Source organism: Paenibacillus sp. 2KB_20 (assembly GCF_052115765.1).
Taxonomy (GTDB): Bacteria; Bacillota; Bacilli; order Paenibacillales; family Paenibacillaceae; genus Paenibacillus_AQ.
Genome location: NZ_JBFRHH010000007.1, coordinates 1 through 115,343, shown reverse-complemented (window position 1 = coordinate 115,343; position 115,343 = coordinate 1). Strand labels below are relative to the sequence as shown.

At 47.1% G+C, this 115,343-nt stretch carries 111 protein-coding genes and 3 pseudogenes (1 of these 114 running past the window's edge); 14 read left to right on the top strand and 100 right to left on the bottom strand.

Going from position 1 to position 115,343, the window contains the following annotated elements; genetic code table 11:
• On the bottom strand, window positions 1-299 hold the 5' end (the start) of the coding sequence (locus tag AB4124_RS19345; protein WP_076325161.1) for an ABC transporter ATP-binding protein. It extends 490 nt beyond the left edge of the window; 299 of the gene's 789 nt are visible here — the first part of the coding sequence; it begins with the start codon at window positions 297-299; its stop codon lies beyond the left edge, outside the window.
• Between the two features lie 325 nt (window positions 300-624).
• Between AB4124_RS19345 and AB4124_RS19340 the strand changes: the two genes are divergently transcribed.
• Window positions 625-1,374: an MBL fold metallo-hydrolase gene (locus tag AB4124_RS19340; protein WP_441973907.1), complete on the top strand. Its 750-nt coding sequence runs from the start codon at window positions 625-627 to the stop codon at window positions 1,372-1,374.
• Window positions 1,375-1,396: 22 nt separating this feature from the next.
• Here the strand turns inward: AB4124_RS19340 and AB4124_RS19335 are convergent, their stop codons facing one another.
• Both AB4124_RS19335 and AB4124_RS19330 read right to left on the bottom strand, forming a co-directional pair.
• The gene (locus AB4124_RS19335; RefSeq protein WP_441974187.1) at window positions 1,397-2,362 is read right to left on the bottom strand and encodes an aldose epimerase family protein; all 966 of its coding nucleotides are present in this window, start codon (window positions 2,360-2,362) and stop codon (window positions 1,397-1,399) included.
• Between the two features lie 97 nt (window positions 2,363-2,459).
• Window positions 2,460-5,798, bottom strand: coding sequence for a DUF5107 domain-containing protein (locus AB4124_RS19330; RefSeq protein ID WP_441973906.1), 3,339 nt, complete (start codon window positions 5,796-5,798; stop codon window positions 2,460-2,462).
• Between the two features lie 169 nt (window positions 5,799-5,967).
• Here AB4124_RS19330 and AB4124_RS19325 point away from each other — a divergent pair, with 169 nt between their 5' ends.
• A complete protein-coding gene (locus AB4124_RS19325; protein ID WP_441973905.1) occupies window positions 5,968-6,861 on the top strand; it encodes a helix-turn-helix domain-containing protein in 894 nt (297 codons plus the stop codon).
• A 574-nt stretch (window positions 6,862-7,435) separates the two neighbouring features.
• Here the strand turns inward: AB4124_RS19325 and AB4124_RS19320 are convergent.
• The 6 genes from AB4124_RS19320 to AB4124_RS19295 form a co-directional block, all read right to left on the bottom strand.
• Entirely contained in the window at window positions 7,436-8,311 is an 876-nt protein-coding gene (locus AB4124_RS19320) for an amidohydrolase family protein (RefSeq protein ID WP_441973904.1), read from the bottom strand.
• Window positions 8,298-11,468, bottom strand: a complete 3,171-nt coding sequence (locus tag AB4124_RS19315) for a GNAT family N-acetyltransferase (RefSeq protein WP_441973903.1) — start codon at window positions 11,466-11,468, stop codon at window positions 8,298-8,300. Before AB4124_RS19315 ends, AB4124_RS19320 begins: the two co-directional genes overlap by 14 nt.
• A 1,187-nt stretch (window positions 11,469-12,655) precedes the next feature.
• Window positions 12,656-14,764, bottom strand: coding sequence for an alpha-galactosidase (locus AB4124_RS19310; protein ID WP_441973902.1), 2,109 nt, complete (start codon window positions 14,762-14,764; stop codon window positions 12,656-12,658).
• A gap of 101 nt (window positions 14,765-14,865) precedes the next feature.
• Entirely contained in the window at window positions 14,866-16,479 is a 1,614-nt protein-coding gene (locus AB4124_RS19305; protein WP_076325172.1) for an ABC transporter substrate-binding protein, read from the bottom strand.
• A gap of 122 nt (window positions 16,480-16,601) precedes the next feature.
• Window positions 16,602-18,437 carry a cache domain-containing sensor histidine kinase gene (locus tag AB4124_RS19300; RefSeq protein ID WP_441973901.1) on the bottom strand — a complete coding sequence of 612 codons (1,836 nt, stop codon included), beginning with the start codon at window positions 18,435-18,437 and terminating at the stop codon, window positions 16,602-16,604.
• Window positions 18,415-19,956, bottom strand: coding sequence for a response regulator transcription factor (locus tag AB4124_RS19295; protein ID WP_441973900.1), 1,542 nt, complete (start codon window positions 19,954-19,956; stop codon window positions 18,415-18,417). The genes AB4124_RS19300 and AB4124_RS19295 overlap by 23 nt, the downstream gene beginning before the upstream one ends.
• Window positions 19,957-20,130: 174 nt before the next feature.
• Here AB4124_RS19295 and AB4124_RS19290 point away from each other — a divergent pair, with 174 nt between their 5' ends.
• Both AB4124_RS19290 and AB4124_RS19285 read left to right on the top strand, forming a co-directional pair.
• A complete protein-coding gene (locus AB4124_RS19290) occupies window positions 20,131-21,108 on the top strand; it encodes an ABC transporter permease (protein ID WP_076325175.1) in 978 nt (325 codons plus the stop codon).
• A gap of 19 nt (window positions 21,109-21,127) precedes the next feature.
• Window positions 21,128-22,021 carry a carbohydrate ABC transporter permease gene (locus tag AB4124_RS19285; RefSeq protein WP_009590032.1) on the top strand — a complete coding sequence of 298 codons (894 nt, stop codon included), beginning with the start codon at window positions 21,128-21,130 and terminating at the stop codon, window positions 22,019-22,021.
• A 190-nt stretch (window positions 22,022-22,211) separates the two neighbouring features.
• Here the strand turns inward: AB4124_RS19285 and AB4124_RS19280 are convergent, their stop codons facing one another.
• The 10 genes from AB4124_RS19280 to AB4124_RS19235 all read right to left on the bottom strand — a co-directional run bounded on the left by AB4124_RS19280 (window position 22,212) and on the right by AB4124_RS19235 (window position 29,906).
• Window positions 22,212-22,784, bottom strand: coding sequence for a hypothetical protein (locus AB4124_RS19280; RefSeq protein ID WP_441973899.1), 573 nt, complete (start codon window positions 22,782-22,784; stop codon window positions 22,212-22,214).
• Between the two features lie 2 nt (window positions 22,785-22,786).
• On the bottom strand, window positions 22,787-23,101 hold the full coding sequence (locus AB4124_RS19275; RefSeq protein WP_441973898.1) for a hypothetical protein: 315 nt from the start codon (window positions 23,099-23,101) through the stop codon (window positions 22,787-22,789).
• 173 nt (window positions 23,102-23,274) lie between these two features.
• Window positions 23,275-24,021 carry a hypothetical protein gene (locus AB4124_RS19270; RefSeq protein ID WP_441973897.1) on the bottom strand — a complete coding sequence of 249 codons (747 nt, stop codon included), beginning with the start codon at window positions 24,019-24,021 and terminating at the stop codon, window positions 23,275-23,277.
• Between the two features lie 142 nt (window positions 24,022-24,163).
• On the bottom strand, window positions 24,164-25,870 hold the full coding sequence (locus AB4124_RS19265) for a UvrD-helicase domain-containing protein (RefSeq protein WP_441973896.1): 1,707 nt from the start codon (window positions 25,868-25,870) through the stop codon (window positions 24,164-24,166).
• The gene (locus AB4124_RS19260; RefSeq protein ID WP_441973895.1) at window positions 25,867-27,912 is read right to left on the bottom strand and encodes an ATP-dependent nuclease; all 2,046 of its coding nucleotides are present in this window, start codon (window positions 27,910-27,912) and stop codon (window positions 25,867-25,869) included. Before AB4124_RS19260 ends, AB4124_RS19265 begins: the two co-directional genes overlap by 4 nt.
• 196 nt (window positions 27,913-28,108) lie before the next feature.
• Window positions 28,109-28,312, bottom strand: a complete 204-nt coding sequence (locus tag AB4124_RS19255; protein WP_441973894.1) for a hypothetical protein — start codon at window positions 28,310-28,312, stop codon at window positions 28,109-28,111.
• Between the two features lie 56 nt (window positions 28,313-28,368).
• Window positions 28,369-28,569 carry a hypothetical protein gene (locus tag AB4124_RS19250; RefSeq protein WP_441973893.1) on the bottom strand — a complete coding sequence of 67 codons (201 nt, stop codon included), beginning with the start codon at window positions 28,567-28,569 and terminating at the stop codon, window positions 28,369-28,371.
• Window positions 28,570-28,799: 230 nt separating this feature from the next.
• Window positions 28,800-29,189: a recombinase family protein gene (locus tag AB4124_RS19245; protein WP_441973892.1), complete on the bottom strand. Its 390-nt coding sequence runs from the start codon at window positions 29,187-29,189 to the stop codon at window positions 28,800-28,802.
• Between the two features lie 120 nt (window positions 29,190-29,309).
• Window positions 29,310-29,600, bottom strand: coding sequence for a recombinase family protein (locus AB4124_RS19240; RefSeq protein ID WP_441974186.1), 291 nt, complete (start codon window positions 29,598-29,600; stop codon window positions 29,310-29,312).
• A gap of 9 nt (window positions 29,601-29,609) precedes the next feature.
• Window positions 29,610-29,906: a DUF6809 family protein gene (locus tag AB4124_RS19235; RefSeq protein WP_379407184.1), complete on the bottom strand. Its 297-nt coding sequence runs from the start codon at window positions 29,904-29,906 to the stop codon at window positions 29,610-29,612.
• An 85-nt stretch (window positions 29,907-29,991) separates the two neighbouring features.
• Here AB4124_RS19235 and AB4124_RS19230 point away from each other — a divergent pair, with 85 nt between their 5' ends.
• The gene (locus AB4124_RS19230) at window positions 29,992-30,234 is read left to right on the top strand and encodes a helix-turn-helix transcriptional regulator (protein WP_321178484.1); all 243 of its coding nucleotides are present in this window, start codon (window positions 29,992-29,994) and stop codon (window positions 30,232-30,234) included.
• Between the two features lie 424 nt (window positions 30,235-30,658).
• Here the strand turns inward: AB4124_RS19230 and AB4124_RS19225 are convergent, their stop codons facing one another.
• The 5 genes from AB4124_RS19225 to AB4124_RS19205 form a co-directional block, all read right to left on the bottom strand.
• Window positions 30,659-32,395, bottom strand: a complete 1,737-nt coding sequence (locus tag AB4124_RS19225) for a hypothetical protein (RefSeq protein ID WP_441973891.1) — start codon at window positions 32,393-32,395, stop codon at window positions 30,659-30,661.
• Window positions 32,396-32,408: 13 nt separating this feature from the next.
• Entirely contained in the window at window positions 32,409-32,699 is a 291-nt protein-coding gene (locus AB4124_RS19220; RefSeq protein WP_379407180.1) for a hypothetical protein, read from the bottom strand.
• A gap of 327 nt (window positions 32,700-33,026) precedes the next feature.
• Window positions 33,027-35,339, bottom strand: a complete 2,313-nt coding sequence (locus AB4124_RS19215) for a glycoside hydrolase family 95 protein (RefSeq protein WP_441973890.1) — start codon at window positions 35,337-35,339, stop codon at window positions 33,027-33,029.
• A 141-nt stretch (window positions 35,340-35,480) separates the two neighbouring features.
• On the bottom strand, window positions 35,481-38,090 hold the full coding sequence (locus tag AB4124_RS19210) for a carbohydrate-binding protein (protein ID WP_441973889.1): 2,610 nt from the start codon (window positions 38,088-38,090) through the stop codon (window positions 35,481-35,483).
• Window positions 38,091-38,110: 20 nt separating this feature from the next.
• On the bottom strand, window positions 38,111-40,171 hold the full coding sequence (locus AB4124_RS19205; protein ID WP_441973888.1) for an alpha-galactosidase: 2,061 nt from the start codon (window positions 40,169-40,171) through the stop codon (window positions 38,111-38,113).
• Window positions 40,172-40,727: 556 nt separating this feature from the next.
• Between AB4124_RS19205 and AB4124_RS19200 the strand changes: the two genes are divergently transcribed.
• The 3 genes from AB4124_RS19200 (at window position 40,728) to AB4124_RS19190 (ending at window position 42,330) form a co-directional block, all read left to right on the top strand.
• The gene (locus AB4124_RS19200) at window positions 40,728-41,435 is read left to right on the top strand and encodes an FAD-dependent oxidoreductase (protein WP_430105261.1); all 708 of its coding nucleotides are present in this window, start codon (window positions 40,728-40,730) and stop codon (window positions 41,433-41,435) included.
• 170 nt (window positions 41,436-41,605) lie between these two features.
• Window positions 41,606-41,935: an ArsR/SmtB family transcription factor gene (locus AB4124_RS19195; protein WP_430105263.1), complete on the top strand. Its 330-nt coding sequence runs from the start codon at window positions 41,606-41,608 to the stop codon at window positions 41,933-41,935.
• Window positions 41,932-42,330, top strand: a complete 399-nt coding sequence (locus AB4124_RS19190; protein WP_430105265.1) for an SRPBCC family protein — start codon at window positions 41,932-41,934, stop codon at window positions 42,328-42,330. The genes AB4124_RS19195 and AB4124_RS19190 overlap by 4 nt, the downstream gene beginning before the upstream one ends.
• A gap of 154 nt (window positions 42,331-42,484) precedes the next feature.
• Here the strand turns inward: AB4124_RS19190 and AB4124_RS19185 are convergent, their stop codons facing one another.
• The 26 genes from AB4124_RS19185 to AB4124_RS19060 all read right to left on the bottom strand — a co-directional run bounded on the left by AB4124_RS19185 (window position 42,485) and on the right by AB4124_RS19060 (window position 63,550).
• Window positions 42,485-42,577: a glycoside hydrolase family 95-like protein gene (locus AB4124_RS19185; RefSeq protein ID WP_430106744.1), complete on the bottom strand. Its 93-nt coding sequence runs from the start codon at window positions 42,575-42,577 to the stop codon at window positions 42,485-42,487.
• An 89-nt stretch (window positions 42,578-42,666) separates the two neighbouring features.
• Window positions 42,667-43,236: a hypothetical protein gene (locus AB4124_RS19180; RefSeq protein WP_430105266.1), complete on the bottom strand. Its 570-nt coding sequence runs from the start codon at window positions 43,234-43,236 to the stop codon at window positions 42,667-42,669.
• 202 nt (window positions 43,237-43,438) lie between these two features.
• Entirely contained in the window at window positions 43,439-43,906 is a 468-nt protein-coding gene (locus tag AB4124_RS19175) for a GNAT family N-acetyltransferase (protein WP_441974185.1), read from the bottom strand.
• Window positions 43,907-44,269: 363 nt separating this feature from the next.
• Entirely contained in the window at window positions 44,270-45,490 is a 1,221-nt protein-coding gene (locus AB4124_RS19170) for an IS256 family transposase (protein ID WP_441973887.1), read from the bottom strand.
• 89 nt (window positions 45,491-45,579) lie between these two features.
• Window positions 45,580-46,212: a hypothetical protein gene (locus tag AB4124_RS19165; protein WP_441973886.1), complete on the bottom strand. Its 633-nt coding sequence runs from the start codon at window positions 46,210-46,212 to the stop codon at window positions 45,580-45,582.
• A gap of 64 nt (window positions 46,213-46,276) precedes the next feature.
• Window positions 46,277-47,575: an ATP-binding protein gene (locus AB4124_RS19160; RefSeq protein WP_430105268.1), complete on the bottom strand. Its 1,299-nt coding sequence runs from the start codon at window positions 47,573-47,575 to the stop codon at window positions 46,277-46,279.
• A gap of 178 nt (window positions 47,576-47,753) precedes the next feature.
• Complete coding sequence (locus AB4124_RS19155; RefSeq protein WP_441973885.1) at window positions 47,754-48,821, bottom strand: HAMP domain-containing sensor histidine kinase; 1,068 nt, start codon at window positions 48,819-48,821, stop codon at window positions 47,754-47,756.
• Window positions 48,811-49,506: a response regulator transcription factor gene (locus AB4124_RS19150; protein ID WP_430105270.1), complete on the bottom strand. Its 696-nt coding sequence runs from the start codon at window positions 49,504-49,506 to the stop codon at window positions 48,811-48,813. Before AB4124_RS19150 ends, AB4124_RS19155 begins: the two co-directional genes overlap by 11 nt.
• Entirely contained in the window at window positions 49,503-50,063 is a 561-nt protein-coding gene (locus AB4124_RS19145) for a phosphatase PAP2 family protein (protein ID WP_430105272.1), read from the bottom strand. Before AB4124_RS19145 ends, AB4124_RS19150 begins: the two co-directional genes overlap by 4 nt.
• A 110-nt stretch (window positions 50,064-50,173) precedes the next feature.
• On the bottom strand, window positions 50,174-50,758 hold the full coding sequence (locus AB4124_RS19140; protein WP_430105273.1) for a class I SAM-dependent methyltransferase: 585 nt from the start codon (window positions 50,756-50,758) through the stop codon (window positions 50,174-50,176).
• Window positions 50,759-50,913: 155 nt separating this feature from the next.
• On the bottom strand, window positions 50,914-51,924 hold the full coding sequence (locus AB4124_RS19135) for an LCP family protein (RefSeq protein WP_441973884.1): 1,011 nt from the start codon (window positions 51,922-51,924) through the stop codon (window positions 50,914-50,916).
• A gap of 28 nt (window positions 51,925-51,952) precedes the next feature.
• Window positions 51,953-52,567, bottom strand: coding sequence for an undecaprenyl-diphosphatase (locus AB4124_RS19130; protein ID WP_441973883.1), 615 nt, complete (start codon window positions 52,565-52,567; stop codon window positions 51,953-51,955).
• Between the two features lie 47 nt (window positions 52,568-52,614).
• Window positions 52,615-53,739 carry an FtsW/RodA/SpoVE family cell cycle protein gene (locus tag AB4124_RS19125; RefSeq protein ID WP_430179220.1) on the bottom strand — a complete coding sequence of 375 codons (1,125 nt, stop codon included), beginning with the start codon at window positions 53,737-53,739 and terminating at the stop codon, window positions 52,615-52,617.
• Between the two features lie 214 nt (window positions 53,740-53,953).
• The gene (locus tag AB4124_RS19120; protein WP_430179222.1) at window positions 53,954-54,487 is read right to left on the bottom strand and encodes a hypothetical protein; all 534 of its coding nucleotides are present in this window, start codon (window positions 54,485-54,487) and stop codon (window positions 53,954-53,956) included.
• Window positions 54,488-54,553: 66 nt separating this feature from the next.
• Window positions 54,554-55,963 (bottom strand): sensor histidine kinase, encoded by a 1,410-nt coding sequence (locus AB4124_RS19115; RefSeq protein WP_441973882.1) that lies wholly within the window; start codon window positions 55,961-55,963, stop codon window positions 54,554-54,556.
• Between the two features lie 3 nt (window positions 55,964-55,966).
• The gene (locus AB4124_RS19110; protein ID WP_441973881.1) at window positions 55,967-56,686 is read right to left on the bottom strand and encodes a response regulator transcription factor; all 720 of its coding nucleotides are present in this window, start codon (window positions 56,684-56,686) and stop codon (window positions 55,967-55,969) included.
• A gap of 268 nt (window positions 56,687-56,954) precedes the next feature.
• Window positions 56,955-57,641 carry a class I SAM-dependent methyltransferase gene (locus AB4124_RS19105; protein ID WP_441974184.1) on the bottom strand — a complete coding sequence of 229 codons (687 nt, stop codon included), beginning with the start codon at window positions 57,639-57,641 and terminating at the stop codon, window positions 56,955-56,957.
• A gap of 29 nt (window positions 57,642-57,670) precedes the next feature.
• Window positions 57,671-57,955 carry a hypothetical protein gene (locus AB4124_RS19100; RefSeq protein WP_441973880.1) on the bottom strand — a complete coding sequence of 95 codons (285 nt, stop codon included), beginning with the start codon at window positions 57,953-57,955 and terminating at the stop codon, window positions 57,671-57,673.
• Between the two features lie 32 nt (window positions 57,956-57,987).
• Window positions 57,988-58,503, bottom strand: a complete 516-nt coding sequence (locus tag AB4124_RS19095) for a hypothetical protein (protein WP_441973879.1) — start codon at window positions 58,501-58,503, stop codon at window positions 57,988-57,990.
• Between the two features lie 16 nt (window positions 58,504-58,519).
• Window positions 58,520-59,410: an alpha/beta fold hydrolase gene (locus AB4124_RS19090; RefSeq protein WP_441974183.1), complete on the bottom strand. Its 891-nt coding sequence runs from the start codon at window positions 59,408-59,410 to the stop codon at window positions 58,520-58,522.
• 160 nt (window positions 59,411-59,570) lie between these two features.
• The gene (locus AB4124_RS19085; protein ID WP_441973878.1) at window positions 59,571-60,038 is read right to left on the bottom strand and encodes an NUDIX domain-containing protein; all 468 of its coding nucleotides are present in this window, start codon (window positions 60,036-60,038) and stop codon (window positions 59,571-59,573) included.
• Window positions 60,039-60,077: 39 nt separating this feature from the next.
• The gene (locus tag AB4124_RS19080; RefSeq protein WP_441973877.1) at window positions 60,078-60,518 is read right to left on the bottom strand and encodes an NUDIX hydrolase; all 441 of its coding nucleotides are present in this window, start codon (window positions 60,516-60,518) and stop codon (window positions 60,078-60,080) included.
• Window positions 60,519-60,524: 6 nt separating this feature from the next.
• Window positions 60,525-61,064 (bottom strand): YfiT family bacillithiol transferase, encoded by a 540-nt coding sequence (locus AB4124_RS19075; RefSeq protein ID WP_339291058.1) that lies wholly within the window; start codon window positions 61,062-61,064, stop codon window positions 60,525-60,527.
• A gap of 111 nt (window positions 61,065-61,175) precedes the next feature.
• Window positions 61,176-61,598 carry a hypothetical protein gene (locus AB4124_RS19070; RefSeq protein WP_441973876.1) on the bottom strand — a complete coding sequence of 141 codons (423 nt, stop codon included), beginning with the start codon at window positions 61,596-61,598 and terminating at the stop codon, window positions 61,176-61,178.
• 45 nt (window positions 61,599-61,643) lie between these two features.
• The gene (locus tag AB4124_RS19065) at window positions 61,644-62,159 is read right to left on the bottom strand and encodes an NUDIX hydrolase (RefSeq protein WP_441974182.1); all 516 of its coding nucleotides are present in this window, start codon (window positions 62,157-62,159) and stop codon (window positions 61,644-61,646) included.
• A gap of 122 nt (window positions 62,160-62,281) precedes the next feature.
• Window positions 62,282-63,550 carry a LamG-like jellyroll fold domain-containing protein gene (locus AB4124_RS19060; protein ID WP_441973875.1) on the bottom strand — a complete coding sequence of 423 codons (1,269 nt, stop codon included), beginning with the start codon at window positions 63,548-63,550 and terminating at the stop codon, window positions 62,282-62,284.
• A 331-nt stretch (window positions 63,551-63,881) separates the two neighbouring features.
• Between AB4124_RS19060 and AB4124_RS19055 the strand changes: the two genes are divergently transcribed.
• Window positions 63,882-65,366, top strand: coding sequence for an endonuclease/exonuclease/phosphatase family protein (locus AB4124_RS19055; protein WP_441973874.1), 1,485 nt, complete (start codon window positions 63,882-63,884; stop codon window positions 65,364-65,366).
• Window positions 65,367-65,420: 54 nt separating this feature from the next.
• On the opposite strand, the gene AB4124_RS19050 is transcribed toward AB4124_RS19055, so the two are convergent.
• Window positions 65,421-65,894 (bottom strand): DinB family protein, encoded by a 474-nt coding sequence (locus AB4124_RS19050; protein WP_430105296.1) that lies wholly within the window; start codon window positions 65,892-65,894, stop codon window positions 65,421-65,423.
• Window positions 65,895-65,934: 40 nt separating this feature from the next.
• Window positions 65,935-66,612 carry a class I SAM-dependent methyltransferase gene (locus tag AB4124_RS19045; RefSeq protein WP_430105297.1) on the bottom strand — a complete coding sequence of 226 codons (678 nt, stop codon included), beginning with the start codon at window positions 66,610-66,612 and terminating at the stop codon, window positions 65,935-65,937.
• A gap of 368 nt (window positions 66,613-66,980) precedes the next feature.
• Between AB4124_RS19045 and AB4124_RS19040 the strand changes: the two genes are divergently transcribed.
• Entirely contained in the window at window positions 66,981-68,189 is a 1,209-nt protein-coding gene (locus tag AB4124_RS19040) for an S-layer homology domain-containing protein (RefSeq protein WP_441973873.1), read from the top strand.
• A 73-nt stretch (window positions 68,190-68,262) separates the two neighbouring features.
• Here AB4124_RS19040 and AB4124_RS19035 read toward each other — a convergent pair whose 3' ends face one another.
• The 15 genes and pseudogenes from AB4124_RS19035 to AB4124_RS18965 all read right to left on the bottom strand — a co-directional run bounded on the left by AB4124_RS19035 (window position 68,263) and on the right by AB4124_RS18965 (window position 79,626).
• Window positions 68,263-68,721, bottom strand: a complete 459-nt coding sequence (locus AB4124_RS19035; RefSeq protein WP_430105299.1) for an NUDIX domain-containing protein — start codon at window positions 68,719-68,721, stop codon at window positions 68,263-68,265.
• 40 nt (window positions 68,722-68,761) lie between these two features.
• Window positions 68,762-69,205, bottom strand: a complete 444-nt coding sequence (locus AB4124_RS19030) for a GNAT family N-acetyltransferase (RefSeq protein ID WP_430105300.1) — start codon at window positions 69,203-69,205, stop codon at window positions 68,762-68,764.
• A 40-nt stretch (window positions 69,206-69,245) separates the two neighbouring features.
• Window positions 69,246-69,725 (bottom strand): GNAT family N-acetyltransferase, encoded by a 480-nt coding sequence (locus AB4124_RS19025; protein ID WP_441974181.1) that lies wholly within the window; start codon window positions 69,723-69,725, stop codon window positions 69,246-69,248.
• Window positions 69,711-70,166, bottom strand: a pseudogene (locus tag AB4124_RS19020) (GNAT family N-acetyltransferase); the annotation flags it as partial. The pseudogene AB4124_RS19020 and the gene AB4124_RS19025, both read right to left, overlap by 15 nt.
• 760 nt (window positions 70,167-70,926) lie before the next feature.
• Window positions 70,927-71,349, bottom strand: a complete 423-nt coding sequence (locus AB4124_RS19015) for an STAS/SEC14 domain-containing protein (protein WP_441973872.1) — start codon at window positions 71,347-71,349, stop codon at window positions 70,927-70,929.
• Window positions 71,350-71,628: 279 nt separating this feature from the next.
• Window positions 71,629-72,318 carry a stalk domain-containing protein gene (locus tag AB4124_RS19010; protein WP_441973871.1) on the bottom strand — a complete coding sequence of 230 codons (690 nt, stop codon included), beginning with the start codon at window positions 72,316-72,318 and terminating at the stop codon, window positions 71,629-71,631.
• Window positions 72,319-72,390: 72 nt separating this feature from the next.
• Window positions 72,391-73,599, bottom strand: a complete 1,209-nt coding sequence (locus AB4124_RS19005; RefSeq protein WP_441973870.1) for a WD40 repeat domain-containing protein — start codon at window positions 73,597-73,599, stop codon at window positions 72,391-72,393.
• Between the two features lie 177 nt (window positions 73,600-73,776).
• Complete coding sequence (locus AB4124_RS19000; RefSeq protein WP_441973869.1) at window positions 73,777-75,312, bottom strand: sensor histidine kinase; 1,536 nt, start codon at window positions 75,310-75,312, stop codon at window positions 73,777-73,779.
• Window positions 75,309-76,004 (bottom strand): response regulator transcription factor, encoded by a 696-nt coding sequence (locus tag AB4124_RS18995; protein ID WP_076325210.1) that lies wholly within the window; start codon window positions 76,002-76,004, stop codon window positions 75,309-75,311. The genes AB4124_RS19000 and AB4124_RS18995 overlap by 4 nt, the downstream gene beginning before the upstream one ends.
• A 144-nt stretch (window positions 76,005-76,148) precedes the next feature.
• A complete protein-coding gene (locus AB4124_RS18990; protein WP_441973868.1) occupies window positions 76,149-76,691 on the bottom strand; it encodes a histidine phosphatase family protein in 543 nt (180 codons plus the stop codon).
• A gap of 17 nt (window positions 76,692-76,708) precedes the next feature.
• Window positions 76,709-77,590, bottom strand: coding sequence for a class I SAM-dependent methyltransferase (locus tag AB4124_RS18985; protein WP_441974180.1), 882 nt, complete (start codon window positions 77,588-77,590; stop codon window positions 76,709-76,711).
• Window positions 77,591-77,620: 30 nt separating this feature from the next.
• Window positions 77,621-78,145, bottom strand: a complete 525-nt coding sequence (locus AB4124_RS18980) for a GrpB family protein (protein WP_441973867.1) — start codon at window positions 78,143-78,145, stop codon at window positions 77,621-77,623.
• Window positions 78,146-78,210: 65 nt separating this feature from the next.
• Window positions 78,211-78,300 carry an NUDIX domain-containing protein gene (locus AB4124_RS18975; protein ID WP_441973866.1) on the bottom strand — a complete coding sequence of 30 codons (90 nt, stop codon included), beginning with the start codon at window positions 78,298-78,300 and terminating at the stop codon, window positions 78,211-78,213.
• Window positions 78,301-78,389: 89 nt separating this feature from the next.
• Window positions 78,390-79,130 (bottom strand): SDR family NAD(P)-dependent oxidoreductase, encoded by a 741-nt coding sequence (locus AB4124_RS18970; RefSeq protein WP_441973865.1) that lies wholly within the window; start codon window positions 79,128-79,130, stop codon window positions 78,390-78,392.
• Between the two features lie 19 nt (window positions 79,131-79,149).
• Complete coding sequence (locus tag AB4124_RS18965; RefSeq protein ID WP_441973864.1) at window positions 79,150-79,626, bottom strand: GNAT family N-acetyltransferase; 477 nt, start codon at window positions 79,624-79,626, stop codon at window positions 79,150-79,152.
• Window positions 79,627-79,810: 184 nt separating this feature from the next.
• Here AB4124_RS18965 and AB4124_RS18960 point away from each other — a divergent pair, with 184 nt between their 5' ends.
• Window positions 79,811-80,083 (top strand): VOC family protein, encoded by a 273-nt coding sequence (locus AB4124_RS18960; protein WP_441973863.1) that lies wholly within the window; start codon window positions 79,811-79,813, stop codon window positions 80,081-80,083.
• A gap of 62 nt (window positions 80,084-80,145) precedes the next feature.
• On the opposite strand, the gene AB4124_RS18955 is transcribed toward AB4124_RS18960, so the two are convergent.
• The 13 genes from AB4124_RS18955 to AB4124_RS18895 all read right to left on the bottom strand — a co-directional run bounded on the left by AB4124_RS18955 (window position 80,146) and on the right by AB4124_RS18895 (window position 90,148).
• Window positions 80,146-80,589 carry a GNAT family N-acetyltransferase gene (locus AB4124_RS18955; protein WP_430105316.1) on the bottom strand — a complete coding sequence of 148 codons (444 nt, stop codon included), beginning with the start codon at window positions 80,587-80,589 and terminating at the stop codon, window positions 80,146-80,148.
• A gap of 353 nt (window positions 80,590-80,942) precedes the next feature.
• On the bottom strand, window positions 80,943-81,755 hold the full coding sequence (locus AB4124_RS18950) for a class I SAM-dependent methyltransferase (protein WP_430179308.1): 813 nt from the start codon (window positions 81,753-81,755) through the stop codon (window positions 80,943-80,945).
• 25 nt (window positions 81,756-81,780) lie between these two features.
• Window positions 81,781-82,179, bottom strand: coding sequence for a DUF1801 domain-containing protein (locus AB4124_RS18945; RefSeq protein WP_441973862.1), 399 nt, complete (start codon window positions 82,177-82,179; stop codon window positions 81,781-81,783).
• A 63-nt stretch (window positions 82,180-82,242) separates the two neighbouring features.
• On the bottom strand, window positions 82,243-83,016 hold the full coding sequence (locus AB4124_RS18940) for a class I SAM-dependent methyltransferase (RefSeq protein WP_441973861.1): 774 nt from the start codon (window positions 83,014-83,016) through the stop codon (window positions 82,243-82,245).
• 190 nt (window positions 83,017-83,206) lie between these two features.
• Entirely contained in the window at window positions 83,207-84,100 is an 894-nt protein-coding gene (locus AB4124_RS18935; protein WP_441974179.1) for a phosphotransferase family protein, read from the bottom strand.
• A 253-nt stretch (window positions 84,101-84,353) separates the two neighbouring features.
• Entirely contained in the window at window positions 84,354-84,899 is a 546-nt protein-coding gene (locus AB4124_RS18930) for an NUDIX hydrolase (protein WP_441973860.1), read from the bottom strand.
• 84 nt (window positions 84,900-84,983) lie between these two features.
• Window positions 84,984-85,706, bottom strand: coding sequence for a hypothetical protein (locus AB4124_RS18925; protein ID WP_430105324.1), 723 nt, complete (start codon window positions 85,704-85,706; stop codon window positions 84,984-84,986).
• A 45-nt stretch (window positions 85,707-85,751) separates the two neighbouring features.
• Window positions 85,752-86,324, bottom strand: coding sequence for a hypothetical protein (locus AB4124_RS18920; RefSeq protein WP_441973859.1), 573 nt, complete (start codon window positions 86,322-86,324; stop codon window positions 85,752-85,754).
• Between the two features lie 91 nt (window positions 86,325-86,415).
• On the bottom strand, window positions 86,416-86,568 hold the full coding sequence (locus AB4124_RS18915) for a hypothetical protein (protein WP_430199926.1): 153 nt from the start codon (window positions 86,566-86,568) through the stop codon (window positions 86,416-86,418).
• A 101-nt stretch (window positions 86,569-86,669) separates the two neighbouring features.
• Window positions 86,670-87,155 carry a DUF4830 domain-containing protein gene (locus AB4124_RS18910; protein ID WP_441973858.1) on the bottom strand — a complete coding sequence of 162 codons (486 nt, stop codon included), beginning with the start codon at window positions 87,153-87,155 and terminating at the stop codon, window positions 86,670-86,672.
• 59 nt (window positions 87,156-87,214) lie between these two features.
• Entirely contained in the window at window positions 87,215-87,568 is a 354-nt protein-coding gene (locus tag AB4124_RS18905; RefSeq protein ID WP_441973857.1) for a hypothetical protein, read from the bottom strand.
• An 8-nt stretch (window positions 87,569-87,576) separates the two neighbouring features.
• The gene (gene murI / locus AB4124_RS18900) at window positions 87,577-88,353 is read right to left on the bottom strand and encodes a glutamate racemase (protein WP_441973856.1); all 777 of its coding nucleotides are present in this window, start codon (window positions 88,351-88,353) and stop codon (window positions 87,577-87,579) included.
• Between the two features lie 244 nt (window positions 88,354-88,597).
• Complete coding sequence (locus AB4124_RS18895; protein ID WP_430105329.1) at window positions 88,598-90,148, bottom strand: tetratricopeptide repeat protein; 1,551 nt, start codon at window positions 90,146-90,148, stop codon at window positions 88,598-88,600.
• Window positions 90,149-90,391: 243 nt separating this feature from the next.
• On the opposite strand from AB4124_RS18895, the gene AB4124_RS18890 reads away from it, so the two are divergent.
• Entirely contained in the window at window positions 90,392-91,198 is an 807-nt protein-coding gene (locus tag AB4124_RS18890; RefSeq protein ID WP_441973855.1) for a lipase family protein, read from the top strand.
• Window positions 91,199-91,281: 83 nt separating this feature from the next.
• Here AB4124_RS18890 and AB4124_RS18885 read toward each other — a convergent pair whose 3' ends face one another.
• From AB4124_RS18885 to AB4124_RS18810, 16 genes and pseudogenes are all read right to left on the bottom strand, one after another.
• Complete coding sequence (locus AB4124_RS18885) at window positions 91,282-92,118, bottom strand: PIG-L deacetylase family protein (protein ID WP_441973854.1); 837 nt, start codon at window positions 92,116-92,118, stop codon at window positions 91,282-91,284.
• A gap of 51 nt (window positions 92,119-92,169) precedes the next feature.
• Window positions 92,170-92,592, bottom strand: a complete 423-nt coding sequence (locus tag AB4124_RS18880; protein WP_441974178.1) for a VOC family protein — start codon at window positions 92,590-92,592, stop codon at window positions 92,170-92,172.
• A gap of 194 nt (window positions 92,593-92,786) precedes the next feature.
• Complete coding sequence (locus AB4124_RS18875; RefSeq protein ID WP_339266594.1) at window positions 92,787-93,317, bottom strand: hypothetical protein; 531 nt, start codon at window positions 93,315-93,317, stop codon at window positions 92,787-92,789.
• A 97-nt stretch (window positions 93,318-93,414) separates the two neighbouring features.
• On the bottom strand, window positions 93,415-93,963 hold the full coding sequence (locus tag AB4124_RS18870; RefSeq protein WP_441973853.1) for a GNAT family N-acetyltransferase: 549 nt from the start codon (window positions 93,961-93,963) through the stop codon (window positions 93,415-93,417).
• 58 nt (window positions 93,964-94,021) lie between these two features.
• Window positions 94,022-94,294, bottom strand: a complete 273-nt coding sequence (locus tag AB4124_RS18865) for a hypothetical protein (protein ID WP_441973852.1) — start codon at window positions 94,292-94,294, stop codon at window positions 94,022-94,024.
• 330 nt (window positions 94,295-94,624) lie between these two features.
• Window positions 94,625-94,720: a competence inhibitor ComI gene (gene comI, locus AB4124_RS18860; RefSeq protein WP_227793437.1), complete on the bottom strand. Its 96-nt coding sequence runs from the start codon at window positions 94,718-94,720 to the stop codon at window positions 94,625-94,627.
• 348 nt (window positions 94,721-95,068) lie between these two features.
• Entirely contained in the window at window positions 95,069-95,467 is a 399-nt protein-coding gene (locus AB4124_RS18855) for a DUF6508 domain-containing protein (RefSeq protein WP_441973851.1), read from the bottom strand.
• 84 nt (window positions 95,468-95,551) lie between these two features.
• Window positions 95,552-96,319, bottom strand: a complete 768-nt coding sequence (locus tag AB4124_RS18850; RefSeq protein ID WP_441973850.1) for a class I SAM-dependent methyltransferase — start codon at window positions 96,317-96,319, stop codon at window positions 95,552-95,554.
• 62 nt (window positions 96,320-96,381) lie between these two features.
• Window positions 96,382-97,304 (bottom strand): annotated as a pseudogene (locus AB4124_RS18845) (DUF7638 domain-containing protein).
• A gap of 307 nt (window positions 97,305-97,611) precedes the next feature.
• The gene (locus AB4124_RS18840) at window positions 97,612-98,037 is read right to left on the bottom strand and encodes a hypothetical protein (RefSeq protein ID WP_215155489.1); all 426 of its coding nucleotides are present in this window, start codon (window positions 98,035-98,037) and stop codon (window positions 97,612-97,614) included.
• A 136-nt stretch (window positions 98,038-98,173) separates the two neighbouring features.
• Window positions 98,174-98,650, bottom strand: coding sequence for a DinB family protein (locus tag AB4124_RS18835; RefSeq protein WP_441973849.1), 477 nt, complete (start codon window positions 98,648-98,650; stop codon window positions 98,174-98,176).
• A 197-nt stretch (window positions 98,651-98,847) separates the two neighbouring features.
• Entirely contained in the window at window positions 98,848-101,139 is a 2,292-nt protein-coding gene (locus AB4124_RS18830) for a glycoside hydrolase family 3 N-terminal domain-containing protein (protein WP_441973848.1), read from the bottom strand.
• Window positions 101,140-101,435: 296 nt separating this feature from the next.
• Window positions 101,436-104,553, bottom strand: a pseudogene (locus tag AB4124_RS18825) (glycoside hydrolase).
• A 3-nt stretch (window positions 104,554-104,556) separates the two neighbouring features.
• A complete protein-coding gene (locus AB4124_RS18820; RefSeq protein ID WP_441973847.1) occupies window positions 104,557-105,930 on the bottom strand; it encodes an alpha-L-fucosidase in 1,374 nt (457 codons plus the stop codon).
• 356 nt (window positions 105,931-106,286) lie between these two features.
• Window positions 106,287-107,804, bottom strand: coding sequence for a DUF3502 domain-containing protein (locus tag AB4124_RS18815; RefSeq protein WP_441973846.1), 1,518 nt, complete (start codon window positions 107,802-107,804; stop codon window positions 106,287-106,289).
• 383 nt (window positions 107,805-108,187) lie between these two features.
• Window positions 108,188-110,467, bottom strand: a complete 2,280-nt coding sequence (locus tag AB4124_RS18810; RefSeq protein ID WP_441973845.1) for a helix-turn-helix domain-containing protein — start codon at window positions 110,465-110,467, stop codon at window positions 108,188-108,190.
• A gap of 458 nt (window positions 110,468-110,925) precedes the next feature.
• Between AB4124_RS18810 and AB4124_RS18805 the strand changes: the two genes are divergently transcribed.
• Window positions 110,926-111,852, top strand: coding sequence for an ABC transporter permease (locus tag AB4124_RS18805; RefSeq protein WP_215155509.1), 927 nt, complete (start codon window positions 110,926-110,928; stop codon window positions 111,850-111,852).
• Window positions 111,853-111,889: 37 nt separating this feature from the next.
• Window positions 111,890-112,768: a carbohydrate ABC transporter permease gene (locus AB4124_RS18800; RefSeq protein ID WP_339266618.1), complete on the top strand. Its 879-nt coding sequence runs from the start codon at window positions 111,890-111,892 to the stop codon at window positions 112,766-112,768.
• Between the two features lie 236 nt (window positions 112,769-113,004).
• Here the strand turns inward: AB4124_RS18800 and AB4124_RS18795 are convergent, their stop codons facing one another.
• The 4 genes from AB4124_RS18795 to AB4124_RS18780 form a co-directional block, all read right to left on the bottom strand.
• A complete protein-coding gene (locus AB4124_RS18795; protein WP_441973844.1) occupies window positions 113,005-113,409 on the bottom strand; it encodes an NUDIX hydrolase in 405 nt (134 codons plus the stop codon).
• Window positions 113,410-113,448: 39 nt separating this feature from the next.
• The gene (locus tag AB4124_RS18790) at window positions 113,449-113,976 is read right to left on the bottom strand and encodes an SUKH-4 family immunity protein (protein WP_441973843.1); all 528 of its coding nucleotides are present in this window, start codon (window positions 113,974-113,976) and stop codon (window positions 113,449-113,451) included.
• Between the two features lie 153 nt (window positions 113,977-114,129).
• Window positions 114,130-114,924, bottom strand: a complete 795-nt coding sequence (locus AB4124_RS18785) for a hypothetical protein (RefSeq protein ID WP_441973842.1) — start codon at window positions 114,922-114,924, stop codon at window positions 114,130-114,132.
• A gap of 56 nt (window positions 114,925-114,980) precedes the next feature.
• On the bottom strand, window positions 114,981-115,343 hold a 363-nt coding region (locus tag AB4124_RS18780), incomplete at its 5' end, for a DinB family protein (RefSeq protein ID WP_441973841.1).

Genomic DNA, 115,343 nt, shown 5'->3' with positions numbered 1-115,343 from the left:
ACATCCAGCGTGGACTCATTCGGACGGATTCTTTCCTGCAACGAGGAGCTGACCCAGCCTATCGATTTACGCAATTCTCTTAAATCCACCCTGCCAAAACGATGCCCGAGCACCGAAACCGTACCGCTGGTCGGCCAGATATAACCGTTAATCATATTCAAAATGGTTGTCTTTCCGGAGCCGTTCAGCCCAAGAACCGCCCAATGCTCTCCTTGCTGTACGGTCCAATCCACGCCTGCAAGAACGGTTTTCTGCTCCCGTTGCCAGGTTACGTTATTCAGTTCAATCGTCGTGTTCATTGCTGATCCCTCTCCTTCTCTACTTCGTCTCTCTTTTCCTCTTTTCAAGGATTATACCAGCAATTACATATTCCTCAATAGCGAGATGAGATCCAGCCTTGTGAGCAGTCTACGTCTTGGAGTCAAGCTATGTATACCGAGCCGGACATTTCATATATTAAAGAGGTTTTGATCAACGAATTAAATATTGACAAATAATTATTTTTGTGTTATGATATAATATTTTTCTATTTACATGAGTTTGCTGATTTGATAATCTACTTCTACTCATCTCTCCCGGAAAGATAAACACGGGAAGAACCCTTTATACGTGGAGGTATGTAACATGCAAATCGATCAAGGCATTGCCATGCTGGAAATTTCCGCAGCCATGATGGGACGAATCGAAACGATCCATCCAACATTCATATGGGATCATCAGAACCGGGTGCTTATCGATACCGGCTATCCCGGCCAGTTCCCGATTATTCAGGAGCAGCTATCGGACATCGGGGTTTCCGTCCAGGATGTAAGCAAAATTATTATAACACACCAGGATTTGGATCATATCGGCAGTTTGCCGGCCATGATCCAACACAGCAACCACGCCCCGGAAGTGTTCGCCAGCGAAATCGAAAAGCCTTATATCGAAGGAGATACAAGGCTTGTCAAATTATCGCCCGAGGCCATTACACAAGCGCTGGCTTCGATGCCGGATCACGTTCCGCCGGAGTGGAGGAATGCGTTTAAGCAAACGCTGGAGAATCCTCCCACAGCCCCAGTGAACAGCATTTTGCGCGACGGCGAGGAACTGCCGTTTGGCGGCGGTATCATCGTGATCCATACGCCGGGCCACACCCCGGGCCATACCAGCTTATATCATTTGCCGAGCAAAACCCTGATTGCCGCAGATGCCCTGAACGTCATCAATGGACGGTTGGTCGGGCCGGATCCGGCAACTACATATGACATGGAGTCAGCCAAGCTTTCGTTGCAAAAGCTCACCCATTATGACATCCATAAGGTGATCTGTTATCATGGGGGACTATTTACGGACAATCCCAACCAGCGCATTCGTGAATTGGCTTATGCTTAAGCATTTGTCGGTTCACTTTCCATCAAGTAGACTTCACTTCGTTCTTCTGTCCGTCGATCCAGCTAATCTCAAGGTACCACGTATACGTGCCGCCGGCCGGCACTTCGGCCGCTGCCTGACGATGCATGGCATACGAGAGATCATCGAGCAGCCCCGTCGCTGGTTCCAGCGCAAGATGATACTGTCCCTGATAGCCGCCGTAATTCGCCCATATCCCTAAATAAGGCACCTGCTCTTTAGGAAACGTCATGCGGAGTCCTTCTCCCGCAACCGGATCGTAAATGGAAGCTTGCGCATCCGGCAGCTCGCCTGCAAAATAAAACTTCTCCGCCGATGCTTCTAGCCTGCTCTCGGTTCGATTCAAGCGGATATGGGGCTTTTCATCCCATGGCTGCGGCCATTTCCGAATATCGCCGAATTCTCCCAATCGACCGTTCGCCGAGTACGATACGATGATCTCCCTCAGCTCGTTGGGAACGATAATCTCTGCGCCTTCATCGATTTGAAACAACGGATGCGCGGCCCACAGGAAAGAGAACGGGAACGGACTCGAATTATGAACGGCATAATCGATCCGCAGGGTATCTTCACGGGGGAAGGAGTAGGTTTTGCGCAGCTGATAAGGAATTCGGATTCCCTGCACGCTGCAGTGAAGCTGTTCTTCCTCGGTGTGCGCCTTCCATGGAATGGACCATACCTCGCCATGATCCGGAAGCTCCGTTCCTTCCCATGGATACGCGGGATACCGGCAGTCATTGATCGTTGGAAACATTTCGTCCCAGCCGCTGCCGTCCCGCTTTCCAAAGGAGCTTGCATACCCGTTCGTTTCCAGAGCTCCAGCAGACTGCACCAGCCATTCCCGGCCAGTCTTTCGATTGCGAAGCGAGATGACCCTGCTTCCGAGTTCAGGCACCAAGACCATCTCCATCACCTCCGTGCCCCCTGTCCAAACCTCATATCCATCCAGCATCCCTTTGCTCCAGATCATCATCGTCATCTCCTCCGTTGTAGTCAACGCAACACACAGAATGCACAAATGCTCAAGGACCGTTCATAACGGCCCTTGAGAATGAAGTGTCAATCTTTTACATCAACGTCTTGCAAAGCGCCAAATGCAACGCAGCTCCTTGATGGTGAGACTCCAGCTGCAGCACCTCGTGGAACAGGTCCTCCGCCGACTGCCGGTCACCGAGACCAAGTTGCCCAAGCCCCATCATGTAGCGGCAATGAATTTCGTTTCTTCGGTCCAGATCTTCATCAAATACCAGGAAGTCCGGCAGCGAGACGGCAAAGTAATCGATGCTCTGAGGCTCGAATATATGCTTCTCCCCATAATCAATCAGCTTGTTAAACCGGCTCCGGGCCTCATTCTCTCGGCCCAGCCTCCGCAGCGCGGCCCCTTGATAAAAAATCATGTGCGGCGGCTGATCGTTGTAATACATCGCGCTGGCCGGCTCATCCAGCCCCTCGGAAGCTTTCAGGAAGTACGCCTCCGCCTCATCAGACCGGCCGAGCCCTTCGTATGCGCAGCCCAGGTAATAATCAATGTTGTTCTCCTGCGCTCCCGTGAGTTTCCCTTCATTGATGTTGAGCGGATATTGCTTGGCAGCAAGCAGCTGCTCTACGGCATCCTCGCAACGACGATCCTGAAGCAGCTGCTTCGCTAGCTCCACCCGGGCCAGTACATACTGGGCCGGCACCTTGCCCTCGCCGCCCTCCCAAGGGTGGAAGTTACGTTTCAGAATCAATGCCAACGCCTCCTCATAACGATTCAGCGTATTGTGCAGCGTCAAATATTCCAGATATACATCGTCGCGCTGTTCGACCAGCTCCATGTGCTCCTCCATCGCTTTCAAGCGATCAGCCGGAGCATGACCGAGCTTTTTATACAATTGGTCCAGCTCGTAGAAGACCCTGGCGTCCGCCGGATTGAGCGAGAAGGCGGTTTGCAGGGACGCCAATGCTTTATCGCGGTCCTGCCTCTTGTTATAGTAAGCGAGCGCCAGATTCCGATGCGGCGTCGCAAAGCTGCTATCCAGGGCGATCGAAGTTTCCCAACTGCTAATGGCTTCCTCGTAGCGCTTCTTGTCGTACAGCAGATTTCCTAAGTAGTACAACGCCTTCGCATCCTGCGGCTGAACGCCGAGCGCCTGCTTTAGCGTCACGTAGTCATGCAGGGAGTTCGGGAAACAGTATGACGGATCGGCCTCCGAGGCCAATCGGTAGCAAGCGGATGCCTCTTCCGCCCGGTTCATCTTCATGAGTGCACTGCCTTGGTAGTAATAAACCATCGGATAGACGGCAGATGCCGTAAGGCGTTCGATGCGCTGCAACACATCCAAAGCGTCGGCATATTGGCCTGCTTCCGTATAGTCCTGAGCCAAGGCGATATAATTATGCGGATCATCGCGCAGGAGCTGGGCAAGCGATTCATAAGCCCGCCGGCTTTTATCCTCTTGCTTCAGTTCTTGATATACGGCTGCCTGCTCGTTCATCGCGCCCGCATCCATGGGATCCAGCTTGAGCGTTTCCTCAAGCCATGACTCCGCATCCGCCAAGCGTCCCAGCTTTCTTAAGACGAAACTCTTGAGATGCCGCGCCTTATAATTATGATACTGGGCAGCCAGGGATCGTTCGATCAGCTCGAACGCTTCCTCATATTCCCGCTTCTCGCAGGCAATCTGGGCCAAAGCCAGATATCCGGCGCCTTGCCAAGCCCCCGACCAGACCGACTTGTACAGATAAGCGTACGCTTCATCCAAACGGCCCTGCCACTTCAAGACTTTGCCTAAATGATAGAACGGTTCGCTGTCATAGGGCCGGGCGTTGTGGCGGGTCAGGGTTTCGATGGCTTTTTTGAAATAAGCTTCACTCTCCGTGAGGCAGCCTCTGCGCAGCAGCAGCAAACCGTAGGCATTGTTCAGCCTTGCGTCTCCCGCATCGCGCCGAAGACCTTCCATATAGTAGGCTTCCGGTTCATAGGTCGCGTGCCGGTACTGCTCCAGATGCTGTCCCGCTAAGAACAGCGCTTCGGTATTCTTCAGGTCCTCCGGCTTGCCAATCTCCGTGGCAGGGTCCGGTGTCCGCTCCAAGGTACGCGGCTTGTGCTGGTAAGCGACCAACTCCTTGCCGTCCGCAGCGAATACCGCGACCCGCAAATCCTTTTCCCTCATACCCGCGTCCAGTTCGATCTCTGCCTGGAAGGTAACGGCTGGCGACAGCTTGACCTTTCGATCCAAGTAGGTACGTCTCGCTCCCGTCACCATGATTCGAGCCCCTTCCCTAACCGAGGTGGCATAGACAAGGACAACGGCTTTATGGTCGTGAACTTCGAGATTTACCGCGGCGTCAATGGACGCATTCTTCACCAGCCCAATGTCTTTATAGGGCATGAAGTACTGCTTAAAACTTTTTTCCTCATACGGCGCCAGCCAGGTGAAATCGGGCTGATTATCGGTATACACGCCAGTCATGAGCTCGATGTACGGACCGTTTTCGTCGGTCAGATTGCGATCCCAGGCTTGGCCGAATTCCCCGTGACCCCATGTCCACTGTTTTTTGCCGGGAGATATATGTTTATTAGCGACATGCAGAATCCCCGCTTTCAAACCATTGTCATATCCGCCGACGAAATCATAATCCGAATGATAAGCCATATAGGAAGTCGGAACGGGAATGTTGCGGTACATGGAAATATCGACGCCCGCCGAATAGTCCTGCTTATAATACGTGCCGGTTGCGATCGGGAATTTGGACACGTCCCGTTTCCCATGATCGAACACCGCGTGAACATCCGGCGGAAATACGGACTGGGTATAATCGTTGACCGCTACGGCCGGATTCGCCCACCACAGAAAAGTCTGCGGCTCCGAGGTCCGATTGTACATCTGCGCATGAATTTCCAGATACGCCTTGCCTGGATGCAGCGTGAAGGCGGTAGACACCTTTGTGCCGTACATCCGGTCGATCTCGCCAACCCATACCGTCTTGCTGCCATTCGGATGATCCTCAAGTCTCCACTCTACTTCGCCAAAGGTGTTCGGACGGTGATGCTGCGGCCAGTTGAACTCGATTCCCCCGGAGATCCAAGGACCCGCAAGGCCAACCAAAGCCGGCTTGATCACTTGATTGTGGTACACAAAATCATAGTTGTTGGTTTTATCGATGGCCCGGTAGATGCGGCCGCCTATCTGCGGCATGATCTGAATCTGCACGTAATCATTTTCAAGGAAAATGATCCGGTAGGGTTTTACTACTTTCTCATCATAAATTTTATCGATGACCGGCAGCGGATAAACACGCCCCGAGCTCCCCTGATACACCCGTTTCTCCAAAAACATCGGGTTCAGGTCCGGCTTCCCCACTTCATACGTGGGAATCTCCACGGTCTCTTCCCGTACGCTCACATGCAGCTGTTTTGCCATGATTCGTCATCCCTCCATTAATATCAGCGTTGGCTGCTTCATGTCTCTATCTTATAAGCCCGCCTGCCCGCAGAGCCATTGACGATATCATGTTCATGATGGATTATATTCTGATTATTTCGTTTTCCATCAGGTTGACAAGACTGCCGCCCCGATACATAGTAAAGCTATGGATACCATACGAAAACCAGACGGATTCGCGTCTCAGAAAATCATTGTCCTCCCGGATCATATTATGAAAGAGGCGGCCCGCCATCCGCTTGTGGAACCGCTGCACGTAACTGACATCGGATACTTTCCGCGTGCGCTTCATCACTACCGGGAACGCCCGGAGGGCAGTGGCGCGTACATCTTAATCTACTGCGTGGAGGGGGAAGGCTGGTACCGGTTGAACGGTGGCAAAACCTATTCTCTGCTCAAGGGGCAGGCGGTTGTCATCCCGCCGGATACGCCGCATGAATATGCTTCATCGGAGTTTCATCCCTGGAGCATTTACTGGTGGCATATGAAGGGGACGCATGCAGGTTTATTGTTCGAGGGATTTACCGGCGCAGCCGAACCCGCCATCGTTCCGGTCGACCAGTCAAGGAGCATCGTAGAGCTGTTTCAGGAGAGTTACGAGCTGCTGCAAAAAGGGTATACGCTGAACCATATCATCCATGTCTCGCAGCTCGCCGGCCACTTGGCGGCCATCATCCGCCTCGCCCGGCTCCAACCGCAGCGGGGGCAACACCAGCACAACAAGCATGACATGGAACAGACGCTTCGATTCATGACCGAGCATCTGGAGGGCCATGTGAGCCTGAAGGAGCTGGCGGCCTACGCAAATCTGTCCATACCGCACTTCACCTTCCGGTTCAAGGAAGCGACGGGCTACTCCCCCATCGATTACTATCTGCGGCTCAAAATCCAGCGGGCCTGCCAGCATCTGGACCTGACCGGCGAGAGCGTCAAGGAGATCAGCCTCCGGCTCGGCTTCCAGGATCCCTACTACTTCTCGCGGCTGTTCAAAAAAATCATGGGAAAATCCCCTTCCGAATACCGAGATACCCGGAAGGGGTAGGTTTCTCCTCTTTATGTGTTGCGAGACGCTCCACGTACGAATCGTTCCTACCATCGGTGTTGTCCCCAATTTCTTGAATTGGTTCTCGTCAAGGAAGAAATTCGGGGACAAAGGCGACCGCATTCGCTTCTCGGGAATCGTTTCATCCTTTCCGCTGCTTCGTGCTGATGCCATAATTTAAAAAAATGTTGCAGAAAAAGAAATCATCGTTTGGAATTATGGCCTGCGACCTTTGTGGTTACAGTTAAACATAAATCGAGGCTATCCCCAGTATATAAACTATCTTCTTTCCAAACAAAAAAACTACCCTGACGGTAAAAGTTCCTAGAACAATTGATTCACATGAAGTTTTCAAGTACCGTAAATCGTCCGGTAAGGATGGGGTGATAATGCAGGTAGTGTGGAGCAATCAACCTGTTCTTGAGAGTGTGCGTAGGGGCTAGAAAGAACAAGAAGAAGGCGCTCCATCACGCTGTAGTCTCCATGTTTCACTGCACTTTCTAGAGCGGCCTCTACCCGGTAGTTTCGAGAAATTTCGCGCTGTAGGACGGTCTAACTGCCGTCGCCGATGCTTTCAGAGCGCCGCGATCCGCTGCCTGATACGCGGAAATAGTCCAATGGCATTCTGGTAGAATACCTTCTCATGATGCTGCTCAGGCACGAGCCTGCGAACGAATTCCGCATACAGGTCGATCGGTGCGAGCGGCCAGTCGGTTCCGAACAACATTTTCTCGTAATGATCACAGTACACCAGCGCCCGGCGAAAATGGTCCATGAACAGCGGTTCGTTCATGAACCGTTCAAATTGGGGCCGATCTCCGACGACAAGTCCGGACAAATCGGCGTAGACGTTCGGGTTCTTGGCCACCACTTCGGCGGCATCCATCACCCAGGGATCACCCAAATGGCAAATCATGAAGTTCACGCCGCGCTGCTGGTAGGCCAATTCATCTACGGTAAGCGGATGCGAATACTTCAGCAATCCGTTCATCGAGTAAGTATCGCCGGTATGAATCACCACGGGCATGCCGTACTTGGCAGCCAACTCATAAATCGGCGTGTAGATTTTGTCATAGACGTAATGATGGTAGTACCCAGCATATAGCTTAATTCCCGCCACCTCGGGAACTTGCAGACGAGCTTCAATCCTATCGAGCTCCTCTAGGGCGTGCTTGCCGGTGAGCATGTTCGGATTGATGCCGACGCATTCCATTAGGAACGGTGGAACGCTTTCTTGCAGGTCAAGACCCATCGGATTAGGTGAATTGGAATCAGGAAAGGCTCCCTTGGTCTGCTCCGTGACGCCCATTCCAATACCAAGAATGACGTCGTTCTTGTCAAACTCCGCCTTAAGTCCGGCAGTGGTGTAATCGACTTTGGACTGATCAATCGCTGTTTGATGAAAGCTGTCGATGTCCGACAGATGAATATGAATGTCAATGATCGGCATGTAAGATCTCCTTTTCGTCGGCAGGATTGGTAAAGGTCAGCTTCTGAAGGTCACGGACATCCTCCGAATTCAGATCGATTCGACCCAAGATCAGAAAAGTCGGCTGTGTCCAGGCGGTTTTCCCATTCAGAAGTAAAAGATGGTGATTCACATCGTGACTAAACACCTTGTTGTTCACATACGCTGATGAACTCTGATTGTGATAACTATTCACCATATGCAGCATGTTCTGACGAGAAACAGCGCCTATTCGCAAGAGTCCCTTGAAATGAAGCTCGGCTTCCAGCTTCCCGAGAAGGAACTTTCCTTCCCCGGGGATTTCCATCCATCCTTCGGAGAAGACTGGTGAAGGCTTGAAGAAATTATCATCCCTGAGCGAATAATGCGGCAGAACCAGGCCACTTTCGTTGGTCACCGAATGCAGCACGCAGAGAACAGGGACACCAGGCAGCATAAGGTAATGCTGGTCGATCGTGATCCCCCGATTCGCTTCCTGCTTCTCGATGACAGTGGTCATTCGTAGTCCCTTCCAGACGTTGCCGTGCAAATCCATCCGCTCCGCCCATGTCGCACTTCTCGGCTCCTGCTGTCGACTGAAGCCACTCATGCCGGGAATGTCCACGCCGAGTCCGCCGTACCAGGGATTCCACCAAGAACGCGGGGCAGCTTCCGGATACGAACTGTCCAACCATTCTTCGCCTTGGTGCTTCAGGGAATGCACGACGCTGCCGAAGCCAGGGGAAGCCGCTATGGAGAGAATCCCGTTGCTCACTGTGTACACGGGACCTGCCGCTCCTTCCTCCAGCCCGCAAACGACGGCTGCTTCCGTTTGGGGAAGCCAGAGAGCCGACCGCTCCTGAACCCAATCCTCGCCGCGATAGACGGCACGGGCCTTCCAACCGGATTCGCCATTTTCCGGGTCTTGCTTTTCCCCAGGGGAGTACTCAAAGCTCGCAGAACGAAGGTCCTGCTCCTTTTGCAACTTTATGTCGGCAACCTTCCGCTCCGGTTCCTCACCGTTTTGCACATACAGTTCCAAGCTACCCGCGAGCGGAACCATCTTTCTTTCGATAAGTTCTGCATTCAGCGGCCCAGCCAAGAACGGATTTCCGCCGCCAAGCGCCAGTTCGAGATGATCGTCCAGCATCGGTACGACCGGGTTCCGCAGCTTCCGGGCGAAGCAGCGGAAATCCCACCACTTAGCGAAGGTGTTTAGAGCAAACACGGTCGTCTTCGTTCGTACGACAGCTCCGCCAGGAATTCTGCCAAGATCATGCTCCAGACCAAGCGGGTATTCCGGGCGAAGCAGCTTCAGGGAAGGGTCCCAACTGATGCCGCAACCGACGTTCTCTTCCTTGCTGAACAGCCAGTTCTCCGTGATCTGGGCGCTGTCCCAATGACTCGGATCGCTGGAGTAAGCATCGCCCATGTCCACATAATGGCCCTGGTATGGCAGGATGAGCCTGCTGCCGAAGAAACCAAAATTCGTCAGTAGATACATGTTCTCTTCCAGCCCTTTGCTGCTGGTGTTGCAGATTTCGTGATAAAACTCGGCGATGCCGCTTGCGAACAGCTTGGCCACCGACTTTATCTCCAGGCCGGGGAAGTCTTCCGACTCGTAAAGGGCTTCAAGTACCTGACTCTCCCCTTCTGAGTAAATCTTCACTTCTTTGGCCTGCTTCTTGGAGAATTCTTCTGCAAACGGCTTACCCAGCTTCGGATAGTTCCACCAGAAACTGTGGTGGGATCCTGGATAATCGATCCACATGTTATTATTAAGCTTATCCAGATGGAGGGAGAATGCGCCATTCACGGCGACCCACTGTTCCCCGTCTTCCCCACCGAAGCGGCCGTGCGGTCCCTTCATCAGGACGGACAGCTTGCTTGTGAAGGAAACCGCCTTTTGATCAACCGGAACTGCCGTCACCTGAACCTCTCGCGAGTAGAGTCCGTAGGACCGTAAGGTGAAGGATACCGGGACAGATGCTTTGCCCTTGGCTGGAAGTGTGAAGCGTACCGCACGATCGACCCATTCCACGCTTTCATCCTCTGGCCATTCAAAAGCGAACTCCGCTTCCGAGGCAAAATGGTTCTCCACGTTCAGATACAGCTCGGCCGGAATGCCTGGATAAAGCTCCTTGACTGGCAGCGCCGTCTTCATCTTGACCGGGAATTTCGGAGCGATACCAATGCGGAACTCAGCCCGCTTGCCACCGATAACCCATTGGCTCATGACAACGGGATGGGTCTTCTTGTCATTCAGCTCCTCCTGGACTGGGTCAAGCTCGAATTCCCCCTCCACGATGACTGTCTCTCCCGGAGCGATCGTTTGTGAAACAGTCAGCGCAAAACGGATATTCTTGTCATCCTGGCCCTTGATCTCAATCGCCAGCTCGGAAGCCGAGCGGTTCTTGATGCGATAGCGAACCTTGTAGGCGGAACCGAACACAAGATCGTGCTCGTCCATTTCGGTGGAGATTGCATAGTCAGGCGTGTCGAGAGCGGTCAGCCCGCGACCGGACTTTTCGAATTCCGCTCGCACGGAGAGATCTCCCTTACCCCAGGTGTATTCAAAGAAATCGAAGCCGCGCTCCCGGCGACCATCCGGCTCGATGACAAGCTCGCGGGTGCTGTCTGCATACCAATCCAGCTCCTTAAAATAAGGAGCGAGCGCTTCGGTTTGCAAGATGGTCGGAATGAAGTTCATCAGGTGGACGTAATCATCATTCTTTTCCCAGAAGAACCCGCATTTCTTGTACATCGGCACGGCTTTGGTGTTGCCTGCCCAAGTAAACAGATCTAGCCGCGGCCAACCCGCTTCAACTGTCATGCGGACGGCATTCAAGATCAGATTGCGGCCTACCTTGTAGCCGTGATAATCGGGCCGAACATTCAACAGCGGCACATACAGGGCCCCTTCGTCATGGCGGTAGTGGGCGAAACTACAGAAGCCGACAACCTCCTTACCATCGACGGCGAGAAACGCATGAAGATTGGACGAAATCTCCATCTCCCGGCGAACAGCGTCCTCCGTTCTCTGCCTGGTGCCGCCTCCCCAACTTTCGTTGCTGCGGTTCCACATATCAGTGAGCGCCCCAGCGTAGGAAGGGTCATATTCGATAATTCGGATTTGTTCCGCGGTGGTGTTTGTTGTCATGCTCTCATCTCCTTATCATCATCTAGAAGTATGTAGTGAATATAGCTGCACCAAATTACTTTATCTGCATTAGCTTCAAAATTTGTACAATCTCTACCATATACATCCCATTCTTCAATTCAATCCTATTGTTTGCGCAATTTTCGCCTGGAATCTTATTATCGCTAAATTGCGCATCCATAGTCAGGCAATCATAATCAACAATATACAATTTGTTATCCGTTATTTCTATATATCCTTCTGTCCTTCTATAGCACTCCAGATCATTTAACGTAGCTTCGAACTTTACTTCTATCGTCCATGAATGTTCTATTCCTTCCTCGGTCATTTGGAAACTAGTATTTTGCCTTCTTCCATCTCATCTGAGAAATGTTTGAATAGCGACTCAAATTCCCAATCTTCATCTACAGCTATAACTTATCATACTATAAAATGGAAGTATTTAGGCATACAACTAATCCACTACTTCAAAATAAAAACTCCTACCTAGGGGTCGCTTTCGATACTTTCAGCATGTTTTAGATTCTCATTTTTAATATTGAAATTACTACTCGTCTATGTTACCTATCATTTTTTCTTTTTATGTAAATAGTTGAGTTTAATGATATATATTTGTTATTCTGGAAATTAGAAACTTTTTAAATTAATTGGAGGTTTTTTCTGTGTATGGTATGTATATATTGTTTATTATCTTAATTATTATTGGAGTTACCCCAACTTTTTATAGATTCAACAAACGAATAAATCTATTAGAAGAGTGCATTAGCAAACTTGAAAACAAAGATTGAATATCAGAGCGTAAAAAAAACGGCCTAACCCACAAGGAAAAGGCTGTTTGCTTTATTATCTGCAATCTTCTTTTTTGAACGTTCCAGCATCGTCTGGTCTGTACCACACTTTTTGTAATCCCCATCTCCAGGGCCACCACAGACAGCTGGCTGCTACGACTGGATATGTAGTGGACTGTAACGGCTCCTCCATAGGGCGAATATGGAGCCATTCGATACTGTACATTGGTTAGCATACTCAAGGCTAAACCCATAATGGTGATCCACATTTCGTTCCTCCCTTAAGTCCATGATGTAATCTAATATCAGTCATAACATTGACGTTAACGTGGAAGTCGACGGCAAAAAAACGCCACATTGTCTATCAGACAACACGGCGCTTTCTATTCAGGAAGTATCTTATCCCTGTTTTAGTATCCGATACACCAAGCTGTCAAAATCCCCGCGCAGTGGCAGCTCAATTCCGATGTTCATGAGTGCCCTGCCGCTCCATGTACCTTCTAGCCCCTCGATGCCATACGACTGATCGGCTTGCAGTCCGGTCAACCGCAGTCGTGGCAGCGGCTCGCCCAGCTTCTGGCTGTGCAGGAACGCAAACAGCACGTTGCTGCCGTCTTCGCTGCCGTACTGCACGGCCGTTACGCCTTTATGCCGAAGCGAGTCCAAGCGATACTGGCTGCCAAACTGAACCAGATGGCGAATGGATTTGTACTGCGCGACAAATTCGGCCGATTCCGCAATCAGTTCGTCGCTCCACTCATTCAGGTTGGAGCCGATGCCGAGCGTTCCCATCATGGCGCTGTGGAGGCGGTATTTCAGGGATACCTGCCTGCGGTTCATCCCTGTCGGCGACTCCGTCACCCAGCAGGTCATCATTCGCGGAGCATACGTGTACGAGAAGCCCTCCTGAATGCTGAGGCGGTCAAAGGCATCCGTGTTATCGCTCGGCCAGGATTGATCGGCATACCGGAAAATGCCAAGATCGATGCGCGCTCCGCCGCCGGCGCAGGTTTCAAACGCCACATGCGGGAATTTGCGCCGCAGTTCCGCCCAAATCTCGTACAGACTCTGAACGTGGCGAATCCAGATCTCCTTCTGGCGATGAAGCGGATGATCCTTCATGCCGGGTTCGGTTACGGTCCGGTTCATGTCCCATTTAATGAACTTGATGTTATGCTTCTCCAGCAGGTCCGTCATAAACTGCACAATGTAAGCCTTAACCTCCGGCTTCGAAATGTTCAGCAGCAGCTGATTGCGAAGCTCCGAGCGCTCCCGCGTCTCGAAATGGTACACCCAATCCGGGTGCTCCCGGTACAGGTCGCTGTCCGGATTGACGGCCTCCGGCTCCACCCAGATGCCGAAATCCATGCCCAGCTCATGCACCCGGTTAATCAGCTCGCCGAGACCGTTCGGGAATTTCTCCCGGTTCACGAACCAATCGCCAAGCCCGGCGCGGTCGTGGTTGCGCCCGCCGAACCACCCGTCGTCCACGACGAACAATTCCACGCCCAAACGCGCGGCTCTCTCGGCCAAAGCCATTTGATCCTTGGCATTGACATCGAAGTACGTCGCTTCCCACGAGTTATACAGGACCGGTCTCGTTTGGCTGCCCGGGAGGACATCCGAATATTGATAGCGGTGCAGCTGCCGGCTCATCCCGCCAAAGCCGCCGCTGCTGTATCCCCCGACGAAGCTTGGCGTATCGAAGGCTTCTCCCGCTCCCAGCACCCACTCGCTGTCGAAATCGTTGATGCCCCCGGTCACCCGGACATGCTCGAACACCGTACGCTCGGCCGTGATCTTCCAGTTTCCGCTCCAGGCCAGCGCGCCGAACCATACCTGCCCCGCCGACTCCGTGGCATGTCCGTCATCCATTGCAAACCAAGGATTGGTGTGGCTGTCCGTAAAGCCCCTGCGGGATTCCAGCACCTTCTTTCCTTCGGTGAGGAAGGTGCTGCGCAGCTGAAATTCGCCGGACCATTTCCCCGTCACGTGCGTGAGGCGGTAATCCGTCAGATAGGGGATGACCCATGCCGCGGACTGCGCATTTTCCAGCACGATATCCGCCTCGCCGCGGTTTACGATCCGGGCTGAACGTTCAATTAAGTCGCACTCTGGAATCGCCCGATAAGACAGCTCCACTTCGAGCGGATACGCTTCGTCCTTCATGACGATGATCAGTGTTTCCCTGCCTTCCGTCTTGAGCGTGCGGTGCCCGGCATAACGAACTGCCAAGTCGCGCACGCCATCCGGCATGCGGACCTTTAGGCTGGGCTCGCTGTATTTGACTCCGCCCCAGAAGCTGTATTCCTCCACCTCCGAATGGACTTCCGCGTCAAACGAGCTGTGCGATCTCGGCCGGAGCAGCGGCGCCGCGTCTTCGATTCCGACCGGCTCCCCCCAGTAGAGATGTTGCAGATTGCCGCTGTCGTTGATGCCGAACAGATAGGAGCTGTTATCGGTTTGTATCGCAAACACGCGAGACTGTTCTTGGTATTGAATGGTCACAGAATATCATCCTTCCGATTCGTGTTGATATGGTTTTTGCCTGAGCAAGAAAAGACGGAGAGCCAAAAGACGAAGCATCTTTTTGACTCTCCCTGGCCAGATTATTTGCCCCACAGCTCTTGACGTTTGTTGAAGTTGTCCGTATAAATCTTTTCCAGCTTGGCCAGGCCAGCCGCCTCGATCTCGGCCATCATCTGGTTATAGGATTCCACCACTTGATCCTCGGACGGCGACAGGGCCATCTTCAGGAAATATTTATTGATGGTGTCGTTCACCTTCGTTTCCATAATGGCTTCTGGCGTCCCGCCAGCCGGGCCCAGGTTGTCATACGGTGCCGTATCAAACGACGTATCGGCCAGGTTCTTGATCGCCAGATCCGTGACCGGATCGGTCTGATAACGGCCCATCAGGTCATACGGGGTTCCGTCCTCGCCCGGACCGTTCTTGATCATCCAGGTCCACTTGCGAATGCCCGTTGTACGGGAGGCTTCGTCCCAATTCTTCTTGAAGTCGTCCAGCACTTCTTGTCTTGGCACATGCTTGCCGTCCTTCATGTCCCAATGTTCGCCCTCAACTCCCCACATCAGCAGATACTGGCCTTCCTCGCTGGCCAGGAAATCAAGCAGCTTCATCGTCCGGACCGGATCCTTGTTGGAGCGGCTGATGGCGACGCCGTCCCAGCCCAGGGAGCTCTTCGGTCCATAGGTTGCCTCTTCCGGCTTCACGCCCGGAGCCAGCACTTTATATTGGTAGAATTGACGCTCATCCTCGGTTGCCTTATCGGCTGCTTCGGTTTTGAGCAGCGCATTCGCATTTCCCACATTCCAAAGCGCTTCCGCCGTGGCAAACACGTTACCGTTACCCAGCTTCTGCTCGTACTGCTTGGTCTTCATCGTTGCCCATTCCTTGTCCAGCAACCCTTTACGGTACAGGGAATTCAGGAACTTGACCATTTCGAGATACTGCGGATCGCGGACGTCCTTCTTCAGCTCGCCGTTGGTCTCGTAATACGGCATCATGCCGTACATTCCTTTGAGGCTGCCGGTCACGCTGCCGATATTCTCGCCGTTGAGTGTCATCGGAATGCTTTCTTTCCCGTCAATCGTTGGATACTTCTCTTTGAACTTGACGAGCAGCTCCTCGAATTCCTCCGCGGTAAACGGCTCGCCGTTATTCACCTTATCCCCGACGCCCAGCTCCTTCATGATGTCCATGCGCATCATGAATCCGAATACCGGGTACTGCTCCAAGCCGTACCAGTTGGAGAAATAATAATTTTTGCCATCCTCGCTTCGGGTTTTGGTCAACGTGTCGCCGTACATTTTTTTGATATTCGGTCCATGCTCTTCGATCAGGTCATTCAGCGGGACGATCGCGCCGGAGGTAATATACTTGTTCATGATATCGCTTCCACGACTCAATAAAATAACATCGGGAAGATCGCCGCTGGCCAGCATCAGATTCAGCTTCTCGACCGGATTGCCCGTAGGCTGCTGGATCTCGACGGTGACGCCCGTTTTTTCCGTAATCACTTGCGCAACCGGGTTGGTAAAGGCATCCCCCGTGTTTTGGTCAAACCAGGTTAACGTGATCGGCGCGTTGCTGTCCGCATCCGTTCCACTGTCTCCGCCCGATGCCGCCTTCTGGTTGTCGGCGCAAGCCGAAAGCGTTGTCATAACTAGGGCTGCTGCCAGAATCAATTTTAGTTTCTTCATTTGCTGAACCCCTTTCTAAGGTCGTCATATTCAAAAGCTCGAATATATCTATCATTGTAAAAATCAGGAGTTCAATCATCTATAACGCAATCTTACAATTCATGATGCAAAACGTCTTTCATTCAGGGTAGCACCTGCTGCCTGTCCCGTTCGTTTGCTGGATGCCTATCGGAGATTACAGGTATCCGAATGGTCACCGCGGTTCCGATGCCGAGCCTGCTGAAGATGCTGACGCCATATTCTTCCCCGTAGGTCAGCTTGATCCGGTCATCCACATTTTTCACGCCGTATCCAGGCAGATTATCCGATTTGTTCAGCGCATGATCGAGCTGTTCCGGCGTCATCCCGATGCCGTCGTCAATAACCTGGAGCAAGAGGTCGTCCCCCTCCTGCTTTACTTTCACGATGATGTTGATCCCCGATTCGTCCCAGATGGCATGATTGATGCAGTTCTCGATAAAGGGCTGCAGGATCAGCTTGATCGTTGGGGTCCCGAACAGCTGCTCATCCAGGTCGTAATGCATATGGAGCTTGTCCCGGAACCGGATCTTCTGGATCGCGACATAATTCTTCACCAGATTGATTTCCTGCTCCAGCAGAATGATGCGTTTCCCTTTATTCAGCGACACCCGGTAATACTTGGCCAAATAATTGACCATCTGGTACACCTGCATGGCCCCTTCCTTGATCGCCAGGGAAGAGATGGAGGACAAGGTGTTGTACAGGAAATGGGGGTTGATCTGGGCCTGGAGCGTATTCAGTTCCGACTCCTTCCTTGCGATCTCCTTCACGTACACGTCATGGATCAGGGATTGTATGGTCGAAGCCATCTTATTGAACGCAAAGGAAACCTGGCCGATCTCATCATGCCCCATCGGCCTAATCGACAGCCGGAAATCCCCGCGCTCCACCTTCCGGATCTGCTGCAGAAGCACCTCGATGCGCTTGGTCATGACCTTGGTCGTAAAATATAACAGCAGGATGGCTATGCCAATCGCCAGCGCGGAGAACCAGATGACGTTCTTGGTCGCCTGATTCGCATTGGCCAGCAGCTCGTCGTAGGGCACGGTGATGACCGTGGACCAGCCGTTGCTGAGCTTTTTATACGTAAAAAAACGCTCCTGGCCGTTAATCTTAATATCGAAAGAACCTGCATCCTGGGTCATTCGCTCCTGAATCGGGAACACGTCAAACAGCTGGTTGGATTGGAGATTCTGATCCCCCGTACTGATCACGCCGCCAAACTCGTCGATAATATAAACGCTTTTGTTGTAATTCTCCATTTTGATCAGGGAGTAGAATTCGTTTGCGTTAATGTCCATGGTCAAAATCCCGTACGGATGCTGCAGGCTGAAATAACTCAAGGAACGGGCAATGGTGATATACGCATCATCGGACTTGAAATCCCCGGAATGGAAGTACACCGTATTGCCGGCGGCATCCAGCACCTGTTCCTCCATCGCCGGAGGCATCTCTTCCGTATATTTGACGTATTGGCCGTCGGAATAGAGGGTGTGGTTCCCCGTATATATCGTAATGCCCAGAATGTTGGCATTCAGGGTCATCAAGGACGGCAGCGTCCGGTTGATATATTGGTAGGCATCCAGATAATAGTACGCCTGCTCATAATCGGTAGACAGATAATTGCGGAGCTGCGCATCCATGTAGAGGATGTTCGACAGTTGATTGTAATACTCCAGCCGTTTCTCCACGTTGGTGTTAATCTGTGCCAGCGATCCGCCCAAGGCCGTATAGGTATGCTCCGTAATCGTGCTGCGCGTCGAGGAATACGAATAATAGATCAGCAGCGAGAACGGCAGGATGATCACGATGAGAAAGATGAAAAAGAACTTGTGCCGGAGCCGCCAGTTGGTGTATGCGCGTAAGTGCGCGAACGGGAGAACCCCTGCCAGACGGCTCCACGGGCCGGTCGGTCTAGATGTTTTTGCGGTATTCATTCGGCGTGACTCCTTGGTTTTTTAAGAATAGGGAAATGAAATAAGATGTGCTCTCATAACCGACCCTTTGGGCAATGTCCTGCACTTTGAGCGAATCGTCCGCGAGCAACTCCTTGGCTTTGTTCAGCCGGATTCTCGTTAAATAGTCATGGATGGTCATGCCGGTTTTCTCCTTAAAAATGGAACGCAGGTAGTTGGGAGACAGAAACACCTGATCGGACAAGCTGTTGATCGTAATAGCCTGGTGATAGGTCTGGTCGATCGTCGTGCGTACCTGGTGCACCAGCCTTGCATTTTTGTCCATGAACCGGTGTTCCAGCGTCCGAATCGCATGCCCGGCGAAATCGATGATGATCGCTTCGATTTCAATAATGGTTCGGCACTGATAGATGGAATGGTAAAGCTCCGCCCGCTTGTGGCTCTCCGTGATCGGTTCGTGGATCCCCTCCAGCAGACGCTCCACCAGTCCGATGGCAAAGTCGCACACTTCGGTTTTTCTGATTCGCAGCATGACCAGCCGGTTGAAGTAATCCCGAAGCTTCTGCGCGGCCTGCTCGGACGCCAGCTGATGAATGTCCTCGAAATAGGCCGTTTCTTGGAAAGGAGGAATTTGCCGGCTCTCCAGCTGCCGCAACACGTCCTTGGCATAGATAACTCTCCCGTTCCCGACGTAAAACATCTCCTCCAGCATCATCCGCGTCTCCCGGTATAAATCCTGGATGCGGGACAGCTCTTCCGGCTCCTCGTTCACGGCCGCGGTCATCGTAAAGCCCAGCGTATCCTGCATCTGCTTCAGCAAATCCTCCCACGTAAAGCGGCTCAGATGGCTAGCCGCATCCATGAAGATGCCCAGCTCGCCTTCCCGGCAGATGACCAGATCCGCCTCCAGCTTCTTGTCCGCAAGCCACTCCTCCATATACGTCTGCAGACGCGCCATGCCATCCTCGAGGGACAGCCCCGGCTGTGCAGCGTGCGGAGCATCGAGGCCGAGCAGCGTTAGGGTATACGTTCTCGGCTCCGTATGGCGGGACAGCTTACGGTAGCTGGCAGCGAGGTTCCTGAATCGCTCCTCGTTCTGCTCGAACATCATCTCTCGTACAATATTGGATTTGGTCACGCGAATGGAGCGGTTCTTCATCCGCACTTCCTCGCAGCGCCGTTTCACTTTATCGATAACGCTTACAATTTCGCTCAGATCCAGCGGCTTCAATAAATAGCCGACGGCTCCCACGTTTAAGGCTGACTTCACATAATTGAATTCATCGTGTCCGGTCAGGAAGACGAACTGAATCCAGTCGAATTGCTCACTCACCCGTTTCGCCATATCGAGCCCGTTCATGACGGGCATCTGGACGTCCGTCAATATGATATCGGGCTGTATCACCTCGATCTTCTCCAGGGCATCCCTGCCGTTCAGGGCTGTTCCAGCCACATATATCCCCATCTCTTCCCAACGAATATAATCTCGGATCATCTCTAGCTCTAGCTCTTCGTCATCAACGAGAAAAATGCTATACATGCTCATACCCCCTGTGTCGGCTTTATCCCTTCATATTATAGCGATTTCGTTATTTTAACTATGGGAATAAGCAATGTAAGTTATTTTCAAGCATCTTTCGTTACATTGTCATATCGACACTCTTTTTTTCCGAGTCTTATAATTTGAGTTAACTTGAGATGCGAGGTGCCCCATATGAAACCTGCTACAACCTTACAGACGCGGAGTGACTTGAACTTAAGTCCTCATCGAAAAAGCCGCTGGGCCATGCTGAAGCAGCAGAAATATCTATTCCTGATGATGCTGCCCGGACTGATCTGGGCCATTGTGTTTGCGTATACGCCCATGGTTGGTCTATACATGTCCTTCGTCAATTACCAGCCGACGCTTGGCGGCTTCTGGTCGACTTTATTCACGAGCGAGTTCGTCGGCTTGGAATGGTTCCGTTACTTCTTCAACAACGGCGACTTCTGGATCGTCATGCGAAATACGCTGGCCTCCACGCTGATCACGCTTCTCTTCTCCTTTCCGATGCCGATCCTGATCGCCATCGCGATTAATGAGATCAAGAATGTGAAGTTCAAAAAGACGGTGCAAACCGCCTCCTATCTTCCCTATTTCATATCCTGGGTCATCGCGGCCAACATCATCGTGACCCTGCTCTCTTCGGACGGCGCGATTAACGGCATTTTGAAATTTCTCCACATTACCGATGAAAGCGTTTTATTCCTGCAGAACGGCAAGTACTTCTGGTGGATCGTCGCGCTCGGCAATACGTGGAAGGATATGGGATACAGCTCGATCATGTATTTGGCGGCCATTTCGTCCATCAACCAGGAGCTCTATGAAGCGGCCAAGGTCGACGGCGCCAACCGTTTTAAGCAGATCCGGTACATCACCCTGCCCCACCTGAAACCAACCATTGTCATTCTGCTGATTCTGGCGCTTGGCGGCATCCTGAACGCGGGCTTCGACCAACACTTCCTGCTCGGCAATGACCTGACGCGGGATTACTCCGACGTCCTGTCCACCTATTCGTTCCGCTACGGCATTCAGAACGGCATGTTCTCCTATGCGGCAGCCGTCGGCATGTTCAGCTCCGTGGTGGCGTTCATCATCGTGGTCATCGTCAACTATACGGCGAAGAAGCTGAACGGGCAATCCCTATTCTAAACCATAAGGAGGTACATCCATGTTAAGCAAAAAAACCGTGCCCGAGCGTATCTTCGATGCCTCTTTATACCTGTTCCTGACCGGCATCTTCCTCGTGACCTTCTATCCGTTCTGGAACATCCTGGTCATCTCCTTGAATGATGCGACCGATACGATGCGGGGCAACCTGTACTTCTGGCCGCGCGTGCCAACGATCGAGAGCTACCTGACCATCTTCCGGAACCCGGAAATCTGGAGCGCCATTAAGATTACCGTGCTCCGGACCATCGTCGGGACGGCGGTATCCATCTTCTTCATTACGCTGCTCGCCTATCCGCTCAGCAAGCGCAATCTGCTCGGATGGAAATACTTCTCCTTCTTCTTTGTGTTCACGATGTATTTTGGCGGCGGCCTCATCCCGACGTATATGATCATCAAATCCCTGGGACTGATCGACTCCTTCTGGGTTTATATCTTCCCTGGCTTAATCGGCGTGTTCCTGATGATTCTGGTGCGCACCTTCATGGAGCAGATCCCCGGCGAGATCGAGGAATCCTCCAAAATCGACGGCGCAAACGACCTGCAGACGTTCTTCCGCATCATCATGCCGCTGTGCGTGCCGGTGCTCGCCACGATCGGCCTGTTCCTGGCCATCGGTCATTGGAACTCCTGGTATGACTCCTATGTGTATACCTACAAGCCGGAGCTGAAGACCCTGCAGGCCGTCCTGGTCAAAATCCTCAACCAGTTCCAGACCGCCGGCATGATGTCCGATGCGCAGCAGCTGGCGCAGGGCTCCAAGCGGATCCCGGTCTCCAGCGAAAGCATCCGGATGGCGGTGACCATGGTTGCTACGCTGCCGATCATTATGGTGTATCCTTTTGTGCAACGGTACTTTGTGAAGGGGATTATGATGGGGGCTATCAAGAGTTAGATTGTGGGGAAATGAAGAGGGCCCTTACCCGGGAGGGGTAAGGGCTCGTGTTTGCAATTATAAACAGTTGAGTAAAAAAATAATCCCAACCTTTATTATGAGTAATACTCACATATGATGTATCTTCAATCAGAAAACATCTTAAATATTTGGAAATCACAGGAATAGAAGGCAAATTCATATGACAGGGCTACCTTTTATTATTGTCCCCAGACTTTAACTTAAATATTTTTGTAGAGCACAATTGCCCTTTTTTATAATACTCAACATAAACTTCTCTTTGCCTAATGTTGACTTCATAATAAACACCTAATTTATATCTACACACATGCTCAGGAAGATTTGTCCCATCAAATGACCAAACATCATCGAATGTATCTTTAGTTAGAGCAATCAATCGGTTCTTATCCTTTATCTTTTCGGAATTTCTATTTGTGGATTTTTTCATTTCTATTGCAATTAAATTATCTTGTTCAGGAATCTCACCACGGCTATGTACTATGATATCACAATTAATAGGTATTACTTCGATGTTTTGATCAATAATGGTCTTTACTTTCCCCTTGTTTCTGTTATATTCAACATCCACGTGATACTTCGAGTAATTAGTTTCTTTTATTTCTTCCTGAAGATACCTCATTAGCGAACCGCATAATGTTCGTTCTGAGATACCACTAAGAATTAAATCCACTTGATCATTTAAGAATACTTTATTTGCATTTTCAAAAATAATAGTTGTATTATTTATGGTTCTCCTTAACATAGTCAAAAGTCCAATTCTTTGAGTATGTAAGTACGCCACTCATTCTCTGCTTTTACTGTCTTAATATATCCTAAATCCCTAAGAGTCTTTTTGAATTTCTCCACCATTTCATAACCCATATGATCCGGAGTCCCTTCATAAACAAAATTCAGCATTTCTCGAGTACTAGCTTTGCTCCAACCCTTATTTCCTGCAATGGAAATTTGCAAAATATAGTTGTAAATATTCACCATATATCTTCTATAATTACCTGACTTAGGATTCTCTTTTTGATTGCGAAGATAACTTAGTTTTCTAATTTCCAGCTCTTCCTTCATAATAAAAACTACTTAGATGATAATTATTCCGACCCTGATCCGTGCCATTTAAGCCGATCTAAAGAACCCTATCGAATTTACTCCAGTATTACATTTCCATATTTTATCAAAGAAATCGTCCATTTACTCTTAATAATATTTCCAATTAATCAAGAGTAAGTAGTTTCATTATTCTAATTACTTCTGTTAAGCACGTAGTCTAAGTCAACATATGTATCATTATAAAAGAGCAACACATCTTCTATTTTTTCCAAAAATCTCCTTTTGATGTTTATTTCAATCATGAAAAAATCTTCAACTAAACTAAAAATCGCCTTAAAAGTTCCTATACACACTGAAATGAATAATGCTACTAAAGTAAAAGTTACAAAAACACTGGTTGATTCATTGAATTTTGTACTATCGAAAGCTTTAAAAAAGAATATAGCATACTGTGACCAAACAGGTATAAATAACGCTAAAAAAGCACCGGGAGCTAAAAAAGTTGGGGGTTTACTTCGTACGATTTCTTTTTCTAATAATTTAGTTAAAAAATCCAACTTTTCCTCAGAATATAATCCCTTACTTCTCAAGTATTCAATAAGAAATTGCCTCTGCATATTTTCAAACTGCTCTGTTCTCCAACCCCCTTTTTTAACTTGAATAGAATAATGATTATTCAAAATTCTTTTTGCCTTTTCGTTAAAAATATTTACTATTAGTATTGACAGAATCAAAATTACCCCGAAGAAAATAGCTGACCCTTTAACATAACTTGGAGCATCGAAACTTAATGGTAAAGCTAATATAAGAATGCAGGCGGAAATTATAAGTAATACGAACAGGAATGATACCAAAGCATTTAAAAATGGCATATACTTGAACACTAATGAATAGGTTGATAAGTTACTCTTATAGTATTTCAATAACTCGTCTAGCATTTTCTTCTCCCTATTTTCTACTAAAAAACTCCGAGAAACTTCTGGAGGTCATTAGTTTAGTTATTTCATTAATTGGGAATGAACCCAGTACGTTTAATTTCTTTGTTTCCTGTGAAATGATTCTAATCGCTACATGAAATATTTATGTTTCAGTTCTTACAATGTCAAACAGTGATTTTAGCTTCTTCGACTCTTTTTCGGATAATGTGGGCACATTGATAAATAAACGATCGGTAGCTCTGCTTATTGCTACATAGTTTATTCTTTGCTCTTCTTTATCGTTATCGTTTAAGTTAGGATTAAGTAAAAATTCGATGTCGCTCTCTTCTTTTAGAACAACCAAGACATTTTTAAATTCATCTCCCTTTGCTTTGTGAATTGTTTTGTGTCTGCTAGTATCTTCATCAATTCTTACACACAAAGCCAATTGCTGGTAACTATAACCTTCATAGAAAGTCTTAGCTGCGCCCCTTGATAAATTTGATATATCAGGTTTTATTTTTCTTTTTACAAAAGAATGGAATTCTAGTAGGCTTTTTTCTTTAAAGTCCCCATACTGAGAAAGGAGTACACAAAGATGTTTCAGAGCTTCTTTTCTTCCTTTATCTTTGTCATTCTTATCTTTGAAAATTCTCTCTAATTCTTTTATTGCACTTTTAAATTCGTTCTGGCGAGCAAACTCAGTTGACTTTATACAAGCAATAATCACTTTACTTCTGTATTTATTGCTACTGCTAGGATTATCTTCGGTTAAAAGTGCTTCAATTAGCTTATTATTAAATAAATCTCCTTTAATTTCCTTTTTCATTGCATTCGAGATTATATTTATTCTTGACAAAGAATGTACCGACTCGTTATTACTCTTTTCTTTAGCTATTCTAAGGGCATCAAGCCGCTCTCCCACAATGATTATGGGTTTTTCTCCGTTTATGTTTCTGTATTTGTTTTGTTTTATATCTACACGTACTGTATTTAAAATATCTATAATTTGATTTGTGCTTCGTCTGTTATCTTCCATTACATAGTCAACTATGTTGTTTAAGTTAAATGAATGAAACTGAGATGGTTCTGCTCCTTGAAAGCTATAGATAGACTGAGCTTTATCACCAATTATCCCAACTATCGTTTCTTTTTTTCCAATTAACCCCATAATCTTCACTTGTATAGGATTTGTATCCTGGAATTCATCAACAAAAAAGTATGGGAATTTGGATTGTAACACTTTTAAAATAAATGGATACTTCTTAATTAATTGATAACTAAAAAAGAGTACATCATCGTGGTGAATTATACCTCTTTCCCACGCCATTTTTTTATATTCATAGTACGAATCATTCTTGATAGAATATTTACCAATCTTACGAGGATAATCAGGCTTTACTACTAAAGCTCCTAAATCATCAAATTTCCATTTTGTTGAATTAAAAGCTTCAACAATTAATTTATCTTCCTTGAATCTTTGCTGTTGAGTTCGGTCTTTCCATTCGTTTAAAAAAGAATAATTTGATAAAATAATATCATCATGCCCGTCCATTGCTTCCACATTTAATCCATAATCATCAACAAGGAAAACGGCGTATGGTTTTACAATATGTTTGTATAGAAAGCTATGGATAGTAGATACTTCAACTTGGTTTATTGTAGTGTTTAAACGGTTCAAAATCGTTTCTACTCCAATATTCGTGTACGTAATGCACGCTACTTTACGAGTTTTCTCTAATCTTGTTGATTTATGGAGAACATTTTTAATATGTTCAACTAACCAATGAGTCTTCCCTGCCCCTGGACCAGCAGAGACTCGAAAATGGTGCTCAATAGGAATCAATGTATCAGAGTTTATTGGGATCATTTACATAACCACGCAATGGCTTCTTTTATGTAATCAGGAACAATAAAATTTTTATATTTATCAGTTCCTTTGTTTTCTAAATTTTTATCCAAAATATATGCAAGCTCCAAAGCGTTTTCTCCTTTCCCTACTGAATTAAGATATCGTGAAGCAATTAATCCTCTACATTTTTGTTGCTCGCTCCAAGAAGTATTTTGATTAATACCTTCAATAATTCTATCATTCTCATCGCTTTTTCTCAGTATGGATTCGTAATCTGTCTGTGGTTTTTGGTCTGTATAAAGCTTCATTAAGTTTTTAATTTCATCTTGATTTTTCATAGAATCTGTCACTAATATTTCGAGGGAAGGGTTAAATAAAATCAGATCATATTCAAGTGTCTTTCCTTCAACTTCATCTTGACTAAAAAATGCAATATTAGGGTGAGTACCTGGTTGATATGATGAAGTGTTTCTTTTATACTCATACTCTTTAGTATTAGCGTCGTATTCAAACGGATAGCATTTTTTGAAAGTAGTGTTAGATGATTTTTTCTTTCTTTCAGGGTCTTGATCTGTCAAACAAACAATTTTTTTGTTTAGAGTATTTATTTTCTCACTGTCAAACAGATGTAAAAAATGATTGAAATATCTACCACCCACATTTATAACTGCAATATGATTTTCTTCTAAAGAAACACCTTCATATTTCGCGAAAACTGACAGCAACAATTGTTCTGCTAAACCCTCTACTAAAATTACTTTTTGAGCAAAAAGCATATCTGATTTGGTCGCATCTAAAAATCGCTGTACATATTTTTTACTACTTTCCTCAGTGGGAAATACTTTTCCAGGATATCCAACAGAGGTGTTTCCTCCATCGCTATGCAAACAAATCATCTCATCTAGAGAAACAGAAGAGGTAATATGCGTTGAATGAGTGGTAACAAAAATTTGTCTAACCTTTTTTTCATTTTTATTTTTCTTTAAGAATTTTAAAAACTGATACTGCATGGCTGGATGCAGGTGTGCTTCAGGCTCTTCAATTGCCAATATCGGAAATACCTTCGCATTACTCCCTAAATATTTGCCGTCTGCATTGACTTGCATTTTTGATAGAAGCAGTGACATAAAAATTAAGTTATTATACCCGAGACCGTTATGTGTAGCCGGTATCTTTATGCCGGATTCATATTCAACAATAAGCCTAAGTGCAGAGAAAATTTCCACATCTGAGAGACTTCCTTCAAAATTAGGTATTGCTTTGTTAAATGAAGCTCCGGTATCTTTGGCATATGATAAAATCTGTTCCTTACCAACACTCATTCTGTTTTGTAAGTCACGTAATAACGTATCTGCAATCTCACTAAAATCCTTCTTCTTCTGCTTAATCTCTATTTTCTTTACTTCCTCAGATTTATCTAAATCTGATTTAATTTCGTAATCCATAAAAAAGTCCAACACATCTTTAAGAAGAGAATTTCTTCCTGAAAGCATATCTCTCTCAACATCACGGATTGCATCTAAAAATTGAAAATCAAACTTCTGTAACGATTCACTATCAGCAACGTTTTGAGCAGTCTTATCTCCACCCCATATTTTATGAACATAGTGCCTTATAAAGTCATGATTGATTATTTTCCAAGCTATATCTAGATCAGGGGCATTTCTAATAGCTTCTACATAACTAACTCTTTCTTTTTCAGGAAGAAAAAAATCGTAGGTTAACACTGCCTCGTATGGTTCGTCTAACTTGGTAAGCCAATTCCCAACTGTCACTAAATCATCAGAATTCAAATTTTTATTTAAGCTCTGCTTTATTACTAAAGATATGTTAATTTGAGGTGGATTCTCTATCAATTCTGCCAGTGTAACATTTTTATTGAAATCATAAACATTCAATCGCTTTGTTCCTTGAGAATCAAGTACCAAAGCTAATGCTTTAAGTAAATTTGACTTTCCAGCATTATTATGACCAATAATTACATTCACTCCATCATTAAATTCTATTACTTGTTCTTTGAAATTTCTAAAATTATTAATCATCATTTTATGTATATACATGGTTAACCTCCTCGTTTCATGAGATATAACGATCAAATCATACTTATAATTATCGATTTCCAAAATCAGCAAAAAACTTAATGTGCTTCTAATTTACGATTCTATGTCTGATAATAGCTAATTTAGGTATATTGTACCATACGAAAAGAGACTTCTGGAACTTATTCCAGAAGTCTACAATAGCATTATTCAAATCTCACCTATAACAAACCCTCAACTCCACCCCATTCCCTTCCCGATTATACACAATCCGCTCCACCAGCTTCTTCAACGCCCGATTCTTCTCTTCACTCGTCACCGCGACACTCCACAACTCCCTAAACTGCCCAACTCGCTCATATATCTGCTCCACAGTCAGATAATTTCCTTCATCTACTACAACTTTCCGCAAATCCTTCAACTCTTCCTCCAACTTCTGTATCTGCCTTGCCCTTACAGCTTACGCTCCAAAAATACCTACTTCGTAATCATGTCCTCTTCATACGATTCATGCAGCTTATCCAATGCCCGCTTCTGCTTTTTCAATTCCTGCTCTTTGACCTCGATAATGACCTGTGTATCATTGTAACGAATCCCATGCATTTCAATCTCCCGCAAAATGTTTGGATCAACATAGATAATCCGATCATACAGAGCATTGAAAAAATCGGCATCCATTACCTTGCCACGCTGCTAACATTTGCTGCCTTCTTTATACTGGTGATAGCACAATGCACTCCAGTGCTGTCCCTGCTTCTTGTTCTCTCCCACCCGGAACCTCATCTGCGAACCGCATTTTTCACAATAAAGCAAGCCTGACAAAGGAAAAATGTTGCGTCTAAAATTTGGGTTCAGCATTCTGTTCTTAAGCAGCCGCTCCATTATGACTTCATGTTCTTCCGGTGTTTTCAGCTTTTCATGTGTTCCCATGACTTTAATCTGCTCTTCTTCGGGTACAAGCTCCACCTGACCACGCTTGGAACGGGTTTTGCCATAAGTGATGTACCCAAATGGATTTCGCTTGCCAGCAACCGTTGAACCGTAATATTTGACCAGCCCTTGTTCTTTCCATCCGGCTTAATGTTGTATGGCATGGGTATCTTGTTATCTGTCAACCAAATGGCGATATGCCCCAGGTTTGTTCCATTAAGATTTATCTTTACAATCGCTCGGTAAATCGGACGCTTCGTTTCATCCACCAGTACTGACCTTGTGTTCTTATCATAATAGTATGGAAACGGTGGCTTTCCGTTTGTCCACATGCCTTTCTTCGCTCCAGCCTCTTTGCCCTGCTTCATTCTTCGCTTAATCGTTTTGTACTCTATTCGGGCAAAAATGGACGTGAAATCAAAAGATACATCGTCATTGTCTATTTCCAGATCGTATCTTGTTCGGTGTAATGATTACCGTCTCGGAGTTCAAAAACGTCTTTTTTTTAGTGCCCAATCCTTATTTTCTTCCCGACCCAAACGGTCAATGTCCATGACCACTACTCCATCATATAGCTGGTCTTCAACATGCCGAAGTAACTTCTGCATTTCTTTCCGGGACTCGATTTTTTCCCCAGAAGCCACTTCTTCGTATAGCCTATAGGTCCAATTTCGATTCTCTACCAAGGCCAGAAGGGTATCCCTATGCTTCGAGAGAACCTCTTCAAATTCACCATCGTCCCGTGATTTTCTTAAATAGAAAGCTGTGTGACTCTTTATACGCTTCTCTTAAATTCTTTCCTCGATTACCAATCTCCGTTTCTCCTCCAACACCTCAATCATCACCAATGCCCCCAACCGGAACCCTTCTGTATAAGCGGCAGCAGAATACAAGGATGTCGTTTGTCCTAGCAAGTCAATTAACTCCTCCAACTCATCGTACTCTTCTGATGAAAGCTTCTTGTGATAGGACTCTATTGTTTTTGAAATCTTCTCGTTCAGTAACTTGTATTCTGGATTATCGGGATGAATGTGTTCGTCGGGATGGATATTTCCATAAAAAAGCTTCTCCAAGAGACTGCCCATGGTTAAATCCCCTCCTATTTCATCATACTAATCTCATCTTAGCGATTATATCGCTAAAAATCAATAGCGGTATGCTCGCTAAAGTATGATGAGCATTGAGGTGGTAACTATGTATGAGAGGATCAGAAATCTCCGTGAAGATAAGGATATGTCACAAATGCAGGTTGCGGAATATCTCGGTTGCAGTCAGCGAATTTATAGTAATTACGAGCGTGGAGAGGTAAACATACCGGTTGTTATTTTGATCAAACTTGCTGATCTGCATCAGACAAGTACTGACTATCTGTTAAACAGGACAAATCATAAAAATCCTTATCCCAAAAGTTAGAGCAGAATAAGCTGAAAAAGCTCTTCAGCATCATACTGAAAGAGCTTTTTCCTTTTTACATAAAGCTTCACTATTCGGCTTAGCATTTATTACGAAGATTGTCCCGCTTATCGGTAAGTTTTGTACCGTTAAAGTTTACGTCCTGCAAGTCTGAGCCGTTTAGCTGCTCCTAAATAATCCCCTTATTGTTTATACATTAATAAAAAAAGCTCCTACTTACCACATGCATAAACTTCAACTAGAATTGATTCAAACGAACATCCCATCAATGACAGGTACGTGTGGGTCAAATAAACGTCAGTTATACTCGATAGATAAGAAGGCAGGTATGCTCCCTTATACCACATGTGTAGAGACGGTGAAAGGGATGAATTAGTAGAAGCTTCATATGATATAAAATTACAGTATCTTGTTTTCATTCCCTCTAAGGCGATTCAGGATCTATAAGCTGCACTCTGAAGCTTTCTGCGCTTAACATGGTATGAAATCTAAGTTTCTGGCTGGGAGTAATGTATTCATATTCATCCTTATATTTTCTCGTTGGCTCCCCCAAGGAGTTCATTCTTTGCTCCATGGCTAACTGATCAAATTCACCTAAATCGATATAAAGTATGGTATCATTCCAATATTCCGCAACTAACTCTAAATTGTTTTCGAAATACCAAACCGCGACTTTCGAGTCCACCTCAAAAGATTCATCAGGTTTACCCAGTATCTTAATGGCCTGATTTATATTCATACCAAGTGTAATACCGTGAATATAAAAAATATCATCTTCTCTGATTATATTCAGTTTATCTGTCGATGCATTATTTTCCAGTAGTTTGGTGATTTTCTCTTGATTAACATCGGGAATGAATTTCCCATCAATCAAATCAGTCGCTGCCCGTATAAGCACTGCTTGTGTATGTTTTTCAACAGCATCAGTGCTTTCAGCTTCTCGTTTCTTAATGGATGGTATGTAATAACTTCTATAATATTCTGGATATTGCCTGCTCGCCAAAACCAACTCTTCTTTGGCAATATCGAAATCATATACATCATCCCAAAACGGCATTTGAGCATTACTAAATTCCGGTAAATATACTCTATGACTTATCACAATCTCTTTCACGCCATTGTTATCAATATCTATACTGAGGGGCTCCACAATATCATCGATTTGTTTACTTTTGACGCTACCGTCTTTACGATACTTAATTGTGAAATCTCCACGCCCATTGCTCCCTCCACCCCACACAAATGAAGTGTCAATAATGCCGTTCATTTCTAGAGACTTTTCTTCACTACTATTTTGAAGATTTTTACCTGCCCCATTCTCTAATAAAAAATCATCTTTCACTAAACCCTTATCTTTTATTGTTTCGCCCAATTCCTTATCCTTTAACAACTGTTGATCCATAGAAAACGTAAAGTTCGTTTTAAATCCAAATACAGTTACTCCAACGATTAGTATTATAGCAGCAACAATAGAACTATATTTGGTCACTTTCTTTGCCTTTAGTTTGTTGTTTTCTAATTGCCGTTCTCTTTCTTCCTCTACCATTCTTTGTCTTTCTGCTTTCTTTACTTCATACGCTTTCACATCGTTCCTAATCTTTTCCTCATCGCTATACTCAGTTAAAACATCATCTCTTCCTCTTTTACACCTTTTACAAGTAGATAGATCGTCATAGTTTAGCCTTCCGCAAACACATACCCATTTATCATCATACTTTTTAGCAAAGTACTTGGCATCCGATCCTGCGCGACCCTTAACAAATTCTAAAAGCATTTTATTCTCTATCTTGGTTAATTCGACTTTTTCTAATTCTGATGAGCCCTTATTCCAGATCGTTTTATCATCAAATAAGACTTTTATTACATCAATTTCTATTTTCCTAACATTTTGAAAATCGGACAGTGATATCTTGTTGTCAGTTTTTCGTTTTCGATTCTGTATTAAATCTTCATTAAATTCAATTTTACATTCTAAGCTATTATTTCCTTCACCAACAGAATCGCCAAATTGGTCATAACAATAGAGAGTAGCCTTAAGTCCTTTAACAATTTTGTCTGACACGTTATTAAACGTTAATGAACAGTAAATCCTACCATTGCTTTTGCTTTCATATAATTCATATTCAAGCAATTCTACAGGACATTCTAAATTTACTAACATTTCAACCCCCGAATTACCCATTTATTAATTCCAAATCATCATTGTCTTGCTCTGCTTCTTTTCCCATCTTCAAATTTATACTATGTAATTGTTCTATAACTTCTGATAATCCGATAATACCCATTCCTGATATCAATCCTGTAGCCCAATAAATGATTGTTAATAACCACACTCGTTCATACGACTCTCTATAGGTGCCGACATCCATTTTTCCTAAAACTAAACCTAAAACGATACCCGCTACGATAATAGCAACCCCTATCCATGTGAGTACACTGGCAATCTTATTTCGCCTCTCTAACAAGTACAGCACCACCCATATTTATAGTTATATATTGATTGCCCTAAAAAAGGTCTATCGCACAAATGATATGTTTTTTTTGGGATTCAATCATATATTAAGCATGAAATGTGTTTAATCTGATCATTACGAAACTGATAAGGCAATTGCTAGATTGGTTATTGCTTCTAATACACAACTAAACTCCCTTCCGTATGATATTAAGGGCCTTTTGGATTAATTAATAATAGGAATATTGTACCATAAAAAGTGACATCTTGTTTGTATTAGATGCCACTATTAAATGTTAATAATTCTCCTCTTATAATTCCTGTACTCCTTGCTTCTATCTCACTCTCCCTTCTCCTCCACCCCTATCTCCCTCCCCCCATAAAACACCTTCACACTCCCACTCTCATTCCCCTTCACCCTCGCCTCAACCAGCTTCCCATCTGCCCAGCTCAAATCCACCTCAACATTCCCTTTCGCCTTCAGCCCTTTCACGCTGCCCGTCGGCCACATGGCCGGTAGTGCGGGCAGGAGATGAATCTCGCCTTCGTGGCTCTGCAGCAGCATTTCTGCAATGGCGGCGGTGCCGCCGAAGTTGCCGTCGATGACAAAGATGTTGGCCTCGGCTCCGGCTACGCCGGGTTTGGAGTAGGTGAGCATGTTGTCAAAGCACAGTTCCCCGATCAGGTGAGCGATATGCTGCACGGCTTGATCTCCGTCATGCAGTCGGGCATAGAAGAGTCCAAACAGGGCCGCGGTAAATTCGATATCCTCCAGGTCGGCCCGGCTGTTCCGGTTCTCCAATGTCACTCTGGCTGCCGCAGCTAGTTCCGGCGTATGATGCGGGGTGATTTGGTTGCCGGGATACAGGGTAAACAGATGCGACAGATGGCGGTGCTCCGGCTGCGCCTCCTCGTAGTCCTCCAGCCATTCCTGCAGCTGTCCCTTCTTGCCGATCATCAGCGGAGGCAATTGATCCAGCGCTGTCTGCCACTTCTGCTGAAGCTCCTCATCCACGCCCAAGGTCTGTGCTGCCTTCACGCAGTAGGCCAGCAAATCCCGAACCAGGACCTGATCCATGGTCGGGCCCATGGACAGCTGCTGATGCCCATCCTCCGGATTGCCGGTATAAAAGCTGTTCTCCGGCGAATTCGACGGACCTGTCACCAGCCAGCCATACTTCGGATGCACGGTCATGTAATCCATGAAAAAGGCCGCGGCCTCCTTCAGGACGGGATAGGCCAGCTCCTCCAGAAAAGCCTGATCCTGGTTATACGCGTAATGCTCCATCATATGCGTCGCGATCCACAGTCCGCCCGTCACGTTGAGCCCCCAGGAGGTTTCCCACCCCGGTGACGCAAATCCCCAGGCATTGGAGAATACATGGGCCACCCAGCCTTCGGCATCATAATAATGGCGCGCAGCCGAGCGACCGGCCACCGACAGCTGCTGGATGTACCGCATGAGCGGCTCATGGCTCTCGCTCAGGTTCGCGGCCTCCGTCGGAAAATAATTCATCTGGGTGTTCGTATCCAGGTGATAATCGCAGCTCCAGGCCATCTTGTTGGCTTCGCCGTCATTCCATATGCCTTGCAAATGCATGGGCAGGATGGAACCTTGTCGTGATCCACTAATCGTCAAGTACCTTCCATATTGATAAAACAACGCAAACAACGCCGGATCATCCCGCTTGCCCTGCTTAAATCTGCTGATCCGCTCGTCCGTAGGCAGACTGGCATGCTCGGAGCTTCCCAGCTCCAATCGCACGCGGGCATACAGCGGCTGATAATCCGCTAGATGCTTGGCTCTCAGCGCGTCATATCCTAGCAGCAGAGCCTGCTCCAGCTGCAACGCGCTTTTCTCTCGCCAGCCCTCACCTTCTTGACGGTAATCCGTATTCACCGCAAAATAAATCGCCGCCTCATCCGCCCCGGATACGTTTATGGTGTCAGCCGTGCAACTTACCTGCCCGCCTTCCGCAGCGACCCGAAGCTGGCCTTGGCAGGACACCCCGCACTCCCCATTGCTATGTACGTCTTCCAGCGCCTGTCCCCGGAATTCGATCGTGTCCTTTTCGGTTACGACAGTATGAAAAGGACCATTCTCGCCTCGAATCGAAATGCGGAATGACACGCCTGACGAGCCATGGCTGCTGCGAATCCGGGATACGATCACCTGATCGGGATGGGAAGCAAATACCTCTCGCGTCATCCCCGCTTCATCTATCTCGCAAAAAGAACGCACTATCGCCTCTTGCAGATCCAGTTCCCGATGGAACAGCGGCTCAGCTGCTGCCTCTTGTCTCCCGCCTTCGGATGGTTTCACGTTATGGTCAAACTCCAGAACGACTTGGCAAAGTCCCAGATTGGTGCCAAAATTCAATTTTTCCGGCTCCAGGTGCTTCTTGGCCAGTCGATCACCTTCGCGATAATTTCCTTGGAAGAAATACTGCCGCATCCGCTCCAAATCCGCTTTGCTGTTGCTTTGCCCTTGAGCCGGCTCCGGCTGGCCGGACCAATAAGTAGTTTCGGTAATATTCCAGACCTCCCGATGCGGAGCGGATATGACCACATTCCCCATTCGGCCGTTGCCGATCGGCAGCCCTTGCGGCCAGCCCTGAGCTGGTTTTGTATACCACAATTTCATGTCTGTCATTTTGCATTCTCCTCTTCATTTGATTTTCCAGTCTTGAGACAAGCGTTACCCTTACAACAAAGGCAAGAAATCGCGATTCCCGGATGGAGCCGAGAACCGCGATGAACTTGCAGATGTACATGATGAATTGATGACTTCTTCTTATGGATTAGGGACGATTTTATAAAGCTTGGATTCGGCCGCTTTTAGCGTCACATCCAGCGAAGAGCCAGACGCCGTCTGAGATTGACCGCTCCATACATCCGTCACCGTATAGGACTCTGCCCCTTCCGAAGCGATACCGGTCCGAATGAGATCCACGGTATGCTGCGCCGCATTGTGCGTATAGTTAAACACGGCTACATAGTGGGTTCCCTGATCGTCCAGCACGAATACGTTCGCTGCCTGCGTGCCCGTGTTGCCTTCTACCGGCCGGAACGCCTTGCCCTTCATCGCTAGCCCGTTCACTTCCGGGTTGGTCAGCAGCGTTTCCATGTACTGCCGTGCCGTCGCATCCGTTACGTCATCCGAATTCAGGAAGACCGTGCCGGAGATCGCGGCCGCATTGACGCGAGACTGAGCGCCTTCGATCGATCCGCCTTTGGTCAAGTGCATATAGTCCGGATCGGTATAATGGTAGATCGTTCCGTTCTGCCACCAGCCGTACGTGAGATTGTTCAGCTGGTATTCCGTGCTGCCGATGCTGCCGTCGATATCGCAGGAGATGCGGCGGCTGTGCGCATATTGGCTAGGGAACAACGGCGCGATGGAAGCGCTGATGAACATGGAGCCGTCCAGCACTTCATTCACGTAAGCCATCCCTTGGTTATAGGCCTGGATGCCGGTTTGAACGCTAGGGTCATCATGCTTGCCTTCCATTGCCCCATGGCTCAAAAAATCGATTTTGATATATTCAAAGCCCTTGCTCTTGAACTTATTCATGTAATAATCGATCCGCTGCTTCACGCCAGGATGCGTCGGATCCACGGCATAAGCGCCGTCCAGCGTCGGCAGCACGTTGCCGTCCCAATCGCGCAGCACGATATCGCCGTATTTATATTTGCCGTTCGTCCCTTCGACTTCCTGCTCCATATTGTTGCCCCAGTACACGAACGGCGAATAATAGATGCCGGCCTTCTGTCCATTGCTATGAATGAGCTGAACCAGATCCGTCAGCTGCTGATCCGTCATGTTATCCCAATAGGAATCGAGATTGATGTAGATATCGCCTTCATTGTTGAAGGAATGGTTCTGAATATGGTCTTTAAAATAATTCGAGACCGAAACTGCCTTGTCAAAGCTTAAATCGCTGGCATAAGCTCCCCAGCTGTTCCAACCGACCGGAACGCCTTCTGGAATGTCTTCGCCAAAGGCTAACGGAGGCTGGATCGCTGCATTCACCTGGCCAAACTCCTCCAGCCCGGTCCGATAATCCTCGAAAAAGCCGACCATGATTTTCGGCGAAGCAATCTGCTTGCCCGTTACTTTTCCATGCGAGATCGTGTCCCACGTGGAGGTGGATGACGTAAATCCGCCATATACGCGCAGTTTGTTCAATTTGTCATTCGAGCCGTTCCAATAGATGCCGGTTTTCCACGTGTCATGCGTCACCGATCCGATAACGAGGCCGTTCCGGCTCGTATTGTCATAGATGGCCGTCAGTTCCGAGCTGATATACAGACCGTTGTTGAGGCCGGTATTCATCGACTTCGCTTGGTATCTGGACCAAGCATCATTGTCGAAGGGAACGACGAGGACCCGGTTATCGTCATAGCTGCCGATGTCGATGCCGCCTCTCGCTTCCATCGCGATGGGGGCTATGTTCCCCGTAGATATTGCGGAATGATGGGAAGCGACTGTTTCCGTAAGCAAATATGGCCCGTCTTCATAGACGTAATAAATTTGGCTGAGCGATGGCTTTCCCCCATCCTCATTCACGACCGTCACCTTGATGCCCTTGCCGGTTGCATCCTGGAATGGGACCACTTGATTTTTATAGAATTTATGATGTTTATAGTCCTTACTTGCAACCATCCGGTCGAGCTGGATCTCGCTGTATAATCCCTTGGCGACCGCTTTGCCATTCCAATTGTATTGCGACAATCCGGTCGAGGTGTTGTACAGCAGCTCATACGTCGGATTGGATACCTTGAAGCCGTTGGCATACTCGGTTAAGGTGATGGAGCCATAGCTGGTGGCTTTCTTTTGCTTGCCCAAATCGCCAATGCTTCCATCAGGGCCTGATCCGTCATCGCCGGCTGAATCAAAGGTCAGCTCAATCTTGTCAAAATCGGGCGAGTATCCGCCTGCGTCATCGAACAGAATCGTGTTGCTGCCCTGCTTCAAGTAAATTTGAATCTGGTAGGTGCCGATCGTGTTCCAATCCGCTGTTTTCGGAAAACTGAAATTCTCCTTCTCCGCTCCGTTCACGGAGATCGAAGCCGCGCGGGAATCCCCGGAGATGTAGAACATGTTCATATTGTATATGCCGGCCTTATCGGCTTGAATTCCGTTGAACGTCAGGGTGGAGCCGCCGTACAGATTGCCGGCTTTTTGCCCGCCTGAACAGAAGCCGCAATCGACCGCTCCTGCATGGCCGGTAAACGCGTTCTCAGATGCCTCGGCCTCGTAGGAAAGGATGCCTCCGGCCGTTTGACTCGGCGGCTGCGGTTCTGCCGAAGCCAAGGAGCTGCCTAGCACAGACCCCGCTAACAGAATCGATAAGAATAGCATGAATGGCTTTTGGAAGAATTTGAACGGATGAATACTCACTGAACCTCTCCTCCTTCTATTCATTGATTTCGGCTTAATTTCAGGATTTTCGATTCGGCTGGCGCCAGCTCGACCGTAAGTGTACCCTCCGATTGACCCGCCGTTCCTTCCCACACATTCAGGACCGAGTAGGAAGCGTTCGCCTCGAGGCGGCAGCGTTCCAAGGAAACCGTCTTCTGCACGGACTCGGCCCCGTCAAAGTTAAATACGGCAATATACGTTGTTCCCGGTTCGCTTGGATGTGTCAGTACAAACGTATCCGCAGCCTGTTTCCCGTGATTCCCCTCTACGGGCACAAAGGTTCTACCCAATCGGGCAATCTCAGTGATTGCCTCATTTCCCAGCCAGGTCTTGGCGCGCCATGCCGCTTCCTCATGCCGGAAGTCATCGCCCAGCAGCAGCACCGTTCCCGAGATCACGGACGCGGTCAGACGGCTTCGACCTTCATGGCGGGTCGTCGAATCCTGGTTGAAGCTTTTATAGATCACGGCATGGTCCGGATCGTTAAAACGGTACAGCGTATCGTTCATCCACCACCCGTGCGTCAGCGAGTTCAGCAAATATTCCGTATCCTGGATCGTTCCGAACACATCGCAGGAAATTCTGCGGCTGTGCGCATAGGAATAAGGGAACAGCGGGGCAATCGACAGGTTGATGAAGAACGGTCTGCCGATCCGATCCGGGGAGAGTTTATCCGTCAGATACGACAGGCCGTAATTGTATGCAGCGATCCCCGTCGTAATATCCGGGTCGTAATGCTTGCCTTCCAAAGCCCCGTGAGCCATGAAGTCCAGCTTGATATACTCAAATCCTTCGGAGACGAATTTATCCATGAACCAATCGATTCGCGCCAGGTTCCCGGGATGCGTAGGATCAATCGCAAGTCCTCCGGCAATATCCGGCAAAATCTCGCCATCCTGGTCACGAAGCAGGATATCGCCATAGGTATACTTCCCATCGGTGCCCTCCACGGGGCTGCCAAACCCAGCCGGACTTCCCCAGAACGCAAACGGCGTCCAGTATGTACCGGGTTTGTGCCCGTTCTCGCGGACCCTTTTCAAGGCATCCTCCATCTCGGCAGGCGTCAGACGATCCCAGAATGCATCGAAATTAATGTACAGGGTATCCTCGTTATGAAAGCCCTGCGGCTGAACCTCCCGCTTCAGAAAATCGCTCGTCGCCACATAGAGGTCGTAATCCAGCGTGCTCATGGCGGCCGACCAGCTGTTCCAGCCGATCGGGACGCCGCCGTCCCAGCTCAGTGCAGGCGCTATCTTCGTATTCGCTTCCCCATACGCTTCAAGTCCTGTCCGGTAATCGTCGTAATCCCCTACCATAACCAGCGGAGATTCGACGCGTGTTCCACATACGTAGCCATGCGGCTGGGAATCTCGGGTCATGATGTCGGCCGCGCCAGCGTACAGTTCCAGTTCATCCAGCTTGCCTGCGGTTTCCCCTTTCACGCGAATGCCGGTTTTCCATACGTCATGACTGATCGAGCCCAGGATCAATCCATTGCGGCTATCCGGCTGGAACAAGGCCGTCACTTCGTAACTTTCCGTCTCCAGCGGGGCCGTCTCCGTCAGATAGCGCACCCATTTGTCATTGTCATAAGGCACGCGCAGCACATGCAGCGCTTCTCCCGGAACCGTCTCGCTCCCGCTCGACACGCTATCGGTTTTCACCACCGCGATGCGGTTTACCTTTAAGTCTTCCTGACCGACTATGACGACCCGTGTGATGAAAGTTGAAGCCCCCTCATAGACATAAAAATGCTGTTCCAGGCCTGGGAGCAGATCGGATTCATGCTTAATCACGGCATGGATTCCTGTACCGAACAGATCTTGGATCTTCTCCGGCTGCCCTATCATATAGTGGCGGTCATAATTCCCCGTGTGGTATTCCCGGCCCTGCCATCGAAAGCCGCTTCGCACTTCTTGCAGAGCAAATCCCCTGCTGCTTGCGTAGGCGTAACCGCCTTTTTCCAAATCCACCTCAATGGCCACCATGCCATTCGCCAAGCGAATGTGAGTTTCGGCATTCACCCCCACGTTCACCGCCGTATCGCTGCTTCCTAACATCTGTGGATTGCCTCCTTCTGCGTGCATCTGTGCTGCATTCAGGACGTTTAGCATCAAGCGCCTTTTACAGCTTGCTACCATTATAGAAGCGCGGGTAAAGCGCTTACTATACAACGATCTTCCGATCCATATCGGGATATAACGCATCTGGAGCGAACCATTTGTTAAAATGCAATATGGTCCCTTCCACCATGAAATCGTCCATATAATAAGGCTACCCGCTGGAAAAAAGCACCTACCCGGATTAACTTTCGTTCCCAAGCCATTTGGTTTAGTCAAAACATCTATTCGCGGGATATGGTTAGGAACACCCCCATGAGTTTCACCTGAATTATTCTCGACTTGTTGTTCGTTTAATTGACCATTTGCATTGTCATTTTAAAATGTTATTGACACGACACCAAACGGTGACCTAAAATAAAAGTATCACCAAATGGTGTCCAATCGACAGCTATGCTTCCAATGCCTTGACCTTTTTACAGGTAGAACACGTTCTTTAAAAGAAGTCGCAATAGCAATGTAAACTGTTCCAAAATAAGTAAGGGAGTTGGGGTATTTGAGCTTTTTTCAAGACATGTTCGCCGTATTTAAAAAGAGAGAGCTATCATTTGTAGAAAGCCGCAAAGAATCGGAGGATGTATATTCATTTCTATTTGAAAGAGAGAAGGATTTAACCTGGAAAGCAGGGCAATATGGTTTGTTTAGCATCACTCATAAGACCATCAAAAATCCTACGAAACCATTCAGCCTCGCAGCTGCTCCCGCTGAGAACATTGTTAAAATTACAACGCGTATCGGTGAAAGCCCCAGTGATTTTAAGAAAGCACTGCTAGAATTAAAGCCTGGCATGAAAATGAAAATGAGCGGCCCTGTAGGGTCCTTCTATCTCCAAGATAACAGCCCTTCGCTGCTGATCGCAGGCGGAATTGGCATCACACCATTCCGGTCGATCCTTAAACAGTTAGAGACAGATGGGAGTAAAGAGGAGAAGCAAAGAACATTGCTCTATTTGGATAGCAATAATTCCTATATCTACAAAGATGAACTTGATAAAATCGCTAACCATACTTCATTAAATGTAGCTTATCTTGATTCAAGGGATGAGTTACATCAGGAAATTGAAAAGTTTAACGCCTTATATAAAAACAATGGTAAATACTTTATTGCGGGACCGAAGTCAATGGTAGATTCTATTTCTAGCTATTTACAAAATAATAATATTTCAAAACGGAATATTAAAAAGGATGCCTTTTTTGGGTATTAGTTAAGAATGAATATTAGAGACACTAAATATCCAATCGATGTTCGTCATTTCTAGGCTTGAAATCTGAAAACTTTACTTGAAAACCATTAAGAGGTGGTGAAATAAACGGCGGTCCCTTCATACATCATTAGATTGCTAACCATAAAAATAAGACTTTTAGGAGGGTTGTCGTGTTAGAGAATAATCCGTCCCGGGATGTTTTTGACGCGATTGCAGATCCCACTAGGCGCCAACTCATTCATCTGTTATCACAGGCAGAGGAGAAACCGCTTCATGAACTAAAGGCACAATTTTCAATGGGCCGTACAGCGGTATCCAAGCATTTGACTATCCTTAAAGAGGCCGGACTGGTACTCGACCGGAAAATGGGCAGAGAAACGCGATTTAGGCTAAACGCCGATCCGCTTAGAGAAGTTCAAGATTGGGTGGCTTTCTACAGCAAATATTGGACTACAAATATGTTGCGCTTGAACCAACTTTTAGAGGAGGAAGAAGAATGAGTTTAATATTATCCATGGATTTTCAGTACACAACATCGATCGAGAAGGCTTGGTCCGCTTTAACCGATTCAAGCAAGTTAGCAAAGTGGATCACGGAAAATGATTTTAAGCCTGTCGTGGGACATCGTTTTCAGTTTCGCCATGAGCCGTCCGAATATTGGGATGGAATCGTTGACGGCGAAGTACTTATCGTAGAAGCGCCCCACCGGTTGTCCTATTCTTGGGCTACCGGAGACGAGCGGCATACAGTCACCTGGACGCTGCAAGAATTAGGGGACGGTAAGGTTAACCTTCATCTCGAACAAACTGGATTCTCCAATGTTCATGGACTCGAAGGCGCCAGATATGGCTGGAGTGAGTGGTTTGGCAAGTTTGAAAACGTGTTGGATCAATAACCGCATTCGATACGAAAACATCTCTTTCCCCAATGCTAAATTATTGGGTATGATCGTTGAACCCTGCTTGATCCGAATCAACATAAACCGGCTGCATGTTTGCGGCCGGTTTATGTCTACTTTGGACTTTCTGACAAACTCTTATCATTTCGGATCAAGAACGAATCAACCTCCCATGCTTCCACCTCATATCCGCCTCGATATTTCCTTTCGCTTTCCGCCCTGTCACGCTGCCCGTTGACCACATGGCCGGCAGTGCAGTCAGGAGATGAATCTCGCCTTCGTCGCTTTTGCAGCAGCATTTCCACAATGGCGGCGGTTCCACCGATGTATGGTTCAGTTCTCGGCATAGAATTCATAGCTGCCCTGCCATGCAAACTTCTCTCCTTGCTTCAGTTCCGGCGTGGTCCCTTTGATCTGCAGGAAATACGTCTTGCCGTATTCCTGCGTGAAGATGACAGGCAAATGGTCGGCGAGATTCGCCAAAGCCCCTAGCCCATATTGTCGATCCAGTCTTACACGCAGTTTATGCTGGAACCCGCCCTGATCGCTAGAGCTGCGTAGACAACTGTCGACATTCGGGTTCACGGCTTTCGTGCCTGAATCACTATATATATTCGCCGGGCTTGAAGCGACTTCCTGATCGCCTGCGAAGTAGCGAACCGTATCGTTCCAGGCGCCATTCACCGATTGAAGTCCGTAATACGTATCGAACGTAATGTCTTCCAGCGCCTCGATTACATCATGGACGTGTACATGGCCGCCCGAGATTTCGTACGTGACGGTCTCCCTAAGCACAAGTCTTCCAGAACCATCCGCCTCTTTCGTGTTATAGGCTTGGATCAGATGGACCACTTCGATCTTGGTATAAACGCTCGCCGTCACGCTGCCGTCAGCTACTTCCACACCGTCCGCCCCACGCGGAACGAATCCGTCTTACCTAAGGATACCTAGCCGTTATTTTTGTCATAAGAAAACCAACCGTTCGGATGTCTCACGATAACCATTGATTTATGACAGATGCGAAAAAGGCCAACCAGAATATCTGACTGACCTCTTCACAACAACTTCTCAACTCTTCGTATAAATTTGATGCTGCACGATACCTTTAATTAAAGGTCATCCATGCCGTACTTCCTAGAACCTCGAAATTCTGCTTAAACCAGAAATTCCGTGATTTATCCAGGGTATAGACATACATTTTTCGGTTCGGATACTTCGCTTTGAGCCAATTCACGAAGGAAGCCGCGTACCCTTTGTTTTCGAATTCTTTGAGTACATCCAAGGCTTGGATAAAGATAAAATCCTTCTTATTCTTGACATCAATATAGAAATCCTTCTCCAAATACCGCTCATCGGCGCTAAAATAATCTTGTTCGGCCTTCTGGATGAGCTGCTTCCCGTTATCGTATTCCCACACGACCCCGTACCCCACCATCTCATCTTCCGCCTCAATGATGTAAATTTCCTCCGGTAATTCCGCTAGGTCCTTCGTGCTCAGTTCCCCTGCATGATAAGCAGATGTAATTTCACTTAGACATCGCTGCATTTCATGATCAAATGACTTTGTAATCATCGTTGGCATTCCCTGTTCTCCTTATGATCCATTGCAAACATCTTCAAATCAAAGAAGCAGGGATCCCATACGTTCCCTACTTCTCCAGTTGAATGTGTATGGGTTATTGTCCTTCGCCACTACCAAGCACTCTATGACAAAGATCCCTAAACAACAAAATATGAACACGGATAACTTCAACTCACCCTATTGATCCTTCCAATACCGTCTGCGAAACAAAGAAATGATGTCCGGCGTGAAGGAGTATTTTACCGACTGCTTCAAATCATCCACATCATCAAAAATCCGTCTAAAAATCGGGTCTGTCAATAATTTTGTGTAAACTCTTTACCAAGGAATCCCCCTCGGGGGATTTTGGCGTTTTTAGCGCAAGTAGTTGCTCACTCGATCTGGAAAAAAGACGGACAATGGAAGTAGCATTTGCCCCCAGTTTTGCACACGTCCTGTCCATTTACGGGTGACATCCATCGTAGCCAGATACAGCATTTTAAGCAAGGCTTCGTCCGTCGGGAAAATACTTTTTCCCTTGGTCACTTTGCGGAGCTGCCGGTGGTAGCTCTCGATCATGTTGGTGGTATAGATCAGCTTACGGATTTCGGGCGGGTATTTGAAGAAGGTCGAGAGTTCCTCCCAGTTACTTCGCCAGGAGCGGACGATGAGTGGATATTTGACGCCCCAGACTTCCTCGAATCGGTCCAATTCGAGCAGTGCCCCTTCCTCTGTGGCCGCTTTGTAGATCGGCTTCAGATCGGCGGTCACTTTCTTGAGGTCCTTGTAGGACACATAACGAGTCGAATTTCGGAACTGGTGAATCATGCATTTTTGGATTTCGGTTTTTGGATAGCAGGCAGTGATCGCCTCAGAGAAGCCACTCAGGTTGTCTACACAGATAATGAGGATATCCTGAACCCCGCGATTTCGAAGGTCATTCAGCACACTGAGCCAGAACTTGCTGGATTCATTTTCGCCAATCCACATACCCAGCACATCTTTGTTCCCATCCAAATCAATGCCAATAACCATATAGGCGGCTTTGTTCACGATGGCTCCGTCCTGCTTCACTTTAAAGTGAATGGCATCCATGTACACGACGGCATATATGCCTTGAAGTGGCCGATTCTGCCATTCTTTTATCAGGGGCACGATTTTGTTGGTCACATTGGAGATGAGGGTAGGCGACACTTCGATGCCATACAGATTCTGCAAATGGTCCTGAATCTCCCGGGTACTGACACCTTTGGCATACAGCGCGATAATCTGGTCCTCGATGCCGGTTACGTTCTTTTGATGTTTCTGGACTACGATCGGTTCAAACTCTCCCAGCCGATCCCGTGGAACCGTGATTTCCTGCTCCCCGTACTCGCTGACCACCGTCTTCTTGCTTTTGCCATTACGGCTATTCGGTGTCATCTTGGTCTTGACCTCATGCTTCTCGTAGCCCAAATGCGTGTCTAATTCGGCTTCTAGCATCTCCTGAAGCGTTTCAGCAAACAATTCTTTCAAGGCATTTTGCGCATCCTGAGCCGTGACCAGCTTATTCTCCTTAATGAACGCTCGCAGTTGCTCTTTTGTCCAGAGTCCCATGTGTTCTCCCCAACCTTTCTATTACTTCCATTTTAATAGAATTGGGAGTTTACACAATTTATTTTACAGACTCCTAGTTCTCGTTCCCTCTAATGCCCTCTAGGATCCATAAGCTGCACTCTGAAGCTTACTGGACTTGACATGGCATGAAATCTAAGTTGCTGGCTGGGAGTAATGTAATCATATTCATCTTGGTACTTTTTCGTTGGCTCCCCCAAGGTATTCATGCTTTGCTCCATGGCCAACTGATCAAATTCGCCTAAAGCGATATAATGTATGGTATCTATTCCGTATTCTACAACTAGTTCTAAATTGTGTTCGAAATACCAAACTGCGACTTTCGAGTCAACCTCAAAAGATTCATCAGGATTACCCAGCATCTTAATGACCTGATTTATATTCATACCAAGTGTAATACCGTGAATATAAAAAATATCATCTTCCCTGGTAATATTTAGTTTGTCTGCCGATGCATTATATTCCAGTAGTTTGGTGATTTTCTCTTGATTAACATCAGGATTGAAATTCCCATCAATCAAATCATTCGCTGCCTGTATAAGCACTGCTTGTGTATGTTTTTCAGCAGCATTAGTGCTTTCAGCTTCTCGTTTCTTAATGGACGGTATGAAATAACTTCGATAAAATTCTGGATACTCTCTGCTAGCTAAAACCAACTCCTCCTTGGCAATATCGAAATCATATACATCGTCCCAATACGGCATTTGGACATTACCAAATTCCGGTAAATTATTTTGGAGAGGCATGATTCAAACTAAGTTTTGGATCTCAGCTATTGGATTTGGTCTCATGCATTTCATTGCTGGCATAAGTATGGTCATCAACTGCAGGAAGAATCACAAGTGCGGTAGTGCCCTCACCCTTGATGCTCTGAAACTCCAATTGCCCATTGATAGCTTGGATGATCCTAAACGTCACCATAAGACCGAGTCCAGTGCCATTTGTTTTTGTAGAGTAAAAAGGGGTTCCCAATATCGCGAGTTCTTCAGATGTCATTCCAACCCCGTTATCACGAATTTTTATACAAACTTTATTCAATTGACGATATGCTTTGATAGAAATCTGCCCTTTAGATCCCGTTGAAGCATCTATTGAGTTTTTAATGATATTCATAACTGCTTGTTTTATTTTAAACTGTTCTGCCTGAATCCATAGGTTATCTTCTGAATCCACATTCAAGTCCACATTCTTCGAATATGCAAACGGATCTACAGATTCTTTGATCTGATTTAATATTTCGCATAATGAGAATACTTCAATCGTTTCGATTTGGGGTTTTGAATAATTGAGGAAATCATTAATGATATATTCCATACGGTTTAGTTCAACCATGGATATTTCAAGATATTGCTTGACCTTCCCTTCCGCATTACGTAACGACAGCTGTAAAAAACCTTTAATAGAAGTTAGTGGAGAACGAATTTCATGCGCCACAGAAGCAGCTAATTGGCTGGTTACATTTAATTTTTCAGTACGAATGATTTGTTCTTGCATCGAAATTGTTTTAATGGTTACTTCCATCAAAAAAACAGACATACACATGGAGATCAATTGTATTAGGCAAATCTGAAATGCATTAGATATGGAATAAAACTCGTCCTTCTGATACGTAAAGACGGATGCGTACCATGAAATGGTCATTGCAACCAACGTTAAAAATATACAAATGATAAATCGAGCTTTCGGCGGTCTTTTATTAAAACGAGCAGCAAAAAGAGAAGCAGCAGCGCAGATAATAAATGAAGCGATGAAACTTATAAAAAAACCATCCATACCAATAAAAAAACGGCATACTATTAAAAATGCAAAAGAGATCAATCCCCCCATATAACCGCCATATAAAGCAGAGATGATTAATGGAATGCTTCTTAGATCACCTTCAAAATCATTGGTAATAGTAGTCGGAAAAAGCATGGATAAAACAATTGCCGTCCCGCACATTAATCCCAGAAACATCTGCCGACGTTGACCCTTATCATAGAAAGTTTTGTTAGTAATACAAACAAATTGGTATAGCAATAGCGGAAACAAAATATCAATAATATCCAGTAACAGATCTTTTAACATAAAACACCCCCAAGAACTAAATTCGACTTGGAATGGTTTTTTTCCTTTTTCTGTAACAAATAGTTGTCGTTCTAAAGGCTTTGAATCAATGCACAAAAAGATCATGCCAATAAACGCATGACCTAAATGTCATATTTTATTGAAAATCAGCTCTAACAAACCGTCAACTCCACTCTATTCATTCTTCCCTCTCCCTGGTAATAGTTCTCTTCAGCTCGATACAAAACTGATAATTCCCCTCATTATGATCAAGCCAAATGCGACCGCCTTGCAGTTCAACAATATTTTTAGCAATCGACAAGCCCAAGCCATATCCAGACGGCATTTTCATATCGCTCTGCGTAGGCCCCATTTTGTAAAATCGTTCAAATAATTGTTCTTCCTGTTCTTTAGTAATCGGATTACCCTTATTTTCGATGGATAGCTTAACAACATTTTCTCCAGCCAATAGTTTGATTCGAATTTCTCCAGGCAATAGCGAAAATTTCGATGCATTCATGAGCAGATTATCAATGGCTCGAACCATTTTCTCAACATCCATGCTAATGATGACCAGACCGGGGCTTAATTCCTTTATCAAAGTCAATCCCTGGTCTCTCGCAACCGGTTCAAATTCAGAAACCATTTGTTCAATTAAATTACGAAAGTCGACTTCTTGAAAGTTCATCTGAACATCGCCACGGGATAGACGTGTATATTCAAATAGATCATCAATCAGCTTCTTGAGTTGCTGCGATTTATTAAACGCATTGTTAATATAACGTGCCTGTTCATTCTCATCTCGGAACGCTTGCTTTTTGAGTAAATCTAAATATCCTATAATGCTTGTTAATGGAGTCCTTAAATCATGAGATACGCCTGTGATTAACTCCATCCTTGATCTCTCTAGCTGTCGTTCACGTTCAACTTGTTCCTGTAATTGCTGAGCCATATGATTTACGTTCTGTGAAACGTTCCCTAATTCATCTTGTCTTGATACCGGAAGTCGATAGTTCAAGTCCCCACCTGCGATGGACATCAATCCGTTGGATACTTCCGAGAGAGATCTAACGATATGACGAGTGAATATAATAAAGAAAACTATAAAAGTTGCAATAAATAATAATAGGTTTAATGGCATATAAAATTGATTGGGGATCATTGAATTCACGAGCATCGTTATTATGAAACTCAGAAAAATCGCCCATATCAATTGCGCACGAATGCTTCTTTTTCCACTAATGAATACCCAAATCTTATTTATCAATCCGATACCCCACTCCCCATACCGTTTTGATATATTGAGGAGATCTTGGATTAAGTTCGATCTTCTCTCGAATGTTACGAATATGGACCATCACGGTATTTTCTGAGAAAAACGCAGTTTGGTCCTTCCACACTTTTTGATAAATTTTATCGATGTTAAATACTTGACCACGATGAGTTGCTAACAATTCCAAAATAGAAAATTCTATAGGCGTTAAAGAGATCTCCTTACCTCTCACCGTAATCAGATGATAGTCTTTGTTGATAACTAGATCATCGATACAAATCTCACCACCATTAGTCGCCTGAACTACGGAAGCGTAATTTTGTCTCCTTAACTGCGCTTTTATTCTAGCAATTAGTTCCATGGGATTGAACGGCTTAGTCATATAGTCATCCCCACCCACAGATAGTCCCGTAATTTTGTCGAGGTCCTCTCCTTTTGCAGATAACATGATGATTGGAATACCCGAATCCTCCCTGATTTTTAGACAGGCCGAAATACCATCTAAGTTGGGCATCATAATATCCAAAATAATCAGATGGATCTCCTCGCGCTGCAAGAGTTCTAACGCCTTAATCCCGTCTTCAGCCTCCACCACATGATACCCTTCGTTTCTGAGATAAATATGCAGGATATCGCGAATCTCCGGGTCATCGTCAACTACTAATATATTTACGCTCATAATATAGGTGTCCCCCCCAAGGTTACCGAAGATTTATTTTCTGATTGTAAACTTACCGGTAGTAATTTACCCGTGATGTAATATAACACTTCCACTAAAAAAATAGCTCCGGCAATATCCAATATATAATGCTGTTTCACAAAAAGAGTAGAAAAAACGATAGCTATCATCATTAAACTGATTAAGGTACGTGAGATCATTGACAAGCCCTTGCAATCTAACGCCCCCTTCCAAATTAAATAACTGGTCAAGACATGTATGCTTGGAAAACAGTTGAATGGTTGATCTGTCATATAAATAAAACGCACAAGGGAATATATAAAGCCATGTTCAGTAACCAACGGGCGCGGCACTGTCGTTTGATAAAAGTAATAAATAATATAGGAAGCAATGAGTCCTAGACATAAAGTGATCAGTGTTCGATAATAGGTCTGCTTGCTTTTCGCAAAAATAACGATCAACATGACAATAATAAATGGATACCAAAGTATATACGGAATAATAAAGGCTGGAATAAATGGAATCTGTGCGTCTATATCCGTCATCAAATTGCTCACACTTGCCCCTTCATGGTTTAAGAGCCCGTAACAAATGTTCAACACAGGAATAACCAAGATCCATAATAGAGGACGATACTTCGCAAATTTGGAGGAATCACTCGACACCATCAGCTTACACCTCGCTTTCTACAAACGTAGACGAAAGCTGGTGGTACGTTAAGAGGTACAAACTTAATTTCTTCAATTTGGAGACGTTCGGATAGCTGCTTTTTCATTTGATAAGAATACTGAAAAGCAATGAACAGCCCCCCGTTCCGGAGGGAACCGATAACTTGATCGAGCAGCTTATTACGCATATCTTGAGGGAAGTTAAAAAAAGGAAGTCCGCTAATGACACAATCGAGCTGTTCCATCTTCTCCTGACTCATGACGTTTTGTAATCGACAGGCATCCCTATAACATAAATATTCTGTATATTGAAATTTTAACTCTCTGTATAGAGTTGGATCTTTCTCAAACAACAATACCCGTGTGTTGCTGTTAGCTACTGTCTGAATATACTTCGTAATAGCTCCCGTTCCGGCCCCCAATTCTGCTACGTTGTTGACTTCATCCCACGGAACCGAATTGATCATTGTTCTAGCCAGAAATTTGGAACTTGGCGTAACACTTCCAATCTGTCCAGGAGATCGTAAAAACTTATAGAAAAACAATGCTTTTTCTTGAACTAACTCACTTATACTCGGAGTCATAGTGTCTCCCCCTCATCATTTTTCATCATCATACTTTAAACTTCTTCAGAAAAAGTTAGGGATAATCTGAATTAATTCTGAAGATCCAGTATGACTAGAAAGGGAGAACTATAAAAAAAGCCTTAAATATCAAGGCTTTTAATGTAACTCATATTTTAATCCATCACCCCAAAAGCTTCTAAGTTGAGCTGACTTCCTGAACTGACACCTGCCTCATCACGCAGAGCAGCCAACGCTTGTTGCAAATCCTCTTTGTTTACGTAAACATAGGGACTTTTCCAACTGGATTCCAACTGCAATGAACGAATCTGATTCGGTTTGATTTTCGGGAAATTATAGACCCATTGTTGAAGATCAGATTCAGGAATATCAGACTTCACATTTTCACCGATAATGTCCAATATGTTTCCCCATTGGGAAATCCCTTGAAAATCCCCCAATTTCTCAATGATCTGCTTGATCACTTGCTGCTGTCGATCGTTACGTGCGAAATCGGAGGACTCCCGAGTCCCTTCATTTGATTTACGATACCTGACATAGTCGAGCACTTGTTGACCATTAAGAGTCTGCAAGCCCTTTTTTAAATCGATATGCGTTCCGTCTGCGGAATCGTTATATTTCATATCCATGTCGACATCGATTGGCAGTCCGCCAAGTGCGTCCACGGTCTGCCGTAAGGCATCAAAATTCAACACGACCATATGATCAATTGGAAAACCTAGCAAATCAGAGAAAAAACGTTTTGTATTAGGTATAGCCTCTGACTTATCCTTTATATAGTAATAAGCATAATAATAATTGGATTTATGAGCAGGCAACGATTTAGGTTTTAGCAGCAAATCACGCGGCAGGGACAACAAACTAGCAGATTGGGTTTGTGGATTGAAACTGACAAGCATAAGAACATCTGTATTCATCACCCCACCACCGCCATTCCGACTATCTACACCCGCCAAAAGAAATGTCATAGGTTGAATCGATTCCTTCTTTACATAATCAATCGGATCATCAGTCAGCTTTGGAGCTGCCACACGTTGAATCGCAGCATCCGCCTTATAATATATATACCCCGCATAGATTCCAACTCCAAGTATCAGGGCGCTTATAACAAGGTAAATGCTCATCATAACTTTACGAATTGCTTTTCTCTTAGGTTTGATAGACATAATTTCCTCCACTCAATTCTAATAATATTCAATTTTTGAGTTTAGAAGCTTTTTTATAACTTTTCCAAATATTTTTCTCGATTTTTTCATAAAGATTGATGCCAGCGTTCAAACATTTATGAGCTACAGACCATCGATGAACCATTTGATAAATCATAAATGCACTAATCACACCAATAAATGCTCCCGTGATGACATCGGAAGGATAATGAACACCATTCCAAATTCGGGAGAATGAAATCAAACCTGCCAATACAAGCCAAATTACGCCATCTTTCTTACGAAACAACCATATACCTGTTGCGATTACAAAGGCCCCAATCGAATGATTACTTGGAAATGAAGCGTTAGCGGAATGTTCAACTAATTGGTTAACCGTATGATGGACAAAAGGCCTATCCCTATAAAAAAAGTGAGAAAGTATACTACCAACACTAAATCCAACACAAGCTGACAAGAGAGTTGTTATCACCATTTGCCTGTTCTTATGGATGCGAGTAAACCAATAAACTATAATCCCCAGGTAAAAGAGGTATTCCGCTTTTTCTGATAAAAAACGCATAAATGGATTTAGTGCAGAGAATGTTACTGCCATTTGATTGATGAATTGAAATACGAGATCATCCGTTTGAGAAATGCCCAATGTCTTAACCTGCTTTCTATTTCTGTAATAATAAGGTTGTCTTCAGTTCATTCTATATAGATATCGTTTTTATGGAATTTGACACTTAACACCAAACCAATTGCAATCATATTACTAAGTAGTGAGCTGCCTCCATAACTTATGAACGGTAAGGAAATACCCGTCAGGGGTACCAAACCGATATGCATGCCTATATTAACGAAAATTTGAAAGACTAACATTCCTATAAGCCCGGTAACAAGATATGCCCCTGCAAGTTCTCTACTATCTTTGACGATATGAACCATGCGATATATGAGTAGGAAATATAACAGCAACAGCACCGCAGAACCCAAAAAACCATATTCCTCGCCAATGACCACATAGATCGAATCAGAATACGCATAAGGAACAAACCCTCTACGTAAAAAAGATACGTCACTTCCAGTCAATCCTCCCAAAGCTATCGCATATTGTGCGTTTTTAACATGCCATGATTTATCGGGATCGCTGGCTGGGTCAAGAAAAGTCTGAATTCTTGACATTTGATGAGGCTCTACAATCTTGGATAACAATTCGAAATTGGCATAATATAGCCATAATATTATGCCTACCGTAATGATCATAATACTGATGAACAGAATCATATATAATGAACGGATGTTACCCATCCACAGCATACTAAGCAGTGCACCCACAAAAACTAGAGAAGTGCCTAAATCGGGCTGCTGCATGATTAAGATGATAGGAATCATAAAAATGATACAAATCGGTAATATATCTTGAAAAATACGAAGCTGAGCTCCCTCTCGCTTGCCTAATAAATGAGCAATCAGAAGCACTGTAAATAATTTAGCTAATTCAGAAGGTTGAAGCTGAAAACTTCCAATACTTAGCCAACGAACAGCACCGTTAATGTTCTCTCCGGTAAACTTGACAAGAACCAGCATCCCTATGCCAATTGCATAGAGAACGTAGGATAGCTTACCAAACAGAACTCTATAATCTAACAATGTGAGAGCCAGCATAGGAATGCAGAATGCACCGAATAGATATAAATAACTAATGTGAAGGCCTTCTAAATTCGTATCCACTGTGGCTCCATAAATAGCAATCGTACCAATGGCAACAAGACACAATATAATGAACAGCATGGTTTTATCCAGTTTTGAAATTATGTGGGTGATAAACATGATGGCTACCTCTATTTTGTTGAATTTCTGTAGGAATCCCCCTAAAAATGAACATCACAAATAATCCGATGAGCAAACATACGTCTTTTTTCATGACGTATTGCCACGGACTATTGTGTTTTATGATGCCATCGGAGACAATCAGGTCGGCCCTTATTTTACCGTTCAAATCATAGGACACCTCCCTCTTGTTAACTACAATCCTTGGGAAGGATTACTCAAGATCGAACTTGCCGTGATACTCCTTCTTGGATAACAGCTTCAATTTATCTTCACTCAAGCCATAAATGTCCAGACCATTTCCTGCAGCCCCTAACGACCAGCCAAGCACGAGCTCGGATCGACCGTCCTGATCGATATCTGGAAATCCAGCATACTCCAAGCCGTAACCAAAGCCCTTGACTTCCGATACGATTCGCCACTCCTCATTATCTTGCTTAAATAGCGCCGCTTTCAGCATTTTACCTGTTGTTTTATTCTCTTCATATACAACGACAGCTTCATCGATACCGTCCCCGTCCATATCTCCGAACGAGATGTCATTACCGTTTTTCCCCTGCGTGGGAACTAACAATTGAACCTCGTCAGGTAGTAATTTGATAAGTTCATGGCTGATTTTGTCTCGCTGAATACTTGCTTCTGATAATGGAGGCTTAATCATATCTACTGGTGTTGCGGGAATCCCACATGCTCCGAGCAACAATAACGTAGTCGATATGAAACCTATTCTAATGAGTTTATTGAGCATTCTGATTACCAGCTCCTCGATTGTCAAGGTTATTTACTATTCTATCTTTGAAAGGGAACGAAGTGGTTATGAAATAGTTAAATTTATTTTTTCTTTTATCGGCAAGTAGATCTGGACTGTCGTACCCTTACCTACCTCACTAATTATGCGTAATTCTCCATGATGTAACTTAATGATCTCATCTGATATCGATAGACCCAGACCACTGCCAGGTGCATGTGGATCAACTTTGTAAAATTTTTGCAGCACATTCTCTAGATCCTCCTCTGCGATTCCTGAGCCAGTGTCCTCAACGGTAATAACGACTTGTTCTTGAGCTGTATAAGCGTGTACAAGAATTCGACCAGTGGCATCTGTAAATTTGAGTGAATTATCAATTAAATTAATTAGTACTTGCTTTAAACGATTCTCGTCTGCATGAATGTTAGGGAGATTCTCCTCTGCTTGTATTTCGAGTGAGACTCCTTGCCGAGCAGCTCTTGGGGCAAGTTGTCTACCCACATGATGCAATAATTCTGATAGATGGACAGGTGCTGAGTGTATGACAATTCTTCCGTTATCCAGTTTAGAGAAATCTAACAGTTCTTCCACCAAACAAGTTAACCTGTCGCTTTCTGATTCAATAATATCCAATCCTTCTTTAAGGATTTGCTCGTTGTGATTCCCATTCGATTTCAGCGTGATGGCCCAGCCTTTAATTGACGTTAATGGCGTTCGCAGTTCATGGGACACGGATGAAATAAAATCATTTTTAAGCTGTTCGCTCTTCAAAATTCTACCTGCCATCATATTTAACGTATCAGCCAAAGAACCCAGCTCATCCTGATAGCGTTTATGTACTCTTATGCTGAAGTCTCCTTCTGTCATCTGATCTGCCGCCTGTTTAAGATCCTTAATTGATCTCGTTATGGTCCGAGACAACAATAGTCCAAGAACGGTAACAATCGCAAGAACAAACAGACCTACACAGATCAGTACGATTGAAATACGATGAACTGTCTGTAGTGTTTCAGTCAAGGAAGTGACAAATCTGACTTCTCCCGCGATGATATCATTGGCTCGTAAGGGAAAAGATACCGCTAATATCGCTTCTTGGGTGGAAGGGGCCTTGCCTCTCCATGTGCCGGGTTGTCCTTGGAGTGCAGATCGTACATCTAAATACGTAGTCATGTCATTGCCGCCTGGAAGTCCGGTAGAGTCCTGCAAAAGTCGGCCTGAGGAATTAATAATCTGTACTTGCGCATCCGAGTTATGTGCAAACCCCTTTAATAATCGATACGATTGTTTCTCCAGATCTTCATCGGCAAAATATTGCTGAAAAAAAGAAGCAGACAGCTCCGCTTGATTCATCAGAATCCGCTCAACATTATGAAGATAATAATATCTCACGTAAACCATGAGAAAAATCTCCAGAATGAGAACAGTGATACAGATGACCACAAAATAACTTCCTACTAATCTTTTCTGAATACCCACTTCTTAACCGTCCTTCCTGAAGCGATATCCTACTCCCCATACCGTTTCAATCCAATGTGGCTTGGAGCCATCATCTTCAATCTTTTCCCGTAACTTTCGCACATGAACATCTACTGTTTTAGGATCTCCAACATAATCCTCTCCCCATACGAGATTTAATAATTCATTCCGGGATAGTGCTGTATCGGGATGTTCTAGAAAGGTTCTAACTAGTTGAAATTCCTTCGGCGTTAATTCAATAAAGAAGTCATGTTTGAACACTTTATTCGAATTCAGATCCATCCGAATTGGACCGGATTGAATCACGGATCTTTGCGGTTTTAGAGCAGTTTCTGTTCGGCGCAATATCGCATTAATTCGTGCTACAAGCTCTAACGGATTAAACGGTTTAACAATATAATCATCAGCTCCGATTTCTAATCCTTTGATCTTGTCCAGATCTTGTCCGCGGGCAGTTAAAAAGACGATGATGACCGCAGGCTCTATCTCTCTTAATTGTCGGCAGATTTCAAATCCATCAACATCTGGCAGCATAATGTCCAGAACAACAACATCGGGTCGATTCGTAGTGAAGAGTTGTATCGCTTCTCCTCCAAATGCAGCCTCACTCACCACAAATCCGTTATTTATTAAATTTATCGATACAAAACGTCTAATATGTGCATCATCTTCAACAATAAGTACTTGATTACGATTAGCGGTATTTATAGCTTCCACCCCCATAACTCGATTCCTAACACGTAAAACGCAAAAAAAGCCCCCCCCTGTAAAGAGACAGCCTTGTACTCAGATCCTTATTCTTACCTGTGTAATTATTACATGTGGATATTACTCTAAATTGATTAACTTGTCAAAAGCTTCTACTGACCAAGGAATCTGTCAACTGGAGTTAAGGATAAACAAAACAACATAAACCACAAGATAGAGTATACTGCACAATCGCCTTTAACTGTAGTATTTTTCACAAGTTTTATTGTTAATACACTGCTATCTAAAAATGCTTCCACCAGATCCCCGCGCACTCCGGCACCGTGGACCATTGATTCGCTATGATCTTGTCAGTTAACGCTTGACCGAAAAAGAACCCCGTGCTCCGCTGTGCCTCTTCGACCGACTCAAAAACATAATCCGTCCGGATCCACCGATGGCTAAATTCGTACTCCTGCTCTAATCCAGCATAATAATCGGTTAGGAAATGAGGGGGATTCGGCGTCTCCGTTCCGGTTCCCATCGTTTCCAGAATAATCATCGTCCCGCCCGGCCTCAAGACACGCCTCAGTTCCGCCATGACAAGCCTCAGATTCTCACGGCCATCCTCTTCGCCTGAATTGGCCAAATAACTAATGCTCCAACCCGATACAATCAGATCAACACTCGAGGAATCAACCGGCAGGCTGCGATGATCAGCGACTACGGTAGTCCAATTGCGGAAATCATAAGCTTCAGATAATTTCTCGTCCAATATATGTAACATCGGCTCGGATATATCGGTACAGATCAAGGATCTTACGTCTGGAGCAAGCAGCATGGATATCCGCCCTGATCCGGCTCCCAAATCCAGCACATCCAGTCCCTCATAAGGCTTTAATTCACGAATAATCTTGGATAAGTCGGGCTGTTTGCTAACCATGGCCTCATAGGCTTTAGCCTGTTGGCCGTAAATTTCATCAATAGACACCACGTATACCCCCTCCTAAATCGGAACGATTAATCTCGCTTTTCCAACTCGCTTATCAGCTTGTCGATCCGATGAAAGTCTTCTTTTGCATCCTTACATATCGCCCTTATCGCTATGCCGGCAACTAGCAGTATGATGGCAATCAGCAAAAAAATAACCGTAAGTATGCTGCCTCTTAAGTCATTCGTAAAGTTGTAAGCCAGAATTTCAGAGAATTGGCTGTTAAAGAACGTAATTATGGTCATGATGAAAAAAAGTGCGCTCAAACTCAGGAATACGATGGAGCATTTTCTCGTCCTGTCAAAGTACGGCATGTCATTTCCTCCTATCCAGCCTTCTTGCAGAATTATTTCTTCGCGGAGGTTCCTTGTCTTCTGTCCATGAGCCTCTGTATCAGTTTGAACATGAAGCACAGCAGCAGCGAGAAGGCGATCATCATGAAGTACGTATTCCAGTTGAAAAATTGATTGTTCAAATGTATCGAAAGGAGGCCGCCGGTCGTAATGGATTCAATATGTTGCCAGTCCGCTGTCCCCCACCTCAATTCGAACGCCTCGGCTAGGACTACTCTATAGACTTCGAGTCTATGAAGCTGAAATACATAACCCGCTATAATATAGCCAGCCAGGGCTAAGATCAGCATGCTTAACTTGCTGAGGGACATCTTAAGATCCTTGAACATACGAATCCATTGAAGAACAAGCACCAGGAAAAGAATACTCAGAGGGATTAACAGCAGGATGACTGGATTTCCGTTTCCAGAACTAGTGCCAGGCTTCGGGGTCATGGCATTCCCCAGTAGAACCAATATTAGACAGACCAGAGCATTGATGAACAGACCGGTGAGATGTTTAATCTTCATAGTCAATACACTTCCCTCACGCTTCCCTGCAAAAGCCTATAATCTCTTCATGAACGAGCTCCGGCATCTCATGATTGATCGCATGGCCCGCGCCCGGAACGATGCGGTAACGCATCCCATTTGTCTCCAGTCTGGCAACCGCCTTCGGATAATAACTAAGCAAATCCTGTTCACCTATAATGAACAAGGACTTGCTGCGAATTGCCTGAATGTCGGCAGACGAATGGATGGTAATGGTGTGTTTCATCATGGAGCGATTGTTGAAGTATTTAAGCAAGTAGAACCAATGCTGCATAAGCTCCGGGTTGTTCTCGAATGCATCTGCATGGGTACCGCACAGCTTGCGAAGCAGTGTACGCACACTCCGTTCTGAAGGGAACAGTGCTTCCGGCAGAAAAGCCCTCATCATTTTGCTCATCACTTCAAGCTGACTTCCGGCAATGCCGCCAGCCAAGCATACAATCTTTCTTACTCTATTCGGTCTGACGATGGCGTAATGGTAGGCCAGATAGGCTCCATAGGATACACCGGCGATATAGACAGCATCTACATTCATAGCCTCAAGGATTTCGTCCAACCATTTTGCCTGATTGAAATCATGAGCATACTTGTCGTTTGGCTCGCTCTTCCCCGAACCTCCGATATTATCCACGGCGATGATATAGAAATTGCGGGATAACTCCGACACGTTATAAATCCACATCATGGCGACGTTGTCGCCCGTTCCATGCAATAACAGCAGCGGGGGGAGGTCCGATGAACCTGCCGTTATTACGTGAGTCATACCGTACGATGTGGATATTTTATGCTGCTCGTAAGGTACCGTCCATCCCGCCATCAGGCGGTCATAGGATTCATAGACGAGCTTTTGTCCATTATCGCTTTTAAAACGCTTCAATTCCTGCACCTCCAGTGACATATCATGAGCTGAGTATCTTCATCGGAGTCCGGAAAATATCGGGCAATCAATCGCTTGATGAACGAGTTAATCGCTGCCCTTCTGTCCGTTAATGTCTCATCAAGATCGAAGATTATCGCTTTTAACATCATAGGGGACCTGCTTTCTATCAGAAATGAGCCCGCTCTCCATTGGCTTTGATGAAAATATGCTCCGGATATTTTAAAGCCGTGGGTGGCAGCTGATCCTCCGGAAAGAACACGAGTTCCGCAAACTCTTCATTTTCACGATCCAACTCACCCGAGAAGACGTGGCACTCGAACACAATGGTGAGGTACTCCACTTGATGTCCGTTGCTGTACGTATATCGGCGTTCTTTTCCACCATATACCCCAATGATTCGTTCAGGCACGATATCAAGCCCGGTTTCTTCCTTCGCTTCGCGGGTCATCGCCTCTGCCGGGGATTCTCCCAGCTCGATGGCGCCGGCCACAAGTCCCCATAAATCTTCGTGATGCTTTCTTCCAAATAAAATAAAATCCTGATCATTGCGGATAATGCCCGTAACGGACGGCATAAATATTAACTGGTCTCCGATCTTTTCTCTTAGATCCTTGTAGTAATCTGACATTCCCATGATTTGATGGCTCCTTTGGACTCCTAATAAAATGGATAACTAGAATCTGTTCTCTATGATCAATGCCCTCATCGTATGTATCGCACTGATTAATGCATCCGTATCGCGTTGTCTACCTTTTGGGGTTGATGTCATTTCTATCATTTCAAAGGCCTGCTCCACGCCAACCCACTTGATTTCCTGCGTTTCCTCATCATACTTAGCACTCCAACCTTCCGGACTCATCAAAAAATATTTCGTCACGCATGTATCCGATTCATATTCACCCGGAATGGCCGCGATAATGCTGCATTTATAACCTGTCTCCTCCAACACTTCCCGGGTTGCGGTTTCTTCCGGGGAGCTATCGCTTAATTCAGCACCGCCTTTGGCGAAGGTCCAAACATAGCCGCCCCAATGGCCGCTCGGACTTCTCATCAGGACATGTTGATTCTGATTGAACACAATGCCTCCAAAAGCATACTTGGATCTCCAGCTCAATTGGGCTCACTCCTTATGTAACTTCGCGTTTTCACGGTTCAATATGGATGTAATCTGCGCGATATGATGCTGGTTGTGCCACACAAATCGCTGCAGCGCGATATCCAGGGTAATGCTGCCGAGCACTTGGGTTCTCATGGTTCTTTTGAAATCCTCGGGCTGTAAGTCCTTCAGCAGTATTAGAAAACGAAAATGAAGTGTTTCCAGAAGCGTAAGCGAGTTCTCAATGGGAACCTCCGTGTAGTCAGTCAGTTCTGCCCATAAATCCTCCCGGTACGAGTTTGCCACCGGCTCCTCCTCGGTCAATGCACGTTTAAATCGCAGATATGCGTTCATATCGTTATCAGCCAGATGGTGCACAATTTGCTGAATACTCCACCCCTCTTCACGATAAGGCCTATGCAGCTGGGAAAGGGGACATTTCATTATGATTTGCCGGAGCGTCGGTACGATTGAAGGTATCTGTTGTATAAACCTCTGCCTCTCCTCCAATGTAGGCTCCACCTTTGGTTCAAAGGAACCCAGGGGAAAACGGATGCTGACCACTTCCTTACCTCCTCGATACATCAATCGTATCCTTCACATACGAAAACATATGAACGGTGTTCCACAGCATCAGAGAACCATCATGCTTCTCATCCTATTACTAGTCCCCATCTATGGGTTAGACCTATGTTTGTTGTTGCAGATAGATCGTATAAACAATACACCGGAGAACACGGAAAGCAGCATGTGAATTTCCGGTTTCCCGAATATCTCTATAACAAACAGCCTTCCAAGTCCAAACCACTCGAGCCAATAAATAATAGGAATGAAGATGATGACCGTAAGTATCGCAGCTGGTAATAACAGCCAGCTTAATCGAACTTGCCCCTTAATTAAACAACCCAGTGCTCTCCACTCTATTAAAACTCCGAACAGAAATCCGTATAAGCTCATCTTTAATAACGAGAATTGCTGGGGAGATAAATCTTGATACGCTCTTTGAATTTCATCATGAGTTTCTGTCATCAAGTACAGTAATATGAACATACCGATGACAACGAATCCGCCAAAAGCGATTTTTTTAAGTTGGATCATCCCTCTTTCGCTCCTTTATTCAAAAAAATAATACGAAATAATCCGCTAAGAATTATGAATATGCGATGACCCAGAAGTTAGAAGCAAAGACGGATGAAACAATGCAAGCGAGTGCTGCACGCCATTCATGAGATTCTCAACGATCTGCCTCATGGCTTCGGCATCCCGGAAAGTTATGCTGTGATCGGCTAAGATATCAGGCAGCGTGACCCAGATGGCATCCTTGATCTCGCCTGTTCCCAATTGAAGCGAGCCTCCCACCACTTCCCCGGTAAAATGAAACATGATGACATGGTTATTCAAACTGCTGAGGAATTGATAAACCCCTGTAGTGCCTGTCAATTGGACATCATATCCCGTCTCTTCCTTCACTTCTCTTATAGCCGCCTCAAGCACAGCTTCCCCAGGCTCGATGCGCCCGCCAGGGAAGTTCCAGGTATCCCGCACCGAAGGTTTATTTTCCTGGATGATGAGCACTTGATCCCCTTGAACAAGGGTCACGCTGACCACAAGTACAATTCCATTTTCCGTCATATCCTCATTCCTTTGCACACTGATCATAAACAAACAGAACCCACCTTTGGTGTTAACCACGAGGAGGGTTCTTGGATGAAATATTTGCTGATTAACATCATTCTACCGTTAACGCACATTACGCGCAATCCAACCATGTCGTTGAAACTTCAAAACGGATGACTACCCTTCTCGCGCATAATGATCCAGGCTTGTCCAAAAGGATCCGAAAAATCCAGAAACCATGCGAAGCCTTCGTCCCGAATCTGCTCAACTCTCGCGCCAGCCGCAGATAAATAGGAACGCAGTTCTTCAATGTCCCGATTGGTTTTGAATATAAACGATGCCTCTTGTCCTGATTCCGGCTCCCTTGCTTTCACGCATTCCAACAACAAATTCGGGCTGTTATACAACGTCAACATATAGAAGCCCTCTTCCTGCATTAATATGTTGAATCCTAAATTCCGGGTATACCAGTTAGCCGCTGCCTCAATTGTATCTTTTGTAAAGATCATACGAATGTCGTCCAATCCCTCCAGAACCGGAATGGGTTCCTCCACAGATTCCACCTGTGGCATTGGAGCCGGCTTATAACCACCTTCAAGATAGAGAGCTTCAATCTCGCGATTCTCAAGGGCACGATTATAGATCCGCAGATCGTCGATACGTCCCTGGAAAAAGAAGTACGGTTCATCGGTTGATTTTCTGCCTATATACATCCGTTCTTCATTGTGTGGTGTAAAACTGCCTGAACGCTCGGCAACTAGACGACCATTCACGTACATTCGGTAACGGGATTCCTCGTAAGTCATGGTCACATGATACCAGTGTTCCTTCACGATCTTGGCGTTCATCGATAGATCCGGTTCTCTCAGGAAACCATGGAGCGTAATATACTCATCCTTCGTGCTAAGCTGAAACGCCCGGTTCTGGTTGTGGCCATCTTGCGAAACTATTGCGCTATGCCATCCTCGGAGGATCTTGTGCGTATCATAATAACACCATACGGATATTGAAAAGGCATCATTAGAAAGAATAGGCGGTTGGTCGATTCGGACATAATGATTTCTGCCATCCAACGCTAAAGCTCCGCCCTTCCGTCCAAAGCGGTCGATGCCGTATTTTCCGCCTTCAAGCCGTCCATGTCGTCCCTCTCCGCTGCTGTCTCGTACATCACCATCGAACAAATACTCCAGTACGAGGCCTTTCCGTAAATCGATGTTATGGATAGTCCTGCCAAAAAGCTCATCAATTGTGACCCCGAATACATCTGCGAGCATCGGAATTAGTAAGATATCCGGGCAGGATTGCCCGTTCTCCCATTTACTCACGGCCTGATAGCTGACACCCAATCTGTTAGACAATTGCTCTTGTGTGATGCCGAGCTGTTTTCGCAATCTGCTGATATTTCCGTTAATCACGTTATTCGCCTGAATCATAAGTCAAGACCACCACTTTTCCATGAGATGCCTCTACTATAAACAACACTGTAACGAAAAAACATAACGCGGATGTAGAGTATCGCTATCCGGAATTCAACCTCTGGTTGAGTTTCTTTTATTGTCCGGCTATGGGTATATTCCTGATACGCTCATCCATTTCCTCCACGAATATCCAAAACGAAAGCAAAAACCTAAAAAATTGTAAATACGCAACCAGCTAAAAATAAGATATGATATGGGCAAATCAGGAAGGGAGGACAGGATAAACCTACTTAATTACCCGCTTTAGAAGAAACATCATCTTGCACATGACGAAGGAGGAATTTTAATGAGAATCCCCAAAATCACCAGCCTGTTCATGATGCTTACATTTCTGACGACGGCGCCGCTATCCGCTTCCAGCGAACTGGCAAGCGCGGCTGAAGCATCGTCGGGACCTTTACGCGTGATGAGCTTCAACCTGCGTTATGCCGCCAATGACAGTCAACCTTGGGAGAACCGTCGCCCTGTTACGAAGAACCTGATTCTGGAGCATAAACCGGACGTCATCGGGACGCAGGAAGGACTTCACCGGCAAATCGTCGATCTGGAGAACGACCTGCCAGGATATGATCGGATTGGAGTCGGGCGTGAAGGCGGGAACTTAGGTGAGTACATGGCGATTTTTTATAATACGAAGCGGCTGAAGCCCTTGGAGCAGTCTCACTTTTGGCTGTCCGATACGCCGCAGACGATCAGTTCCGCCAGCTGGGGGAACCAGATTCCGCGCATGGCAACCTGGGTTCGATTTCAGGATCTTCAGAATGGCAAAACCTTTTATATGGTCAACACGCATCTGGACCACCAATCCGAGGTTTCTCGGCAGAAGAGCGCCGCACTCATTGTCGACAAGATGAAGGCCTTTGCCTCGGATATACCCGTGGTCGTAACCGGCGATTTCAATACCGTTCCGGGAAGCGATACGTATTCGATTTTTACAAGCAACGGGCTGTCGGATGCACATATCACCGCCAAGAAACGCACCAACGATGACCTGGGAACCTTCCATAATTACAAGGACCCTACAGGCGGCGGCAGCGGAAACCGGATCGACTGGATTCTGCACAGCCAGGGCTGGAATGTTCTGCACAGCGCGATTATCAACTATAATGAAGACGGCCAATATCCGAGCGATCATTATCCCGTCATGATGGAAGGCACGCTGCAAAAGGCAAACAAAACCACCGAAGAAACCGTACCCAAGCTGCCCTTGACCACGGCTCTGCACATCACTGAAGTGGTCGCTAACTCGAACGAGCAAGGAAATTACAATTATGTGGAGATCTACAACCCGAATGACCGGGAGATTGATCTGGAAGGATATCAAATCTACTACTATTACGATCCTGCCCTCCCATTCGACAAATCCAAGTCCAATCGCTGGACCATTACGAAGGATCGCTACAGCACCGATACCATCATCCGCCCGAATGAAACCAAGGTGATCTGGATCAAGAAGCAACCCTGCTGTTATGACCTGAGTATGGAGCAGTTCCTTGCCAACTATAACGTCCCCGGAGATGAGCTCTCGCCTTCTCAACTTCTGGCCGTCTTCACGCCGGGCAACAATCAGGGCCTGAACGGAACCTCCACCAACGGACGCGCTTTGGGTATTTCATCGCCTTCCGGCACGCATCTTATAGGTGTCCAGTTCAATAACGGACAGTTGGATGCGGGAATCAATGAATCGATCACATATCAGGAGCCCGAGCCGCTGACGAGCATTATGCAGAAAAAAGAAACTCACCAGGTCCCTTCTCCTGGTCAACCGTAAAATAAAAAGTCCCCCTTGATCGCTGAAAGCGCCATCTAAGGGGGACTTACTTTATTAGATCGATGTGGATTTATATTGAACCTCCAAACACTGCTTCGCGATGTAAAAAATCTGACCCATGTGCTCCGAATAATGCGTGGCGCATTGATGCAGTATGTCGAGGTTGCTGCGTTCTATTCCGCGTACCGATTGAACCTGTTCAAAGTCCTCGCTCGGCATGGATTTAACCGTATCGATCAAGAACTGAAACCGATTCTTCACGATCTGAATCAGATCATCCCGGCTGACAAAAACCTGCGTCAACTCTTCCTCCCGGTTCCGTGTAACATCTTGATGCAGAATCCCCTTCATGACCCGCTCTTGAATGTTGCCTTCGATGTGCCTGATCAACGTCGATATGCTCAGACTCGAATGGTTGGGCCGCCAATTGACTTGCTCATCGTTTAACTGCACCAGCACTTGTAAGGTACGGCTGCGGATGTTTTCAAATTTGTCCTCCAGCCACTTCCGGTTGAACTCATGATCCATATCGCAACACTCCTTTTTAGGTATGATAAACGATTTGATGTCACGCCTTCATCGCTTTCCAGATGTATTTATGTTCACGAACCCCAAGCTGTCCGTCGATCTGATTCTCTCGTATTTTGGCTTCCAGTTCCCCCTTCATCTCCGGCAAGGTGAAATCGGGATTCCCTGGTGTATCCGACAGATTTAATGCAAATTCGTGAGCATTCGGGAAATAAGTGATCGCTTCATTATACTCTTCAATCTCGACATTCATGTAGCCATTCTCCGACAATCGCCTTCGAACATGCGTCACATCCGTATGGATCCCGATGATGGTGCCGCCTGAAGCTAATATCCTGGGATGTTCCAGGATCGAGGTGGGCCCTCTGCGGTCATAGATGAGATCAAACTGACCATCTTGAAAGGGCATCTTGGTCTTCGTTGTGGCATACACAAATTCCACATTCCGGGTTCCGCTGCTCTCGAGTAAGGATTGGGAGATTTGGATCATCTCCGCGGAGTTGTCAAATCCAATGATGTTCTCAGCATGATTGGACATCCGGAGCGTAAACTCGCCATGCCCGCAGCCTGCATCCAGCACCGAATGAAACTGCGGCAGCATCTCCACTAACCGCTCCTCAAACACCTCTTCCGCCGATCTCCCGACTACGGTACACACCGCTCTTCCTTTGTACCCGCCATTCCTGCGTGCGACCATGTCATACCAATCAATTCCCATACGTTTCCTCCTCCGTGATAGGCTGCATTACATTCACCATCCAAGATAGCAGAAACCTGCTGTAACATGATCTGGTACAAGCCGATAGGTACTGAAATCAACCGGTATATCTAATGAATTAAAATATTACCATTTTGTTCCGGAATGTCAACGGTTACATTGAAAAAATTCCCATCGAAAGTCATCCTGTATCATTTGATTTCTCCGGTTCTCGCCTTCTCAACCAATACGCTTCGGATTTAAGAAAAATGCAAACCAACTCTCCTTCAATAGGTAAGTAGGACTAAAAAAACATTGCCCTTGTCATAATTTGTCGTCTACAATAGAGGAATATTAATCCAATACATCGATACATACAGGAGGATTTCATGTTTTTAAAAAGGTGGCGTCAACTATTATCTTTAACCCTCATTTTATCGTTTTGCATGACATCCGTGGCAAGTGCGGCGGAATCTAGTCAAGCCAAGTATGCATGGGCCAATGAGTCCGTTGATTTCCTGAGATCCCATGGGGTTTTTGAGAATATGGAGTATCAAACAAGAACCTTAGGCAAGATGGTGACCAAATCTGATCTTACCCTCATGGTTCATCGGTTGTTTACCGATTTCCGGGTCGAAGCCGATAAGAATATCAACATTCCCGGCGTGCCTAAGGGACACCCCTCCTACCAGATTTTTAAGGATGTTTACGGCAGCATACCTTCAGCGCCGAACGGATTAATCGGAGCCGCAGACAGAATCAATTATGACGATGAAACCTTCAAGTATATACCGGAGAAAGTGTTAACACGCTGGGACTTGTTGATTACGCTGAATGCGCTGTTCGATGATATTGGTTATTCCTTGGAGTTATACGACGGTGAGGATATCGCGAGATTGCGGGCGATTAAAGACCTACCCAAAAGAAATTTCAATTCCTACAAGCAATATGATAAGTGGAAGTATGCCTATCAGCCATTAGCGCCCGAAATCGGGTTGATGCAAGACAAAAGATGGGGGCTTTCCTTAGCCTCCGATCTCGATCACGTCAAAGCCTATGCACTGCTCGGCTTTGCCGAGGCCGGCATCATGAAACCCGATACGAAAGGGTATTTTCGCCCGAATCAAAAGGTAACGTTAGCAGAAACCGCAGTTATCCTGCATCGAATTTACGACTATTATAGTGGCAGCGACTATGTCCGGGAACCATCGCCGGATGATCTCATTCCGAATGGCACAAGATACTTTATCTATGCGGGTTCCCCATCAGGACACGGAGAAAGTCCGGTTCATGACTTTGCTTTGGTGAATCGCGATGCCCTGCCGGAATTCTATCTGGCCTTGAAGGCTACGGAGAAAATCGACTTGCAGATCAACGTGAACGGGGAGCCATCCTATTATACCTACGAGCAGTTGAGCAACCCTAAGCAGCCTGTTCGAATCTCCTTGAATGGCGCATACTATGCAGAATTCATCCCCATTATCCGAAGCAAGGGTCAAAAAGCAACCGGCGAAAATAACAACATTGAAGTTATGTATTATTACTCTGATAAGTTCCAGGACTTTACCCAAGCCATATGGTATGAACCCAAGTTCTAGTTAAGTTAACAAAGGGAGTGCACAACTGTTGCAAACAGTAGGCACTCCCTTTTTATCGTGTTACAAGACATATTCAAGTTCTTAAAATGTTTGCCTTCCCGCTTTGCAGATCCTCAAATACCGGTCTTTGCACAGAGCTGATGTCCTCTAGCTCAATCTCATGCAATGCCTTGAATTCCAACTGTAACGACTCGTTATCCTCATCGTGATGAATCAGTATTCTGCCTTGCTCCTCCGTCCTCCCTCTCAAATCCACCACGGCGTTAAAAATAAACATGACAAACACGATTTCATTTCCGTCCGGATAACGATACTGCATTCTGGGTCCGCTATAGACCCCATAGAGTTCATAATCGAGGACGACCAGCCCCGTTTCTTCGAGCACTTCCCGTCTCATCGTCTCTTCAACGGATTCTCCTGCCTCCATACCGCCGCCGGGAAGTCCCCAATTGCCGTAGTCCGAGCGTCGTTGGAGCAAGATTCGCCCATGATGATCCCGGATGATGGCGCCGCCAGTCACTATGATTTTCATATCAGCATCATCCTCATTCGCATACTTATAGGCTGAGGGTTTACAGCATCAGCTTCGCTACGGATTCACCATCCGACCACGGCATGACGCCGATTTCCTCAAAACCCGCTTTGACATAAAGCTGCCTGGCCCGTTCGTTCTTCGGATCAAAACTTATCATAAGGACATCCGTCCGGTCATGTTTGTTTCGGATTTCTTCAACAATGCATCGCAAAGCCTCTTTACCGTAACCCTTCCCTTGGAAATTTCCGTCGATCATCAAACGGTAAATCCAGTAGTTCCCGTCATCGGAGTCCAAGCCATATAACGCGAATCCGACCATCGTCTGCTCATCATAAATGGCCATCGCTTCAAAATGTTCAAGAAATTGAAACTGGGCAATCGAATACAGATTGGAGGCAATAAATCCTTCTTGCTCCGGCTTGGCTTTCAGTTTAATGCATTCGGTCCAATTATCCTTATCAACTGGCTGCAGTCTAATCATGTTAAGCTCCTTCGATGGTTGTTGGTATAAACACTCGCCTCTACACCAAATGTTTAATAAAGTAATAATGCTGATGACCCCTCGGGGCATCGTCGATACGAGCAATCTCTTGAAACCCATGCTTTTGATAGAAAAGCGGCGCTTGGAAGCTGAAAGTATTGAGTTTGATGAAGGTGCATTTCTTTTCTCTGGCTATCCTCTCGATTTCCTGTAATAATCTCGAGCCGTAGCCCCTCCCCCGGAATCGGTCATCCACCCACAGAATATCGACCTCAATCCAATTCCAGCAAAACACGCTATTGATCCCGCCTACGATATCACCATTCTCATCTTTTATATGTAAGTTGATCTCCTCATAATTCTGCTGTAAATCTTCTGCGATATGCTGTGCATTAAATTTGATCAGGTTCGTCCGTACCGAATGCGCTTCTTCAGGACTGCTTTGATTGATGTTAATCTGTGACAATTGGTCACCCCCCTTTCTCTTTACTTGTAGGTTTAATTGAACATTCAGCTTCATAACTTCCTCATCGCCAAACCAGATTCCCGTTTCCACAAAACCTAGATTGCTGTACAAAGTTTTCGCTATCTGGTTATCCTTATGTACGGTCAGGCGTATTTCTTTACATTGCGGAAATTGGCCTTGGATCCATGTAATCATCTGGAGTAAAGCTGCTCTGCCATATCCTTTGCCCTGTTCTCTTGCATCTATTAAAAAGCCGTTAATCCAATAACCATCGGCTGTATTCACTTCATAAGCATGCATGATAAATCCGACCATTCGGTTCCCGTCATATATCGCAAAAGGAATGTATTCTACTTGTTCACCATCCGGTTTGATGTAGATCTTGGCTAGAGATACAGCTACCGCTGGCACAAACCCCTGCTGTTGGTCCAAAACCTGCAGTGCCAATGCTTCTTCCCAGTTCTTTCGATTGACCGGCATTAACTCTATGTCCATATCATTGTCCTCCCAAGCGAGCATACACTAAACCAAATAATACCATATGGAGTTGGGATATGCCCGGATATAAACGACTTTAGATAAACTCTTCCAAAATACATCCAGCCCAATCAACTGTAATCCTCTACCACAGCCACCATCTTCAAACGAATAACCAACGATAGTCTGACAACGATAGAAGTCCTTCATTTTCATAGGATTCACATTACATATCCCCTTTCGTCAGTGTAGGTTGCAACCCTGATTTTGTAAAACTCCGCCCTTTGCTTTGCACACTTCTCATCAGCTTATCATTTAATATACTGGCTCTACTATAATAAAAGAGGTGAATCAAATGGGTCGTGTCACTGCTGTTCCTCAACCGGATTTAGTATTAATCAGCTGGTCAAGAAACCCTCTTGTTACGGGCTCCGCGCGTAGAATCGTTGCTGCCCGTGTCATTGGCAATGCTTCTCCCTGCCGAGCTGATTTGACGCCGAATGCACTGTTAAGAACCGCCTTAGCCTGCTTACTGGATCATGATGTAGGTTTCAAAATCGTATTCCGCCAAAGAACATCCAACATTAGCGGATACCTATTATTGCAGCGTAATTAATAGATTTGGGAAGGAGCAGCGATCATGCTGCTTCTTTTTTTTAGCTCTTTTCGTTAATATTGTTGCAAACAAGAAGCTTGCAAGTAAGCCAATTTCACAACAACAGTAAAGCTGCGGGCATAAGAAAACCAGTTGTTGAGAGCAACTGGTTCAGTAAAGTTCTTATCTTGGATAGTTCTTTAACCACTTGAATGCTTGTTCATAATTATCAAAAAATTTAACGGATTCTTTTGTGTTGGATTGCTGTAAGTAATTCATGATCTCCCCTTCTTCAAGAAGAAACGCAATTGCCTTGCTATGATTCAGAATGGTTTCATTAAAGAACTTATCTTTCCATGCTTTTTGAACGGAGAAGTGGTTTGGGGTATATCCTTTTCTATCTACCAATAATTTGTATTTCAGACCCTCACCAATAAACTGCTGACATGACTTTTCAAAACCATTAAACCATTCAATAACGTCATCAGTGTTTATCTTCCCTATCAGACGAGTAACAATCAAATCTCCTGCAACTGTAGTGCTAATATTCTTATCAATCAAAGTGGAATCATCTCCCTTAGTATCTATTATGCGTAAACTTGCCACTGAAGCAACACTATTTACGAAATGAGTCTATTTTATTTACGAGTTTCGATACACATTACCAGCCTCTATACCCATACATTTACAGCTCAGGAACTCTCCATTCATTTCACAAGACCCCATCGATTTCCAGATCGATTGCCCAGGAAATACTCCCTCGTTAGCCTCTCATAACGAAAAAGCCCGCAGGGCATTCCTATCCCCCTGCAAGCTTCCTCGTAAGAACCTCTATTCACCTTTTTCATATCTAAACCATATCTCTATGATCTTTTGTCTCTATATTTATTTCAAAAGGGCAACACTTACGGCAACCTTCTCCAGCTGTGCTTTGCTTAAGGAATGATCCGGAGAGCTGATCGTCACGAAGCGGTCATTGATCTGAAATCCCAGCATGTCCGTATCATCCGGTGTATACCATTTCGCTTTAACCCCATTGGACAAAGTAACCGGTTTGCTGTCATATCCGTGAGCGTAGTCTCTTGGGGAAATGTATACCGTCATATGTTTGAAGACCATGTTGACGCCATCTCCCGAAGCACCCGTCTTTTGATACACATCGCCTTTTACCATCTGACTTGGAGCATACGGTGCTTGGAAACCATCAAATTTAGAGAATGCAGTTTTGATTTCTTTTAATTGAGCATCGTTATATTTCACTGTAGTTAACTCGATCGTCTGACCGTTTCCAGGATTACTTCCGATCAGCACCTGAAGATTCTTCGCATCGTATTGCACGGGTACATTCAGTACATCAGCAATCGCGCGAACCGGCAAGTACGTTGTGTTTTGATATGTGATCGGTGTCAATTTTTTGCCCGTGTTATATACGGTTCCATCCACTTTGATACCGATGCTGTGATTCAGGTAAGCCGAGATTTTCTCCAGATTTGCCCCCGCATAGACGCCCGCGGCTCCCGTTAACGTCATTCCCAGCACAGCAACTGCCACGATTGATTTTTTTAATGATTTCATTTTATCCATTCCTCTCGTTGTCTCACCAACATCACTAAGTCGATGAGTAATATGATGAAGCTCGATATAAACCTATTTAAAATCCATCACATACGTCGCAATTAAAGCTTCTTTATCATCAATCGTAATTCCCAGTCTTTTTCCAGATGGGCTCCAAGTCAGAGGATAGACAGGATGGGCGGCAGGATGCACTGCAGAATAATAGGGCGCCATCCAGCTTACCTTCCCCGAAGAGGTATCAAATACGTACACTCCGTTCATCCCGCTCTCATTCTCCGAATATACATCGAAGGCTAATCTGGCGGAATCCGGCGACCAGGACAAGTACGAGATCAGATTGCCTTTTCCGATAAGAGAACCTTGCAAACTTCCGGCAGCGTCATAGATCAGCAGTTTGCTGCTCTCGTCCCCTCCTGTGTTGGTCGCTGTCGCAACGGCAATGTACTCGCTGTCCGGAGAAATCGCAAAGTTCCATACATTTTCAATGAGATGTATCGGCTTCGACTGTCCGGGTTCAACGACCTTCAGCACCTGGTTCACATCGGTATAATAGATCCGGCCCTTACTCGCTCCGAATTGGTTGTAAAATTCAACATCCTCATCCTCAATGGCTATGGTGGTATAAGTGCCGTCCGTGGAAATGAGTCGAATATCGCCTTTGCCGCTCATGGAGCCTGCTGCGAGAACATAGGTGTCGGAATCCAGCCATCCCCCAATCTCCATGTAATTGTCACCCTTAACCGGGATGCTCTTGCCAGTACTCAAATCCTTCAGGAAATTGTCAGCCGTGTACTTATCCCTCCATTTCTGAATAAAGCTATATTTACCGTCTGGCGAGATCTCTTCTTTGACAAGCTGTTCGCCTGGATGCAACTCTTCATGCTTCGTGAGCTCACGCCGCTCACCTGTACTTACGTTCACTGCTTCGGTGGTATAAGCATATTGCGGTTCTTCCGTTTCGGTCGCTTCCTTGATCAGTTTGGTTGTTAGCACCTTGACCTCATTCTCCGACAGCCATGCCTCAATGTTGGACGAGGCAATCCGGTGCGTCTGATTCACGATCACTTCCCGACTGGATTGCCCACTCGCCCCTTCTACAACCGTGAGTTTGCGCTCCCCCGATGCCGTCTCTCCAGCATTCGATACAGGAGGCTGGCCGGTTGCACTGTTGCCTGGCTCCACGATCGTCAACCGATCCTGGGACTGGCAGGCCGTGAGGGCCGCAGTAACAGCAACAACAAACAGCAACTTGAACCCATGCTTCTCAAATCTATTTTTCATAACAGGTTCCTCCCATGCATATCCCCCAAGGAGCTCTTGGCAGCTGCAGTTTTCGTCTTAGCATACCTCATGTTTCCCTGTTGAACTCAGTATAGAATGCGAATATCTCGATACGATATCGAGCTTGTAACGAACTTGTAAACAAATAGATAAACTTGAAAAAAGAAAGCCCAGACCTTATTCCAAGTCTGAACTTTCTTCTGTCGAAATAACCTCTGTCGATTGTGGCCGATTCATCGGCAGGACAATCACAAACGTAGAACCGCCGGGACCCGATTCCGCAAGCTGAACGGAACCATGCTGTTTCTCCGCCAGATTGCGTACCAGAGATAACCCTAAGCCAGTTCCTCCGTGAACCCTGGAGCGGTCGCTGCTCACCGTATAAAACGGATCGAAGATCCGTTCTCTGGCATCGTCCGGGATTCCGATTCCGGTATCACTTACCTTGATGATCATCCGATCATGGCCATGCTCATCCTGCTTCACTTCGTTCGAGAGCGTGACAGTTCCTCCGGGCCGATTGTATTTAATTCCGTTATCCAACAGATTCAGAACCATGTGCATCAGATTCTCCGGATCGGCCCATACCTTACGATCCGTTAGGGAGGGCTGAATCGCAATGTTAGTTTGCTCTGCCTTAGCTTCCAGTCGGGCTGCCGCCTCTTGCAGAATCGGCAGAAGCTCTACGTGCTCCGCATGGGTTTCGAATTCGTAAATATCCATGGACGATAACTGAAGCGCCTTCTCCACCAATCGATATAGACGCTGTGCTTCCTTGCTGATCTGTCCCCTGGCTTCCTCAAGCAGGGCTGGATCATCGCGATACATTTCAAGCAAATCCGCATAGGCCAGTATGGAAGTCAGCGGCGTTTTCAATTCATGGCTGATATTCCCGATAAACTGCTTCTGCTGCTGTTCCAGCTCCTGCAGCCGTTCGATGGCATCCAGCAGCTTCAGCTTCTCCTCCGTGAGCTGGCTCACCGAGGAGGAAATTCGCCCGCTCATCTCATATATGCCTTGCGCCAGCTCACCGAGCTCATCATTTCGCTTAACCGTCGGCTCGCTAAGATAGACTCCTTCGCCAATCTTCTGCGCAGCCTGGTTCAATCTGCTGATGACATGAACCTGCCGCCAGACGTATAGAAAACCGATTAAGAAGCCCGCCGCCAATACGGCAAGACCCGTCACGATAAACAGGTTCTGGATCCGATCATAGAAAGCATGCTGCTCAGCTAGCGATGCGTGGAATTGAATCGTTCCGATCGGTTTATCCATATTCCGAAGCGGAGCGAGATAGAGCAGCTGGTCCCCCTCCGTAATGTAGGCGGAACGCCCTTGCGCTGTGTGTGCAAGTGCGTCTTGTACATCCATTTTCGGCTGAAACGGAAGGGAAGTCCCTGTGAATGTACCATCCAGCTTATACAGGGTCACCGGCATGCCGCTCTGGGTTCCAAGATCAACCGCTAGCCGTTGACCGACATTTTCCATAAAATCATCCGGCTGGGTTTGAGGATTCGTCAAAAATTCCTGATGAACCCTGAGATTGGCCGCTTCGGCTTCATGGGCGAAGGATTGCTCCAGGCGCACCCGCTGATCCTCCCGTATCCCAGCAAGAACCAATGTGCTAAGAACAACAACAACGGCGATCAACAGCAAGGCGAGAAGAAGTGCGACTTTCCACTTTAAGCCGAAACGGACCTTTCTTTTGCTCATGATGGAATCTCCGTGCTTTTATATCCAATGCCATATACGGTCTGAATCACTTCGTGCTGGTTTCCCAGCTTCTTACGCAATCTCTGGACGTGAATATCCACCGTACGCGTGCCGCCGGCAAAATCCATATCCCATACTTGTTCAAGCAAGGCCTCGCGCGAATATACCCGTTCCGGATTCCGAGCCAGGAGAGCCATAAGGTCAAACTCCTTCGGTGTGAGCTCAAGAGGTTTGCCTTCAGCATGAATGGTGCGATTCAACAGGTTAATGGTAAGTCCGGATATTCGGATGACATGCTGTTCCGGGGCTTGCTGCCCAACTGTCTCAGGGGTGCGGCTTCTTCGGGACAATGCCTTTACCCTGGCGATGATCTCCCGCATGTCAAAGGGCTTTGTCATATAATCATCCGCACCAAGCTCAAGCCCGAGCACCTTATCCACAATATCGTCCTTCACCGTCAAGAGCAGAATGGCAGGACGCTGCCGATCCTCGAGCTTGCGACAAACATCGTACCCGCTAAGCTTCGGCATCATAACATCGAGCACCATCACGTCAGGATCAAACGATTCCACACGCTCCAGCGCTTCCTGCCCATCCCCTGCCGTCTCCACCGTATGTCCTTCTCTTCGCAGCGCATAAGCGACTGCGCTTGAGATACTAATCTCATCATCCACTACAAGTACCTTGGTCATTGCAGATACGACTCCTTTACTGGCCGATTACAACATTTACTAGTGCAATGATGGTACCGTATCCGGCATCATAATTCAACCTGGATGGGCTGCAGTACACTTCAACAGAAAAAGAGAACCCAAGGCTCTCTTTGATTTACCCGCTTATTTTCCAAAAATATACATGGCGCCATTCCTGGGTTGTACAAATCCCTTTCCTCGGTAACCTCTTTTGGACAATTCCTGAGTCAGCACTTTCATGAATGCACCGTGACTAACCACTAATACGTTGCGATTATGGTAACGTTCTTCGATCCAATCGATGATATGCCCAGCTCGCTCCAGTGTCTCACTTCTCCGCTCCGCTTGTGAGCCGTGAGACAAATACCAAGCCAAACGCCCCATCAGCAACCACATATGGTAATGAAACTTTAGATTTCCCAAAGGATGAATCGATTGGACCTCAATCTCTCTTAACCGATTCGTTGCGATGATAGGGCCTGTATATATCGTTTCTGCCGTCTGAATGGCTCGGGATAAATCACTGGATATACATACGTTCCACTCCGAAAAACCATAATCCAGGTCCGATTGTTCAATTTCAGCGTTATTGTAAGCTTCCACCCAAGCATTAAACTGATTGGACGTCATCCATTTTCTATCGAGTTCATGTATAACTTTAAAATGTCTTACCAATCCAATTTTCATAGGGCTCCTTAGATCGTTTATTCTCTACTAACCGTGCCAAAAGAAATCTTCATATTCGGCGCGTAAGTTAACCACGAATCGCTATCAAACACCTGAAACAACTTAAGTTCGGCGGCATATTGGGCTTGTGCTTCTTCCACTGATAAACCTCTCTGTACCAACTGCTCCACTACCTTAACCGAATCCTCGAGTTCCTGCCCAATGCCTTCTTCCTTCAAGGACTGAAAAAGCCGATCTTTCTCTGCAGCGTCCATATTCTGGTCCAAAAAATTCACTTTGTCACTGACTCGGCACTCCACATTCCGTAATCCCAGCTGACTTAGGAATATCGGCAGCTTCATGCCGATGTTTCCGTCTTTTCCGCTATCTTTGGCGCTCTCTTCATACAATTTCTGTAATATGCCTAGAGGGACAACTTCAGAATGCTGGATTTCATCAAAGCCATAATTTGCCGTATTAGCAATCCAATGGGGCTCAAAACAAATGACTCGGCCACCGTCCAGTACACTATCGATCATTTTTTGAAGAATCATCCGAGGGTTTGCCATATGTAATAAAAATGCATGGCAGATCGCAACGTCATACTGACGATGCACAAACATGTCCTCAATATCTCCTTGAATGAATTCAGCGGAATAGGGCAGCTTATCAAACACCTCTCTTGCTTCCTTGATCAAATCTTCACCTTTGTCTATCCCTGTATAGGTTGACCCTTCGGGTAATAGTGGGAGAAGCTTCAGTCCAAGATACCCATATCCACAACCATAATCCAGGATGTTAACGGGGGCATTCAATTTCCAGACGTTCTTCACTAGAAACTCCAGGTAGTCATCGTTGTAATATAACCATCTGGTATTTCTCAAATATTCGATTTTAGAATCCCAATAATATTCGGACATCATCTTTACTTCCTTCCAGCATCAAGATTCCTAACTAACTCCGTCCGTATCAAGCCTTGCCTTATGGATCACTTCACGAATGAAATCAGCCTTGCCGTTGGTATAGGCCACGCGGTCATGTTTATATTGACTCTCAAGGACTTTTTTTAAGGTATAATACTGATCCCTTGTATCCGGATGGTTCATTAAATACTCCCTGAATAAAATTTGGTCGTTCCACTGTTGGCCTTGATACTTGTAAACATGAAGATGATGGGTCCCCGCCGGCCATTGCCCTCTACGAAAGAAGAGTCGCTCCGGAAACTCCGGTTTAAACACATATTCATACCCGATCCTGGCCAGATTCTCTATATATTGTTCATTTACTAGCGTTAAACTCAAAACACCAGCCATCATATCAATGGTCGGTTTCGATCCTAAACCCATCACAGACGTGCTCCCGATATGTTCGATATGGACATCAAGTCCCTTCAGTGCTGACTCAATTTTAGCTTTTTCCCGTTCGAACTCGTCTTTCCAGTCCGGATTGTACGGTGTTACAATAACTTCTTCCATACGAAAATTCCTTTCGATACATGAGACCATTACGCAGCCCTTATATATTCCGTCTCAGCTTAATTTCAAACTCCGGCTTCCACCTGCCCACCTGGAAAAACCCACCCGTTACGGTCCTTCACCAACAATATTTTACCGCGTTCATTCTCAACCACGCCGCCTACAGCGACATATGTGTTGGCATCATCATGACAACAGCCCCCGATAGATAAGATATACTTCAATTTTCACAAGACAAGGCCCCTTAGATATCGTTATAATTCACAATGCTTCCAGGTTCAAAATTCTTCTCAATAATATGTAGCAGATGCGCCCCGATTTCCTCCGTAGATAGCAGCTGTCCAGACTCATGCGCATGGGCGAAGGCTTTGGCCATTTCAAACTCCTGCTCATTTTTCCCTCTGGCCATTCTTTGCATATCCGTGTCCACCATTCCAGGATTGACCGCAATGATCTCCACCGGGTTCTGCCGATTCCTTTGCTCGGTCCCAACACTCTGCGTAAACATATTGATCCCGGCCTTCGCTGTGCAGTATATGCTCATCGTAGGTGCTGGATATGTTCCGGAGCCAGAAGAGATGTTGATGATTTTCTTTCGAATGGAGAGCCCCTCCGTTTTCTTGATGAAGCTGGACGTTAAGATCATCGGCGCTATCAGACTGATTTGCACATTCATATGAATATCTATCGCATCGCATAGTTCAATGGCCTTCAGTGGTTCAAGCATGGACGCATTATTGATAAGGCAGATCATATCCGCATGATCGGCATCAATCTCGTCAAACACTCTATCCACAAGCTCCTCCAGACCGAACGTATCGCTCAGATTATATACATGGTGACTGTATTTTGGATAGCTGCTCAATCTCTCGGACGTTCCTCTCGCGACCCCATGCACGACATGGCCCTTCTCTAGAAGCATGTGGGCCAACTGCTCGCCGATTCCTCTCGAGGTTCCCGTGATTATGAAATGACCTCCACTCAATGTTTTAACCTCCGTTATTCTAAAAAGATAGCTTCATAATATATTCTTCCACTTCTTCACCACGAGCATGGGCATAGCCCTTATCTTCCCCCCAGATGATGAAGCCGTTTTTTCCCAGGATCCGAATCGAGGCGATATGATCTTTAACTGCGCGTGCATACAATGGACGGGTTTTGATATCTCTTATAAATAACGAAAGGGCTCTCGTCGCTATGCCTTTCCCCCAATATTCGCGCCCTATCCAGTAACTAACTTCGGGCTGACCCATATGTTCGAAGAATAAAATCTGCCCGGCTACTTGTCCCTCATATAAAACGGTTTTCTTGATGATGGTCTCATCGCCTAAGATTTTGGCCCAATGCGAATCAAAAGCTGCCTTATCCGAAGGATCTTTCGCTGTAAAAGCCGCCATGTAGTTCGCCTCAGGGTCTCGTTGTTGCTCAAAAAATATGGAAAGATCGTCTTCGAACACATCTCGCAATAGCACCTCAATCATCACTAGTCACCCCAGTCGCCTATTGTTTTCTTCCATCGTCTATACCTAATGGATTTCACATGAGACATCCGTTATCCTGCAACCATCGCACAATTTTCTAACTGCATTGTTATGTGAACCCATAAGAGGCAGGAATAAATCGCTTGAAATTATGAAGAATAGGGTCCAGAAGATTTCGCCAAACTTGTGGTTTGATCACCAAGCCGAGGAAGCAACCCAGCATTATGTTTGGGAGATGCTAGCTGAAGGCGGTGACGAGAGAGCACAAGTATGCGGTTGGTTGAAAGACAAGTTTGGCGTATCGTGGCAGATCGTCCCGGCTAATTTAAGCGAAATGATAACCGACCCCGATCCGGCAAAATCGGAACGAGTCATGAAGGCTTTACTCCAGACGAAATCAAAAATTGACATGCATGGTTACAGCAAGCCTACGAGGGGTAAGGAAGGCTGCCTTTAGGGTAGCCTTTCTTAACCGTTGAAAGCTCTCTATCAGATCGAGGCGGGACATTAGTGATACCATCATAACTCAAGTTCATGCGTGACTAGTTCATCATCCGCATTTTCCTTAAAACCTAAATTCTTATAAAATTCAGCTGCCTTGGGATTGTCCGTTTTCAAGACGAGTTTAGTATAATGGCTGCTCGCCATATGAATTACCGCATCAACCAACTTTCTCCCGGCTCCATGACGCCGAAATTCCTTTAACACATACAGTCTGCGGATCCTGCCGATGCTTCCGTCAGAATGCGGATCACGATTTAACCCGCAAATGCCAATGACTCTATGACCAACTCGACATTCAAACAAGGCTTCAGCTTCATGCTGAAACGTATTGATACCCTCTTTATATTCATTCACTAGCCTATGGATATTCCTAAATCCTTCTTCCTTGCTTTCAGTCAGGAGCTCGGTGATGTCTACTGAACCCAGGTCGGAAACTTCGTGAACGATCATGTTGTTCATGGTATGTCATTATCCCCTGTTTCCCTGCAATTTTTATTATTTGTGTAGAGTCTAGTATTTAAAAAAAGTATTCAGAATGCCAATCGCTCGTAATTGATAATCCTTGTTATCTTCCGTATATATTTGTTCGACTCCCATATAAATGGCAGCATGTTTTATATGCCCTGACTTAAACCGGATGTCCTTCCCGGATTTACTACATTTATTTTCTATCCCTGTGTTTACGCACGTAATTCCATATTCCTTCGACAACCATCTGTTGTAATCGGCCTCATTGGGGCAGGTAACTGCTAAAATGATGAGAACCAGTACCAATATTGCAACCATTCTTCTGATTACTTTGTTCATAACCCTTATCGTTTCTGCCCAATATACAATAAATGAGATGAGACTCCCAAAATGCTTGGGTTCTCCGCTTCCTGGTAGATCAGGTTCATGACTTCTTGGAATTCCTCTTCCCCACGGGACCGCCAATAATCGAACTGCTCTGCCTTGAAGGAACCTGCTATACTTGACGAACCTATCAATTTGATCGTCTCGAAGCCATGCGATTCCATGAACGGCTTAACGTCCTCCAAGTTATAATAATACGCACCGGTAAATCTTCCTTCATCGTTATGATTGAATATCCCGGTCCTAACAAATTCCTTAATGCTGCTGATATTATCATTCGGTTTCCATTGTTCCGGAAATGATAATGATGTCATCAGATGCCGAATTCGAGTCATGAATGCCACAAATACATAACCGCCTGCTCGTGTAACACGATTCAATTCTCGGACAGCCGTAGACCGATCCGATTCTGTCTGAAGATGGTATAACGGTCCCATCATAAGTGCACCGTCAAACACCTCATCTTGAAATAGGCTAAGATCGTTGGCATTGGCACGGTGAAACCCCTTGAACTGGCCTGTTAACTTGAATTCTTCGGCTTTAGCAGCCGCAATCTCGACTAATCTTGGCGTAAGGTCTGTTAAGGTCACATCGTAACCGTTCTTCGCTAATTCCATCGAATACTTCCCAGGTCCCGCACCGTTATCCAGCACATGACCTTTCTCAGGCAGCATACTCAAGATATGATGCAAATTGACGATAAATTCAATGGGCTCCCTATCCAAGCGTCCCCATTCATCGAAGGCATTATAATAATCTATCACTTTGTTCAACTGATTCACCCCTTCACTTACCTGATTAACCCTTACTCGTCACTTCAATCCATCTAAGGATGACTTCTTTTAATTGTTCTTTCTTCTCCTCCAGATCGTTTAAATTATAAATCTTCACGATTGCCCGATCATTAGAGGCCCATTCCAATAGAGTATCCTCAGGCATGGCTCCCTTGATGTCATGAGTTTGAACTTTTGGCCCACAATGAAAAATGATGCGAAAGAAGCCTTTCCCTTGTAAATTCAATGTGATTCGGTCTTCGCCCTGAACGCAGAAGCTGGGTGCATTCCATTTGATCTGCTCGGTTATCTGATCATCGACGCTAAATATGAAGCTTCTTACTTCCTCAATTTCAGCCTTTAATGGATGCTCAAGATGGTGAAGATACTCCACGACTTGTTCGTGACCTGTTAATTTTGCCATCCATAACTCCTCCTCATATACTAAGGCAATTGAAGGAACTCATTTTACCCAGGTGGAGTTCATTCATAATTTCCTTGCCGTCAAGATCGGCTGATAGAAACCCGATTCCGAAGGCATATGCCATCTGATATCGGTGAATCCCGCTTCCTCCAATATTGCACTTAATTCCGTTCTCAATAAAGCTCTATAGGATGTGCTGTTGACTTGAGTCTTCCATGACCCATCAAGCTCTTGCATGATAAATTGGTTGGTTATATAGTGATTGCCAGCTTCAGCCCAATCCCAGACTTGAAAAACGATACGTTTTCCTTCATCCATAACTCGGGGCAACGTGGAGCGCTGTCGATTCTGCAGAATCTCGTCATAGTCCCTCATCGATATAATCAGTAGCCCCTTGTCTCTAAGCTTCTCATAGAAGTTCCGGCAAGCCACGCTTAATTCTTGGTCGTCCAGTAGGTGGGGAACAGCATTGTCAGCAGACAAAACGACATCGAATTGTCCAGGAACATCCTTATCCAGCGTCCTGAAATCCGCGACTCCAAAATGAACATGTACCCCAAACTTGTCAGCTTCCCTCTTCGCTCGCTCAACCGAATTGGGGCTAATATCTGTTGCCGTTACAGTAAAATCATGCTGCGCTAATCCCAAAGCCTGTGTTCCTATCCCACATGATGCATCCAGGAGATCGATCGGACCCTCATGGCCCTCTGCGTATAACGAACGAATAAACTTATCGAAGAAAGCCCCCTGCCATTGAACCGTTTCAGGCCAATTCTTAAATATCAGGTGATATGTTTCCGATAGCTCATTGTAAAAATACAAGCTTGTGTCCTTCAACCTTATCCCCTCCTATGAACAAAGCATGTTTTTATGCGAGTATTGTTAATAATGTGGATCCAAATCTTAAACCGTCTTTGGGAGCAAGCAAGAGTCCAAAAAATATGGGGACTAACGCCTTTTCAATAAATTTGCCCATATGCTGATAATCTCCTTGGATTTCAGAATCCTTAACCAAACTTCGTCTGACTTAAGGCCCCTTACAAATATGTTCCACACGGTAGATGAACTTCCCTGCAAGTTCCAATTGTGAACAGGCGAATTCCATATCCCCATGACCTGCAATGGCGTAATCCACGTTGCCAAGTGTAGACATTAATATGCGGGCGGACAGTGCAAATCCAAAGGCATCCCGGTCTGCCACAATGTCGGGACGGCTTATCATAAACCGGAATGTTGGCTCCTGCTCCCCTTTAAATAAAGCCAGATTTGCCACAAATGAAGCCAGATCCCAGTAACGAGGCATCAAGGATACATCTTCAAAATCCATCCAGAGCCAGCCCCTTGGGCTCGGCATTAAATTGCGGGCATGAGCATCGCCATGGCTGGGAGCTAACTGCTGGGATTCTGCGCGCATCTGTTGATCTATTTCATAAAATTTGTGGATTAATCGTTGTATCCGATCATCTGGATGATCGGATAATCGCGTAACCGATTGATGGATCCTGTCCCACACACCCAGAATAGGGAGTTCTCCGGTATATTGCTCCATGGCAAGGGTTAAGGTATTCACTATGTTGACCGCTTCGCTCGGTGAAGGGAATGGGAGTGCTGTTTGAGGAATGTACTCCCAGAACGTCATCCAGTGCCCATCCAGCTCAAATGGTCCTTCTTGCGAGAAATGCACAGGCAGCAGCACTGGAACTCCCTCCTCGTGAAGATGAGAAGCTACGCGCAGCTCTTGTTCAAGTTTCTTGCCTATTTGGGGATCTTGTTCGGGGGTAAACGCAGCAACCCGGGCAACGATCGGATGAGGGGCCAAGTGAATGATGATATTTCCTCCGCAGCTTAAGATCTTTGGCATAACTTCAGTCAGGCCGAAATTCGCTGCAGCAGTTTGCAAGTGGGAACAAAGACTGCCCATGGCTGACAAGGCAGCACCTCCTTTAAACGGTAGTAGCATCATCTTTAAGTTCTCATCGTCTACTTCATTCTAATACGTCTACGACAATGATTATTGGGGTAACAACCTTTTTCAATCCGTTCAACACCTTTAGGATTCTATTTCACTCTGCCAGTGAGTTCCAGAGCTCCTCATACTGAAAGCAAAACCCGGCCTAAGATATTTCCTATCTAAGTCGGGTCATGTGGTGTTTGAGTATTTTTTTCTAATGAGATTAGATCGTAACTCCCTCTTCCCGATACGGCTTCAACAACGCCTCTCTCATCGCTTCATCCGTTTCAATCAAGGCACTGATCTGAATCGGGGTTTGTTCGACGAGCTTACCGTCCTTATATGTACAGCGATGATCATAGCAATTGGGATCATGCAAGATAAGTTCGAGCGAACCCGGTATATTGGCTGCAATTCCAACATTCGCATCGTCCGTTATCCATTTAACGGCTTTCCAATCCAATATGCCTTCAGCTGTCGTGATTGGAGTATGGTAGATGTAATCCTCAGGCACCTCTGCTAGATATAAATACATACCACCCGTAATAGAACCGTTGACGGACCAAGTCACTACGCCTTTAAAGGTTAGACTATAGTCTTGTAGATGTGTCTCTTCTTCCAATTCACGTAACATCGAGTCTCGTGGGGTTTCGTTCGCCTCCAGCTTGCCTCCCACGCCATTCCAGCGCCCCATCCAGGGCGGGGATTTACGATTCAACAATAAAACCTCATCACCGCGCCGAACAAAACAAATATTGTATTTAATCATTTGAAATGGATCCCCCTTCTGCATCGGTTGCTCTTATGTTAAGCTTCTGGTCTTATCTTCGATTGGCTTCTGTTCATCTTTATGTCAGTTTACTTTGACAAAACTCCATTTCCTGTTCGAGTAAGTTAACCAAACCTGGTACTCAGTGATTTCATCTCTAAATTCATATACCTTATCCATATCCAAGTAATGCCCTACGGCAGTAACAGGTACGCTTATACTCGCTTTGCTTTTAACGATTTTCGAGAAATCGATGAATAAGCCTTCCTTAGTCGATTCCATAAGCATGGCGGCTATGTCATCTGGAAGGTCTTCCATTTTCCGACGTGTTAATCTATGTAATTTGGACACGATGACCCTAGACAACAGAGTCTTATAATCCTCAAGGTCAGATACATACAGCTTATTGAACCATCCATCATCATGCGCGTAGTAAGCAAACCTAGCTTTCGGTATTTCATGTAAGGGCTCGGCAAAATGAGCGAAGGTTAATAATTCCGCAATTTGTAGTTTGGTTAATTTGACCAGATCTTCTTCCCTATCAAAATCAACCCAGCAAAAATCTCCATAATCGTATACGCTATCTTCCACTAATCCATCAAGTTCTTGAGATGTCACATAATCTAATCTGGAATGGATACTCCACTGGGCATCTTCGAACTTGTGTTTAAGGAGAATCAAATTCTCCGGTCGGTTACTTACACATGACATAAATTCATAAAATTCAATGCCGTAGGAATAAAAGTACAGGTTATGTTGTTCCTTCCCATTCACATAGATCAAATCTCTAAGACTTTGTTTAGACATGATGACCTCTCTCTAATGCTATCAATGTATAGTCACTCCAAGCAACTACTCCCTCGAGTACAAGAGCGCACCACCAGACCCCAGAATAACGAAATGTTGACCAGACGGGGAAAAACCGCATTTTATTTTCCCATCCAGCCGGTTCAAATCGATTATCGCGGCATGTTTGAGATATTCATAGTTAGGGACAAACACCCGATCCAAGACTACGGAAGCCCTTGGCCACCAGGGGTAAATGACTTCCAGCATCCAGCCATCGTTCGTGATATGAATCCCGTCTCCAGACTCAAATCCAAATATAGAAATGTCCTGTTCGTTCTGCGGAATACGAAAACTCAAGTAATTATCGCTAATATGATCATCCGTTACATTAGGATCCTGGTCTCTGTGCAGTCGGTATCCGGATCTGGCCTGTGTAATGCTGTAACCGGAGCTGCTGATCAGAACAAGGTTCTCATCAGCAGCCCATCCGCACGCAATGCACCCCGCAGCTGGTATGATAACCTCATGACTCCAAGGATGGGGTGGTTTCGTAGGTTCTTTGGCTTGTGCCTGGTGCAGCAAATCGATCTCAAACTTCGTTCTGATTTCTTTTTTTGAATGTTTAAAAGGGTTCATCTCATACTCCCACATTGATCTGAATTAAGGCGAATACGCTCATTCCTTCTCTGCTGGTTAGCAAGACTATCCTCGCTAATTAAAAACAATATCACGGTTTAGGATGATGATTCATCTCCTGTAGTCTTATGTTTAGCTCATCCAGTGATCGCTGCATGCGCTCCATCCTTCTCAGAGCAGAATATTGATTGCTGATAATCCCGGCCAAGCCGACTATCATAACGATAATAATCAAACCGATCATAGAATGCATCCTTCCGTTCTTAGATTGATCTCTAATAATATTTGTTATCGGGTAACATCGATGCGTACGTCCCCGGTTTATCAATTAAGGAAAATAAAAAATCATCCCGATCGCATCGTCTTGCTATGCGAAGGCGGATCATCACTACCCAACTCCTTGCGATGAAGAATAGGATTCATATTACTTTGATCGATGTTCAATGTTCCATCAGCTTGTTTTGCCTCATGATTAAATACCAAATACCCTCCAATGATTTCATTGCCTGACTCCAGTATATATCCCACAATCTGATTGTAAGTCATTGTTTTTTCTTGCAGAATATACCCTGTTTCGATAACCTCTTTATCCAAAAATGGTGTCAGGTCCACATGACCCAATTCTTTAATATCTTTCACATGCGACTTAAAGGATTGTAAAGTATGAGCAGCGTATTTTGTTTCGGACGCAAATCTATCAATGCTCCATCCGTAATCCTCCAAGTAATTAATATGCTGTTCTTTATGGATTTCTATGACGACCCCATCATCCTCTTTATTACAACCAACAAGGATAACTAACATTAGAATGAAAAATAATTTTAATTTCAATTCTCCAGTCCTTTCTTGCATCAGGATTATATATCCGAATGAGAAGCCTTTAATTCCTTCTACACAAAACGGCTACGAGTATCCCATATGTGTGGGTCCAATTTTACCGCTGGCGTAAAAGTTGTCGTCAATGCGTACCGCCCACCGGATTCCGCAGATTGATAGGCACCGAACAGAATCTCGTGCACGTGCAGCTGCTGTTTCGCAGACTGGACGGGCTGTTCACCCGTACGAAGGCAGCGAACAAAATGGGCAATAACACTCTCATCACGTTGTTCCGCAATTTGACGATACGGCACATAACAGTTCTCATTCCCCCGCCAATTGACTGGCTCCGCATCTGGAACAGCGTCTCCCAACGTGTGAACAACCAAAGGATATCCACCGTCATTCATAGCTAGGCCAATCTCCACCAGTTGCCCTACCCCTCTATTTCTCTATAAATGCTCAGTGCCTTCTTCATCTTCTCTGTGTACTCCATGGAGTGGCTCGAATTTATTAGCTTAACATCCTGACGCCCGCTGGAGCTGAGCAGATCCTTGTCACTTAATACCTGAATGAGCCTGTTCACGGTTCCTTTACTGCCATCTATAATGCGAATGTGATCCGGCAGCAGATCCGTTAAGATTCTTTTGTAAAAAGGATAGTGGGTACAGCCCAAGACGATAGTTCCATACTCATTCATATCGAAGGATTCGAATTGCTTGGTAAAGTAAGCATTCATGACCTTTTGATCGAAATTCAAAGCCTCACAGTGCTCTACCAACTCCGGCAGAGGCAGGGAGTCCACGATATGCATGCTATCGACTCGTCGAACCAAATCCCTGTACTTCGATTCCTTTAAGGTCAGCGGCGTAGCAAGCACCAAGATTCGCTTCCCGCTGGAACGATTGATTTCGACGGCCGGCTTTACGGCCGGCTCCATCCCGATGACTGGGACCGGATAAGCCTTCCTTAGATCGGAAATCGCCATACTTGTAGCCGTGTTGCATGCAACGACGATGGCTTTGACTTCTTCCTTCATGATCGTTTCCATCGCATGATGGATGTAAGATTTCACGTCTTCCTTGGCTTTGGTACCATATGGCACATGGAGGGTGTCCGCATAAAACAAAAAGTCTTCATGCGGCAGCTTCTTCATAGCCGCCGATAACACCGTTAAACCGCCTAAACCTGAATCAAAAAAAGCTATTCTCATGTTTTTCACCTATCGTTGTATGTTTTTCTGTCAGCATCCTTACGTAAATATCCTTATACATTATACTCCACTACTACAATCTTCGCAGGGCCATCTGTACGATTGGGATCGTAAGTGGATCAGGTTCAAAATACAGAACGACCCAGCCTTATTGTAATCTCAGAGGCCGGGTCGCGTGCGTCGTTTCTATGCAATTCTGAGAAAAACATGTAACTTCCTTCGCAAACATTAAGAAATGCGTGTTTTACTCAAAACATTTCAACAGTGCCAAGGCCTCTTCATGATCGGGTTCCAGAACAAGCGCCTCACGCGTGTATTCCAAAGCCTCCTCGTCAAGACCAAGCTCATAGCAGCAGATCGCCAAGCAATATAAAACCGTTGGCACCGGCTCGTCTTCATCCGTCTCCACGGATTCCTTCAGGAAGAACCTCGCATCCTCGTACATATCCATCTCGAACAGCACCAGCCCCGCGTCCAATGCCAGATCATAACGCTGCTCCATCACATAGTACGATGACCACATCTTATATATGCCTGTTCGGATATCCAGTATTTCTTCGTCATTGGCATCCGGCAGCAGATTCGAGATGCGTTTCGCGCTTTGAATGAAGAACTCGGCGTCATACCCGCCCAATCGCCAAAAAGACAAAATTTGCTGCATGCCCATGCTCTCAATATTCCGGTCGATCCATTCCTTCATACTGAAGAATTCATCCGGTCCGAAGCGTTCGATAAATTGGCGGTAAGCGATCCGAGTATTGGCATAACTCGTCGGTGCTTCCAGCATGAGGATACAGCCAACGTTAATATTTTTATAATGCTGCGTGGGGAAAATCGCCTCTGCACCCCTTTGCTCAAACACATACTGAAACGCATGATAATTTGCTGTTAGAGAGAAGCTGCCATGGAAAATTAATTGCGGCGGTTCGGCGAACTTCCAATTATCGATATGATGATCTCCTTTATCCGCTGTGAGAAGCATGAAACCCGACGTTGATAACTGATTCAGACGCTCCATGCAGGTCAAACCCACCTCTGGAAACAGGATATGCGAATCCTCCAGCTCTTGCTGGTAGTGGGCAATCACATCGCGGTACCGGTAGGTGTCCTCCTCGTATCTGGGTTCACGGCGATGCTCGTATGCCAGTTTCATTCGTTCCAGCACTTCAGCTGGCTTGAGTTTGTTGTGCTGCTCCGGAAATTCGATGACAACATCACTCTCGTAAATCTTGCCTTCCCCCACATAGATCAGTTCTTGCGGAATGCCGTCAAAAAAATAGTTAGCGACAACCAGCAGCGGCTGCTTCAAATCTCCAGGACGTATCGTTGTCTTCGATACCACCAGGTTCAATTCCGTGTCATGCACGGCATCGAACCTCGCGAAGTCCAGCAGTCCCTGTTCAATATAGGATTGCATGGCAGGATGTTGATTCCATGCTGTAACATTTTTAATCGGCAGATCGGTCATGACATAGCGGAAAGGGGGCAGCGCTATACCCGCAAAATCTCTCAGCTCGCACAGCTTGTGCAGCACATGATAACCGAGGCGCCCGGCTCCGGCTCCCAATTCCAGAATTGTTACAGTTTCGGTGAGATCACCTTGATCGGCGCGGTCCCGAAGGAATCCGAATATAATTTCGGCGTAAGCTGTAGCAATCATAGGGTTGCTCGTAATATACTGTGGAACCTGATCATTATTCCAGGCTTTCATCCCCAGTTCTTCGTAATAATTCCGCTGTAGTTCCCAAATGGGTGCTTCACTGTAACGGAAGCGTTGTTGAATATTGTCCGTCATTCTATATAACCCTGCTCTCTGTATCATTAAAGTACACTCTGATGATGTGCATGCTCATATGCACCGGTCGACCAAGAACGTCTATTGAATCGTACCATATAACTTGGTTCTACCCAAACCTTCTAATGATAAAATCCTGTGTATAGGCTTGAGCTTGATGGCAAATATGCCATTCTTAGGCGTATAGGCACCTTTCCTTCCTCACCCTAATATAGTGTAGGAGAACAGAAGGGCGGGATGTGCATGGGTACGAGCATGGAACGAGAACAATGGGCCATTTTCTTGGCAGCGATCTGCGGACAGACCTATACACAATTCACCAATACGGACGGCTCATTTGTCCTTCCGCTAAATTATTCGCTTTATGACACCATTGAGGCGAACTCCTTAATCAGCGTGTCCGAGCGCTTTGGGTTTATTCTAGAGTCACCGGATGAAATTATTATCGCCTTTCGGGGCACCAGTTCCACGACAAACTGGATCTCAGATGCCATCGCCTCCCAAAAAAACTTCAAATATATTAAGGACTCTTCTCTCACACACCGCGGTTTCACTAACATATACGCCTCTGCTCGCGGCCAGATTATGTCGGCACTTAACCAACTTCCTACCCACAAGACACTGTTCATTACCGGCCACAGCCTTGGAGGAGCGCTCGCAACCTTATGCGCAGTCGATGCGGCCGCCAACACGGACCACCAATCCCCTTATGTATTTACCTATGGGTCCCCTCGTGTGGGAGATCCCGATTTTGCCAAGGTCTTTGCCAAATATGTTCGAAGCAGCTGCCGCATTGCTAACCTGTTTGACGTCGTAACGCACGCCCCGCCTCATATCTACAAGATGCCAAAACGAGAGAAGAAATTCTATTACAGCCATGTGCATACCCAATGGCCCTTGACCTTCCAGAATGGGTCGGTGAGCGGAAACCACGTGATCGGAAGTTATTATACGGAGCTTGCCAAGCTCCAGCCGCAATTTGCCGAACGCTTAAGTTCGACGAATCCCGAGTTCTGTCCGGTTGTAGAATCACCTTTGGAGAAGGTGTAAGCCTATTTTTCGGATCATAAAAGAAAGCGGATTTCCCTGAGAAAGGAATCCGCTCTTTTATTTCTGATCTAACCAAGAATAAATTACACATGAGTACCGGTTAACATCGGGAACAAAATCTTCATTTCAGCTTCATTCGGTCTTCTGCCATAATCAGCAATTTCGAAAGGCTCTGCATATTGTACGCTGGCTGCATGGTCTTGGCCATATTGCTTCGCAAGTGAGGGCAGCATTTCGTTCGAGACGCTCAGGAACCGATCCCAATACTTCAGAATAAAGTCCCGCTTCTCTTCCCAGGTATTCGGTACCGCATCCAAGAAACCGCCCTGCCAAGGTGCAAACTCATAGAATTGGGAAGCGTGGGCATCACAGGCCAGCAATTTTTTTTCGATGACGCTTCCTGCATCGAAGACAATATCCGATTGATACGTCGCCCGTGCTGCATAATCCGGCATCAGCAGAAATATCGGCGATTTCTTCAATGACGGCACTTCAGGGACGGCATTAGGTACGTTCGCAACAAAATCTGCCGCATCCCGAACTACCTTCCCGACATTGCGGTTATCCACATGACCGGGACCGTCCGGATGGAACGTAATGACGATATCAGCCTCCCAGCCACGAATTTGACGGATCACTTCCTTGCGTACTTCGGGCGTTGGCATCAATTCGCCATCGGGAATGGGTAGAACGACGTATTCCAGTACCCCAAGACATTTTGCTGCCTCTTGCGCTTCTTGAATCCGACGTTCGACCAGCTGCTGCCCGCTCATTTCATGATGACCACAGCATCCATCGGTTAACGTTACAAACTTCACCCGATGCCCCATCTCCGCGTAAGCTGCCGAGATCGCGCCAGCATAGATTTCAGGTTCATCCGGATGCGCTGCAATGACAATCACATTGAGAATTTTAGACATCTGCTGCTTCCTCCTTGTAGTTTCTTGAATATTCGATCGATATGATACCGATTACTTCGTCCGTTTCATCAATGGATGATCTTCCTTCAACTCCAGCAAATCCCACAGGTTCCCGTATAAATCCTTGAATATCGCCACCATGCCGTAATCCGCTTCTTTGGGCTCTCTTACAAACTCAATTCCCCGCGATACCATTTCACGATAATCTCTCCAGAAATCATCCGTGTTTAAGAATAGGAACACCCTGCCGCCCGATTGGTTGCCTATAAATGGCTCTTGCTCCGGCTTGGACGCCTTGGCAAGCAATATTGTCGTGCCAGCCGATCCGGGAGGTGCTACGACCACCCAACGTTTATCTTGTTCAGGCTGGTATGTATCTTCAATCAAGGTGAAATTCAGCTTTTCGGTATAAAATGCGATAGCCTCATCATAGTCCTTCACGACTAACGCGATATGGACAATGGATTGTATCATGTTCTCTCTCCCTCCGATATGATTGTTCAATTCTTGTACGATCATCATGAAGTTCCCGTCCGGGAGCTGTACATCTCCCATAAGGACCGAATCCGAAAGGTACACTCAGAAGCCTCGTATACCACCATTCTACCGCTTTTTCCATATGGTTAACATGAATAAAAACAGAAGCTATCTTTTTCTGAATTAACGGGTCAATTAGGTTGAAGCTGCTCAACCGAGTTAGCGGACTGAATTAATTCTTGCTTATCTAACTTAGGCTGGCCTTCATTAAGAAAATATACAAATCTATACGTTAAGCCGTTATTTCTCCACCACAATGATTGATCATCATCATCTTCTTCATAATATCCTTGAATGCCATGATCCAGAGCGTGGCTTACTTTCCCTCTCGCAATGGATTGTTCACTGTATATCTGGTCAGTCTCATCATAAGTAATGATTAAATTATAAAGCTGCTGTTTATTAGTATTCCTATGGTGATATACCACTTCCTGAAATTTCCCTTGCTTGGTTTCATACGATTCCAAAGAAGCGGTTTCTTCTGTTACATCAATTGGGATGTATGTTGGAATCTCCGGGGTGAATTCCAGTTTGGATTCAATAAGCTCAACCGGCTGCTCAGTTAAATACATATAATTTGTAGTTGAACCTTCAGAGTTGGTCTTACATGATGTAATAACAATCAACACAAAAAAGATTAGAACGCGTTTTGCTACTTTCATGAACCCCTCCAGATTGAGATTGGCATTAACGATTCATTAAACTGGCTCCTAGAACGGAACGCATGGTTGCTATTAGTTTCAGCTCAACTAGTCTTTCCTACAACTGTTTACCTTCAAAGAACTCTTTCTCCAGAATGGAGTAATAGAACTGATCCGTCCACTCTCCCTTCCAAAAAAGCTCTTCTTTAAAAACAGCTTCTTGGGTCATACCGATATGCTCCATAAGAGCTGCAGATCGAGCATTTTGCGAATTGCACATACCAACCACTTTATGCGCATGCAGCTGTTCAAAAGCAAATTTCAAAAGGAGCTTAGCAGTCTCACTTCCGTACCCCTGTCCGCCATGTTGAGGGAGGATCGCAAATCCCAATTCCCAACTCTTCCTGTAGTCGATATAACTCCACACTTGAGCAAGTCCGATTGGAGTTCTATTCCGATCATTCACTAAACGAACGATAAAATCATAGCTTGTTGTTTCGCTTCCCTCATTGATTTTGTCCAGATAGTTGCTTCGAACAACTTGTTCCTCGGAGGGTACGGATTCTTCAAACTGCCATAAATCCCGATCGCATTCAATCCTGCATATAAAATCCAAGTCATCGTTTGTGATTCTAGATAAGATTACGTGTTCTCCATAGATCTCCATAAGGGTCCTTTCTTATTACTATCATAGTATGGATTCATACGCATAAATACGATTTTTCCTACTCAACCTTCCAAGCATGTGCTAATTTTATGAGATCTTCTTTCGCTTCTATTTCACTATCACCTATAACTTCTCCTTCAATATAATAAGTTCTAATTAATTCCTCCGACTTTCCTTTAACGGGTTTCTGAATGTATATCAAATAAAATATTTTATCTGGAGCTGGATAAACTGCCGAACCACCATGTAGAAATCTAATTAATGTAGCCTGACCAATTGGCAGGTGTATACTTTCTTTGTTCGTTATTTCCGAATGATTTCGAATGCTCACATGTTCTGTCGGACCATCTTGTTGTCCAACCATGAGCTTAATAAGATTGTTACCTTTCCTTAACCAGATTCTATATGCTCCGATCAATTTTTATCGACAGCGAAAGAGCGATGTTACAATATGAGAACTTTCTTGCATACAACTCATCATCTACCTTTCATCAGAATTTTCTAAGCTTTGATACATATTTTATTTTATGGTATTATATATGTAATAGAGACCAAGTGCGGCGAACACTTGGTCAATACAGTTGGCTTGGATGGTTTATTCCCTTCTAAGTCATTCAGGAACGAAAAACCCACCTTCGGCGCTTAACCTTTGGGTGGGTTTTTACTTTTTCTTGTTGTTATTATTAATGTATGTTAAAAGAGCAAGAATGAACGATCCAAACAGAAACATAATCGTTAATGCATCCTTTACCTCCACGGCTTCACCCCCTTTCGAAGCGAAACCATGCCCACCCAAGATTCAATTGTAGTTATATTTTATCGTGCTGACTGCCATCTCAAGTTTTGCAGTCCAATATAACGCCATTTGTATTTCCAATATCGAGCGTTGGAGTCAGCTTCACAGCTGCAAAGCCCTCCTCTGTTTCGATCAATTCCCCAACGAAATAGGCATGCCTTTTATATTCGGCCAGAAGTATCTTTTATCATCACTTAAATTGAATAAGTGTTCCTCTTATTTTCTCGGTTTCGATATACCTATCTATCGCATCTTGCTCTGTTTTATATTGCTCTACCAACATGCCGACGATGACAAGTATGCGAATGATCATGATAACTTGCCCTTTAATTCTCTCAGTCTTAACAAAATTTGAGCTGCATGCCCTTTCATACATACGCTGATAAATAACCCTTCGTTAAATCGATCCCCGCGAATATAACTGGTCATTAATTTTCTAAGGGTTTCCAGATCAACGTTCATGATGCTGCTATCCATATTGTTATCTAAGTTCCTATAGATCTCGTTCTCCATTAACCAGTCGCTCCAGTTAAATACCATTAAGAAGCCGACATCATCTAACGCTTTACGAAAACTTCCAATTTTCTCACTTTCGCACATGTATCCATTTACTTCATGATAAAAAACGGACCCAGGATCCTGGAAATATTCGAGGTATTGGAGTAATCGATCCACATCTACGGAGGTTAAGTCTGCGTCATACGGCATTCAATCACCTCACTGATTCTAATTAATCCCTGCACAGGGTTCCCACGGCACCTATGGATTCTCCCCCTGAGAGCACTAGTTCTACTAGCGCCCTATCGGAGCTTTCCTAGCCTCGAATGTAATCATCTGATCCGCTTTAACGGGTTTATTCAACCATGCATAGTCAGCCGATTTCGTGATCTCTTCATAACCCTGCTTCTCTAGCATGAGTTCAAATTCGTGATATCCATACCAACTTAGAGGAAACCGTTGCAGCTCGGTCTGAATCAGATTCCCTTCCTTCCACTTTTCATATTTCATAATCGACACAGTTTTCTGCTCCAGCAGATTCATTTCCGTGATTCTTTCTTCTAATATGATCACTTCATGATCAGAAGTTTCCCAAGTTCTAGTAGAGGCATGATTCGCTTGGATATCAGTAGGAATAAACAAATCCATAATTAATCTGCCACCAGGTTTCAGATGAGAATAAAAATGATGCAGTGCGGCGACTGCCTGCTCCCGACCCTCCACTAATTGGAAAGATCCGGCGGGAATGATAATGGCTTCATATGAATCCGTCAATGCAAAGTTATGCATTTCGTCTTCATACAGTTTAGTTGCAAGGCCCAATTCCTCGACTCGTCTTCTGCAAGAATCCAGCATGGCTGCTGAGTTATCGACACCTTCCATATCGATCCCCGCTTGAAGCAACGGAATTAACACTCTGCCTGATCCACAGCCGACTTCCAGGACTTTTCCTTTTACGTCCTTCAGACGCTCTAAATAATACTCCACGTCACCAAACGAGAAACCTAAAGGTTTACTCAGATCATACACTTCCGTACACAGCTCTCCGTACAAACTATACATAGGATAAAACTCTCCAATCTATATGTATTTTTTCGCTGTTAATGCCCTCTAAATCAGTATCATTACACTTCTCTTTTCTCATCCGGTCGATAGAGGATTCTTTGGTAATCCCAATCTTTAGTATCCATATCGCCTAGATACATTCTCTCATGCTCAGGTACTCGTTCATATTTCTCTCTAAGTTTTTCTCTGTAAAACTCGATGGGATTTTCTAAATATAAATAATAAGCATCCCTGCATTCTTCGAGCGCTGTTTTCTCTCCATTCAGTTTCTTGTGAAGATCCATGAATTCCTTATGTTTCTCCTCGATCTCTGCCGCATACAGCGGTTCAGATAATGTAACCTCTCCAAGTCCGGCCATGCGAATAGGCAATTCCCTATCAAAGGTAGTAAACAAAGTCCCGTCCTGAAACCAAACGTTTGCTTCGTCAAGATGGCACTGGACGTCTTGAGGCAGGTTGTAGATCATGACTTGACCGTCCTGGTAAACATTCAGATGAACTAAATAGTTCGCACCTTCGTATTTCATGAAAATGTTGAAGCTGTCACCCTCCACCGTCTGATGAACAGTTCGCTTTTTACATAAAAATCAGTGGGACGGGGAGAATGGGCCACTCTTCTGGCTTCCCATTGCTTCTGCTCCCGCTCTGAAATTTCATATATATTCACGAATTCCGGATTCAAGAGCCGAATGGTCTGCTCAATGTGCTCATAGTAGCTTTCTTGATTAAATCTCCAGTTCGCTTCCTTGACTTGGAACGCACCCAGGCCATGTATAGACAGATTTTGGCCAACCGGTACGACAGGCGTCAGCCAGTTGGAGTCGATCTTGTTTTTTAAGCCTTTAAGGTCAACAAGCTCCCAGCAATTCGTCATTCCATCATCATAAATATCTACATCAATATAAAAGTACTGCCCTCCGTTGCAAATCATCCCCGGGATGGTTGTACCTTCAACGATTTTGGATCTTCTAATTGTTTTCATAGCAATCACCTTTTCGATTATAGTTAATGATGCTTCCGTCTATTGCGAGCCTGGTGGCTAAACAGGATCGTAAAGTTTGAACCTGTAATCCGCATGGTAGGTGAAGCGATTAGTATCTATTTCTTTAGAGGCATTCCTTACATCATATAAGAGAGCCACAGGAAGAACTATACCATTTATATTTATAAACAATCTCTACTTAAAACGATTCCCAAGGCACATTCAAGACCCTGGTGTTCTTCTTCGCATCGTAGCGAATGGAGTCATATTTAACGCTTGGGTTTTTAATCGATAATGATTGATTGATCTATATGCCTAGTATGCTAATGACCTTGTGATTCTGCAGTTGAAGCGCGATCCAGTCCACGAATTCCTGCATGAGCCGGATTAATTGATCCATATTCTCTTCCAGGGCCTCGATAAAATCCGTTTCAGACGAAGTAAATATGAAGCCAATATGCTCCTTCAACTCCTCCGCTTGGGGACGGCCTTTCAAAAAAATCAGGGTTTCTTCAAGTCTGTTCACGATCCGCCTCCATCTTTCTGCATCCAATTCATTGAATGCATAGTGGTCGTACGGTTCATATTCTTTTTCAACGGCGCTTTCCAGGTAACCGAAAGTCTCTTCATCCATATAGATCGAATCCACGTTCCAGCACCGATTCCGGTAAGGCCCCGGCAATACCTCTATGTAACATGAACCTTCCAGCTCATCCAGCCTGTATATTTTCATAATACCATCCTTCCTGTTCCTAGCATTCTCATTCTATATTACATCCTCATTTCCGTTTGGTAAAAATAGCAAAAGGACTCCCCCGGCTCATGAAAATCATGGCAACAGGAAGTCCCCTATGTGTGGTGCGTTTAAGCTACGCTCTTAAAAAGGCAATGTAATCCGTTATGATCCCCTTGTATCCCAAATGCCGGAGCATTGTAGTGATATTGCCTCTATGATATGTTCCATGATTTACGACCTGCTGGAGAATCTCCGAAATCGAATTTTGAAATACTTCCCCCGCAGTGTTGTGATAAGTCACAACCTTCCCCATATCGTGAGCCGACGTTAAATATTCACGATGCTCGGTTTGGAGCTGGCTCATGTATTGACGAGCTGCTTCCATATTTGCAAATGGTCTCGCGACAAGCGACGGAGGACTTTCCTCCTTGATTCGGGCAAACCAAACTTCCTCCGCAGCTGCAAGGTGACCGAGGACTTCCGCGATGGAGTTGAAGCCCAGATTCACTTCCTGGAGAAACACGCCTTCCGGCAAGGATTGCAAATGATTCAAAACTCTTTCGTTCGCCCACATGTGATAGTCGTACAATTGAAGATACGGTTTGTTCATTCTGCTCTCTCCTCTCTTGATCGCTTTATCGGTCGATCGGAATGCACGATATCCTAATACAACATCGATCCCGTCGAAAAAGCCCACGGATTCTACACCCGATATGAGCACAACAATTGGCTTTATATATGGGTATTCTCCATTGGATTCGGTTATCCTTTTTTCAACGCGTTCAGCCCCATTGGACCTTGTGATTCTTAGCCTTTCACCTGTAAACTCGCGATCTCTCCTCTTGTCGAGTCGGGGCCGACCTGAATGCGGAACTCGCCGGGCTCCACCAGGGGCTTCATGTCAAGGCCGATTAGTTCCAGCTGCTCGCTGCCGATGATGAATGTTACTTCCTGCGTCTCTCCAGCCTTCAGGAATACCTTGCGGAACCCTTTCAACGCCTTCTCGGGACGGGTAACGGAAGCGGCCAGGTCCGAAACGTACAGCTGAACGACTTCCACGCCGTCCCGAGCTCCCGAGTTTGTCACGTCGATCCGGACCGTGGTTTCGCCACCTATTGGGATGAACTCCGGCTCGACCGTCAGGTGGCCGTAACGGAATTCCGTATAACTTAACCCGTAGCCGAACGGATATTGGGGCTCCAAATCCGTCTCCAGGTAACGCTTGCCCCGGGTCCGTCTTGCATTATAAGGAATCGGCAGCTGACCGACCTCCTTCGGAATGGACAGCGGCAGCCGACCGGACGGATTGACGTCGCCGAACAGTACGTCCGCGATCGCGTTGCCTCCCTCCTGGCCGGGATACCAAGCTTCTACGATCGCCGGAATAAACTCGTCGATCCACGGCTCCGTAATCGGCCGTCCGTTAATATAGACGACGACCACCGGCTTGCCAAGCTTTTGGAGCTCCTGCAGCAACTCCAACTGCACGCCCATCAGCGTCAGGGTCGAGCGGTCAATTCCTTCCCCACATTCCATATCGCTCTCGGCATGCCCGGTCACGACCGAGGCGCCGGTTCTCAGATCGATGGTGCCCTCCCCGAAATCCCGTGCGCTGGAGCCGCCAAGCACCATCACGATGACATCGGCTTGCTCGGCGCACGCCAGCGCCCCAGGAAACCCTTCCCTTGAATCGCCTTGAATGCGGCAGCCCGGCGCATACAGAACGCGGCTGTCTCCCAGCCGTCGGCGGATGCCGTCCAGCACCGTCACGATCTGCCCCGGCGGCTGAGGGGAGGTATAATCGCCAAGCTGATTATACGGCGCATGGGCGTTGGGGCCAATGACGGCAATCGTTCCGATACTCGGACCCAGAGGCAGCATGTTCCCCTCGTTCTTCAGGAGCACGATTCCTTCAGCCGCTGCTTGGTAGGCCAGTGCGATATGCTCTTTGCAGCCTATGACCTGCTCTGCCCAGGCTGGATCCATATAAGGCCGATCAAAGAGACCCAGCCGAAACTTCAGTTCCAACACGCGGCTGGCTGCCTTATTCAGATCGTCTTCGGTGATCAGCCCTTGCTCCAGCGCTTGGTGAAGATGTGCCCGGAACATGGTCCCGGACATCTCCATGTCGACACCAGCCTTTAGCGACTGGGCTGCCGCTTCCACGCCATTTCCGGCCGTATTATGACCGCATGCCAACATATGGATAGCGCCGCAATCGGTAATGACAAAGCCGTCGAAGTTCCATGCCTCGCGGAGCACGTCTTGCAGCAGGTACCGGCTGGACGTGCAAGGTACTCCATCGATTTCGTTGTAGGCCGTCATGACCGACAAGGCTCCCGCTTCAACGGCCTTGCGAAACGGCAGCAGATCGACTTCGTGGAGCTCCCGGAGCCCGATATGCACCGGTGCCCCATTGCGCCCTCCTTCGGAAGCGCCGTAGCCTGCGAAATGCTTCAGCGTAGCCAGCAGGCTGGTATGCGAATCAAGGCGCTCTCCTTGCAGTCCCTGCACGGCGGCAACCGCAAATTCGGCCACCAAATGGGGGTCCTCGCCGAAGGTTTCTTCGGTACGGCCCCAGCGGGGATCGCGTACCACGTCCAGCACCGGCGAATAGGTGGCTGCTCCCCCCTGAGCCCTTGTCTCGGCGGCAACGGCGCGGCTTATGCTGCGGAACAGTTCCGTGTTCCAGGTGCTTCCGATCGTGAGCGGTACGGGGAACACCGTCGCCCCGATCGCCATATGTCCGTGGGAGCATTCTTCCCCGAACAGAATCGGAATCCCCAGTCGAGAGTGCTTCATCGCGTAACGCTGAATCGCATTAACCGCTTCCGCCCCTTCCCGCGGGGACAGTCCGTTCGCCAGCGTCACCCCGGTCCAGGGATCGGCCCGCAGCGTACCGTACAAAGAACCGATTCCTCCCTCCGCAAGCTGCGACTTGAACTCCTCGGTAAGCTTGATCGTACCGTCGTCGTTCCTTATGTAAGCTTTCCAGCCGAACGGCTGGATCAGCTGTCCGATTTTCTCCGCCGCCGTCATCCGCTCCAGCAAGTCCTCGACCCGCCGCGAAACTGGCCATGCAGCGTCCTTGTAGTCCATGGCGCACACCCTTCCTTTTTCCAGTTAAAATCGTTCAAAATATGATTACATACAACCGTTCGTTGAATGTTCCCCCATCCTATAAGGGTTCGGGTTTAGGCTCTTTCCCATCGAATTCAACGCCACACCGCCCAAGCAGCAGCCCTTCCGACGTTCCCAATTGAAGAAAAAGGCCCTCCGGCACGATCCGCTCGACCGGAGAACCTCCTCTATGTGTATCGTGCAGAAGGCCGCGCTGTGACTATCCAGGTCAACAGAAAGAACCCTCTTCCAACCGTTTAAGGGGCGAGTACGCCTCAAGATGGTTGGCTCTGCCGGATCCGTACCTCCTCCGGCCGGTATACGGTCCGCACTTGTCCCCCGGCATCGGTCATGAACATCACGGTCCGCTCCCGTTCCAATTCGAAGGCATAAACCGCCTCGGTTACCGGATCCCTTACCTCAACTTCTGCGCTTGCCCCATGCTCGGAGACGAAGACGTACAAGCTTCCATGCCCGAATGCCAGCTTGCGGCCGTAGATTCCGGGCAGCTCGCCTCCCTTCAGCCATTCCAGCTCAGGCGAAACGGCTGCGGAGCGGATAGCTTCCGCGTACAACGCTTGGATCGGCTCCCACCGCTCGTTCATCTCGACCGGGAGCGGGTACCAGACGAACCGTCCCGCGCCCAAGATAACCGTGATGGGCTCTAGCGTCCCATCCAACCGGCCCGCCGGGCGATCCACCGCCAGCGCGTTAATCTTCCGTTCGCCGAACGAAACGGCGAAATGCTCTCCCGCCAGCTCCAGCGTTTCTTCCCGAAGAACGTTAGCATGGACGGTTTCGCCGATCTCCTGCTGCAGGCGGTGCGGCGCCGGCCCCCAATACGCATCGTTGCGCAGCGGGCCCGTCCACAGGACCGTGCTCCCTTCCCTTGCCAGGTCGAGGAGCTGATCAAACGCGGTATCGTCGAAATTGTGCGCGCTCGGCACAATGATCAGCTTGGCAGGATAGCGCTTCAGATCCTCCAACTGGTATTCGCCGATGCCTCGCGGATGGACGTTCATGCCGAACGTCAACGCGCGCATAGCCCTCGTCGTTGCTTCGTATGCCAGCTTGCGGCTGGAAAAATCATTCGAATACGGGTAAACGACGGCGATGTCCTCGAGCTGCCGTTCATCGTCGAACAGGCCGGCTGCTTCCTTCATGAAGCGGCCGAAGTCATAGGACACATCCGCTTCGGGCTTCTGCGTTCCGTCCGCCCGAAGCGCCCCGATGTTGGATTCGTTGGCGTTATCCATGAAGTAGTTAATATTCCAAATCCACTGCACGGCCCCCGCGCCTCCTGTCGAAAACGCATAGGCATACTTGCGCTCCAGAATGCTGCGCAACTCTTCCTCCGTCCGTTTGGCGATGCCGTCCGGACGCTGCACGTGCATGATGCCGGTCTCCTGGATCAGATTCGGCTTGTCCGGCGTTTTGGTGAATATACCGTCCCAAGCCAGGTGATCGTTCTGCCACCAGGAGTGGACCGTCGTATAATCGACTGCGGGGCCATAGAACGACGGCGACGGGCGCTGGGAGCAGATACCCTCATCCTGCCCGACCGTCACCAGTTGGCGGGGATCGGAGCGGCGAATGGTGCCGATGAGCTCGGATGCCCACCGATTGTGCATATCCATGGTGAACAGCGTGAAATCGATCCACGGTCCCCACTTCTTCGGCTGCAGCACGCTGTTGAACAGCTTATCGTCCGGACTCGGCGCCGGCGCCGAGTCGAAGGACGGAAGCTCGCCAGGCGTCATGTTCCAGCGCTCCTGAAGCAGCGTGAGATCATCCCTGTGGCGCTCCCGGAGCCACTCGGACCAAGCTTGCCGCTCGAATCGGTCCCCTATCGATACCGGCCCCTCGAAGATTCGCTTCGGATCGAACAGCGAAGGCTCATTGATCAGGTCCCAATGTACGTTGGTCGTGCCCCTGTGACGACCCACGATGGAGGCGACGAAGCGTTTTTGCGCCTCCACCGATCGCGGATCCAGGTACGGGTTCTCGCCTTCCCAGGCTTCGGGAGCAAACGAGAAGAACGTAAACGTCACTTCCAGCTCATGCCGCTTGGCCGTCAGGATAAAGGCATCGATCGCCCGCATAACGTCCTCGGCAGCATGTCCGTCGGCGTACATGATCATCCGGTATCCTGTCCATATACCCGTCCGAATCAGGTTGATCCCCGCCCGCTTCATCTCCGCCATATCCGCATCCCATCGCTGCACGTTCGGCAGATGGAGAAATTTGCGTGCGACGTCGGAGGTCATGTACGTCATGCCAACGATCGGAACCGTCCGCCCGCCGCGGTGGAAGTAATCTCGCCCGCATTCCAGCCGCTCTCCCGCCTGCAGCAGCGGACGATCAACGCCCCATATCGCCTGGGTCAGGGTGCGGCGCTCCCCGGAATCGGACTCGGCTTCGCAAACGATCCGGTACAAGCCCGCTTCCAGCCGTACGGGTACGGACAAGCGAAGCTGCTGCAGATCCCGCTGTTCCATGCCGGCTTCCGACTTCTCGTGTCCGGTCCAGACGATCTCGCCGTCGTCTTCCTTGATAAGACTCACCGCAAAATGCCAGGTCTGCGCCGGGGCGGACGTCCGGGACAGCGTCTGCAGCTGGATCGTCAACCGCATCTGCTCGCCCGGCTCGTAAGAGGCATAGTTCGGCTTCAGCCACAGCTCTGTCACGCCTGTTCCAGCGTATTCGGCCAGATCCTTCAGGATGTCCATCCCTTTCGTATCCCAGAACGATGCCCTCAGCTGCTGGTTGATCAGAATCCAGCGGCCCCCCCGCGTAATCGCCCTTATGCTGTTCCAGCATGACGACCGGAGCGGACCGCTCTCGTCGATCACGGTCCATGCCGATCAGCAGCGGCGAGATGACGGCGTCCATCGGACCGCATGCCCCCATCTCGGCCGGGATGTCGCTCGCTTTGGTCGGATGCAGCGTCAAGCCCCAGGTCGGCTCGATGCCGAACAGCTCCTCGCGTCCGTGCAGAATCGGAAATTCGGCAGAAGCCTTCAGCTCCCGGACGCGCGATACGTCGACCGCCAGCGCATCATGGATATCCATTCGCTGATGATAAGCCAGCTGCTCGCGTTCGGCATGCCAGCTTCCGTTCAGCTCTCGAATCGGCCTGCGGAAAGGCACGCCACCGGCATGAACCAGACCGCCGCCGGCCTTCAGGTGGGCTTCGATGGCCGCCCAAGCCGCCTTCGGGAAGTACGGTCCATGCAGGTGAATCAGGGCATCCCAGCCCCCTTCCGCCAATCGCTCGACCACATCCGCAGCACCGGCGACATCCGCCCATTCCCGCACTCGCTCCAGTGATTCGGTAGATGGGCGTTCGCCTTCATAAGGAAAATGTTCGTCGTAAAAAACCAGTATTCTCATCGCTTACTCCTTTCTCGCGCGCGGCTGGCCGTCGACGTATACGGATGTTCCGCGCGTCCGGGCCCACTCGGCGATCCGGGAAGGATCGCCGGTCCATAGGCGCTCCAATCCCCATTGATTGGTCTGCGGCCGCTCCTCGCATTCGATGCGGATGACCGGGAACAGCTCGGTCGGACGTTCCCGCGGCAGCCCTTTGATCCACAGCACGTCGCCCTCCTGTCGGAACGACAGCTCCTGCCCCGTTGTCAGCAGCGTAACCCGTGATACCGGCGTCACCAAGTCCGCCAGCCTCAGCACCGGCCTCCCATCCCAGAAGCGGATGATGAGATACAGCTTGTTGTCTTTCATCGTCTGCCGCCCGTAGGTGATGAACTCCGTGAGGTTCCCGCCGTCGGAGCCGTAGATGGCCTCGCCGTGAACGTCCAGCCACTCCCCGATCTTCAGCGCCCGCTCCACGAAGGCCGGCGGAAGCTGTCCGTCGGGCTGCGGTCCGACGTTAAGCAGAAGATTGCCGCCCACGGTCCCCCCTTTTTCCGCGCACTCGCACAGCATGTCGAGCAGAACGTCGGCCGGACGCCATCGTTCGCCGTTCGTATACCCCCACAACCGCCACGTTGTAACCTGGCTGGATTCCCACAGCCGCTTCTGATCCGGAACGATGACATGCTCCGGCGAGCCGAAATCGCCCAGCACCTCAGAATCGCCCGAGCCGCCGCCGCCGTCCGCATGCAGCTTCTCCTCCTCGGACAACCCAAGGCGGTTGTTGACCAGGATGTCCGGCTGAATCGACTTCATCCGCTCCACCAGCTTGATGCTGTCCAGGTCCTCCGCGGTTCGCGGCCAGACCCCGTCAAAAAAGAAATGATCGATGCGCCCGTATTTCGTGACCAGCTCTTCCACTTGGGCATGCAAATACTGCTTCATTGTCTCCCAGCCCTCCGGATCCTTCTCCGGTCCGTCGAAGTAAGCCGGGATCCGCCAATCGATCCAGGAATAATATAAGCCGACACGAAGCCCCTGGGCTCGGAACGCATCGGTAAATTCGCGCACCAGATCCCGGCCGGGCGCCTGCTTCGCGCTGGAATAATCCGTCGTGGCCGTATCCCACAAGCAATATCCGTCATGATGCCGCGTTGTTAAGCAGGCATATCTCATCCCCGCCTTGCGCGCGGTGTACGCCCAAAGCTCGGCGTCAAAGAACTCCGGATTCCACTCGCAGGCCTTCTGCGCGTATTCGGCCTGGTCCAAATGCTCCCGGAACAGAACCTGCTCGCCGCGCCCGTATTGGGCATAAGGCCCGAAATGAATAAACATGCCGTACCGGCTTTCCGTAAACCATTGCCAGCCTTCCCGGATGGCTTGTGTTTGCTTGGTCATGAACTACGTCCTCCTTATTCTGCACGGCTCTTGCCGTGCGGCCAGCCTTAATAAAGACTTTCGCTTCTAACTCTTTGAGAAGTCTCAAGGCTTCTTATGACCTTTACTCTAGCCCGGGAATCCCTGTCTTGAACACTTTACTTTTGAGAGAAAACTTTGATTTTGGCCAATATCGGAGAATTGAAGCCGTAAGGCGGCGCCCATGATCACTCCCGAATCCCCTTAGACTCGATTCGAAATTCCTCACGGCCTGCTTCATGGTTCATGCACGAAAAAAAGCAATTCCTCCCCGGCACTAACCGGGAGGAATTGCCCTGTTTAAAAATCATGTTCATTGCCGCCGATCGCGTCTGCACTTACGACTGACCGGCTCTCCACTCATCGAATTGCCGTTTATATTCCTCCACGACTTCATCGAGACCGGCGGACTTCATCGCGGCCAGCATTTTATCGTAGGCGTCCTCGTACTTAACGACCCCATGCATGACCGGATAGACGCTGGTCTTCAGCTCTGCGATGCAATTCGCGTACTGGGAAGCGACGTTTGTCGGATCGAAGGTGAAGCCGATCGTGATGCTGTTCACGGCATCGTCCGCAACCGTCGTACGGCGCTCCAGCCGCGCAGGATCTGTATTCGTCGGGTAACGGTTCATCTCGACGTGGCCGAGCAGCCAGTACGGAAGCTCATAAGCCGGAGAACCGTTCTCGTTCTTGGCCAGATAATCCTTCGTATTCTTGCCGGTATCCTTCCAATGGACGTCCTTCACGCCACTCTGTACGAGATCCATGTTCTCCTGGCTGCTGTACACCCAATTCAAAAATTGAATGCCGGCCTCCGGATGCGGAGACGTGGCCGAGATCCCGTTGGAATTCCGGATCGCGTAGGATCTAAATTTCGGCTGGTCCGCCAAATAGTAAATATCCAGCTTCGCGTCCGGGAATGTTTGAAGAATGGCGTCGCTCAAACCGACGTCACCCGGTCGATACAGATAACGCCCGGCCAGCTCCTCCTGATTGATGACCTCCGTCGGTGTCGTAAGCAGATCGCTCATAATCAGCCCGCGCTTGTATGCCTCGTTCATGTACAACACGTCTTTTTTGAACTCCTCGGTTTCAAACCAGGACTTCACGTTCCCCTGCTGATCGATATATATCATGTTGTCCGCCACGGTAAACGGATAGGTGTCGTATGTCGTATGCAGGAAGTAGGCAGGCTCCTCCAGCATCTTGATATACACGTTCTTGTTGTCCTGCGGCCAGTTCTTCTGCAGCGTCTCCGCCGCATCCAGCAGCTCCCCCGGTGATGTCGGTGGCTTCAGACCGTTTTTCTCGAGCAGATCGGTGCGGATCGTGAACATGCCATCGTTATAAGCGGTATCCGCCCAGAAATTCGGCACGTACGTGATCTTGCCGTTGATTTTCGACGACTCCCAGATCCAGTCCGGCATGGAAGCTTTCAGCTCGCTGCCATACTGATCCAGCAGATCGTCGATCGGAATGATTCCGCCGCTGCCGGCAAGCACCGTCGGTCCTTTTGTATCGTGCATGATGGCAATCAGCTCGAACTCCTCGCCCGTCGACATCATGAGGTTGGTCTTCTGATCCCATACGTCCCACGCGATGTAAGTCGGTTCATACGTGAGGTTCAGACCGTCGGCCTCCAGCTTCTCGTTGATCGCTTTAACTGCCGTTTCCAAATCCTGCGGCGCGGAGCCCGGAAGCAGATACCGGACCGGCAGCTTGTCCCCTCCGCCGTTCTCGCCGCTCGCCGATCCGTTCTCGCCGCCGGCATCACCCCCGCCGGAGCAGCCTGCGATTACGGATACCATAAATATCGCGGCTAGCCATAGTGCTAGCGCTTTCCTTTTTTTCATGTGTGTCTCCCCCTGTCTTCATTTGGTTTGCTCATGCGGTACGATTCCTATCTTAAGGAGACATTAGGGATGACGTATACTTCAAAATGATGATTTTCGCCATTTTAAAACGCTTGTAAGAGGTTGTTCAGAAAGTCATCTTTTGATCACGAGGCAGGTCAGGAAGCAGTCTAAGGCGTCGAATCTGAATTCAGCCGGGCCTTCCGTTGCTCACGTAGGTTTGCAAGCTTATGCTTCCGAAGCCGTTTTCTTATGAAAACGTTCAGCTCCGCTACTCAGTCCCTAGCTTCATCCAACCTAAAGCGTTTTGCAAAAACGCACATCGGAAGCAAAGACTTCGGTGCTGAAAAGTCGAATTTCTGAACCCGCACTTTATCTGCCCGTCACTGCGCTTTTTTCGTCTCGATCGCATGCTGGCTTCGGAACTGTGCCGGGGAGATCTGGTAGTGCTTTTTAAACAGCGTATAAAAATAGGTCGTATTCAGAATGCCCACCTGCTCGCTGATCGATTGAACCGACTCCTCGGTGCTTGCGAGGAGCTCTCGGGCCTTTTCCAGTCGAACGGCATTCAGGTAATCGTTGAACGACAGCTCGCAATGCGCCTTGAAGAGCTTGCCGACATAGCTGCGGGACAGCTTCACCTCGCCCGCGACCTGCTCGAGCGACATATCCGGCCTTGCATAATGCTTGCGTACGTACATCTGGATAAAATCAACTACCTCCGCATGCCGGACCGCTCCCGATTCCTCGGACAGGCTGCAGAGCCTAAGGGCAAGATCCTTCAGGGCATCCGCGGTTTCCTGCAGCGTCTGAAAACGGGTAATCCGCCGGGTAAAGTCAAGGAAGAGATCGGCGCTTTCCCGATTTTTCACCGTATGGACATTGAGCTGCTTGTACAGGCCCCCTATGAACTGGTTGATGAAAAACATGACTTCATGATAGTTGTAATCGCGAATTTCCTTAATCCACTGATCGATTTCCTTCTCTGATTTGTCCCGCTGCTGCAGCTTGATGGCCTCGATGATGCGCTTCTCCCGCTTGTCTGGATACTGCGCCTCGGTATGCTCCGACTCCGCGGCGATGACCGGATCGCCATGGAACATCCTGCCCTTGCCTGCGAAGAAGCGCTGCTGGAAGCAGGACTGCGCGCAATCGAACGATTCGCGCAGCTCCTCGTAAGTCTGCGCGGCAGTTCCGATGCCGACGGTGACGGACACGCGGAGCGTGCGGAGCATCTCGCCCTGCAGCTCCTCCAGCATGCCCAATACATGGAGCGGAAGCCGGCTCTGCTTCATGGGGAGAATGATCGCAATGGTCCCGTCCCCCACCGTTGCCACGCTCGCTCCCTCCGGTTCCAGCATCTGCTGGGCCGCCTGGGCGACGGCTGCGCAGGTATAGGACTGCAGCTCCTCGTCCTCGCCCCCGGGCGAGCCGTCTAAGCTGTCGAGCAAAAGGACAGCCGCCAAGAAATAGGGCCCCTTGCCTTCCCGGGCCAAACGGCGGAATGCCGTCTCGTCGCCGCCTTTCAGCAGCTGCAGCACGTGCGCCTGCCTGGCGACGGAAGCCTCGGACTCCATCGACTTCATTTTCTCCGTCATTTCGGCATAGGTTGTATCCAATATGGCAAATTCGTTGATTTGCCGCCGGTTTTCCTTCATTTTCGGTATGGCGCTCATTTTCTCCAGCAGGTGGCGGATCGGGTTGTACGCATGATGCGTCAGCCAGATCGACAAGAACATGCTGACGACGAAGCATGCCAAAGCGAGAACCAGCGCCGACGTTCGGAGGGCCTGCATGTTGAACAACAGATTTTGATATTGGCTTACGCTGATAAACGTCCAGTTCATATCCCTGGATTTGACGTAGGTAACGAGGCTTTTGCGGCCGTCGATGGAGCGGGTGAAGTAACCGCTTTCCGCGTCTGTTTCCAGAATGGACTGGACATAGGATTCCTGCGATACATCCTCCATGAACCGGGACCGATCCGAATGGGTGATGATGGTTCCCTTGTCGTCAATGACGTGCAGTGAATCCACCGCTTCGTTGCGGTAGCCTCCGATCAAATCCTGGATGGTGTCGGTGCTCATATTGATCACGATCGCGCCCTTGGAGCTTAACGGCGAATAATAGCTCGGAAGGAGGACGAAAGTAAGGACATCTTCGCTCCGGTTCGCCGAAGTGGCGGAAGATATCTTGCGCGGAAACAGGTGAAAATAAGATGTATTCTTGCTGTTGATCTCCTCCAGCAGCGCCTTCTCCTGCTCCTTGGTAATCCCCTTCGTATTCAGATACGTGTTATTCGAGCCGTTATAGATCCCGATCGAATGGATGAACGGATAGGTGGACTGAACTCGGTTAAGGGTGCCGAACACTCCATACTGTTTCACCGGATCGGCCTCTTTGTCCAAAAGGGCATTCACGATCTCCTTGTCGCTGAGCAAAAGGTTGCCCACGTTATACACCTGGTCGCGGATGACGCTGGATACGGCGCTGTTCTGCTTCAGCATCGACTCGGATATTTTCCCTACCTCCTTCGCGGTGCTCCAGGAGAACATCATGTACAGGACGACGGTTACGAGGGCAATCATCGCTGCCGTGAGCAAAACAAAGCTGAGAAACATATTTCGATACACTGCATAACGGAATAATCGCTGCCGGATCATATTCTCCCTCCTTATCATTCGGTCTGTATAGTCAACTGAGATCTTATCATTCATGAAAATTACTAACATTATATGTAATATACATGTTAATTTAATAGGGTTGCCTAGCCATCCGATCGCTTGGAACGGATCGATATTTTATTCTCATCTTACATTTGCTCAGGGCATACATCAATATGAAAACGCATTCTTTATTTTCCTCCCCAAACTCCCCTTCATAGACTTCATCGGCTAAACCCCTTATAAAACCAAGCTTTTCTGGTTATTATTCAATCCTGGCGACACTGTGCGAAATACTCAAATTCGAAGTTTTTGCCGTTTTTTAAAGCAGGCGTTCCCCCTTTCAATCCGCTCAAACTCCATTTTCATAGTTTACTGCACGCGGCAACTCTCTTTACACTCGAATCAGAACTGCTACGCTTGCAGCCCCCATCACTTACGAAAGGACGTGCCTACCTATGAAAAAAAGCCGCTCCGGCTTCCTGCGCGAAATCCGTTCGAACGGATCCGCCTATCTGCTCGTCGTACCGGCTGCCATCTATACGCTGGTCTTCGGCTATTTCACGCTTCCGTACATGCTCATTGCGTTTCAGAAATTCAACTTCAAGACAGGACTCTTCAATTCCGCCTGGGTCGGCTTTGACAATTTCAAGTTCTTCTTCTCGTCGCCCCGGGCGTGGGAGGTCACCTTCAACACCTTGAAGCTCAATTTTCTATTCATCATCGTCGGCACGCTCGGAGCCATGGCGCTGGCCATTCTGTTCAATGAACTGCGCAGCCGCTGGTTCTCGAGGGTGACGCAATCCACCATTCTGTTCCCGCATTTCTTGTCATGGGTCATCGTCAGCTACATCATCTATAGCTTGCTGTCGACCGATTACGGCATCCTGAACCGGATCCTGGCGTTCTTCCATATTGATCCCGTCAACTGGTACGCCTCGCCACAGTACTGGACGTGGATCCTTACGACCGCGGCGGTCTGGAAGGACCTCGGGATGAACCTCGTCATCTATCTGGCGGCCATTACGGGGATTGATGACAGTTATTACGAAGCCGGCCGGATCGACGGCGCTACCCGCTGGCAGCTCATCCGCCATATCACCATTCCGCTCATGCTGCCGACCATATCCATCCTGACCCTGCTGGCCTTGGGCAAAATCATGTACGGCAGCTTCGACATGATCTATGCCATCGTGAAGGACAACGGACTGCTGTATCCGACCGTCGACGTTATTGACACGTATGTGTTCCGTTCCCTTCGCACCATCGGGAATCCGGCTCAGGCGATGGCCGTCGGACTGTATCAATCCGTGGTCGGCTTTATTCTCGTATGGGGCAGCAACAAAATCGTGAAAAAGGTGAATCCGGACCATGCCTTGTTCTAAAGCGTGCCGGAACCACTCGGAAAGGAGCCTAACTTAGATGACGTCCAGACCCAAATTTTTCGACGCCGTAAACACCGCCCTGATTGGCATCATCTCCATCCTCTGCATCCTACCGATGCTGCTTGTGCTAATGGTGTCCTTTACCGACGAAGCCAGCATTAAACAATTCGGCTACCAGCTGTTTCCGAGCGAGCTGTCGCTTGATGCTTACAAGCTGCTCCTGTTCGGCAGCACGCCGCTGTACCGGAGTTACATGATCTCGATCATCGTGACGGTCGTCGGCACGATCCTTGCGGTCACAATCACGTCCATGGCCGGATATACGCTGGCCGCCAAGCATATCCGTTACCGCAACGGGCTCGGATTGTTCTTTTTCATTACGATGGTGTTTAACACGGGCCTGGTGCCCTGGTATCTGATCAACCTGAATCTCGGCATGAACAACACCATCTGGGCCCTGATCATACCGTCCCTGGTGTTCAACCCGTTCAACCTGTTTCTTGTACGCAACTACATGTCCCAAATTCCGCCTTCCCTGACGGAGGCGGCCAAGATCGACGGCGCGAGCGACTTCTATATCGCGTTCCGGATCTACTTCCCGCTCTGCATGCCCGTTCTGGCCACGATTACGCTGTTCTACGGCATTGCCTACTGGAACAACTGGTTCAACGCCATCATGCTGGTGGACAACGAGAAGTTGTATCCCCTTCAATACCTGCTGTTTAAGCTGAACTCCGAGATCAGCATGATCCAGCAGATGCAGAGCAGCGGCGCCATCCTCGGCACCCAGACGCTTCCGCAAGAATCGGTGAAGATGGCCACCGCCATTCTGACGATCGGTCCGGTGGTGCTGTTCTATCCGTTCCTGCAGCGATATTTCATAAAAGGGCTGCTGATTGGCTCTTTGAAGGAGTAAAGGTTTTATCCACATGCCATGGCCTCAGGACATGAGTCAGGTAATCAGGTTTTACTGAAATCAAAGAGGCTAACCGCCCTCACGGTTAGCCTCTTTTTTTATATGCTGGATGTCTTTATGGATGCAACCTCTGCCGCTTCGGATGGAACATCATCAACGAGGGTTAGTAAGCGTAACCCTGATGTTGTGCATGGGGTAGTAACGGTAATCCGGTCTTCGAAAAAACAGGATGAATGCTAAAACGCGTGGCTTTTGACTTCCCCTTGATAAGCCAATGCATCCTGGGCCCTTAACCGCTGAACTTCGCTTAGCTCCGACAACTCGGCCCATTTATACTCAGAGTGCTCCGAACTAAGGATAATTTCCTCATGAAGAGGGATCGAACAGCGGAATATGCCGACCTGCGCGTTGATATGACTGTGATAATAAAATCCGGTCAAAACCGCATCTTGCAGGGTAAGGCCCAGTTCTTCGCGGCATTCGCGAAAAATGGCTTCATGAATCGTTTCACCGGGGTCCACCCCGCCTCCGGGCAAACTCCATCCCTTGTTCCCATAGGTCCGTTTTAATAAGAGCAGCTTGCCGTCGGCGTTCGATATGATGGCATGCACACCAAATCTGTATGTATCCTGAAAGCCCAAATTTCATCCTCCCATCCTGACATTAAAATGCCATATCCGCTAACGCAAACGATCCTTCATTTCCTCCAGCACAACTCCCCACCATGAAGAGGAACGGACGGCAGCAAGATCCATGTCTTTCAGCTCCCGCTTCATTTGTTCGAAAGCGCTCTTCCACTCGCGCTGAGTCTGCGAGGCGTCCGGTCGGGTTCTCGGCTTGATCTCCCCTCTCCTGAACTTCTCAAGTTTCAAACGAGATTCTTCTGCCGTCAAGATCATGGGAGGGGGATCGGGCTGCAAGCGCTCCGTTTGCTGTTTGAATCGTAGCACGCGGTCCATAAAGGCGAGCAGGCTCTCGATGGAGGCGTTCATGTAGGTCGGTTTCTGTATACCGCCCTCCGTTACTGCCCATACCGCCCCTGTGTCCCTTTTGATCGCGACATGAAGCCCTTCGCTCCAGATCTCCCTTCCGATCGCAATATAGTCGCCATGAACATCCCGCAGCGGTAACGCTTCATGAAACAGAAGACCCAACGGGGGCTCCTGCGGATCAAAGACCGGCATTCCCCGATGCACAAGCGTTTCCACCGTCTATCGGGCACTCCGAGACGATCCAAACTTTCCCTCATATAAGTCAGCACTCCGTGATCATACAGCGTATGATATTGCGGCTCCATTCTAACCCTCCCCTAAAATCCTAAACCGGTACGCATTCTGTAACCTATAATGATGTAGCGGGGTTTACAGATATTCGCCGAAATAAAACTGCAGCGCCTCCTCGGAATACCCGTCGCTTCCTTGCCACTCCGACATCGAGAAGAAATCGTCGTCCCTCCTCGGACGCGTGCGGGGCGTATCCTTCGGAACCAGCACGCCGGCATATCCAAGAACCTCCATCAGGACGTCTCGTTCATGCTTGCTTGAAGACAGGACATCCTTCAAGCGCTTCTCCAAATGGCGGGGGCTTTCCGATTCGGCGCATTCTTCGACGGCTGTAATCAGCTTCCTCAGAATGGCGATATCCTCATCGTCCACCATCAGGCCCTCCTCATGGCTCAACAACTCCAGATCGAGCCAGCAGTAGAGCAGCTGATTCAAGCGGATGCCTCCCCATTTGACCCGTTCGAAATTCAGCACGTTCAAGTCGGTATTCACATAATCCCGGTCAGACTGCATCCCTGCGTGATTGCAATCCCCGCAGCTGCTATAATTCGGCATGGCCGAGCGTCGTTCTTCGTACGTATGAAGAGGCAGGCGCGAGGTCAGCGCCCAGCTGGAAAGCGCGCTTCGCAGATGCACTTGTCTCGTGGACAGGCTGTGCAGAAAAGCAGCCGCAACCTTTTCTTTTGTCACCGTCTCATGTAAGCTATGAAGCCGCTGAATCAACTCATCATGTCCGATGGTGATAGGATCGAACATCAGCCCCATGCTCTTCGCGTAATCAAAATCCTCGCCAGCGAACGGCAGAGGACTCCTCTTCCAGCCGCTGGATGACCAGAACGTTTGCGATAAAATCTTTTTCGCCTTTTTGTCCACAGCTTCTCACTTCCCATTTATTTCTTTCTCATATCATATCAAAACAAGCAAAAGATTTATTTAAATCCTTCGATAATTTCATTCATTTGTTGAATATGTCTTTGTTCATGCAAGTACAGTGATTTAACCCATTCTATTAATAACATCTCTTTAAAGACGGGGTGGGTGAAATGTCTTCTGCTTAGCACCGACGGGTCTTCTAATGAATGGAGCAGTTCCGTTAGCTTCTCTCTAGAATGATGCAGTTTCTCGACAATTTCTTGATATTCTATAATTTCATCGGTTGGTTTAGCAATGTCAGGAGCTTCTAACTTTCTACTTCTGTCCAGCAGAAATTCCAAAGGTTTATTCTCAATAATTGAATCTTCCTTGCCCTTCAATCCTCTTTTAATAGCAACCACATACAATTCTTCTGTCTT

Bases quoted from the DNA above. Each gene is read 5' to 3' on its own strand.
- AB4124_RS18880 (WP_441974178.1), bottom strand. From the start codon at position 92,592: ATGATACAATCCATTGTCCATATCGCGTTAGTCGTGAAGGACTATGAT.
- AB4124_RS19320 (WP_441973904.1), bottom strand. From the start codon at position 8,311: ATGCCGATCATTGACATTCATATTCATCTGTCGGACATCGACAGCTTT.
- AB4124_RS19135 (WP_441973884.1), bottom strand. From the start codon at position 51,924: ATGTCTATCAAACCTAAGAGAAAAGCAATTCGTAAAGTTATGATGAGC.
- AB4124_RS19125 (WP_430179220.1), bottom strand. From the start codon at position 53,739: ATGTTTATCACCCACATAATTTCAAAACTGGATAAAACCATGCTGTTC.
- AB4124_RS19215 (WP_441973890.1), bottom strand. From the start codon at position 35,339: ATGACAGACATGAAATTGTGGTATACAAAACCAGCTCAGGGCTGGCCG.
- AB4124_RS19050 (WP_430105296.1), bottom strand. From the start codon at position 65,894: ATGGATCATGAGTTCAACCGGAAGTGGCTGGAGGACAAATTTGAAAAC.
- AB4124_RS18810 (WP_441973845.1), bottom strand. From the start codon at position 110,467: ATGATCCGGCAGCGATTATTCCGTTATGCAGTGTATCGAAATATGTTT.
- AB4124_RS18980 (WP_441973867.1), bottom strand. From the start codon at position 78,145: ATGGAAGAAGTTATTGTAACACCGTACAATCCGGACTGGAAAGACGAG.
- AB4124_RS19030 (WP_430105300.1), bottom strand. From the start codon at position 69,205: ATGATTAGACTGCAGCCAGTTGATAAGGATAATTGGACCGAATGCATT.
- AB4124_RS18820 (WP_441973847.1), bottom strand. From the start codon at position 105,930: ATGACCAAGCAAACACAAGCCATCCGGGAAGGCTGGCAATGGTTTACG.
- AB4124_RS19275 (WP_441973898.1), bottom strand. From the start codon at position 23,101: ATGAAGGAAGAGCTGGAAATTAGAAAACTAAGTTATCTTCGCAATCAA.
- AB4124_RS19290 (WP_076325175.1), top strand. From the start codon at position 20,131: ATGAAACCTGCTACAACCTTACAGACGCGGAGTGACTTGAACTTAAGT.
- AB4124_RS19340 (WP_441973907.1), top strand. From the start codon at position 625: ATGCAAATCGATCAAGGCATTGCCATGCTGGAAATTTCCGCAGCCATG.
- AB4124_RS19160 (WP_430105268.1), bottom strand. From the start codon at position 47,575: ATGTTAAAAGATCTGTTACTGGATATTATTGATATTTTGTTTCCGCTA.
- AB4124_RS18920 (WP_441973859.1), bottom strand. From the start codon at position 86,324: ATGAACCCTTTTAAACATTCAAAAAAAGAAATCAGAACGAAGTTTGAG.
- AB4124_RS19140 (WP_430105273.1), bottom strand. From the start codon at position 50,758: ATGACTCCGAGTATAAGTGAGTTAGTTCAAGAAAAAGCATTGTTTTTC.
- AB4124_RS19305 (WP_076325172.1), bottom strand. From the start codon at position 16,479: ATGAAGAAACTAAAATTGATTCTGGCAGCAGCCCTAGTTATGACAACG.
- AB4124_RS19095 (WP_441973879.1), bottom strand. From the start codon at position 58,503: ATGAAGATTAAACATCTCACCGGTCTGTTCATCAATGCTCTGGTCTGT.
- AB4124_RS18955 (WP_430105316.1), bottom strand. From the start codon at position 80,589: ATGAACAACATGATCGTTCACGAAGTTTCCGACCTGGGTTCAGTAGAC.
- AB4124_RS18945 (WP_441973862.1), bottom strand. From the start codon at position 82,179: ATGGCAAAATTAACAGGTCACGAACAAGTCGTGGAGTATCTTCACCAT.
- AB4124_RS19230 (WP_321178484.1), top strand. From the start codon at position 29,992: ATGATGAGCATTGAGGTGGTAACTATGTATGAGAGGATCAGAAATCTC.
- AB4124_RS18990 (WP_441973868.1), bottom strand. From the start codon at position 76,691: ATGAAAATTGGATTGGTAAGACATTTTAAAGTTATACATGAACTCGAT.
- AB4124_RS19025 (WP_441974181.1), bottom strand. From the start codon at position 69,725: ATGAAGCTGAATGTTCAATTAAACCTACAAGTAAAGAGAAAGGGGGGT.
- AB4124_RS19315 (WP_441973903.1), bottom strand. From the start codon at position 11,468: ATGACAACAAACACCACCGCGGAACAAATCCGAATTATCGAATATGAC.
- AB4124_RS19165 (WP_441973886.1), bottom strand. From the start codon at position 46,212: ATGCCGTATTGGGACGATGTATATGATTTCGATATTGCCAAGGAGGAG.
- AB4124_RS18805 (WP_215155509.1), top strand. From the start codon at position 110,926: ATGAAAAAAAGCCGCTCCGGCTTCCTGCGCGAAATCCGTTCGAACGGA.
- AB4124_RS19190 (WP_430105265.1), top strand. From the start codon at position 41,932: ATGAGTTTAATATTATCCATGGATTTTCAGTACACAACATCGATCGAG.
- murI (WP_441973856.1), bottom strand. From the start codon at position 88,353: ATGAGAATAGCTTTTTTTGATTCAGGTTTAGGCGGTTTAACGGTGTTA.
- AB4124_RS19280 (WP_441973899.1), bottom strand. From the start codon at position 22,784: ATGTTAAGGAGAACCATAAATAATACAACTATTATTTTTGAAAATGCA.
- AB4124_RS19010 (WP_441973871.1), bottom strand. From the start codon at position 72,318: ATGAAATCATTAAAAAAATCAATCGTGGCAGTTGCTGTGCTGGGAATG.
- AB4124_RS19330 (WP_441973906.1), bottom strand. From the start codon at position 5,798: ATGGCAAAACAGCTGCATGTGAGCGTACGGGAAGAGACCGTGGAGATT.
- AB4124_RS19335 (WP_441974187.1), bottom strand. From the start codon at position 2,362: ATGATCTGGAGCAAAGGGATGCTGGATGGATATGAGGTTTGGACAGGG.
- AB4124_RS19070 (WP_441973876.1), bottom strand. From the start codon at position 61,598: ATGATCCAACTTAAAAAAATCGCTTTTGGCGGATTCGTTGTCATCGGT.
- AB4124_RS19270 (WP_441973897.1), bottom strand. From the start codon at position 24,021: ATGCTAGACGAGTTATTGAAATACTATAAGAGTAACTTATCAACCTAT.
- AB4124_RS19295 (WP_441973900.1), bottom strand. From the start codon at position 19,956: ATGTATAGCATTTTTCTCGTTGATGACGAAGAGCTAGAGCTAGAGATG.
- AB4124_RS19060 (WP_441973875.1), bottom strand. From the start codon at position 63,550: ATGATTCAGGCGAATAACGTGATTAACGGAAATATCAGCAGATTGCGA.
- AB4124_RS19300 (WP_441973901.1), bottom strand. From the start codon at position 18,437: ATGAATACCGCAAAAACATCTAGACCGACCGGCCCGTGGAGCCGTCTG.
- AB4124_RS18840 (WP_215155489.1), bottom strand. From the start codon at position 98,037: ATGAAAATATACAGGCTGGATGAGCTGGAAGGTTCATGTTACATAGAG.
- AB4124_RS19035 (WP_430105299.1), bottom strand. From the start codon at position 68,721: ATGAAAATCATAGTGACTGGCGGCGCCATCATCCGGGATCATCATGGG.
- AB4124_RS18830 (WP_441973848.1), bottom strand. From the start codon at position 101,139: ATGGACTACAAGGACGCTGCATGGCCAGTTTCGCGGCGGGTCGAGGAC.
- AB4124_RS19170 (WP_441973887.1), bottom strand. From the start codon at position 45,490: ATGGGACTCTGGACAAAAGAGCAACTGCGAGCGTTCATTAAGGAGAAT.
- AB4124_RS19085 (WP_441973878.1), bottom strand. From the start codon at position 60,038: ATGGGAATGTCAGATTACTACAAGGATCTAAGAGAAAAGATCGGAGAC.
- AB4124_RS19325 (WP_441973905.1), top strand. From the start codon at position 5,968: ATGGATACCATACGAAAACCAGACGGATTCGCGTCTCAGAAAATCATT.
- AB4124_RS19000 (WP_441973869.1), bottom strand. From the start codon at position 75,312: ATGAGCAAAAGAAAGGTCCGTTTCGGCTTAAAGTGGAAAGTCGCACTT.
- AB4124_RS19225 (WP_441973891.1), bottom strand. From the start codon at position 32,395: ATGTTAGTAAATTTAGAATGTCCTGTAGAATTGCTTGAATATGAATTA.
- AB4124_RS18850 (WP_441973850.1), bottom strand. From the start codon at position 96,319: ATGTATAGTTTGTACGGAGAGCTGTGTACGGAAGTGTATGATCTGAGT.
- AB4124_RS19285 (WP_009590032.1), top strand. From the start codon at position 21,128: ATGTTAAGCAAAAAAACCGTGCCCGAGCGTATCTTCGATGCCTCTTTA.
- AB4124_RS18870 (WP_441973853.1), bottom strand. From the start codon at position 93,963: ATGGAGATCTATGGAGAACACGTAATCTTATCTAGAATCACAAACGAT.
- AB4124_RS18965 (WP_441973864.1), bottom strand. From the start codon at position 79,626: ATGATTGAGGTGCTATTGCGAGATGTGTTCGAAGACGATCTTTCCATA.
- AB4124_RS19205 (WP_441973888.1), bottom strand. From the start codon at position 40,171: ATGTTAGGAAGCAGCGATACGGCGGTGAACGTGGGGGTGAATGCCGAA.
- AB4124_RS19055 (WP_441973874.1), top strand. From the start codon at position 63,882: ATGAGAATCCCCAAAATCACCAGCCTGTTCATGATGCTTACATTTCTG.
- AB4124_RS19245 (WP_441973892.1), bottom strand. From the start codon at position 29,189: ATGAAGCAGGGCAAAGAGGCTGGAGCGAAGAAAGGCATGTGGACAAAC.
- AB4124_RS19045 (WP_430105297.1), bottom strand. From the start codon at position 66,612: ATGGGAATTGATTGGTATGACATGGTCGCACGCAGGAATGGCGGGTAC.
- AB4124_RS18875 (WP_339266594.1), bottom strand. From the start codon at position 93,317: ATGAAAGTAGCAAAACGCGTTCTAATCTTTTTTGTGTTGATTGTTATT.
- AB4124_RS19175 (WP_441974185.1), bottom strand. From the start codon at position 43,906: ATGATTACAAAGTCATTTGATCATGAAATGCAGCGATGTCTAAGTGAA.
- AB4124_RS19265 (WP_441973896.1), bottom strand. From the start codon at position 25,870: ATGATCCCAATAAACTCTGATACATTGATTCCTATTGAGCACCATTTT.
- AB4124_RS18930 (WP_441973860.1), bottom strand. From the start codon at position 84,899: ATGATTAAATACAATATTTGTTTTGTTCGGCGCGGTGATGAGGTTTTA.
- AB4124_RS19250 (WP_441973893.1), bottom strand. From the start codon at position 28,569: ATGGATGCCGATTTTTTCAATGCTCTGTATGATCGGATTATCTATGTT.
- AB4124_RS18985 (WP_441974180.1), bottom strand. From the start codon at position 77,590: ATGTCCGAATATTATTGGGATTCTAAAATCGAATATTTGAGAAATACC.
- AB4124_RS18935 (WP_441974179.1), bottom strand. From the start codon at position 84,100: ATGGGCAGTCTTTGTTCCCACTTGCAAACTGCTGCAGCGAATTTCGGC.
- AB4124_RS19065 (WP_441974182.1), bottom strand. From the start codon at position 62,159: ATGATCAGTGTGCAAAGGAATGAGGATATGACGGAAAATGGAATTGTA.
- AB4124_RS18800 (WP_339266618.1), top strand. From the start codon at position 111,890: ATGACGTCCAGACCCAAATTTTTCGACGCCGTAAACACCGCCCTGATT.
- AB4124_RS19235 (WP_379407184.1), bottom strand. From the start codon at position 29,906: ATGGGCAGTCTCTTGGAGAAGCTTTTTTATGGAAATATCCATCCCGAC.
- AB4124_RS19100 (WP_441973880.1), bottom strand. From the start codon at position 57,955: ATGCCGTACTTTGACAGGACGAGAAAATGCTCCATCGTATTCCTGAGT.
- AB4124_RS18895 (WP_430105329.1), bottom strand. From the start codon at position 90,148: ATGACGGACAATATTCAACAACGCTTCCGTTACAGTGAAGCACCCATT.
- AB4124_RS18890 (WP_441973855.1), top strand. From the start codon at position 90,392: ATGGGTACGAGCATGGAACGAGAACAATGGGCCATTTTCTTGGCAGCG.
- AB4124_RS18995 (WP_076325210.1), bottom strand. From the start codon at position 76,004: ATGACCAAGGTACTTGTAGTGGATGATGAGATTAGTATCTCAAGCGCA.
- AB4124_RS18915 (WP_430199926.1), bottom strand. From the start codon at position 86,568: ATGATCGGTTTGATTATTATCGTTATGATAGTCGGCTTGGCCGGGATT.
- AB4124_RS18885 (WP_441973854.1), bottom strand. From the start codon at position 92,118: ATGTCTAAAATTCTCAATGTGATTGTCATTGCAGCGCATCCGGATGAA.
- AB4124_RS19185 (WP_430106744.1), bottom strand. From the start codon at position 42,577: ATGTGGTCAACGGGCAGCGTGACAGGGCGGAAAGCGAAAGGAAATATC.
- AB4124_RS18835 (WP_441973849.1), bottom strand. From the start codon at position 98,650: ATGAACAAACCGTATCTTCAATTGTACGACTATCACATGTGGGCGAAC.
- AB4124_RS18925 (WP_430105324.1), bottom strand. From the start codon at position 85,706: ATGTCTAAACAAAGTCTTAGAGATTTGATCTATGTGAATGGGAAGGAA.
- AB4124_RS19110 (WP_441973881.1), bottom strand. From the start codon at position 56,686: ATGGGGGTGGAAGCTATAAATACCGCTAATCGTAATCAAGTACTTATT.
- AB4124_RS19120 (WP_430179222.1), bottom strand. From the start codon at position 54,487: ATGCTCAATAAACTCATTAGAATAGGTTTCATATCGACTACGTTATTG.
- AB4124_RS19260 (WP_441973895.1), bottom strand. From the start codon at position 27,912: ATGTATATACATAAAATGATGATTAATAATTTTAGAAATTTCAAAGAA.
- AB4124_RS18815 (WP_441973846.1), bottom strand. From the start codon at position 107,804: ATGAAAAAAAGGAAAGCGCTAGCACTATGGCTAGCCGCGATATTTATG.
- AB4124_RS19005 (WP_441973870.1), bottom strand. From the start codon at position 73,599: ATGAAAAATAGATTTGAGAAGCATGGGTTCAAGTTGCTGTTTGTTGTT.
- AB4124_RS19150 (WP_430105270.1), bottom strand. From the start codon at position 49,506: ATGAGCGTAAATATATTAGTAGTTGACGATGACCCGGAGATTCGCGAT.
- AB4124_RS18855 (WP_441973851.1), bottom strand. From the start codon at position 95,467: ATGCCGTATGACGCAGACTTAACCTCCGTAGATGTGGATCGATTACTC.
- AB4124_RS19040 (WP_441973873.1), top strand. From the start codon at position 66,981: ATGTTTTTAAAAAGGTGGCGTCAACTATTATCTTTAACCCTCATTTTA.